The organism is Ruegeria sp. CDSA020, assembly GCF_059612345.1.
Genome location: NZ_JBXWQK010000008.1, coordinates 56,534 through 168,482, shown reverse-complemented (window position 1 = coordinate 168,482; position 111,949 = coordinate 56,534). Strand labels below are relative to the sequence as shown.

Here is a 111,949-nt window from a genome sequence, read left to right as displayed (position 1 = left end):
GGGATGCGGCAGCGTGTGGTCATCGCGCTTGCCTTGTGTACCGAACCGGATGTGATCATCGCGGATGAGCCGACCACGGCGCTGGACGTCTCGGTTCAGGCGCAGATTCTGGACCTGATCAAAGAACTGGCGCGGGAACGTCAGGTGGGCGTCATCCTGATCACCCACGACATGGGTGTGATCGCGGACACGACGGACAAGGTGACGGTGATGTATGCGGGCAAGGTTGTCGAAACCGGCCCGACCGCGCAGGTGATGGGGCAGCCCACCCATGAATACACCAAATCGCTGATCGCTGCCGTGCCGCGCCCGACCCTGAAACTGCATCGCTTTCCCCAGATCAGCTATGGTGGACGCGAGACACGCTTTGCCATCGAAGACATGGCCCGCCACTGGCCCAAGGTGGATAATGACACCAGCAAACCGGTGTTCGAAATCCGCAACCTGACCAAGAAGTTCCTGCAACGCAAAGGCCTGTTGCCCTGGGACCGTACCTATTTCACCGCCGTTGACGAGGTAAGTTTCGACATCCGCGCAGGCGAGGTGTTTGGCGTTGTGGGTGAATCCGGCTCGGGCAAGTCGACTGTCGCACGGATGATTGCAGGGTTGTACCCTGTGGATGGCGGCACGATTACATTCGACGGGCAGGTTGTCAGCGATCTGACCAATCGGACCGCGCTGGATGCCTATCGCAAGAACATCCAGATGATCTTTCAGGACCCGTATTCCTCGCTCAATCCCCGTATGCGGGTGGATGAGATCGTGGCCGAGCCGATCCGCCATCACAGGTTGATGGAAGGTGCAGATATCAAACGCCGCGTCGATGAGTTGTTGGATCAGGTGGGACTCGGCCATGAGGCCGGGCAGAAATACCCGCATGAATTCTCGGGCGGACAGCGGCAACGTATCTCGATTGCACGTGCGCTGGCCACGCAACCGCGATTCCTGATTTGTGACGAGCCAACCAGTGCGCTGGACGTGTCCATTCAGGCGCAGATTCTGAACATCTTGAAGGACCTGCAGGAACATCTGGGCCTGACCCTGCTGTTCATCAGTCATGACCTGCCGGTGGTACGTCAGATGTGCGACCGAGTGGCGGTGATGAAACAGGGCCAAATTGTCGAGTTGCAGGAAACCAATAACTTGTTCGCCAACCCCCAGACAGATTATGCCCGCGAATTGTTGCGCTTGATGCCCAGGCTGGATGACCTGTCGACCGAGGGGTTGGACGCGGAATCCTGAGGCAGTGACGATTCCAGTATTGGCGGTATGACGGAAGGTCCGTCAATATGGCGATAGTTTTGACGTTTTCGTCAAGATTGCCTCTGCAGATTGAACAACTGTGCCTTCATACTTTCTGAAACGAAAGAGGAGGCGCGTTTTGAGCTGGAATATCTGTGTCATCGGAGCAGGCAAGATCGGTCAGATGATCGCGACTTTGCTGCAATCTTCATCCAACTATTCGGTCACGGTTGCCGACCGCGATCTGGCGGCGTTGTCCGTGCTGAATCGACAGGGAGTTTCGACCCGCCAGATTGATGTCAGCGATGAAACGCAGCTAGCTGAGGGTCTGAACGGTTTCGATGCGGTTATCTCGGCGGCTCCGTTTTTCCTGACCCCACGGATTGCCAAAGCCGCCAAATCGGCCGGCGCGCATTATTTTGACCTGACCGAAGATGTTGCCGCCACCAACGCGGTGCGCGAGTTGGCCGCTGACAGCGAAACGGCCTTTATGCCGCAATGCGGGTTGGCACCGGGTTTTGTCGGCATCGCCGGCGCGGCCTTGGCTGCCGAGTTCGATACGCTGGACAGCCTGCATATGCGGGTCGGGGCGCTGCCGCTCTATCCCACCAACGCATTGAAGTACAATCTGACCTGGTCCACCGATGGGCTGATCAACGAATATTGCAACCCGTGCGATGCCATCGTGAATGGCGAACGGGTTAAGACCGCGCCGCTCGAGGATTACGAGCGTTTGGGTCATGACGGGGTGGAATATGAGTGCTTCAATACCTCGGGCGGGTTGGGCACGTTGCCAGAAACCCTGGACGGAAAGGCGCGGGACGTGTCGTACCGATCGATCCGCTACCCGGGACACCGTGATATTCTGCGTTTGCTGCTGAATGATCTTGGATTGGAACGTCGTCGCGACCTGATGAAGGAAATCTTCGAGACCGCGCTACCGCGAACCGATCAGGATGTGGTTCTGGTTTTTTGCACTGCAAAAGGCAAGATCGATGGGGCTCTGCGCGAGAAATCCCTGATCAACAAATCTTATGCCCGTACCCTCAATGGTCAGGTCTGGAGCGCCATTCAGGTCACCACTGCTGCCGGTGTTCTGGGTGTGGTTGATCTGATGCGAACGGGTGCTTTGCCCGGCAAAGGGTTCGTGCGGCAAGAGCAGGTGAACCTGTCTGATTTCCTGAACACCGAATTCGGTCAGCTTTATCGCACCGGGGACATAACCAAACAGAACAAGGCGGCCTGAGATATGAAAGACATCGCTATGACAGCCCAAACAACCCTTGCAAATCTGGACCTGACAGCCGCTGAGCTGATGGGCGGCACGCTGGCTGTACGCTCGCCCATTGATGGCGGCATTCTGGCCGAGGTACATGAAACGCCTGCGTCGGGGATGGGCACGGTGTTTGCCAATGCCAAGACGGCATTCAAGGCGTGGCGCACGGTTCCAGCCCCACGCCGGGGCGAGCTGATCCGCCTGCTGGGCGAGGAATTGCGCGCCGCCAAGGACGATCTGGGTGCGCTGGTCAGCTGGGAAGCTGGTAAGATCACCTCGGAAGGTCTGGGTGAAGTGCAGGAGATGATCGACATCTGCGATTTCGCCGTCGGCCTGTCGCGCCAGCTTTATGGTTTGACCATCGCATCTGAGCGCCCGGGCCACCGGATGATGGAAACGTGGCACCCGGCAGGACCGGTGGGCGTGATCTCGGCCTTCAACTTCCCGGTGGCGGTCTGGTCGTGGAATGCCGCACTGGCGCTGGTCTGCGGTGATCCGGTGATCTGGAAGCCGTCTGAAAAGACGCCTTTGACCGCGATGGCCTGCCAGAAGATCTTTGAACGTGCACTGGCCCGATTTGGCGATGCGCCCGACCACCTGCTGCAGACCCTGATCGGAGGTGCCGCGCTGGGCGAGGCGCTGGTGGCCAGCGAGGACGTGCCGGTCATTTCGGCGACCGGGTCCACACGGATGGGCCGTGCCGTAGCCCCCATCGTGGCGCAGCGGTTCGGGAAATGCATTCTCGAGCTTGGCGGCAATAACGCGATGATCGTGGGCCCTTCGGCCGATCTGGAAATGGCCGTGCGTGCGATTGTCTTTTCTGCTGTCGGCACAGCCGGTCAACGCTGCACCACGCTGCGCCGTCTGATCGTTCACAACTCGATCCGCGAGGAGCTGGTGAGCCGGTTGAAAAAAGCCTATGCCGGTCTGCCCATCGGCAATCCGCTGATCGAAGGCACTTTGATCGGTCCGCTGGTGGACGAAGCCTCGGGCGCGGCCATGACCGCTGCGCTGGACGCTGCAAAGGCCGAAGGCGGCGCAGTCTTTGGTGGCGACCGCGTGACCGAAAACGTCCCCGCCGGTGTCTATATGCAGCCCGCGATTGTCGAGATGCCTGGCCAGACAGCAACCGTAAAGACCGAAACCTTTGCGCCGATCCTCTATGTCATGGGGTACGACGCGTTCGACGAAGCCATCGAATTGCAAAATGACGTACCGCAAGGTCTGTCGTCTTGCGTATTCACTCTGAACATGCGCGAGGCCGAGCAATTCCTGACCGCAGCGGGATCGGATTGTGGCATTGCCAATGTCAATATCGGGCCATCGGGGGCCGAGATCGGTGGCGCATTTGGTGGCGAGAAGGAAACCGGTGGCGGGCGTGAAAGCGGCTCGGATGCGTGGAAGGCCTATATGCGCCGTCAGACCAACACCGTGAACTACTCAGCCGAGCTGCCGCTGGCGCAAGGCGTCAAGTTCGACATCTGATCGTGCTGTCGGCGGTACCTGATGGTGCCGCCGGCTCATCAATCTGCAAACAAATAACCCAATCGCATGATGGCCTGCGCCTGTTCCTGTGAAACATTCAGAAACCGGACAATGGCGTCTTCGTTTTCTGTCCGGTCGCTGGTTTCCCGCAGGCGTGCATGTCGATCCAGCGCGGTGCCCCGGATCAACTCGGATTCGTATTCCATCGCGTTGTGCAAAGTTGGGACAAGCCGTGCCACGGTTTCGGTCGGGCTGTCCTGACCGGCCAACCCCACACGGCGGGCGTGGCCGATCAGGTAATCGTCGGAATATTCACACTCGACTTCAAGCACATGGGTTTTGACCTGATCTGCACAGAAGTCCTGAATGATTTCGATATCTGAGGGATCGATGCATAGAACCAGCCGGTCGGTTTCGAAACTGTCAAACAGCATCCGCACAAGAGCACGCCGGTGGCGGGACCGTTTGAGCAAGGTCGTTTCGATGCCGCCCAGATCGGGCAGAGCCGTATCCTGTTCGTTGAACAGATACTCGACACAAGGGATATCGGTTTCGGACTTAATCTGATCGACCAGACGCTTGGCCACATGCCATTTCTTGCACACGATCAGGAAAACATCGCGGTCCGGTCCCAGCGTATTTCCGGCCTCCCAGAACCTTTGCTTGTGGCGGCGTCCGACGCGCCCTCTTGCGGTTAAGAAACTATGGAGATTGCGACCTTCATCCGAGATGTGAAAATCCACCCCATCCGCAGAATAGAGCTGGCCCAACCGGTCCTTCAGCTCATGTGCCTCGGGGCTGATTTTGCGGGCGAACAGAAAATCCTGCCCTAACAGCATGTCGTAATGGTCGTTATAGAATGTCACGGGCATTCCGTAGTCCGAGAACATCAGGAATGTGAGCGTTCGGTTGTCGATCTCTTCACGGGGAACAAGGTGGCGGACAAGCGTTTGAAAGAAGGTCTCATCCGGTATCCAGGTGGTCGAGAAAAAGCGGATTACATCCGGGCGCTGGGCCAGGAATTCAAAGATCATTTCAACAGTATGACGGCGCAGACACCACCACTGACTGCCGATCATGACCTGGATGTCAGCCGGAACCTCGCGGGTCAGACCAAGTTTTTTCTGTAAGTCATAGGATGTATAGAATCGTCTGCTCTGGGTGCGTTCATTGAAGAAATGGCGATAGATCAGCCGGTCTTCTTTCATGCCGGTCTTGATCCAGTTACTGGCAAAAAAGTCGTGGCTTTCGACAAAATCCCTGTCGTTGTCGTTCAGGAACTGATGCGCGTATTCCGCTGTTTTGATCGCCATACAATCCCCTGACAGCATGTAGAAATGCGTCGCGCGGGGAAAGGCCTCGAGGGCGGCTTGCACTGCGTTCAATGTGGCCTGTACCAAAGACCACTCGCCCCAACCGCATTTGATGCGTTTGGTTGCAAAAGTGACATTCGAATTGGCCTGAAGAGCGCCCTGAATGCGTGCATAGGCCTCGCGACTTGCGCGGGCGTCAAAATGTATGGCCATGCAATCGCCAGCGGCGGTTAGCTGCTCGGCCTGCGCAATGATTGCGTCAGGGTCCTTGTGGCACAACAAAATGTAGGCAATTTTTGCCATTTCAGTTCTTTGTTATCCGTTTCTGCCCGGTTCCCTCTGTGATACTGAGGATGAGCGATTGAATAAACAGATTATTTTTGGTTCTGTAGATACAAAAGCAGGCGCGAATAGTGAGTTACGACCTGTTGAGGAGGCGCAGTAAATGGGTTTTCCCGGTACATGGATGACCGAGAGCGAGAGCATGGTTTACCGTGTTGTCCCGAAATGTGCATGCTCAACCATCGGGCAAATCATGTATTTTTCGGATCATGGCCGGTTTTTTGACGGCGATATCCACGATGCCAAGGACGGGATGCATAAGTGGGCGTTCGGTCCCAGCCAGGAGCCGATTTCGACAAATGTCCGAAATCACAACTCCTTTTCTTTCACCTGCGTGCGGAACCCGTACACGCGAATTCTCAGTTCGTTCTTTGACAAGATCTGTGGAATTCAGCGCAACGGCAAACGGTATCGCGGCAATCTGGTGCCGACGCTGATCTACAATTACGGCATCGAGGTTGGCGGAGAGGACGGTCAGGGTGATTTCGACCAGGTCGCCAGTTTCCGCAGATTCCTGTTATTTGCTCGTGACACGATCAGGTGGCGCAGGCCCATGGACCCGGATATCCACTGGTCCGCCATGTCTGGCCATGTGTCGACCTTTATTGCAAATGGCGGACGATATGATCGCATCTTCTGGACCGAGAAGTTCAACGATGGGATGCAAGGTGTTCTGAGCAGCCTGGACACGCCACACAAGGTGGCCCTGTCCGAAATCCCGCGGTTCAACGAATCCGAAGGCCACGGACCCAAACGAAAGCATCCTGTCGAGGACTATTTCGACGACCTGTCGATGCATCTTGTCTACGAGATCTACAAACAAGATTTCGATCTGTTCAAATACGATTTTGAAGATCCGGCCAACAAGATGCCGATCGCCGAGATTGATCTGGATGAAGTCCACGCCAAGCTTGGGGATTGAGCTGGAAATCACCTTCCCCGCCCATCGGCAATGTATCTTGCGAAACATCTCCTCTGGTTGGGCCTGGCGCCGCGCCAGGCCCAAGACCAAAGCCGATAGCGCCAGAAGGCGCGGGAGCGCTTTGGGAATTGATTGGACCGGATCACTTGATTTGGTGTCCGGCCCTTATGTCTTAGACCTCCCGCACGGCCCCTTTTGCCGCGCTGGTTGTCAGTTTGGCATAGGCTTTGAGCGCGGTTGAGACTTTGCGCCTGCGGGGCGCTGCCGGTATCCAGCCTTTTGCATCCTGCTCCTGGCGTCGTTCGGCAAGCACTTCATCTGAGACTGCCAGATGGATCGAGCGGTTGGGGATGTCGATCTCAATCCGGTCACCCTGGCGCACCAGTCCGATCTCGCCACCTTCGGCCGCCTCGGGTGAGACATGGCCGATCGACAGGCCGGAGGTTCCACCCGAGAACCGTCCATCCGTCAGCAAAGCACAGGCTTTTCCCAGACCTTTGGATTTCAGGTAAGACGTCGGGTACAGCATTTCCTGCATCCCCGGACCGCCGCGCGGGCCTTCATAGCGGATGACCACCACGTCGCCCTCTTTGACCTTGCTGGTCAGAATGTCGTTCACCGCCTGATCCTGGCTTTCGCAGACATAGGCCGACCCGGTGAAGGTCAGGCTGGCCGGATCGACACCGGCTGTTTTCACGATACAGCCGTCGCGGGCAATATTGCCGAACAGAACCGCCAGACCGCCATCCTGGCTGAACGCATGTTCTTTCGACCGGATCACGCCGCCTTCGCGGTCTGTGTCCAGCTCTTTGTAGCGGTTCGACTGGCTGAAGGCCTGCGTGGTGCGCACACCGCCCGGCGCGGCCTTGAACAAGTCTTGCGCCTTGGGGTTGTTGGCAACCTTGATGTCCCAATTGGCAATCGCCTCACCCATCGTGCCGGAATGGACCGTGCTGCAATCCTCGTGCAGCAGGCCTGCGCGGCTGAGCTCACCCAGGATCGAAAAGATGCCGCCGGCGCGGTGGACGTCTTCCATATGCACATTCTCGGTATTGGGTGCGACCTTACACAGGCAGGGCACCTGACGGCTGAGACGGTCCATGTCGGTCATGGTGAAATCCACCTCGCCCTCATGCGCGATGGCCAGCAGATGCAGCACCGTGTTGGTCGATCCGCCCATGGCGATATCCAGGCTCATTGCGTTTTCGAACGCCTCGAACGTGGCGATTTCGCGCGGGAGGAAGCCTTTCTCGTCCAGATCATAGTGCCGTTTGGTGATCTCGACGATCCGGCGACCGGCTTCAAGGAACAGCTCTTTGCGGTCCGCATGTGTGGCCAGAGTCGAGCCGTTGCCCGGCAGCGCCAGACCCAGCGCCTCGGCCAGACAGTTCATCGAGTTGGCGGTGAACATGCCCGAGCACGACCCGCAAGTCGGGCAGGCGTTTTCCTCGATATGCTGAACCTGCTCATCGGTGAACTTGTCGTCAGCGGCGGCCACCATAGCGTCCACGAGGTCGATCTTTTTGGCGTCCAGATCAGCGATGTCGATCTTGCCCGCCTCCATTGGCCCACCCGAGACGAAAATGGCGGGGATGTTCAGGCGCATCGCGGCCATCAGCATGCCGGGCGTGATCTTGTCGCAGTTCGAGATACACACCATCGCATCGGCGCAATGGGCGTTGACCATATATTCAACCGAATCCGCGATCACCTCACGCGAGGGCAGCGAATACAGCATCCCGTCATGTCCCATGGCGATACCGTCATCCACCGCGATGGTGTTGAACTCTTTGGCGACACCGCCTGCGGCTTCGACCTCGCGGGCGACCATCTGGCCCAGATCCTTTAGGTGCACGTGGCCCGGCACGAACTGGGTGAACGAGTTGACGATAGCGATGATCGGCTTGCCGAAATCGTCGTCACCCATACCGGTGGCACGCCACAGGCCGCGAGCACCGGCCATGTTGCGGCCATGGGTTGAGGTTCTGGATCGGTACAATGGCATGATGCTGTTTCCCTTTTGCCTCGGGTTGCATGTCTTGGGGTTTGTGCGTTATAGCGCACGTACCACATGTGCGCTATAACGCACAAGAGGATTCGAAAGACGGCATCATGGCACCGGACGAGATCACGCTGAAATTACGGGACATGCGGGCGGCATCCGGGCTGAGCCTGTCCAAAGTCGCCGAGATGACAGGCGTCAGCAAAGCTATGCTGGGGCAGATCGAGCGTGGCGAATCCAGCCCAACCATCGCCACTTTGTGGAAGATCGCCAAGGGGTTCCAACTGCCGCTGAGCGCGCTGATTGAAACCGCGAATGGGGACCCCTCTGTTTTTCAGACCGTGACTTTTCCGGGCAGCATCGAGGTCAAGATCGTCTTTCCGTTTGATTCCGCGCTAGGGGCCGAAACCTTTCACGTCAGTCTGACCCCAAACCAATGCCACGAGTCGCCCGCGCATGCGGCGGGCGTGACCGAAGAGGTCTTTGTCCTTTCCGGTACGCTTGAAATTCTGCGTGGCGAGGCCTGGGTGCCGCTAAACGCTGGACAGGGGCTGCGTTTTGCCGCCGATCTGCCGCATGGCTATCGTGCGGGCGCGCAGGGGGCTGCGTTTTTGAACATGCACCATTATGGGCAACACAGCGAGTTTCCTGAAAACGGCAAGGGCTGATCATGACTGCGTTTCTTGACACTTTGACCATCGCGGATGGAATCGGCTCAATCGGCGCGATGATCGTGGTCGCTGCGTATTTCGCCACGCAGATGCGGATGATGAATTCCGACGACCTGGCCTTTCCAGTGGTAAACCTGTTGGGGTCGATTCTGATCGTCTATTCGCTGTTTGAGAACTTCAATTTGGCCTCGATGCTGATCGAATCCTTCTGGATTTTGATCAGTCTGATCGGGATCGCTCAGTTTTTCCGCCTCAGGCGGGCCCGTTAGCGGTACAGGCCGCCATCCAGCCTTGAACAGACATGCGCGCGCGTATAGGGACAAACCAAGCGCGCATAGGGGAGGCATTGATGCAGGACGATCCCAAAACCCTCGTTTCAACCGAATGGCTTGCGGCCCATCTCAAGGATCCGGACCTGCGGGTCCTGGACGGATCATGGTATCTGCCGCAACACGGACGCGACGCCAAAGCGGAATATGACGCGACCCATATCCCCGGCGCGAGGTTCTTTGACATTGATGATATTGCCGATCATCGGTCGGACCTGCCGCATATGGTGCCTCCGGTCGAGAAATTCATGTCGCGCCTGCGGGCGATGGGCGTGGGGGATGGCCATCAGGTGGTGGTCTATGACGGCTCGGGACTGTCCTCGGCCGCGCGGGTCTGGTGGATGTTCCGCCTGATGGGGCAGGACAACATTGCCGTGCTGGACGGTGGCTTGCCGAAATGGCTTGCCGAGGGGCGAGAGGTTGAAGACCTGCCTCCTGTTATCCGCGACCGCCACATGACCGTGCGGGTTCAGAACCATCTGGTGCGCGATGTCACGCAGGTATCTGCCGCAGCCAAGCTGGGGGATCACGAGATCATCGACGCACGCGCAGTCGGCCGCTTCGCGGGTACCGATCCAGAGCCGCGCGAAGGGCTGCGGTCTGGTCGTATTCCCGGATCACGAAACGTCCCCTTCGGCACCTTGCTGAACAAGAATCACACGATGAAATCGCCCGAGGAATGCCGCGCCATTTTCGAGGCCGCTGGCGTCGACCTGTCGAAACCGGCGATTACCTCATGCGGGTCGGGTGTGACTGCCGCGATTCTCAGCCTTGCGCTCGAGCGCATGGGCAAGAAAGACCACTCGCTTTATGACGGCTCCTGGGCTGAATGGGGTGCCTTCCCGACCCTGCCCGTCGCAACCGGAGAGACCTGATGTTTGAACATCTCAAACCGCAACCTGCCGACAAGATTCTAGCGCTGATGCAGATGTACCGCGAAGACCCGCGCGATCAGAAGATCGACCTGGGTGTTGGCGTCTACAAGAATGCCGAAGGTATCACGCCAGTGATGCGCGCGGTCAAGGCCGCCGAAAAGCGCATTCTGGAAGAGCAGGAAAGCAAGGCCTATACCGGTCTGGCTGGTGATCCGGCCTATGCGGATGCGATGATTGACCTGATCCTGCGCACATCGGTGCCGCGTGGCAACATTGCCGCTGTGGCTACGCCCGGCGGAACCGGTGCTTGCCGTCAGGCATTTGAGATGATCCGCATGGCCAACCCCTCGGCCCGCGTGTTCGTCTCGAACCCGACCTGGCCAAACCATCTGTCGATCCTGAATTACCTGGGGATCGAAGCGGTTCCATACCGCTATTTCGATGGCGAGACTCGTGGCGTCGATTTCGACGGCATGATTGCCGATCTGAAAACCGCCAAGTCGGGCGATGTGGTGTTGTTGCACGGCTGTTGCCACAACCCGACCGGGGCCAACCTGAACCTGGTGCAGTGGCAGGAAGTGGTGACCATCATCAACGAGCTTGGCCTCGTGGCGATGATCGACATTGCCTATCAGGGTTTTGGCGACGGTCTGGAAGAGGATGCGCAGGCGACCCGCCTTGTTGCGTCTTCGGTCAAGGAATGCCTGATCGCGGCGTCGTGTTCCAAGAATTTCGGCGTCTACCGTGAACGCACGGGCCTATTGATGGCAATCAGCGCAGATGCGGGACAGACCGCGTTGAACCAGAGCACGCTGGCCTTTCTGAACCGCCAGAACTATTCATTCCCGCCCGACCACGGCGCGCGCGTGGTCACCACGATCCTGACCGACCCCGTCCTGCGGGCCGACTGGGAGGCCGAGCTGGAGGAGATCCGCTTGTCCATGCTGGGGCTGCGCCAGCAACTGGCCGATGAGCTGCAACGCCACAGCGGCTCCGACCGGTTCGGCTTTGTCGCCCAGCATCGCGGCATGTTCTCGCGCTTGGGCGCGGCACCGGAACTGGTGGAACAACTGCGCGCTGATCACGGCATCTACATGGTCGGCGACAGCCGTCTGAACATTGCCGGGCTGAATGCCAACACGGTTCCGATTCTGGCCAAAGCGATTATCGACGTCGGAGTTTAAATCTGCGGAAAAAAAAGAAACCCGGGCGACACCACCCGGGTTTTTTGTTGGATTGGGTTGGATATCAGCCCTTGGAGAACTCCGGGTACGCTTCCATGCCCAGTTCCGCCATGTCCAGGCCGTTGATCTCATCCTCTTCGCTGACTCGAATGCCGACGGTGGCCTTCAGGATCGACCACAGGATCAAAGCGCCGACAAAGGTGAACAGACCGTAGGCGAGGATACCCAGCAGCTGCGTACCCAGGCTGGCTTCGCCGTAAAAGATTACGGCGATGGTGCCCCAGATCCCGGCGAACAGGTGAACCGGGATGGCACCGACCACGTCATCGATCTTGAACTTGTCCAGCATCGGAACTGCAAAGACCACGATGATACCGCCTACGGCACCGATCCACAGCGCGCCGAACAGGGTCGGGGCCAGCGGCTCCGCAGTGATCGACACCAGGCCAGCCAGCGCGCCGTTCAGCACCATGGTCAGGTCAGGTTTTTTGTACAGCAGCTGTGTCAGGATCAAGGCTGCCACTGCGCCTGCGGCTGCGGCCATGTTGGTGTTGGCAAAGATGCGCGACACGTCGGATACGTCACCCACGGTGCCCATCGCCAGCTGCGACCCGCCGTTGAAGCCGAACCACCCCAACCACAGGATGAATGTTCCCAAAGTGGCCAGCGCCAGGTTCGAACCGGGCATCGGATGAACCTTGCCGTCTTTGTACTTGCCAATCCGCGGACCCAGGATCAGGGCACCCGCCAGAGCCGCCCAGCCGCCAACCGAATGCACGATGGTCGAGCCGGCAAAATCCGAGAAACCAGCCTCGGACAACCAGCCGCCGCCCCACTGCCACGAGCCAGAGATCGGGTACATGACGCCGGTCAGAACAATCACGAAAACCAGGAAGGGCCACAGTTTGATACGTTCAGCTACAGCACCCGATACGATCGACGCGGTTGCGGCCACAAACACCAGCTGGAAGAAGAAGTCCGAACCAACCGAAGCATAATCCAATGCCGCGGCGTCAGCACCCACGCCCACCGGATCCAGGACCGTGGTTTTGAAGAACGGTCCAACCCACCCCGCGATGGTCCAGCCGTCGCCGGGGTACATCAGGTTGAAGCCGATCAGCCAGTACATGATCGCGGCAAACGAAAACAGCGCCACGTTCTTGATCATCTGCATGGCCACGTTTTTCGACCGCACCAGCCCGCCTTCGAGCATGGCAAAGCCGGCGGCCATGAAGAACACCAGGAACCCTGCCATCAGAAACAGCAGCGTGGTGAAGATGTATTGTGTGTGCAGCGCGGCTTCGCCGGTGGCGGCCTCCTGCGCTAGGCCAATCTGCGGCAGCGCGACGATCGCGGCGGCAGGGATGAGAGATTTCATCAGGTTCATTGTCAGTCCTCGAATAGTGTTGAGTGGGGGCGCTTACAGCGCCTCTTCGTTCGTTTCCCCGGTCCGCACGCGCAGGGCCTGCTCAACGTCGAGGACGAAAATCTTGCCGTCGCCGATCTTGCCGGTCTTGGCGGATTTGGTGATGGTTTCTACGATCTGGTCGGCCATCGTGGCGGGCACCACGATCTCAAGCTTGATCTTGGGTACAAAGTTCACCGCGTATTCGGCGCCGCGATAGATTTCCGTGTGCCCCGATTGCGAGCCGAAGCCCTTGATCTCGGTTACCATCATGCCGCGTATGCCCGCGTCGGTCAGTGCCTCGCGCACCTCCTCGAGCTTGAACGGTTTGATTGTTGCAATAATCAGTTTCACGCTGTTCCCCTCTGCTTCCCCGGTCTGTCCGGCGTGTTTGCACCTGCAGAAAAAGAGCGTGCCGAAGCTGTGTAAGGAACGGTTCAGTGGTCAAATTCGGGAGGAATTGGTGAGTGAGTGCACAATTTTTGCACAGATTCTGCATATCGACTAAATTATAGGCGCGTTAGAGAGGGCGTATTCCGGAAATTCAGACCTCTACTTCATCGGTATAGCAGGGTATGGTGCCTCAAAACGATAACCGGGCAGAGTTTGAGCATGACTGAGTCCAGGCGCCGCAAGGCACCGCTTGTGGCGGACAAAAGATACGCGTCGAAGGGGCGAAAACCCACGGCGACCAAACGCACTGCGAAACCCGCAGGCAAAAAGGCTGCGGCGCGCAAAACGACAACCCGCAAAAGCACACGGAGAAAGACACGCCGGAAATCCGGCGGTGGTGGTGGCTTTTTTCGCCGGTTGTTTCGCTGGGTCTGGCGCCTGATCTGGGGGGTAAGCTGGCGCGTGGGCGCTGTGGCCGCTCTGTTGCTGGCGCTGGCTGTCGGGGTTGTCTATACCTCTTTGCCTGATGTCGATGCTTTGCTAGACGGGCGCGCGCGCGGGTCGGTCACGTTGTTGGATCGGGATGGCAAAGTCTTTGCCTGGCGTGGGGATCAGTTCGGCGGGGTAATCACCGCGGACACGGTTTCTCCGTATCTGAAGAATGCAGTGGTCGCCACCGAGGACAAGCGATTCTACCGCCATTTCGGCGTCAGTCCGCGGGGTGTCGCTAGCGCTGTGCGTATCAACCTGCGCGAAGGGCGCGGGCCTTTGTCTGGCCATGGCGGGTCGACGATCACCCAGCAGACGGCCAAGCTGTTGTGTCTGGGCGTGCCTTATGTGCCCAGCGAATGGGAGTCTGAGGCCGCCTATGAGGCTGATTGCCGTCAGGGATCCCTTTGGCGCAAGGGCAAAGAGGCTGTCTATGCGATCGCGATGGAGGTCAAATACTCCAAGGATGAAATCCTGACCATCTATCTGAACCGTGCCTTCCTCGGGTCCGGTGCGCGGGGCTTTGAGGCGGCAAGCCAGCGCTATTTCGGGATTTCTGCCGCCGAGGTCAGCCCCTCGCAGGCGGCGATGCTGGCAGGTCTGCTGGTTGCCCCGACGCGGTATGCGCCGACAAATAACCTGCAACGCTCGCAGGATAGGGCGCAGTTGGTGATTGGGCTGATGGAGGCGCAGGGCTATCTGACCACTGCCCAGGCCAGCGGGGCGCGCAGCAACCCGGCGCAATTGTCTGCGGCTGCGGCTGCACGCGCCGGCGGGTATTTTGCCGATTGGGTCATCACGGAATTGCCCAGCTTTTTTGGGTCCGACACCACCGATGATGTAGTGATCCGAACTACGCTCGACCAGCGCCTGCAGAAATCCGCAGAAGAGGCATTGCAATATATCTTCAAGGAAAAGGTCCGCGAAGGGTCCAAGGCGCAGGCCGCGATTGTGGTGATGTCCGCAGATGGTGCCGTGCGGGCGATGGTCGGCGGGCGCAAGACCCGCGTATCGGGCGCCTTCAACCGGGCCACACAGGCGCTGAGGCAAACCGGATCATCCTTCAAACCCTTCGTTTATGCCACCGCGCTGGAGCTGGGCTATTCGCCGCTGGATACGGTGGTGGACGAGCCCTATTGCATCAATATCGCCGGTTCGGGGCAATGGTGCCCCAAGAACTATACCAACAAGCATTATGGGCGCGTCACGCTTGCTGATGCCCTCAAGAACTCGTTGAACATCCCGGCGGTGAAAGTGGCCGAGGTTGCCGGTCTGGAAAATGTCCGTACCGTCGCAAGTGAGTTCGGCATAGAAAGCAATCTGGCCGAGGGCCCTGCGCTGGCGCTGGGCGCGTCAGAAAGCACGTTGATCGAGATGACGGGGGCCTATGCCGGTATCCTGAACGGCGGTTCTGCAGTTGAGCCCTATGGGTTGACCGAGCTGAAGCTGCTGGGAGACGACGCTCCTCTGATGGCGACGAGCACCGGCATCGGTGAGCGGGTGATCAACGATAAGGCTGCCAAGCAACTGACCTGGATGATGGAACGTGTCGTGTCCGAAGGCACGGGCGGGCGCGCGAAACTGCCCGGCTGGCAGGTGGCAGGTAAGACCGGCACCACGCAGGCGGCGCGGGATGCCTGGTTCATCGGGTTCACGGCTGATTATGTGACCGGAGTCTGGATGGGTTATGACGACAACACCCCCCTGTCCGGCGTGACCGGCGGCGGGCTACCTGCGGAGATTTGGAAAGAGACGATGGTGCGCGTGACCGAGGGGATGACGCCCACACCGCTGCCAATGCTGGCCCCCGATCCGCCCGTCCGGCAAGAGCAGCCCAGGCGTCAGCGCCGCAATCAGGGCAATGGGTTCGAAAATGCGATCAACAACCTGCTGAACAACCTCTTTGGCAACTGATGTAGGCAAGGAAAAGTCGGCGCGCAGGGTCAGCCAATGACAGCATATGGTGCAGAATGCCCGATTTGCATCCGTATCAAGGTGAATTCCACGTCTGAACTGCTCTGCCGCTGCCAACATGGCAACTTCCGATATGCGGGACTTTCCGGCCATTCGGTTGCCCCTGCTGAATGTCCGCTACTCAAAAATAGACCCGACGCTTGGCCGGGTCAGTTGGTGACGACGAGGATCGTCACTCCTTAATGTGGTGGTCAATAGTATTCCAGAAAGCGCCTCATTCTGCTTGTTGGGACTTGCGCCTGACAAAGCGGGAAAAAAGCCGGCCGTCGGTTACAGCAAAGCCAAGGGCAATGATGGCGAACCCGACCCAAGCCTCTGGCTCCATCTTTTCACCCAGGAATGAAACGCCAAGGCCGATAGCGAACGGTGGAATCAGTAAGGTTACCAAAAGAAGGTTGGCAGCACCTGCGCGCGCAAGGATTGCGAAATAGAGAACATAGGCCAGTGCTGTTGATAGTGCGGCCATCCCAAGAAGCGCAGCCCATACGCCAGAAGACAGAGCCAAGTTTGGGGGGCCATCCATCACGAGAACAATCGGGATCATAAGCACTGTGCTGCCGATCAGCATACCAAGCGCATTCACCAGCGGTGGTTGGCCCGAAAGAGCAGTCCTGCCCCATACACCGGCAAATGCATAAGAGAGCGTCGCCCCAAGAATAGCCAACTGTGCCAGATTGCTCGGATTGAACTCGGTCAATGCGCTTGGCCCCATAATGAAGGCCACACCCAAAATACCCAGTGCAGCACCTGCTATCTTCTTCGGAGTAAAGGGTTCGTCCTTAAGAAGCAAACCCGCCACGACCGCTGCAAACATTGCTGTCGTTGCATTTAGGATTGAAGCCAGCCCGCTGTCGATTTGCGTTTGCCCCCAGAAGATCAGCGAGAACGGAATGGCGTTATTGAGCGCCCCCATTACGAGATAAGCGCCCCATACCCGAGGGGTGCGTGGAACACTCAGTCCTTTGAATATGACGATTAGCGCAAGAATAGGAACCGCCCAAAAAACCCTGTGCAATGTAATTGTAAGTGGTGGCACCTCTGACAGGGCTACCTCACCAAAAAAGAACGACCCGCCCCAAACCGCGGCGAGCAAAAGCAGCATGACGCCGGCTGTTAAATCCATTGCTGGCATGGGTTGGTTTGTCATGTCTTCTGAATCCGTCACTAACTATTACCTAACGGATTAGCTTACGTGACCGCGACACCGCGACCCGTTTCTTGCGGAAATCCAATACAAAGCCAACTTTCATCTATCCAATTGTGAACGGCTGCGTTCGCCTATCGGTGGAGTGCCTCAGCAATCATTTCTGCAAGCCTTTCGGGCTGATCAACGCTCGCCCAGTGAGTGGCGTTTTCGAGAATAATCCGATCCATCTTGTTTTCTTCCAGCCACCGGACGGTGCTGTCCGGACAGTTGTCAGGATTGTAGAGATAAATCACATTTGCCGCGCTTTGCAAAAGCTCGCCGGGCACGCAGCCTGCTGAAAAATGCCGTGCGTCGGTGCCGAGTTGCCACAGCGCCAGAGTATCGGCCTTCGATACTTCATTACGATACCGTCGGATGATTGGTGCCGTTTTCGCCATTTCATCAAGCCGCTCAAGAAAAGCTGCACGAAACGCAACCGGATCACTGTAGTCCGCGGCAGTTCCAGAAAAATAGGCATCCTCGGCGGTGATATTACCCTCTAGAGAAATAATGGTTGTCAAAGGACAGTCGGCCCTTTTGGCGGCCAGGGAGGCTATGATTGAAGCAACCGAATGAGCGACAATGATCTCAGCTCCGTGCTTGATCGCTTTGTCGGCGACGGTTTGTGCAAGTGCTTCAAGAGTTGTTGCCTTTGCCAGAGGCTGAGCGCCAAACCCCGGAAGATTGATGGGTAGCACACGATAACTGTTGGCGAGGTGGGTGTCAGCCAAACCTTCAAACATGCTCGCATTGTCACCAAAGCCTGCAACACAGAGAATGGCGAGTCTTTCATCGTTCACTTGACTCGGGTGTTTGGTCATTTCGGTTTCCAGAGCATCGTATGCGGACATTAACACGGCTCCACAGCATTCAACAATTCGAGCTCGTTACGGTCATCGACAGGCAGTACAACTTCACCTTTTTCAGACGAAAACCTGACTGTCGCGCACGGCCCGAAAGAGACATTCATCGTAAGTGCCGCCGCCGCAATGCGGCTTCGGCCTCTCGCTGCGCTCGCAAGATCGTTCGCCATGCGAATTCACAGATCGCGCGACAATCCTGCCGTTCGCAGCGAAGAACTCAGTTGCCACTCGCGAACCAAAGCTGACCTTGCGTATTCGCAAATCGAGCCGGAACGGGCTAAAAAAAATCGTTTGGGTACTAAAAGTACAGCCAAGTAGGGTCCTGATCCGGATTTGTGCTTTGGACACCTCAAGCCGGGTTGCCTACTAGCTCTTTTTGATACCCGAAAAGTGCGGGCAACCCGCCCGTGTGCAGTAAAACGACTTTCTCACCTGGTTTTATCTTTCCACGTTCGATCAGGTCCAGCAAACCGGCGAATGTTTTGGCAGAATAGACCGGGTCTAGAAAAACCCCTTCGGTTCGGGCCATTTTCTCCAAAGCGGCGCGTGTTTTGGCATTCACTTTGCCATAGCCTGGCGGCAGGGCTTCATCCCAAACATCAATCCTATCCTGTAGAAAACCTGCGTCGATTTCCAGCAAGTCCGCAAGATTCTGCAGAACGGTTTTCATTCGAGCCTTTTGCTTTTCGCGATCCCGGCGCACGCAAATCCCAAACACCGAGGCAATGCTTTCTTCCAGCGCCAATCCGGTTAGCAAACCGCCATGTGTCGCGCCGCTGCCTGACGGGACAACGACCGCATCGAAATCTGGCATCTGCTGGTACAATTCCTGCCCAGCGACGACATAACCCAGGGCTCCTAGGGGTGGATGATGCAGGCCAAGGTGAATAACGTAAGGTGTGCAACCTTGGGCTTTCAATTCGTCGGCGCGTGCATGCAATGCCGCGTCCGCTCCGGGTTCGTCTTCGCCCTCGGGGTAACTCATTTGCTCGGCACCCAGGATTTGTGCCAGGAGTACATTTCCGGACGCATAATACTCTGATCCCATGTCCGGCACACGCTCTTCCAACTGAAGCACCGATTGCATACCCAGTTTGGCCGCTGCGGCGGCTGCAGATCGCACAAAATTGGATTGAACGGCGCCCGTGATCAGAATGGTATCAGCGCCTTTTTGCTGCGCATCTCCAAGATAAAATTCAAGCTGCCGTGTTTTGTTGCCACCAAAACTAAGCCCGGTCAGATCATCACGTTTCAGCCAGAGATCGATATCCAGCTCGGCCGATAGGTTGTCCAGGTGCTCCAAAGGTGTTGGGCCAGACATGAGTTGGGCACGTGGAAATCTGTGCAGATTTTCGTTTCGTATCATCGTGTGACCTTTGAGATTAAGCCGTCATATAGGCGCGATAGAACAGAACACAGCAAGCGATCAGTGAAACCACGCGGATCGCTGCTATGACGACCGCCTGTGGCAAGTAGGGACCTGTCGCACGGCCAAGTAAACTGCCGATCAAGGTTATGGCGAGGAACCCCCATACTGACGACCCATACGAGATTGATTGTGCCCCAGACAGATTGTGCAACAAAAATGCGATGCCATATGCCACCAGCGCTATTGGTTGAACCAGCTTTGCCACCTCTTTGGCGGACCGACCCTTTGCAATCAAACCGAACACCATAAGTGGACCCGGGGTTGCCGCCCATACAGTTGCAAGTCCGGACAATCCGGTAACAGCTGAAAACCCGACGTTTCCAATTGAGCCACGCAAGGGGAGCAAGGTTGTAATCAAGCCGATTAACAACAGGCAGGCCGTCAGGGCGAGAACAAACGCCTCGCTCAAAAGGGGATAAACAATGCGGCCAGCAGCCACTCCAACGCAGCATCCAATGACCGCAGTGACGATTATCCGCCGATTGTTTTTCAGAACATGCCGGTCCGTTGCCACCGCTGACACAAGGGTGTTTAGCAGAAGCAAAATGGGAACCGCCGTCGGCGTGCCAAGCATAATCATCATGGGTGGCCCGGCAATGATGCTAAATCCGATGCCAACCCCAACTTGCAGCATAGCGCCAAGGCAAATAGCGGTCATCAGGATGTACAGTTCAGCGGGCACTCAAACACCTATGGTTCGGGGGATTGTTGCAAGGCCACAGGTACCTTGATTGGCCAGCTGAGATCTACTTCAATTCCAACCCACCTACGGCACGGCGCGGTCAGCGCGGCCACGGCATCATTCCAGAGTAAGGTATCCGAGCGGCTACAGAATGCGCCATATGCGCCAGTGTCGTAAGGTCAAAAATGGGAAGCCGCAGTTCTTCCTGAAGGCGCGTGGCATATGGCGGCAGATCTGTACACTCCAATACCAATGACCGAATATCCGGAGCTTCAAGCATAAGACTGCGAGCGGCATCCAAGACCTCGGCTTCGATCAGATCAGTATCCATCCTCGTTCGTGCGTTCCGCAAGATCACCTCGGCGAATTCTGATGTACCTTCCAAGCCCTTCACTGCCACAGGAACACCGGCTGCACCGACACCTTCAAAATGCTGGGGCGTCAGTGCCGATGCATCCGCAGTCAGCACGCCCACTGGGGCGCTGGCCCCGGTCATGTGATAAGCCAGCGGCACCTGGATCAGGCTGGATGCAAAAACAGGAACGGAAACCGCCGCTGCCAATTCCTTTTGAAACAGGGCCAGGAAGCCACAACTGCCGGTGATGGCACGAACGCCCTCAGCCTCAAGCCGCTTGGCTCCTTCAATGAAGGGGGTCAGTAATTCGGGCGTAGGATTGTTCAGCAAGGTCGGGACCGTCACGCCATCGATCATCTCATACAGGACCGGAAATGGCAGGCTGGATGGGTTCTTGATATGGCCCGGCGGTTTTGGAAAATAACTTTCAAGGCACAGAACACCGATCGACGCGCCGCATATATTCTGACCGCCTTGGTAAATTGGCATTGTTATCAGACCCTTCTAACTTGAGTGTTCAAAACCTGGCCAACGAAAACGGGGCCATATCGACGTTCGGGCTGCGACCGGACACAAGATCCGCCACAAGCTCACCGGTTTTCGGGGCCATCATCAGCCCGTAATGTGAATGTCCGAACGCGGCATACAGCCCGTCTGAGCCGTTGATCGGCCCGATTGCAGGCAAACTGTCCGGAAATGATGGCCGTCGACCCATCCAGAATCGTGCCTCGCTTGTTTCGAGGTCTGGCAACATCGCCTTTGCCTGTTCGGTCAGGATTTCTTTCTTGCGCGGATCAGCGGGCGCATCGACGCTGCCAAATTCGGCCGTGCCGGCGACTCTCAGGCCGCCCAGCATCGAGCTTGCGACGACCTTTGCGTCCACATCCATGACCGAGTTGTTCAATTGGACTGAACGGTTCGGGAATTCAACGTGGTAGCCGCGCTCGGCAACAAGGGGCACTGGCAGCCCAAACGGTTTCAGCAGGTCGGCGGACCACACCCCAGCCGCAAGTATGAGCCTGGGGGCGTGCAGCGTATCCTGTGATGTTGTAATCTGCCAACTTCCATCTTGGGTCTGGATCAACTTGGAGACTTCGGTTTGTACGATCTCGGCCCCTTGCATGCGTGCTTTTTCTGCCAGAACTGCCCCCAGACGTCCTGGTGAGGTTACGCGTGCCTGACCTTTGATCACGATCGCGGCTTTGAATTCTTCTGACAGTGCAGGTTCCAGGCGATGCAATTTAGCACCATCGACAAGCTCCAGATCGCCTCCTTTTTCCTGGCGGATCAGATATCCAAGCCCATTCAGATCAGCCTGCTTCCGATGGCGAAATGCGTGAATATAGTAGCTGTCAGTGATCAGGTTTTCGTGCCCGGTGCCTTGAAGATGACGACGATACAGGTCGATAGAAGGGCGGCACAAAAGCTCCATCGCGTCCGAGATTTCGCGCACTGACCTTTCGCCGGAATTTCCCAAAAACCGCAGCCCCCAGGGGATCATTTTTGGCCAGAAACTGGTTCTAACCGAAAGCGCGCTTTTAGGATCCAGTAGCATCTGGGGAAGTGATTTCCATATGCCCGGCATCGCTTGCGGAATGATTGACCACGGCGACACTACACCTGCATTCCCGAAAGAGGTTTCCTGCCCTGGTTGACCGCGGTCAATCAGCCGAACCGGAATGTTGCGCTCTTGTAGCGACAAAGCGCAACAAATGCCGACGATCCCTGCGCCGATGATGGTCACTTGTTCAGTCATGGTTTCACGCCGGAGAGTGACTGCGGTTGCGGGCGATCAGTTGGGTGACGATGACAGGTGACGCCACGGCCAGCGCGATCAGATCAGCAGTCAGGCTGGGCGCGACAAAGATAATCCCAGCGATGGCCAACAGAATGCGCGATGCGATATTCAGCGGGCTCAACCAATACCCAACCACAGCCGCCGACAGGGCAATGACCCCGGCGATGCAACTGGTCGCGGTATAGGTGAATTCCCACAGGTTAAACCCGGTTGACGACACGAATAGCAGCACCGGCGCATAGACAAAGGCCATGGGCGCGACAACCTTCCCTAAGCCAAGGGTAAAGGCAGACAATCCTGTTCGGAACGGGTTTGAATTGGCAATCGCCGCAGCAGCGTAGGCTGAGGTACAGACCGGTGGCGTAATCTCTGACACAACACCGTAGTAAAGCACGAACAGGTGACTGGCGATGGGTGGTACGCCCAACTGCGCCAGTGCGGGCTGCGCGACGGATACCAACATGATGTAGAGCGCCGTTGTAGGGATGCCCGCGCCCATCAGAATGCAAACGATGGCAATGAAAACCAGCGAGATGAACAATTGAAGATCTTCCATGGCAAAAAACTGGAAACTGCCAAGCGAAATCATATTGTACAGATCCGACGCCAGATTTCCCGCGCCTTGCGTCACCATGAAACCGATGCGAAACCCGATACCAGTTGTGTTGATAACTCCAACCACGATTCCCACGGCTGCGGCCGCCGCGCCAACGGCCAGCGAGTATTTAACGCCCAACTCGACCGCTTGCAGCATCGCGGGCACTTCGATGCGTTTCTGCGGGTTCAGCGTCGCGACTACTGTCAAACCGCACAGGATTGCCGTCATGGTCAGGTCAAAGCCACCATCTGAGAATTTCCACAACACAAAGGCCAGAAACGCTGCTGCGTAAATCAGTGTCGGTGGGTGCTTCAGTCGCGACATGCCAGCGATCACGGCAAGCGAGATTCCACAAAAGGCCGACATGAAGGGCGTATATCCAGTGAACAAGACCACCAACAATCCGATCAGCGGCACTATATTGGCCCAGCCTTCGGCCCAAACCGCCTTGAACTGAGGTAGCTGCTCTTTGGTCAGACCTTTCAAGTTCAGCTTGCGCGCCATCAGGTGCACCACGGCAAAGACGCCAACATAGTGCAGAAGGGCCGGAAAGATCGCTGCAATCACGATCGTGGTATATGGAACCTCGAGGAATTCGGCCATGATGAAGGCGGCTGCCCCCATGATTGGCGGCGTGATCTGTCCCCCAGCCGAAGATGCGGCCTCGACACCGCCCGCAAAGTGGCCGGGGTATCCTAGACGCTTCATGTTGGGAATTGTCAGCGCGCCGGTCGAAACGGTGTTGGCCACCGAAGAGCCCGAGATCGTGCCGAAGAAGGCTGAGGATACCACCGACACTTTTGCCGGACCGCCGGTATAGCGGCCCGCCAAAATCGTGGCGTTATCAATGAAAAGTTGCCCCAACCCGGTGCGTTGCGCGATCACGCCAAACAGCACGAAATGGAACACGATGGTCGAAACAACCCAAAGGGTGACGCCGTAGATGCCTTCCTGCGGGAAATACATCGACGATACGAAGGTTTTAAAGTTCACGCCGGGATGTTGCAGCAATCCGGGGAAGTACGGCCCAAGCAGGGCGTATGAAATAAAGACGCAGATGATCAGCGGCAACACCCAACCCAAAGTGCGGCGCGCGATGTCCAGAACCAGCAGGATGATGATCACGCCCAATACCACATCAAATGTGTTGGGGTTACCCATGCGGAACGTCTGTTCCTCGATCCCCAGTAACGGAATGCCGCGCCAGGCGACGCCAACATACAGCGCTGCAATGATCCCCAGCACCATGAAGACTAAGTCGTACAGTGGGATGTTGCCTATGCGAAACCGGCTTACCTTAAGCGCATAAAGGCTTTTGGCCCCGATAATCGGGATTGTCGCGTAGACCAGAATGAACAGCAGGGCCAGATAAATGCCCATGTGCCAGTGATCGGCGGGCAGGCCAAACCCGGCTGTGAAAAATTCGTAGAATGCTAAGATCAGGGCGACGACGCGAAGAACATTGCCGGTTGTCGGAGTTACCTGCCGGACGGCGGCGCCTTCGTCGAACTGTTCTTCGATAGCAGCCAATTCCTCGGCCGTCAGTTCGTGGTCATCAAGTTTCTGGGTCTCGGACATGATGGCCCCCCTGATTGCGCGTATTTCGAGTATCCGGTGCTCCAAACGGAACACCGGACAATTCAGTTTCGTGAGACAGAGTTACTGAAGAAGCCCGGCTTCTTTGTAGAACTTCTCAGCACCCGGATGCAGCGGTACGCCCAGTGCTTCGACACCGTCCAGAGCGGTATCAGGGGTGATCTGCTTGCCCTTGGCATGACCGTTATCCAGCAACTTGCGGGTGTTGTCGTTCCACATCGCCTTGGTCAGCTCATAGACTAGATCATCAGACAGGTCCGAGGACACAACCAGCATCGCGCTTACTGCGGGGGTCTTCGTTTCAGCATCAATGCCTTCATAGACACCGCCCGGGATGGCCGAGGGAATATAGGCCGGAATGATCTCATTGATCTTGGCCAGATCCTCATCGCTGAACGAGTGCAGGTTCATGCCTTTGGTCGAAGATAGTTGCACCATCGCAGCAACCGGCCAGCCCGCAGCATAGAAATAGGCGTCCAGCTGACCGTCGGCCAGACGCTCGGCGCTCTGGCTGTTGTTAAGTTCAGCTTCGTCCATGTTGTCACGGTTGACGCCCCAGGCATCGAGCATCTGCAGAACGGCGACCTGCGTGCCAGAACCAGCCTGTGCAATTCCAACGCGCTTGCCTTCCAGATCGCTCAGATCGTTGATTGTCGAGCCAGCCGGCAGAACAAGGTGCAGGTCTTCGGGGAACAGATTGGCCACGATGCGCAGTTTCGGATGCGGTTTGCCGTCGAACTTGCCTTCTCCCAGATACATCGAACGCGTGACGTCAGCTGCAGCAAGACCCGCCTCAAGCTCACCGTTTTCAACGGCCGCGTTGTTAAAGACCGACGCGGTGGTGGATTGCGCAATTGCGATCAGCCCCGGAACACCGCACTGGCCACCTTCTTCACACGGGCGTGAGCCCGGAGGCGCTGAGATACCATTGGCGATGGTGCCACCGATGGGGAAGTAGGTGCCGCCAGCACCACCGGTGCCGATACGGAAAAAGGTCGGATCTTGCGCCAGCGCAGGTGCGGCCAGCGCGCCCGCCAATGCTAGACCAGTCAAGCATTTTACAATTTTCATTGTCATCTCCCTTGTTGGAATTTCGGTTTCGGTTTTCCCAAACTTCGATCCTGCAAGCGTAGAGACAAATTGCATAAATACAAATTTGTTATATTTCACTAAACTAAATTTTTACTTATATTTAAACATATGAACCTGACCCAGCTAACTGTATTTCGTGAGGTGATGGAGACCGGCTCCATCTCTCAAACAGCCAAGAAACTGAATCGAACGCAGCCTGCAATCAGTCTTGCGTTGAAAAACCTTGAAAAATCTCTGGGCCTGTCGCTGTTCGAACGTAAAGGACGGCGTTTGGTGCCGGTTCCCGAAGCGCATTATCTATTGGCAGAAACGACAGGCATTCTTGACCGCCTCGCGTCGATCTCCAACACCATGGAAGGTCTCATCAAAGGGCATGCCGGAAGCTTGAATATTGCAACGATGCCTGGTCCGTCTGCCTTTTTGTTCCCGCGTTTCATAAGCCAGTCAGTTGGCGAAAACCCCGAAATTCGCATAACACTTTCCACTCGCAGCTCACCTCAGATTATGGAGCTTGCGGGATCACAAAACATCGACTTCGGCTTTGCTGACTTCGAGCATTCAACCGGTAAAAAACCCCAATATTCCGCCGAGCTAATTCGGGCAGATTGCTTCTGTGCCCTTGATCGCGATCATCCGCTTTCATCGCGCCAGAGCTTGACCTTATCGGATCTGGATGGAACGCCAATGGGCGGCCTGCATCCTTCACACCCGTTTCAACGAAAAATCCGGCAGGAGTTTGAAAATGTTGCCGCTGAATACAACCCAACGGTAACTTGCCAGTACTTTCTGCCATTAATCCCCTTTGTGAGTTCAGGACAGTGTTGCAGCATCGTAGATCCGCTGACAGTTGCGACTGAGCGTGAACTTAACTTCTCGAATGGCAAAGTGGTTTTCTTACCCTTCACGAAACCGCTCAGATATGAGTATGCCATCCTCGAACCAAACCACCGACCACCGTCCCAATTGGCACTACAGACCAAAGCGGGATGGAAGGCAGAAGTATTGAGGATGTTGGATGGTGTGAAGGCAAACCCCCTTTCCTTTTGGGTAGATGAAGCAGGGACAGAGCATAATAGATCACAATAGACCAAACGATCTGAAAACCAATTCTTGTGTTTGGCTACTGCGTGACCAAAAGCCGGCATTCATGCATGTTGCAGCATTCGTGACTTTGGGCTCAAAACAGACTAGCGACGTCCGCGGCAAGAGCCCGAGCAGACTACGTGCCAGTGATCCACGCCATCGGCTATAGTTGGGCGGCGCATCTGGCGCCGCCTCTATTTTCGGGTGTGACCTCTGATCAGAGGCTGTCGTCCAGAGCCGCCAGAATCGCGTCGCCCATTTCCGTGGTGGAAACCGGCGTGACCCCTTCGTCGGCCAGCAGGTCGCCGGTGCGGACACCATCGGCCAGGACTTTTTCGATAGCGGCTTCCAGTCGGTCAGCCTCGGCCCCCTGATCGAAGCTGTAGCGCAGTGCCATGGCAAAGCTCAGGATACAGGCGATCGGGTTGGCTTTGCCCTGACCGGCGATATCGGGGGCGGAACCGTGGACCGGCTCGTACATCGCCTTGGGGCGGCCATTGGCCATTGGTGAGCCCAGGGAGGCGGACGGCAGCATGCCCAGTGAACCGGTCAGCATCGCGGCACAGTCCGACAGGATGTCACCAAACAGGTTGTCAGTGACGATCACATCAAACTGCTTGGGCGCACGCACCAGCTGCATCGCGCCATTGTCGGCATACATGTGGCTTAGCTCGACCTCGGGATAGTCCTGAGCGACCCGGTTTACGACTTCGCGCCATAGAATGCCGGATTCCATGACATTGGCCTTTTCCATCGAGCACAGTTTCTTGTTCCGGCGCATCGCCAGCTCAAAAGCCGAGCGTGCGGCGCGTTCGATCTCGGATTCGGTATAGCGCTGGGTGTTGATGCCGACGCGTTCGTTGCCTTCTTCGAAGATGCCGCGGGGCTCACCGAAATAGACGCCCGAGGTCAGCTCGCGCACGATCATGATATCTAGACCGGCAACGATGTCTTTCTTCAGCGACGAGAAATCCGCCAGCGCGTCAAAGCACTGCGCCGGGCGCAGGTTCGAATACAGGTCCATCTCTTTGCGCAGCCGCAGCAAGCCGCGCTCGGGCTTGAGGCTGAAATCCAGATCGTCGTATTTGGGTCCACCAACAGCACCCAGCAGAACTGCGTCCGCCTCCTGCGCCTTGGCCATGGTTTCGTCCGACAGCGGTTTGCCATGGGCGTCATAGGCGGCACCGCCGACCAGATCCTCGCTCACGTCGAATTCCAGGCCGCGCTTGGCACCGAACCAGTCGATGATACGGCGCACTTCGGCCATGACTTCGGGGCCAATTCCGTCTCCGGGCAGGATGAGGAGCGAGGGGTTGGACATGAAGGATCTCCTTGCGTTTGACAGCAAAGGCCCTAGCGCCTGCGCCGCATCGGGTCAATGAGACGAACCGGCCTAAACGCAGGTTCTGGACGGGAAATCGGGTTTCCGTGCCCTTGCTACGTCACGGATAGTGTGAATCGGTCAGAGATCGGCCTTTATCCCTTCGGCCAACATATCCCAGACTCGTCGGATTCGTGTCGTTTGCCGCATCGCCTGCGGTGCGGCAAGCCAAACCGGCAGCGCAGGGATTTCGACGTTTATGTCCAAAACCTCTACCTCTGGGTCGGCCTCGGCAACTCTCACGGCGCTAAAACCGATACCGCAGCCCGCGCGGACCAGTTCCCAATAGGCAGTCTGAAAGTCGCAGCGTGTGGCAAAGTTGTCCCGGTTCACGGGCCAGCCCATTTCGCGCATGCCGATAATGATCTGCTCGTTCGCATCAAACCCGACAAGGTCATGACTCAACAGATCGTCGGGAGAATTGGGGCGGCCGGCACGATCCAGATAGGACCGGCTTGCGCAAAAGCACAGTCTGATTTCCCCCAGATGTTTCGTGATGATGTCCATCTGTTCCGGCCGAAACATCCGCACTGCGATATCGGCCTCGCGGTAGAGCAGGTTCTCGGTGGCATCGGTGGCGACCAGTTCCAGTTGTATCGCGGGTTCTGCTGCCCGTATTTGGGCCAGAATCGGCGGCAGCAGGTGATGAGAGGCAAAGACCGACGCGGTGATGCGCACCGACCCCTCCAATTCCTGAGACTGGCCTGCGGCCGTTAGGCTGAACGCGTTCATGGCTACGTGCATCTGTTGCGCCATCGGGAAAAGCTGCGCTCCGACTTCACTTAGCTTCAAGCCCCGAGCATGCCTGTCAAACAGCGAGACGCCAAGCTCATCCTCAAGTGCGTGGATCTGGCGACCCAGGGTGGGCTGGCTGCGGTTCAACTGCCGGGCAGCGGCAGACAAAGATCCGGTTTCCGCTACGGCCAGAAAGCTTTGGATCAGAGACCAGTCAGAGTGGGTGATAGATTTGTCCATTCAAAAATGAATACACGTTCTGCGTTTGGCGGCAATTCCTGAATTGAACTGAATGGCTCATATTAGATGGACAAGAGGAGGCTTATATGACGGGAACAGTCCTTATTCTGGGTGCGACGGGTCGGTTTGGACGCAATGCCGCAATAGCTTTTCGCGAGGCGGGCTGGACCGTACACTGCTTTGATCGCAAGACGCAGGACCTGAAGCGATCTGTCGAAGGGGTGGATGTTGTCGTCAATGCCTGGAATCCGGCCTATCCGGACTGGGCGCGACAAGTCCCCGAACTGCATCGTGACGTGATCAATGCGGCAGCGGATCACGGTGCAACTGTGATCCTTCCCGGCAATGTCTATGTTTTTGGCGCGCAAACGCCGGGGCCATGGTCGGGTGCAACACCGCATGCGGCACAAAATCCCCTGGGCAGGATCCGGGTTGAGATGGAAGAAGCCTATCGAAAATCCTCGGTAAGAACGATTCTTCTCAGGGCAGGTGATTTTATTGACACTTGCGCCTCGGGGAACTGGTTCGATCAGGTCATGATCAAGCCTTTGGCACGCGGCAAGATGGTTTATCCCGGTCGCCCGGATATACCACACGCCTGGGCCTATCTGCCCGACCTGACCCGAGCGGCCGTTGCGTTGGCTGATATCCGCCAGGACCTTCCCCGTTTCTGCGAGGTTCCTTATGCCGGGTTTACCCTGACCGGCCGGGATATTGCGCAATCTTTGTCGCGGGTAACCGGTGCCGAAATAGCTGTCAGCCCAATGAAATGGTGGCCGATTCAGGCACTGCGGCCCTTCTGGAAGTTGGCGCCACATCTGGTTGAGATGCGCTATCTATGGGATCTGCCGCATAGTTTGGACGGCGCATTCTTTGACGACCTTATCCCTGGATTTCAGACGACCGACTTGGACGCGGCGATGGCTTCTGCGATCCCGAAAACAGCCAAGCAGAACGCGACCTTGGTCAGAACTGCCCGGGCCTGACCAGCGTTAGCGATGTCCCAGGTCCACCCAAACAAGCCGGTGCCGGCTGGCCTGTTCGGCGATTGCACGCAGGTCTGCGCCCGTGTCGGGCCAAAAGATGCCCGCATCCACAACGCGTAGATCTGCCGAGGGCAGAACGTAATCTACCCGCATTTCTCCGACGGCTTTCCACTCAACCGTGGCCAATGCCCCCGAGGGGGTGGCAGGCCTTGCATCCTGCAACCGCGGGTCTGCCAGCAAGCCCTGGATAGCCTCTTTCCGGCCTTCCCCGCGCGTGGGATCCAGATTTGCATCCCCAGCAATCACGAAAGGCCCGAGTGGGGCAGGGCCTAGAGCACCGTCCAGCACAGCGTTCCACAAGCGAATTTCGTCACGATTGCGCAACCCGTTCCGGTCCTCGGGTCCGTCGAAAACGGGCGGGGTCGCGTGAAATGTCATCAGGTTCAGGTGGCCGATCGGGGACTCGATTGGTACGATCCAATGTGCCACCGAGGACAGTCGCTGAATGCGCTGGGCGGCTTCAGAGGGAAATGGCGTGCCATCGACCGTCGGCAGATCAGCCCCCGGCAGGTCGCGCCACAATACTCCCGAGAAATCCTGCATGTCGTCATGGCCTATGGGAAACCGGGACAGAATGGCCAGCCCGCCCTGACCGGTGAACTCGCCATAGCCTTGGGAATCTCTTGGTCCATTGGCCTGCCCGTCCCCGTCCAGATCCAGACTGGTTTCCATTCCTGAATTAGGCTTGGCGGTAAAGCGATAGGGATAGTCCAGCCCCTCGTCGCGCAGCGCCTCACCGAATGCGGTCAGCGTTTCGCCATTGAGATCCCAGTCGATGCCCTGCAAGGCAACGATATCGGGTTGGGTTTCCAACAACACCCGCATCACAGCACGAACCTGCGCATCCTCGCGCCGGATATCGCGCAGCAGAATGCCCGGTCCTTTACGGCTGAGTTCGGTGTTGAAGGTGGCTATGCGTATCGTCTCTGCCTGTGCCGCGAATGGCAGCAAAAGCAGCAGAAAAACACGAATCATGCGGTCTGTGTTGTTTCAGTCGTAGAATAGGCGCGGCGTTTTTCGACAATCAGGTTTGCAATGCGCAGTGTCGCCATTCCCCGCATGATCATGCTAGCAGGCAGAAAGGCCCAAGCGCTCAACGTCCAGATCAGCGTCTGGGGGCTGTTCAGCGAGATCGGGCTCACATAATCGGTCAGGATCTTGATCAGAGCCGGGATTACAAACGGCAGCAGGACGCCGATCGAGATGTTCAACCGTCCATCACGCTGCAGACGGGTCACGACATCGCCACCCTTGGTCGGATCGAACAGCGGCAGATTGGTCCAGACGTTGAAGGCTCCGTTTCCGGTGGGCCAACCACGTATTTTCACCGCGTAGTAGAAACTGGCGATTGTGACCATAGCTGCGACATAGGCCACACTGGCAGCGATACGAACAAGTTCGATCAGCGGCGCGCTTGCGTTGACAGGCAGCATCAACACGATCAGACGCACGGGTGAATAGGGGAAATCGACCACATTGGCGACGCCCAACCCGATCACATAAAAACCTGAGGTCAATTCTGTCGGCGAATAGGCGTTTTTGCAGATCAGCGTCAGGAAAGCGACCATCGAAACCAGCCCAACAAAGCGCAGGCGGTTCACCGGTGGTGCGTCGCGAAATTCAATAAAGCTTGGGAAGGCCGAATTATATTCGGCGAAGGTCAGGAAAAACGCGAGAATGGCGAGAAAGACGACAATCTCGGTCCCATTCGTTGATGATACGGGCAAGTACAACGCGGGTGTCAGCACTAAAAGTGCAACCAATATTCCCCGAATTGCCGCCCCTGTTGTGCGCGCAATCACTATCCGAACCCTTTCAAACTGGATTAGCCGATTCTTTGCCGACTTCATTCCAACTTGTGCCTGCCACGTTACCGTTGCAGCAGATGTCATCTCTCACCAATTTTTTGCCATGGTGGGTGCCTGTACCCGCCGACATTGGCGATAAGCGACATTTCGCTCAAGCCAGGTGGCAGAAAACACTCAATTTTGGGCAAAATGATGGCGCAACTGGTGCGGGATTGCATCATTTTTGACGCAAATCCGACGTGTGTTTCAAGTCGAGACCTATATGTAGTGGTTTCGCCGTTCAGAACCCCAAGAAGGCGAATGGGGACGCCGTGGCGTCCCCATAAAGTTGAGTATCAACAGATTCGTTCCCAGAATCACACCCAGGGGCGTGCCTGGCCCGCATGATCCTCGAACTTCTCGATGTGATGGTCTTTTTCCATCGTCAGGCCAATATCGTCCAGACCGTTCAGCAGGCAGTGCTTACGATGAGAATCCACCTCGAATTCGATCACGACACCATCGGATGTGGTGATCTGCTGATCTTCCAGATGCACGGTCATGCGGGCGTTTTCGCCTCTATGCGCGTCTTCCATCAGAACCGCATGATGTTCTTCCTCGACCACGATGGGCAGGATGCCGTTCTTGAAGCAGTTGTTGAAGAAGATGTCGGCAAAGCTGGTTGAGATCACAACCTTGATGCCGAAATCCTTGATCGCCCAGGGCGCGTGTTCGCGCGATGAGCCGCAGCCGAAATTGTCGCCGGCCACCAGAATCTCGGTTTGCCGATAGGCGGGTTTGTTCAGAATGAACTCTTCATTCTCACCGCCGTGATCGTGATAGCGCATCTCGTCAAACAGTACGACGCCAAGGCCGGATCGTTTGATCGTTTTCAGGTGCACTTTCGGAATGATCATATCGGTGTCGATATTGATCAATGGCATCGGGGCGGCCACCCCGTGGACTTTGTCAAACTTTTCCATGTCTACACTCCTGCGGGGGAGGGCCGCGCCCATGCCCCGCGTTTAAGCTTGTTTCGCTTCAGTTGTTTCGCCTTTGGGTGCGTCTTTGATGAAGAGCGCCATGAAGACCAGCCCCAGACCGTTGAACACCATTTCGATCCCCAACAGGATGCCGAGCAGTTGCAACAGCACGACGGGATCGGTTGCTGCGAACCGCCAGATGAGCATCGCCAGAACAATCGACATCACGCCCGAGATCAGTGTCGCCCAGAAATACTGCGTACCTTTCATCTGGAACGACAAAATGACCCGCGCGATACCGCCTGCCATAAACAGGATCAGGCAGACCGTCGCCAGCGTCACGGTGCCCTGCAGCGGGTGATCCAGGAAGGACCAGCCCAGAAACAGCATCACCGCACCCATAATAAGCGACAGGATCTTGTTGCCGGTGCCCTCGACGGTGAACCCGCCGACCACCTGCAATGCCCCTGAAATCAGCAGCAGTACGCCGGTCACCACCGTTACGGCAATCGACGCCACTGCAGGCGCGCCCAGCACAAAAAGGCCGAACACTATGGACAGAAGCCCCATCAGGAGCCATTTGATCCAGTCACTCATGTCTTAAATCCCTCAAATATCCAGTTATGAGGGCAGCTTACATCAACTCGCGGACGTCTGTCAGCCGTCCTGTGATTGCCGCTGCGGCAGCCATTGCGGGGCTTAGCAGGTGGGTGCGCCCGCCGCGGCCCTGACGGCCTTCGAAGTTGCGGTTCGAGGTCGCGGCGCAGCGCTCGCCCGGTTGCAACTGATCGGGGTTCATCGCAAGGCACATGGAACATCCCGCCAGACGCCATTCGAACCCGGCCTCTTTGAAGATCTCGGCCAGACCTTCTTCCTCGGCCTGCGCGCGGACAAGGCCTGAACCGGGCACAACCATCGCCCGCATCCCGTCCTTGATCTTTTTGCCCTTCAGAATCTCGGCAGCGGCGCGCAGGTCCTCGATGCGGCCGTTGGTGCAGGACCCGATAAAGACGGTGTCGATTTCAACGTCGCTGAGCTTCTGACCGGCTTCCAGACCCATATATTCGATCGACCGGCGGGCCGCATCGACTTTGCCGCCTTCGAAATCCTCGGGGTGAGGCACGGATGCAGTGATCGGCAGCACGTCCTCGGGGCTGGTGCCCCAGGTGACGACCGGCGCGATGTCTTCGCCGCGCAGGGTGATGACCTTGTCGAAATGCGCGTCTTCGTCGGTGAACAGCGTTTTCCACCAGTCCATCGCCGCTTCCCACTGGGCCCCTTTCGGTGCGTGTGGGCGGCCTTTGACATATTCGAACGTGGTCTCATCCGGGGCGATCAGGCCGGCGCGGGCGCCGCCTTCGATGGCCATGTTGCAGACGGTCATGCGGCCTTCCATCGACAGATTGCGGATGGCTTCGCCGCAATATTCGATGACATAGCCGGTGCCACCAGCAGTGCCGGTCTCGCCGATCACGGCCAGAGTGATATCCTTGGCGGTCACGCCCGGCTGCAGTGTGCCGGTGATTTCCACCTTCATGTTCTTGGATTTCTTCTGGATCAGGGTCTGCGTGGCCAGAACGTGTTCAACCTCGGACGTGCCGATGCCATGGGCCAGCGCGCCAAAGGCACCGTGCGTTGCGGTGTGGCTGTCGCCGCAAACAACAGTCATGCCGGGCAGGGTCCAACCCTGTTCGGGTCCGACGATATGCACGATGCCCTGGCGAACGTCATTCACCGGGTAATAGTGAATGCCGAAATCCTTGGCGTTCTTGTCCAGTGCCTCGACCTGAATGCGCGATTCGGGGTTTTCGATGCCGTTCACGCGATCCGGCGTGGTGGGCACGTTGTGATCCGGTACCGCGATGGTCTTTTCCGGTGCGCGCACCGGGCGGCCGGCCATGCGCAGCCCTTCAAAGGCCTGCGGACTGGTCACTTCGTGAACCAGATGGCGGTCGATATACAGCAGGCATGTGCCATCATCGGCTTCGTGCGCGACATGGGCATCCCAGATCTTGTCATAGAGTGTTTTGGGGGACATCGGTCCTCTCCCGTATGTATTGAGATTTAGCTGGCGAGTGGCTGGACGCCGCTTATAGGCGGGCCAGAACCGTGCGGGCGGCCCCAAAGAACCGTTCACGCAGTCGCGTGCGGTCTTGCAACGTAGGTGTTGGGGTCAGATTGAGTCTCATGCGCATCAGATATATCGCGTCAGTCCGTCAATCAAGGCGCAATCCGGCGACGGGCTTGCATCATGCGCCAACGCTGTCCAAGCTGGCAAGCAGGAGACGTGCATGAACCCAGACCTGATACCCAGTTCGCTGTCTGATCTGTATCAGACCATGATCGAGGCCTTTTCCCTGCAATTCGATAGACTGGTCGATCTGGTCATTACACCGGGCTGGCGCCAACATCAGCTGGTCATCATCCTGGGTCTCTGGGCGCTGGCCTATGTGTTGAAGCTGGTTACGCAGGGCCGATGGGAGGCCTGGGCCCGTGCCCGTTCTGGTTGGCCCAAATGGCGGTTGCGTACGCTGATCCAGCTGATGCAACGTCTGACGCTTGTCTATTTCGTCACGCTGTCCTGGATGCTGTATCTGGTGATGCAGCAGATCACCTGGCCATCGCGCAGCTATATCATCGGGGTGGTGGCAACATTGGCGACCGCCTGGCTGGCGATTGCGCTAGTGGCCCGTCTGGTCCGAAACCGGACGTTGCGGCGAATTTTCAAATGGGCAATGTGGGCTTATGCGACGCTGATTGCGCTAAACTTGACCGATGACGTCGCTGGGTTTCTGGATGGGGTGGCGATCTCGATCGGGGATCTGCACCTCTCGGCGTTGGGCATCCTCAAGGCGCTTTTGCTGATCGGCGTGCTGTTGACGCTGGCCCGCCTGGGTACCGGCGCTGCTGAACGTGGCCTCAAACGCAATGACGATATCTCGCCGTCAATGCAGGTCTTGTTGGCCAAGGGATTACAGGTCGTCATCTATGGCGCCGTCTTCATGGCCGCCATTCGGACGCTGGGCTTTGATTTGACGGGTATTGCGCTGTTGTCGGGGGCCATTGGTGTCGGCATCGGCTTTGGTTTGCAGAAAGTGGTGTCGAATCTGATCTCGGGCATCATCATCCTGATGGATCGGTCGATCAAACCGGGTGATGTGATTTCGCTGGGCGACACGTTCGGCTGGATCAACGCGCTGGGCGCGCGCTATGTCTCGGTGGTCACGCGGGATGGGCGCGAATACCTTATCCCGAACGAGGATTTGATCACCAATCAGGTGGTGAACTGGTCGCATTCGGACCGGTTCGTGCGGCTGGATCTGACATTTGGCACAAGTTACACGGATGACCCCCATAATGTGCGTGCAACGGCCATCCATGCGGTTAAATCTGTCGAGCGTGTGCTCAGTGGCAGCGGACATGACGCGGTCTGCCACATTACGGGGTTCGGCGACAGCAGCGTGGATTACGTGCTGCGATTCTGGATCAGCGATCCGACCAAAGGGCTGACCAATATACGGGGCAATGTCTATCTGGCGCTGTGGGACGCATTCAAGGCTGAAGGCATCTCGATCCCGTTCCCGCAGCGAGAGGTGCGCGTGCTGAATGACGACACCGATGCGCAACAGCTTGCCACCGACTAAGCAAACGTTGCGGCCCTTTCGCCCCGTGTTCATTGAAATGTTGCAATCTCCTTGCTACCTTATTAGTACCCCGGCGCCGGGATATCATGGCGCGCAGCAAAGGAGGACTATGTCCTGTCTCTACACACTCAGGCGGGTTTGCCCGCCGAAGATGGGGCCAATATGATGGCCCAGTCTCAGTCAATCAGCGACAAGCTGCTTGAACGTATCCTTTCCTCACTTTCCGATGACAAGGCCGAAGACGTCGTGCAGATCAACCTGCAGGGCAAGTCGTCCGTCGCGGATCACATGGTTATTGCCTCGGGTCGATCGACCCGTCAGGTCTCGGCCATGGCGGAAAAGCTGACGGATCGCATCAAGCAGGAATTCGGATTCACCTCGAAGGTCGAAGGCAAGGATGCCGGCGACTGGGTGCTGATCGATACGGGCGATGTGGTCGTTCATATCTTCCGCCCCGAAGTGCGTGAATTCTATCAGCTGGAAAAGATGTGGCAGCCTGCGGGCAGCAGCGCCTCGGCGAACTGAGGCGCTATCCCGGCCTGCATTAACGGGCCGGAGGCGAGAGAGATATGCGGATCAGCATAGTTGCGGTCGGGCGATTGCGCGCCGGACCCGAGAAATCCCTGCTTGATGATTACCTGACCCGATTTGATCGGACCGGCCGCGCGCTGGGCCTTGGGCCTGCGCGGGTGATCGAGGTTGAAGACAAGAAAAACGCAGGGATGGGGGCCGAGGCCACATTGCTGCGCAAGGCGCTGCCCAAAGGCACCGTAATCTGCACGCTGGATGAACGGGGGCGGGTGATGTCCTCGCCCGATTTTGCCCAAAAGCTGGGCGGTTGGCGCGATGCGGGGCGGCAGGATCTGGCGCTGATCATTGGCGGTGCCGACGGAATAGATCCTGATCTGCGCGCCGAGGCGGATTTCTCCATCTCTTTCGGGTCCATGGTCTGGCCCCACATGCTGGTCCGTGTGATGCTGGCCGAGCAACTTTATCGGGCCGCAACCATCCTGTCGGGCGGTCCCTATCACCGGGTCTGACATGGCGCAGCTATTGATCGTTTACCATTCACGCACCGGCGGCGCCCGGCAGATGGCCGAAGCTGCTGCCGAAGGTGCGCACGATGAGGCCGACACCGTTTTGAAACCCGCAGAGCGGGCCGGACCCCAAGATCTGCAGGCCGCAGATGGTTATATCTTCTGCGCACCCGAAAACCTGGCGGCGATTTCGGGCGTGATGAAAGAGTTTTACGACCGCTGTTATTATCCGGTTCTTGGTCGCATCGAAGGTCGCCCCTTTGCCCAGATGATCTGTGCCGGGTCCGACGGGCAGAATGCGGCACGACAGACGGCCCGAATTGCAACCGGATGGCGGCTGAAAGAAGTTCAGTCGCCGCTGATTATCTGCACCCATGCACAAACGCCCGAGGCGATCCTGGCCGAAAAACGCATCCCTGAAGAGGCGCTGCAGACATGCCGCGACTTGGGGCAGGCGATGGCCGCAGGGCTGGCGTTGGGCGTATTCTGAGGTCAGTTCAGCGGCACAACAATGGTTTCGTCTGCCCAGCCATCCACGCTGCAACGGGCCTGTATTTGGACCTGAGATGTACCATCAGGAATTGCCACCCCGCCCAGCGAGCGGGTAAATGGCTGTTCCGTCTCATGCGGGTGATGCAACACACGCATCCCCAGCTCATTCCTATCCATATCCAGCACACGCCAGCCATCGGCATAGTGATCCCATCCGGTGTCCGGATGCCGGATCGTCACATCGAAACGCCAACTGCCACCGCTGGACGAGGCGTTGACCTGCTCGATCGTTGGCGGATCGGCAAGGGCGGGGCTGGCCAGAAAGGTGCAGAGAATCACATATCGCATGTTTCGATCCTAAACTCTTGGCGGGCCCCACAAAGGTTTTCTTTTTGGCTGCATAGCGTTTCGCGCGGGTAGATCCGACTCCAAACGGAGGGCTGGGGAATTGTCCACGGCAGCAAACCGACATCCTAGTGCTGCCAGACCGTCAACAGCACGTGGGCAACTTCTATGCAACCAGTTGCAATCACTATGGTATCAGAGCATCACATGAAACGTATTTTGCTCGCACAACCAATACCTTCAGTATGGTTCGTTATCGAGCAAGGTCGATCTGCATGTCGGGATCAATTCCTCTATTTGCTCCACAAGTATGTCAAGATCACTCAGTTGCGTTCGGTGATTGGAAATGGCGCAGCGCAGCGCATAGGTCGACCCAACTCTCGTGTCAGAGAGCGCCGCAACCCCATCTTCCTGCAGTCGCAGCATGACTTCTCGGTTGAGGGCTTCGAGATTGGATTCCGTCAAATTGGGCAGGCAAACGCGAAAGCACACGATGTCCAACATAGGATCGGCCAATAGTTCGATATCCTTTGCCACTCGGATGCGATCCGCCAGATACTCTGCTTGGTTGATGTTCTGGTCGATCAGCCGACCAAATTTTTCGACACCATGTTCCTTCAGGCTCATCCAAACCTTAAGCGCCCGGAACCCGCGCGATGTCTGAATGCCAAAATCATGTAGCCAATCGGCAGCGGCCACGCCGCGTGGTTCCTTCTCCAAATATGACTGGCTAAGCGCGAAAGTATCAACATGTTGCGATTTGTCTTTGACCACGCAACAGCCAACTTCAAACGGTGCATGCAGCCATTTATGTGGATCCAGCGCAACAGAGTCAGCTTTGTCCAAACCTTTTAGTTTATCTCCGTTTTTAGGAGCGATAGCGGCTAGCGCTCCGATGCAACCGTCCACGTGAAGCCAGAGACCTTCGCGCCGGGACACATCTGCGAGTGCGGGCAAATCGTCAATTGCGCCGGTGTTGATAGTTCCAGCTGTTGCGATAATGGCGACTGGCTGGATGCCATGCGCGCGGTCTTCGGCAATCTGTGCACGCAAGGCTGTAACGTCGATCGTATAGTCTGATCGGGATGGCAGGCACCGCAGGGAATTTGATCCAAGGCCCAGCACTTCCATTGCAGTCAGATGGCAGCCATGAACCTGATCGGACGCATAAAACGCTAGCCTAGCACCGCCGACCCCATGTTCCCTGATGGTTTGCTGGCCGAGCGCTGTGTTGCGCGCAACCGTGAGGCCTATCAGGTTGGCTACGGAGCCACCACTGGTCAAGGTTCCACTAGCACCAGCCGGGAACCCGACCATGGTCTTGAGCCAGTCCACCACTTGCTGGTCCATAAGAGCTGCGGCGTGATTTCCGCCGCCGAGGTTTGACCCCAGAATGGCAGCTATAAAGTCGCCGAGAGCGCCGGTAAAATTGCTGGCACCCATATACCACATCCAAAACCTGGGATGGATGTTACCCATTGGATAGGGCAGCAAGTTGGTTTTCATCTCTTCAAAGACTGTATCAAGTGGCATTCCCGATCTCGGTAGCGCTTCTTTGTATGTCGTGCGCACACTGTCTGGCATGTTTTGCCAAACAGGAGATTCGCGCACATTGGAAAGCCGAGACACAGCTTCATCCACCATGCGGTACGCCGTGGCACGCATGGCTTCCCAGTCTTCCGGGTCGAGTGTTTCTTCCTGATGCAGCATTCTGTCCATTACTCGGCCGCCATTTGCGCACTTGGTGTGGACAGGGAAATCGCGCGTTCCTCGTCGGTCATCTCGGCCTCGATGTCGTCAAACAAAGGCGTCGAAAGATAGCGTTCAGCCGTATCTGGCAACATCGCCAAAATAACGGATCCTTCAGGGGCGGTCTTAGCAACTTGCAGTGCTGCCAGAACCGTGCCGCCACCTGACACCCCCGTCAGAATGCCCTCCTTCTGGGCAAGCTGCAGTGCCATATTGATCGCGCCAGGACCGGCGACAGGCATCAGTTCGTCAAATGATCCATTGTCCAAAGCTTCTTGCAACACAGCCGGGATAAAGTCAGGTGACCAACCTTGAAACGGGTGTGGTTGCCAAGCCGAATGACCGGCGACAGGGCTGCCATCAGAATTGCGATCCTGCGCAATCCCACTTCCTACGAGTCCGGCATTCTCGGGTTCGGTCAGAATAATCCGGGTATCGGGTGACTCGCGACGCAGCACGCGCGCGACTCCGGTCAATGTGCCTCCTGTGCCAAATCCCGTTACAAAATGCGTCAGCCGCTTATCCTTGAAATCTGCGATAATTTCAGGACCTGTTGTCATTTCATGAACTTTTGCATTCGCGCCCGTTTCAAATTGACGGGCCAGAAACCAACCGTTGGCCTCGGCCAGCTCCACCGCCTTGTTGTACATTCCCATCGCCTTTTCGGCCCGCGGTGTCAGCACCACTTTCGCCCCCAACACCCGCATGAGGCGCCTCCGCTCGACGGAAAAACTGTCCGCCATTACGATCACCAATGGATAGCCCTTTGCAGCACACACCATCGCCAGACCAATCCCGGTGTTGCCGCTGGTTGCCTCAACAACCGTTTGGCCTGGTTTTAGCGCCCCGCTTTTCTCGGCCTCTTCGATAATGCTAAGCGCTAGCCTGTCTTTGACAGATGCTGCGGGGTTGAAAAATTCGGCTTTGACAAAAAGCTCTACGTGATCTGGTGCCAGATTGTTGATCCGGACTACCGGCGTTTGTCCGATTGTTTCGTTGATATTTGCGTAAATCACTTTCCTGGCCCCTCTTTGAATGGATGATATTCTGCATTAATGTACTGACTTTGCCCGATGGTTCGCGCACAAGCTTGCAGACAGCTTGTAGAAATGGTGTAGAATTCCGCGACTTCTGATAGATTTCTTGCATGAAATTCTGTTTTGGCAATTTTGAGCTGGACCACGCTGCCGCTGAATTGCGGTATTCGGACGGTCAAGGCGTTCACCTTGAACGGCAAGTTTTCCTGTTGCTGAGCTTATTGGTCCAAAACGGCTCGCGCGTGACGACATTGGACGAAATTGTCACCAAAATCTGGAATGGCGCACCAATTTCAGACGCCGCTATTGCAAGCCGTATCCGATCTGCCCGTGCCGCTTTGGGGGATGACGGGAAAACGCAAAGCATCATCCGCACGATCCGGGGACAGGGCTTTCGGTTCGAATTGCCGGTGACCAAAAAGGTCGACGCAAACCTCGCAGAGACGCTGATCATCAATGAAGGGGTCGCTCCATCCATTGCCGTGTTGCCGTTTCAGGCCTTTGGAGAAACAGATCAGGCTAGGGTGATCGCTCCGGCCCTTGCACATGAATTGATTGTGTCGTTGTCGCTGACAAAGTGGGTGACGGTCATTGCGCGCGCCTCAAGTTTCCAACTCGGTAGCGTTGCAAACACGCAAAGTGTGCGCGAGCAGTTAGATGTAAGATATGTGCTGTCGGGTAGCGTCGAGATTAACGGACCAAATCTGACCGTGTCTCCGGTGCTTGCTGCTGCGGATTCCGGACAAGTGATCTGGGCTGATCGCTACACTGGCCTGATTGATGACATTTTTTCTATCAAGGCCGATGTCACCAATTCTGTAGTAGCAGCGGTCGAACTCCATGTTCCGCGCCACCAGGCCGCCGAGGCCCGACGGCAGGATATTGAATCCCTCGACGCCTGGAGCTTTTTCCACCTTGGACTAAACCACATTTATCGGTTCACCCAAGAAGACAACGCTTTGTCTGCCAGATATTTCAAAGAAGCTCTTGCCCGTGCGCCCAATTTTGCACGTGCCCATGCCGGGCTTTCTTTCGTTTCTTTCCAGAGGGCGTTTACCGGTTTCGGCGCCGATCGCGGTGTTGCCGCTCAGGATGCCTTATCTGCTGCTGAACGGGCAATGGAACAGGCCCCCGATGACCCGTTTTCCAATTTTGTGCTTGGGCGTAGCTATTGGATTCAGCAAGATTTGGATACCGCGGTGCATTACTTGCAACAGGCTGTTTCGCTAAATCCAAATTATGCGCAGGGTCACTACTCGCTCGGTCTAGTGCAAGCGTTGAACGGCGTCAGTGATAACATTGACCAACGTGCAGATCTGGCGACGCGCCTCAGCCCGCTAGACCCGTTGCTCTATGGAATGCACGGCATGAAAGCATGGGCACGGATCAACAGTTGCCAATGGGAAGAGGCCGCGCATTGGGGGGATCTGTCTGCACGCACACCCGGCGCGCATTTCCTCATCGATATGTTAGCGGCTATGGCCCATCAGGCGAATGGAAACATAGAAGACGGCCGTAGATTTGCTGATTGCGCCCGCAAGCGTCGCCCGGACGCGTCACTAGATCATTTTTTCGCGGCCTTCCCCCTTCCTAAGGGTGAGGCAAGAAACACAACACGTGCAGCGCTCACAGCGTTAGGATTCTAGGATTACGTCAGAAATCAGCGCCGTGATTGGTTTTGGTGGGCGACCAAAAAGTAATGAGCGCCGTTACCAACGATAAGTAATCATTGGATTGAGGCGCAGCAATCGGCATTTTGGGCTCAAATCGGCAATTCATTGTGCGTTGATCAAAAAGTTCGTTTCGACCCACACGAAAACCAGCTCGTAACAAGGAAGAACTAAAGGCGGCGCAGTAACGCCACAGCCATGGCATTAGATCACGACGGCGTATTGTCTGCCTGTGCCAGTAGGATCGCGCGGGATTGCGAGGCGAATTCGCGTCGGTAAAGCAGGCCTGCAGTGATAACTGTGCCGACGATCAACGCGAGTGGCCCCAGAAACCATGCAAGCAAGGCCAGTGCGAAATAGGTAGAGCGCAGCCCGCGGTTAAAGCTGCGGGCGGCGGTGACGCAGATTTCGGCCGATTGCGTGGCGCGGGTATAGGCGATGGGATCTTCGGGCTCATTCGGGACCGCGGCCATCAGTACCGCGCAATAGCCGAACAGACGATGCGCCCAGACATATTTCAGAAAGGCATTGGCCAGCAGCAGGACGACGGCGAGTATCTTGATCTCCCACACCAGGGCTGGAAAGCTGCCGATGGCCAGATCACTGGCGACACCGGCCAGACGCTCGGTATTGCCCAGCAGGGCCAGGCCACCACCGATGGCAATCATCGTGGTCGAGGCAAAGAAGGTACTGCCTTGCCGCATCGTGGCCACGACCTGCGCGTCAAACATCCTTGGCTGGCGTGTGACCATCTCGCGCATCCAGTCGCGGCGATACTCATCCATCATCAAGGCCACTGACCGCTTCTTTGGCGACGGGTTTTCGATCATCCACCCAAGGCACAGCCAGGCCCCCATCATCAGCGTTATGGCGGCAAAATCCAAAGGGGCAAACAGAGCGGCGCGGTCAATCCAGGTCATGGCCGTGACAGTACTTCCGGAAGTCGGAACTTGCCATACTGACAAATTGGTAATATTATTTTACCAAACCAAGGAGCCTGCCATGGAAATGCCAAAGCCAAGCCCTGATGTCTTGCGTCGCAAAGATGCGGTGGTGGCGCGCCTGTCGGGGGTTCTGCCGGACGACGCGATCATTCATGACCCGGCCGAGACACGCGCCTATGAATGCGATGCTTTGACCGCCTATAGATGCCCGCCGATGCTGGCGGTTTTGCCTTCGACCACGCAGCAGGTCTCGGATATCTTGCGCATTTGCCATGACGAAGGCGTGCCGGTGGTGCCGCGCGGTGCAGGTACGTCGCTGGCCGGGGGGGCGCTGCCAACAGCTGATTGCGTCATACTGGGCGTGGCCCGGATGAACGACGTGCTGGAGGTTGATTATGACAACCGATTCATCAAGGTCCAGACCGGGCGCACCAACCTGAGCGTCACCGGCGCGGTCGAGGAAGAGGATTTCTTTTATGCCCCCGATCCGTCGTCGCAACTGGCTTGTGCGATTGCGGGCAATATCGCGATGAATTCCGGCGGGGCGCATTGCCTGAAATACGGGGTGACCACGAACAACCTGCTGGGTGTGACCCTGGTGATGATGGATGGCAGCGTCGTCGAAATCGGTGGCGCGAATCTGGACGCGGCGGGTCTTGACCTGCTGGGGGTGATCTGCGGGTCCGAAGGGCAACTGGGCGTTGTCACCGAAGCGACCCTGCGCATCCTGCGCAAGCCCGAAGGCGCACGGCCCGTCCTGATGGGGTTTGATGACAATGAAATCGCAGGCCAATGCGTTTCGGACATCATCAAGTCCGGTATCTTGCCTGTTGCGATTGAGTTCATGGATCGCCTGTGCATTCAGGCCTGCGAAAACTTTGCACATGCCGGGTATCCGGAATGCGAAGCATTGTTGATTGTCGAGGTCGAAGGCTCGGAGGCCGAGATCGACAGCCAGCTGGCCAAGATTGTCGAGATTGCAAAACGCCACGATCCGGTCGAGCTGCGCGAGAGCCAGTCGGCGGATGAAAGCGCCCGGATCTGGTTGGGCCGCAAATCGGCCTTTGGCGCCATGGGGCAGATGAACGACTATATGTGCCTGGATGGGACCATCCCGGTATCGGCGCTGCCCGCTGTATTGCGCCGGATTGGTGAGCTGAGCGATGAGTTCGGCCTGCCGGTTGGAAATGTATTCCATGCCGGCGACGGGAACATGCACCCTTTGATCCTGTTTGATGCCAACAAACCCGGCGACCTCGAAAAATGTGAGGCGTTCGGGGCGGAAATCCTGAAACTTTGTGTGGATGAGGGCGGTTGCCTGACCGGTGAGCACGGTGTGGGAATTGAAAAGCGCGATCTGATGCATCATCAATATGCCCCTGCCGATCTTGAGGCGCAGATGGCGGTTAAGGATGTGTTCGATCCAGGATGGTTGCTGAACCCCGCCAAAGTGTTCCCGCTGGATGCCTCCGAATCCCGTCGCGACCCGCAAATGGCTGCAAATAGGCTCTAACAAAGAGAAATATGATGAAACCCACGTCAGAAACTGAACTGGCCCAGATGGTGGCTGGACTTACAGGCGCCGTGCGTATCACCGGCGGCGGCACTCGTGGCGTTGAGGGTCCCGGCCAAGTGATTGAAACCGGCGGGATGACAGGCATCACACTGTATGAACCCGGTGCCTTGACGCTGGTTGCACAGGCCGGAACACCGCTAGCCGAGGTTGAGGCCGCATTAGACGCCGAGGGCCAGCAACTGGCCTTTGAGCCGATGGACCATCGCAGCCTGTTGGGCACACAAGGCGAACCGACCATCGGCGGTGTGGTTGCTGCTAACATCTCGGGGCCGCGCCGCATTCAGGCAGGCGCATGTCGCGATTTCTTGCTGGGGGTGCGATATGTCGATGGCACCGGGCAGGTGATCAAAAATGGCGGGCGGGTGATGAAGAATGTCACTGGCTATGATCTGGTCAAGCTGATGTGTGGGTCCTGGGGAACGTTGGGCGTGCTGACCGAAGTATCGCTGAAAGTCCTGCCCAAGCCAGAACACACAGCAACGCTGTCAGTGACCGTATCTAATGCAGAAGCAGCGATAAAAACGCTGTCCGCAGCGCTTAGATCTCCGTTCGAGGTCACTGGCGCAGCTTATGACCCGGAAGGCGAAAAGGCCTTAATTAGAGTCGAAGGTTTTGCCGATTCCGTCGCTTACAGAACCGAGAGGCTGACATCCGAACTGTCTGGGTTCGGCCAGATCGCAAATGTCGATGAACCGGCAACACTGTGGACGGCGATCCGCGATGTTCACGCGTTCCGGGGCAAGGCTGGCGATGTGTGGCGTCTGTCTGTCACGCCCGGTGACGCCCCGATGATCGCGGCGCGGGCCGAGGCTGAACAGGTGCTCTACGACTGGGGCGGGGGTCTGATCTGGCTGCGTCTTCCTGCGGGAACCGATTTGCGGGCGCGTCTTGGCACTTTTTCTGGTCATGCAACCCTTGTGCGCGGCGATGCGGAAATGGTCGAGCGGCTGGGCCGGTTCCAGCCTGAGAGTGTAGCTACACAGGCTCTAATAAAAGGCATTCGGGCGAGATTTGATCCCCGAGGGCTGTTTAACCCGGGGCTGATGGGGTAGGGTAATGCAGACAGATTTCACCGAAAAACAGTTGCAGGATCCGGCGATCCAGCGATCGAACCAGATCCTGCGCAGCTGTGTTCATTGCGGCTTTTGTACTGCCACCTGCCCGACTTATCAGGTGCTGGGGGATGAGCTCGACAGCCCGCGCGGACGGATCTACCTGATCAAGGACATGCTTGAGAATGAGCGTGTCCCGGATGAGAAAACCGTCAAACATATCGACCGCTGCCTGTCCTGTTTGGCCTGCATGACCACCTGTCCGTCGGGCGTTCACTATATGCACCTGGTCGATCACGCGCGCGAGTATATCGAGCAAAACTACAAACGCCCACTGACCGATCGCCTTCTGCGTTGGGTTCTGGCGCAGATTCTGCCCTATCCGACGCGGTTTCGCTGGGCCCTGATCGGGGCCAAGCTGGGCCGTCCCTTTCGGTTTCTGATGCCGGATGCGCGGCTGCGGGCGATGCTGGAGATGGCACCAAAACATATCCCTCCGGTCAGCCGCAACGATGACCCGCAACGCTTTGCCCCTAAAGGAGCGCCGAAAAAGCGCGTGGCACTGATGACAGGCTGCGCCCAAAAGGCGCTGAACACGGATATCAACGATGCCACGATTCGCCTGCTGACCCGGCTGGGCTGCGAAGTCGTTGTGGCCAAAGGCGCGGGATGCTGTGGTGCGCTGACCCATCACATGGGCAAGGTGGCTGACAGCCACAAAGCGGCGGCGGCCAATATACAGGCCTGGACCAATGAGATCGATGGCCAGGGGCTGGATGCCGTCGTCATCAACACCTCGGGTTGTGGTACGACCGTCAAGGATTACGGGCACATGTTCCGAAACGAGGCTTTGGCGGCAGATGCCGCGCGGGTCTCGGAGATTGCCATGGATATCAGCGAATTGCTGGTGCAGCTGGACCTGCCCGGAGGCCAGCACAAGGGCATGACCGTCGCCTATCATGCCGCTTGTTCTTTGCAGCATGGGCAAAAGATCAAAAACCATCCCAAAGACCTGCTGAAGAACGCGGGTTTCACCGTGTTAGAGCCTTCAGACAGCCATCTGTGCTGTGGCAGCGCCGGGACCTATAACCTGATGCAGCCCGAAATCTCGGGTCAGTTAAAGCAACGCAAGGTTCGGACGCTTGAGGCTAAGAACCCCGATGTTATCGCTGCAGGCAATATTGGTTGCATGATGCAGATCGGTTCGGCCACGCAGATACCTATTTTGCATACGGTCGAGCTGTTGGATTGGTCCACCGGCGGGCCATTGCCGCGTGCGATGCAGCAGGGTCATGAGGTGGGAACGGCCGTTCCGATCCTGCGTTAGCTACCTGATGCAGGGCTGCATCAGATAGAACGGGAAACGTGCCATACTGTCGATGCCCTATTTTCGCCGTACCTGACAGCTATGAACATATGCCGAAAGCAACGCCGGAGAACCGCTTGAGAAACTGGATCAAGGCTTTGGCGCTGGCACTCATACCGATGGCTGCAACGGCGCAGGATAGCGGGCTGAAAAGTCTGGACACCACCGATGCCGGGCGGGCCTGGATGGCTGTCGGGCGCTTGAATATTGACGGCGAAGCATTCTGCACCGCGACGCTGATTGCGCAGAACCAGGTGCTGACGGCAGCGCATTGTCTTTATGATAAGGCCACAGGCCAACGTATTGACCTGTCTAAGGTCGAGTTTCTTGCCGCCTGGCGTCTGGGTCGGGCATCAGCCTATCGTGCGGCGCGCAGGGCGGTGATTCACCCCGATTACTTTTACGACGACGAAACCCCGACCAACCGGATCGGTAGCGATATTGCGCTGATCGAGCTATGGCAGCCAATCCGCAGTACCTCGGTCATTCCATTTGATACCGGCGATCGGCCCGTTCGCGGACAGGAAGTTGGGGTTGTGTCCTATGCGAAGGACCGCGCCGAGGCGCCATCATTGCAGGAGGTCTGCTCGGTCGTGACCGGCGTTTCCGAGGTTCTTGTCCTGTCCTGTGATGTCGAGTTTGGATCCTCCGGCGCCCCGGTATTTGCGTTCGAGGGCGAAAGACCACGGATCGTCTCGGTCGTGGCGGCCAAGGCGGAATTCAATGGCGAGCCTGTGGCCATAGGTACCGCAGTCGAGGTTTCGCTGCCTTTGCTGCGGAGTGAACTGTCCGCCGGGCGCGGATTCAGCGGCTCGGAAACCGGCGATTCGGCAAGCCGTCATATTGGCGCCAGGTTCGTCCGGCCATGATGCGATTTTGGGCAAGCCTGTTTTTATGCCTGGCTATGATGACAACGATGTCCCAGGCGCAAAGTGCAAAACGCAAACTCACCGACCGCGATGACCTATATGGCTGGGAGGCCGTCGGCCGCCTGGATATCGGCGCCGAGGGGTTTTGTACGGGTACGTTGATCGCACAGGATCTGGTACTGACCGCGGCCCATTGCGCCTTGGACAAAAGAACCGGTCAACCCTATGGGCCGGGGCAGGTAACCTTTCGGGCAGGGCTAAGCGACGGAACTGCGTTGGCAGATCGCAAGGTGGTGCAGATCGCGGCACATCCGGATTACACACGTTTCGCTCAACTGTCGCCCGATGCCGTGCGCGTTGATGTCGCGTTGATGCGGCTGGATCAACCGATCCCCTATTCCGTGGCCGATCCCTTTGCGTTGCATAACGGGCGCGTGGCGGGGGATGAGGTCAGTCTTGCATCGTATGGTCGGGGCCGATCGAATGCGATTACGCGGGAACGGTCCTGTAAAATCCTGCAGCGCTTTCAGGGCCTGATCACATTCAACTGCGACATTACCTTTGGGTCCTCGGGTTCGGCCCTGTTGGCGCGAAAAGGTCCGCGCTGGCAAATACTTTCAGTAGTCTCTGCAGTTGGTACGGATGGTCGGCAGAAAGTGGGATTCGGTATGGAATTGCAGGAAATTGTGGCCGATCTGAAGGCGACTCTGCGCCGGGATGCCCCTAAACCAAAGGCGACAATAAAGCGATTGCAGGTGGGATCAGGCAAGTCGGATACCGGTGCGAAATTCATCAGCTCCGGAGGGGGTTGAACTCGGCCAGAACGTTTCCCATGTCAAATGTATCGGGTCGCCGCAAACGGGGCCTGAGATAATCGAACGCCCGTCCGATCGGAGGGCATTACGTTCATCGCTCAAACATGAGGATACGACATATGCGTACATTTGACTTTGCACCGCTGCACCGCGCCACCGTAGGTTTTGACCAGATCGCTGACATGATGGATCGCGTTCTGACCAATGATGTGGCTCAACCCAGCTATCCGCCCTACAACATCGAAAAAACCGATGCCGACACCTATCGTATCTCGGTTGCTGTTGCCGGTTTTTCCGAGGCCGATCTTTCGGTCGAAGTGAAAGAGAATTCGTTGGTCGTCGCCGGTAAGAAAACTGCGGAAGACAAAGATCGCAGCTATCTGCACCGCGGTATCGCCACCCGCGCGTTCGAGCGCCGTTTTGCCCTTGCCGACCACGTTCGTGTCACCGGTGCCAGCCATGAGAACGGCATGCTGAATATCGATCTCAAGCGCGAAGTGCCCGAAGCCCTGAAAGCCCGCCGGATCGAGATTTCGTCCAGCAAGGCCATCGAAAAGGATGTGGTTGACGCCAAAGCCGTAAACTGAGGCAGTCAGTCACCACGCCGCGGTAATCGTTCCTCTCTGGATTACCGCACCATGCGCCCCGCGTTCCTCCAGACGCGGGGCGTTGCCTTTACGGCCAGCTGTACAGCGAAGGTTTGGGCGGATCAGACCGACAGGCAGATGTATTTCATCTCCAGATAGTCTTCCATGCCATGATGGCTGCCTTCGCGGCCCAAGCCGGATTGTTTGACGCCGCCGAACGGGCCTAACTCGGTTGAGATGATGCCTGTATTCACGCCAACGATCCCGTATTCCAGCGCCTCGGCCACTTTGTAAACGCGGCTGAGATCTTTGGCATAGAAATACGAGGCCAGACCAAAGATCGTATCATTGGCCATGGCGATCACGTCGTCTTCATCCTCGAACTTGAACAGCGGTGCCAGCGGGCCAAAGGTTTCGTCCTGCGCCACTAGCATGTCCTGCGTCACACCGGTGACAATGGTCGGCTCAAAGAAGGTGCCGCCCAGATCGTGCGGCAGGCCACCGGTCAGGATCGCGCCGCCTTTGCCGGTTACGTCTTTGATGTGTTCTTGCACCTTGGCAACGGCGTCATCATTGATCAGCGGTCCGGTGGTGATGCCTTCGTTCAGGCCGTCGCCGACGTTCAGAGCCTCGACCGCGGCCTTCAACTTGGCAGCAAACGCGTCATAGACACCGGCCTGCACATAGATGCGGTTGGCGCAGACACAGGTCTGGCCGTTATTGCGGAACTTGCACATCATCGCGCCTTCGACGGCGGCATCCAGATCGGCATCGTCAAACACGATGAACGGCGCGTTGCCGCCCAGCTCCATCGAGCATTTCATCACTTGTTCCGAGGCCTGCCGCAGCAGGATGCGCCCCACCTCGGTCGAGCCGGTAAAGGTCAGCTTGCGCACGCCGGGGTTCTCGCAGAACTCCTTGCCGATCTCGCTGGCGCGGGATGAGGGCACGACGTTGAATACACCAGCCGGAATGCCCGCCTGTTCGGCCAATGCGCCCAGAACCAGCGCGGACAAGGGAGTCTCGGCGGCAGGGCGGGCGACAAAGGCACACCCGGCGGCCAGCGCTGGCCCGGCCTTACGGGTGATCATCGCGTTGGGAAAGTTCCACGGCGTGATCGAGGCCGCAACGCCGATGGGCTGTTTCAGCACCATGATGCGTTTGTCGCGCTGATGACCTGGAATAGTCTCGCCATAGATGCGCTTGGCCTCTTCGCCGAAAAACTCGATGAACGAGGCACCATAGCCGATCTCACCCACGGCTTCGGCCAGCGGCTTGCCCTGTTCGGCGGTCAGAATCTTGCCCAGATCCTCGGCGTTTTCCATCATCAGATCGTACCAGCGGCGCAGGATCACGGCGCGTTCCTTGCCGGTCAGCTTGGCCCATTCCTTTTGCGCGGCCTCAGCCTGAGCGATGGCACCTGCAACCTGTGCACGGCTCAGATCGGCGACCTCGGCGATCACATCGCCCCGCGCTGGGTTGGTGACGGAAAACGTCCCATTGTCACCATCGACCCACTGGCCGCCGATATAGGCCTTGGTCACCAGCAGATCGGGGTTTTTCAGAATGGATTTCAGGTCGGTCGTAGTATCCAGCATGGGTCGGACTCCGGCAGAAAAGGGTTTGCGCGCACCCAAACAGGTGGCGTCGCATTTGTCTATGTCCACTCGGCGGGCAGGATCAATCCAGATTTGATCAAATTCATCGTTGCAGAGCGCAGATATCTCGCCTGCGTGGCCTATCTTTTTCGATACGAAATTGTAAAAGTCTCGGTGATTTGAGGGCTCAAGGGGATGTAAATAAACATAACATTCCCTATCTTATTGGGTAAATAAAGAAAACAGGGGACAGCAGAGATGTCGAACCAGCAATTCGAAGCGTTGATTGAAGAAACACAGACGAAAGTGCGCGAAAGCCAGTCGCAGATCCAAGGGCTGACCTCGCGGATTGAGGCGGCGCGGGCCAAGATCGGTACGGCCGAGGCGGATATCGATATCGAAAACGCCACTTTGGAAGATGTGCACGCCCATACCGAAGTCATGAACGCCAATATCGCCGAGCTGATCATGGGTCTGGATGACGTCACCAGCGCATTCTCTAAGGATTTTGACGAGATGCGCTCAAAATCCGGGTGGGAGACGTTTGTTGGCATCTTCTCGAAGGGTAAATCTGAATCGATGCGGCAGGAGCGGATGCGCACCGCCAGTATCGACGACAAGCTGCAGGACCTGATCGCCAAATCCGACGTGATCGTGAAACTGCTGGAAGGGCAGCTGTCGGTGCTGGAAGAGCAGCGCGTGAAGGTTGAAAACAACCTGACCGGTACATTGGACGACCGCGAGGCGACCGTGGCCGAGCTGGAGGCACTGCGCGCTGAAATTCAGGGCATGGATCCGACGATCATCACGCTGGAGAACAAGATCAGCGTCGAACAGGACGCCGCCGCGCGCACCCAGCTTGAGACCGAACTGGCTGAGCTGAACAAGCAATACAACGCCAAGGTTCAGGAAGAGCAGGTCAAGCTGGCCAAATCCCAAACGCTGGAGCGCTATATCGAAAAGGGCAAGACTTGGGTCGATTCCCTGCAGAACCAGGCGGCGACGCAGATGGTGCTAATCAACAAGCTGCAGACAGACACCCAACAGCGCGTGGTGCTGTATGACGCCCTGACCAAATCGCTGAAAACCGCGCAGCAGCAGGACGTGGCCCACCGCATCAACGAGATCGGCGTGCAGACCGACCAAGAGGCGCAAACCGCCATGGCCTCGATCGGCACCGCGACCAACCAGAAAATGGCCGACATGCTCGAGGCGCATGAGGACCACATGGTCTTTGCCCGCGACGTGCTGGAGAAAAAGGCCAAGGCGGATGAACGCTTTGCCCGCCGGTTTGCGTCGATTGTCGAGAAGCATGATAAGAATTTGTATGGGGGTTGATCTTGGAACTGCTGGAGTTTTTTACATTTCTGGTGGCTCCAGAGAACTGGTTTTGGTGGATCGTTCTCGGCAGTTTCTGGCTTGTGTTCTCAGTGATGTACGCCGTTCTAGGCGGACCGTTTGGATGGGTGGTCGTCGTTCTTGTGGTCGCCAGCCTTTCTCATTCGGCTCATCGTTTGTGGAACGGAACCGTTGACTGAACAAATTCAACAAAGACCCAAGGTCGTCGGCTTCAGAATACTCTGGTTCGGTATAGCGATGATTTTTTGGCCTATTTTGGCGGCGTTTTTGTCCGGGCTTTTGTTTGCACAGGGCAGCTTTGGAATGTTCATAGCTCGTGTATCCTACCATTTGGCGTTTTTGCTGGGCACTCCCAGTATGCTGGCGGGCGTCGTGGCCGTAATGTGGGCTCTCGTTCTATTAAGAAAACAGAAGCGTCAATCGCAGGCAAACGTGAATGAGTGACCTTAACCCCACCCAAGACCACGTCGGCCTGACCGACACGTTCGCCTCGCGTCGCTATTTCCGCAAATTCGAGGTGATCACCGTTCACCTCCTGCGCGTGGCCGCGACGATGGAGGCTGAGGGCGCGATTTCCAAACAAGAGGTGCGCATTGTGTCGCGCTATCTCTCGGGGCTGCTCTATACCTTCCGTGCGCTCAGCATGAAATACCTGCTGGTCGGGCGCGATACGGGGCGGTTCTTTGGCAGCCTCGCCATGGACAAGCGCGACAGCGGGTTTCCGGTGGCGGCTGAGTTGCTGACCATGGCCAATGACGCGCAGCAGGCGCAGGTGCATCTTGCGAATATGCCGTCCGAGGATGAGCTGAAAACCGACATGGTGCGCACCATTATCAGCGACCGGGAAATCCCGACCAAGCTGCAATTCGCGCTGTCCCAAAGGCTCTATTACGAGGAATTGCTGAAGGGTGAGCTTTTCTGGGCCCGTAACGATCCCGAATGTCACTGGATTGGCAATGAGGGCGAGCGGCGCAGGTTCCTGATCCACTGGGCCGTGTACGACAGCCAGATCAACCTGCCGGTCATCTACCTGATGGAGTTGGAGGATTCGGGGCGCACGGCCCTGCCCAAAGATCAACGCCGCTGGCCCGAAGTGCAGGCGCATCTGATGGCGCAATCCTTGGGTGGGTTGAAACTGGTGACCATTGCCAAAGGCTTTGATCAGGATTTCGACGACCTGCATCCCAAACACCTGCGCCGCATTCATGTGGGGCCAATGTATTCCTCGGCCTTTACCGAGCAATCCGGCCCGCTGCGGCAGGTGCTGGAGGATGCGAAATCCCCTGCGGGTCAGGATTGGGCCTTGGCCTGGACCACTGAAGCGCTGCGAAGCGAGGATGTGATTCAGGAACGCTCGGGCTGGTTCGGGACCGTAGACCGCGAGGTCTTTGCGCTGGACCCATTCGGCGGGCAGGGGGCCGAGACGGGGGCGACGCAAACCGAGCGCTCGATCATTCTGCCCCAGCGCCCGTTCCAGGTACTGGCCGAGCGCAACCCGCCGGGTTTTGCCGACGTGCGCAAGTTCGTCGTCAGCAAGACCGGGCAGGTGTTGAGATATTGAAGACAGTAAAGGCGATTTTGAGATGAGTTTGACGTCAGACCAGATGGAATTGCGCGAAGACGATATTCGCAAGCACTACACCGCGGCCACCGCCTTGCTGAACGGGTTCGAGCACGCGCCGCGGATTGCCAAAGCGGTTGAGGCCGCGGTTGAGAGGTCGCCGGGCGTCTCCACAGGTCGGCGGTTTCGGTCCACCACGCCAGGTTTGGTGACACGGCGGACCGTGCGGGCCGACGGGGTGCATCTGGTGGAACGGATCGAGGCGTCAGATGACGGCGATACGCTGGTTTCACCCCCGCAGGCCACCACACAACAGGCCATTCGCCGCGCGATCGCCATCGCTCTGGCGGTGTCTGAAGCCTATGCCGAACAGACCCCGCTGGCTGATCTCAAACGCGCCAATCTGGCCGGAGACCTGCCTGCAGCGCGAAAAACTGAGTTTTCGGAACTGCTGACGGCCGAGGCGCTGATCACCTCGCACAGTTTCGGCAATGCACTGGCCTATTTGATGTCCTCACATCTGGGCGAGACCACAGTTGATGTCGGGGAAATCGAAGAAGTTCTGACCGACAATGGCCAGCTCGCCCTGCACGGCGCGCTGTGGGAGCTGGACCAAACCCTCGCCAAACACGCGCCCGATGATGCGCATTTGATCGCGGCCACCAGCGCCTATGCCGAGCAGCTGATGGACAAGGCCGCCCTGCGCGCGCAATCCGCAGGACACCTGGCCCCGTTCCAGAACGCCGCCTGGCATATTGAGGCCGACGATCTGACCATTCGGGGTTTTGAGCCGGCGTCAAAAGCGAAATCCACCACCCTCACCATGACGTTCAAAAAACCGAACGAGGTGGTTGGCAACCATATCGCCAAATATCAGGCGATGAAGCTGGCCAAGATGGTGATGGCCTATGATTTCGACCGCCGCCTGAACCCGTTTGCCGAGCTTGGCGGGTTCATCTTTACCTTCATGGGTGACGGCAAACCGGGCACTGGTAAAACCACCCTGATCCAGATGATGGCCGGGCTGATCAACGATTACTGCCAGAACGCGGGCTACCCGTTCCGCTATCAGAACCTGAGCACCGACAATATCGACAGCTATCAGGGCAAATCCGGCCAGAACGCCAAGGCCTTTATCAACACGATCATCGACCCCTCGGTCATCGGTTTTGGCACCATCGACGACATCGACCAGCTGGCGGGCAAACGCGGCGACCGGCAGTCGTCAGCCGGGCAGCTGGAAATCACCGCCGTGCTGATGGAGAGCTTTGCGGGCGCCAATACCGTTGTGCGCGGCAACTGCACCTTTGGCATGTTCTCGAACTACCCCGAGAATGTGGACGACGCCCTGCGTCAGCGGGCCGGCGCGCGGTTCCTGGTGGACGGGCCGCAAACGCGTGAGGACTACATCGACATCCTGCACCTGCTGATGGGCCGCAACCACGACATCCCGCTGGGCGAGCACGAAGCCTATGCCGCGCAGGAAATCAAAAAGGCCGTCGCCGCCAGTTTCGAAAGCCATTCCCGCCCGCATGAGGATGCTCTGCTGCAGGTCTATGACCGGGTTCAGGGACAGATCGGCCAGATGGATACGATTGCCAAGATGGGGGCGTATCTGAAGGCGATCCAACAGGCGGACGAGCGCTTTACCGGCCGCGCGATCAAGAACATCACCGACGCGGTCAAGGTCCGCGCGATGGACTTTGAGTTGCCCGACGAATGGATGGAAAACCCCGACCTGTTCCTGTTCCGCGACTACGACGCCAAGAAAGCCATGATCGAGGACCTGCGCCAGCCGATCACCGTCGAGATGGTGATCCAAGAGATCAACCGCTACGCCGACAGCGAGTTCCGCTATGCCGATAAGAGCGACGAGGTCGCCATCGAAAACGCCGTCCGCGAGATGGGCCGGATGGAAGAGGCCAAGCGGCGGTATCTGGAGGGGAAGGTGTGAGCTTTTGGAGCTTTTTCTTACCCTACTTCGTTGCTTTATTAGTACTTTCTCTATTGAGCTATATTTGCGTGTCTCTCTTTTGGCTCAAGCCGCTCGAAAGACTACATATTCTTTTGGCATTGGTAGTCGATGTCGTGATCACGATCTCGCTAATGTCTGTATTGACGGTTATCGCTCTTCTTTATGCAACGGGTTTCGCTGTCTCGGAAACTTGTGGCGACCCCCTCACAAGCGGCTTACCTTGTCCGATTCTGGAAAAATTCGGTTGGTCCGTTTGGGCGATACTTATTTGGATTCCAGTGACTTTTTTTGGTTTGGTACGAAGGCTTAAAGTGGCTTTCGTTGAAAACAGCGCTGCATCATGATGGATTTCTATCTGTCATCAATCGAATGGTTGCCAACTGAACAAAGGCTCGCTTCATGATCCGCCTCATCGAAAAAGGCCTGATGTTTGGCAATCTCGTCCACATCTCCAGCCCGGCTCTGGTCGAGCGGTATAACCGCGCGTTGCAGCATCTGGCGGGCAAGACCACGGAACTGACGGATTTCCATGTCGATATCTCCGGCTACTCGCCAGAGGTGGGGATTGAGCTGGAGGACGAGCTCTACCTCAACCCCAACGGGGTCAACCGGCAGTTCATTCTGCTGACGACCGAGCAGAAACGCGCGCCTTTGCTGAACGTCAAATTCTCGACCTCGCGCGATATTCTGCGGGAATTTATCGAGATGAACGAGGCGCAGCTGTTTGCCCTGACCGCCACCGATGCGGTGGCCGGAGAGCTGGTGAACTCGGTCATCAAACTCAGCACCCCGCGTGACCTGTTCAACATCCAGAAGATCGAGATTGAGGCGGACACTGCTGGCGGCACCCTACGCAAGGCTCAGCAACTGGCGGGCATGGTTGAGCAGTTCAAAACGGAAGAGGATGCCTGGTTCGACGACGTGCTGATCGCCAAGATGATTGAGACGGCCAAGGAAACCGGCGACGTCACCCGCAACCCGGTCCACCTGCGCCACACTGCCTTTGAACAGCGTAATTTCTGGACCGCGCATTTCGGCGGGCTGTATCTGTTTCCAGACATGGATCACCCGGCGGCGATCTGCATGGGCGAAAAGCCCGACGATCTGAACATCAAATACACGTTTGACCCGTCGCAGCGGAACCAGATCGCCAAGTTTCTGGACTATAACGACCTGGTCGAACCCATCGTCAAGGCGCGCGGCGTGGATGCTGCTGCGATCCTGCAGCAAAAGATGGACTTCCTGACCGTCGACGCGGCCGCTGATGCCGGGGTCGATCTGACTGGCCTGAACCGCAGTGATATGCGTCGGCTGGCGCGCACCCACGCGGATCGGTTGCCAGAGGCCTATCATGGGCTGGCGCAGCTATTGCGTTGGGCGACGGATGGCGGGCGGTGGCCCCGGATCACCTCGGATCATTCGGCGTATTTCTATACGCTACGGGCCGCCGATACGCCGAACCGTGATCTGGTGAACATGCTGCTGGCCGAATTGGCCCCACTGGACCCGCGCCAGATGTTCATCTGCCACAAAGAGCTGTTCTATAGCACCTACAAATCCTGGTCCGAGGCCAAGAAGGCCTATGTTGCTGATTTCCTCGCGCGTGAGTATCAGGTGGACAAGGCGGGTGCCCGCGCTGCCCTGTTCGGACATGAGCCGGATATGAGCGGTCGAGACAGGATCAGCGAAACTGTTATCGCCCGCGTTGGGCCCTGGGGCGCATTAGGAAAGGATTGAAATGTTCGGAGCGATGCGCCTGTTTCTGATCCTGCTGGTCATCCAGACCGTGGCCTATTTTGCCCTATCGCTGTATTCACGCAGTGTGCGTCGCCGCAGGCTAGAGCATTGGTGGGACGAAAAGGGCAAAACCGGAGACAAGGCAGCCTTTGTCGCACGGGGGCTGCACGTCTATGACAATTCGTTCCGGCGCAAATTGATCCTGGGTGTCTATGTTGTGCCTTGGGTAGCGATCGGGTCGCTGATCTACATTGTGAACTACATGTGAGAGGTAAAGCATGGCCTATTTGAAATGGGCATTCATTCTGATTTTCTGGGGAACGGTCGCCGTAATCCTTCAGTATTCTCTGCCGCAACGGGATGTGGTTCGGATCGTCAACACCTATGAAGAACGGCAGGACCTGAACGACTGGACCCGGATCTTCTGGTCCGAGCCCGATGATCAGTCGGCCAGTCTGTCGAACCGGGATGTACAGTTCATTCAGGCCGTACGTGCCAATGGCAAACCGATTGTGTATCGCAACGAAGATACCAGCTGGGGTTGGCCGCCCTATTTCAAATTCGACACTGCCAATTTGTATACCGAAGCCAATGACGCGATCTCGGACAAAAACGACCCGGACTGGGTTGCCGTGACGCATTATGGCTGGCGGAATGAGTTCATGTCGATCTTTCCCAACGCTGTCTTTATCAAACATGTCGATGGTCCGGATGCGCGTCTGATCCCTTGGTTCAACATCGTCTTCCTGACGGTCTTCTTTGCGATTGTCTGGGCAATCTGGGTGCGCTGGCGCAGGTTCCGCCAGGCGCGGATCGATCCGATGATCGAGAGTGTCGAGGATGGGTTGTATGCAACCGGCGACGCCATCGGTGAGCATCGCAACCGATTCCGCAAATGGTTGGACAGTTGGAAATCAAAGTGACGTGAATTCCCGGCGGGTCTTGGGGCTGTGCGCCTACCGCCGGGATAGCCCTTCATCGAACGATGAACTCGGCGTGTAATGCTCCGGCCGCTTTGATCGTTTTCAGGATGTCGATCATGTCGCGGGGTGAGACACCCAAAGCGTTTAGCCCTGCGACGACTTCGGACAAGGTCGTGGCCTCGGGAATTTCCGCCAAACCGGTGCCTTCCTCTTCTTCGATACCGGCTACGGTACGCGGAACCACGACGGTTTCGCCTCGTGCGAACGGGTTTGGCTGAACCGCGATAGGGGCCTCTTCGACCGTCAGTGTCAGGTTGCCCTGCGAGACTGCCACGCGTGAGATCCGCACTTCCTGACCCATGACAATCGTGCCCGAACGCTGATCGACTACTACTCGCGCCTTTGTTTCTGGCTCTACTAGGATATTTTCAATGCGCCCAAGCGCATGCGCTGTCGAGATCGCCTGTGTCGCTGCAATATTCAGCTCGACCGTCCCGGAATCGCGCATGATCGCTACGGCTCGGTTGAATTCGGTATTGATTGCCTGCTCGATCCGACCGGCGGTTGTGAAATCCGGTTCACGCAGGGCCAGGCGCATTTGGGTCAGATCGGAAAGCTCAAAGTCGATTTCACGTTCGACCCGTGCCCCGGAGGGGATCACGCCGGATGTCGGAACCCCTTGAGTGACCGAAGCCGCATCGCCTTCGGCAACGGCGCCACCGGCAAGGACCGTCCCCTGCGCCACCGCATAGATCTGACCATCTGCCGCATTCAGCGGTGTCATGATAAGCGTCCCGCCCAGCAAGCTTTTGGAATCGCCGATTGCCGAAACGGTGACGTCGATCTGTCCACCAACCCGCGAAAAGGGGGGTAGGCTGGCCGTCACAAGAACAGCGGCGACGTTCTTGGGGCGAAAATCCTCACCATTCACGTTCACACCAAGCCGTTCCAGAATATTGGACATGATCTCTTCGGTGAACGGAGAATTCCTGAGCCCATCGCCGGTTCCATTCAATCCGACCACAAGACCATAGCCAACAAGGTCATTGCCGCGTACCCCGTCAAAATCGACAAGGTCCTTCAAGCGGACTGCCCCGGCAAAAGACAGGCTCGGAAGCAGGATCAGGAGAATGGCAAGTAATCTCATCTCAGGAAATTCACCAACGATAGGTTCGCGTTGCGAACGGTGACAGAATACAGGCTTTCCAATTGAAATTGGACAGTCTGCAGTTGCGCTGCGGTTTGATACGGGTCCGCGGCGATCAGAGAGTTTCGGCTGTAATCCAGGCTGGTACGCGCCGCCGCGTTGCGCGTGGCGGCTTGTTCAATCCGGGCCTCCGCCGAACCAACATCCGCCCGCAGGTTCACTGTGCCGTCCTGCGTATTGGCAAGCTCGACCCCCAGCTGGGTGAATAGGGACGTACGCAGATCATTGGGCAGTCCCAGATTATCGTCCGAAACCAGAGCGGCGACGGCGATGTCCCGCAACGCGGCTTTGAGCGTCGGATCGGTCGCAGTGATCGGAATAGAGACACTTTCATTCTCCGAAATGCTCATCGGTGCCAGAGTTGTGTCTGCACCCTGATAGATAACCGCATCGAAACCCGCAGGATCATTGAACCAGTCTTCCGCAGCTTGTGTGATGTCCGTGAGTGTTGTCAGCCCCGTCAACTCAGCCTCTAACGCGGTCAACAAGGTATCCGCAGATGCCAGAGGCGACACATCAGTATCCACGCCGGAAAACAGGCTTCGGCCACCCGCACGGGTGTTCAATGCCGACATGACCGTATCCAGCTCATTTCTGGCCTGGACAGAGGCATGCTCATGCGTGACCGCCTGATTGGAGGTCCCATATGCCAGTAAGGATGACGTCAGGCGCCCCACCGCGTCGTTGACCGTCGTCAGGCTAAGCTGCATGGCGTCGGTGAACAGACCGGCTTCGGCTGTGGCTACCTGAAAGGCATCCAGGCGCGACAGGTTGCGATCCATATCCAGAAGATAGGAATAATCCCCGTCCAGATGGCCGGAGACATCCTGCACTTTGCCTGAAGACATCTCATAAGACAGGGTTTCGATCTGATTTTTGATATCAGTCGCCCGCGATTTCAGGGTCAATCCGCGCGCGAGGTCGCCCATAGAGGTTACATTCATCATCACAGCCTCAACAACGTGTCCATAAGTTCATCGACGACCGAAACCAGTCTGGCATTTGCCGCATAGGCTTGTTCGATTTGCATTAGCCGCTGCAATTCCTGATCGGTATCGACGCCCTGTTCGGCCTCAATGGCCGTCATTTCCAGATTGGCGCTGTTTGCAAACATCCGCCGCCCATCGGCCACATGTGCGTCCGACCCAATCCGTGACAGCAACGCCTCGGAGATGTCTGCGGCGCGCATGTTTCCGGCCCCGAAAACAGCGCCGGCAACAGGGCGTTCGTCGTTCAGAGTTGAGCTGAAGACGCGCAGCTGGCTGGCATCTCCGGCGCTGCCGGGGGCGGTCGCACCCAGCCCGGCGCGAAGTTTCCAGCTGTCTCCTCCGGCGTCCGGGTCGACGATTGCGTTCAAGCTGATGCGCGAGGCCAATCCCGTCACCGATGCCGGATCAAACCGGCTGCCATCATCGGTGAAAACGCCCGGATCAGTGGCCAGCGCGGTCGGATCCAGCCCCGGCGTTTCGAACCTTTCGATAAGATCGCGCGCAACAGCATCCAGATCGACCTGAGCCTCAACCGCGATTTCATCCCGAATCTGGAATTGGGCCATCAATGCACCGCCGCGAATTTGGGCGAAATCGCCACTGGTACGGACAGGGTTTCCGTTCATCTCAAGCCCGGACAACAACCCGTTTGCCAGGGTCATATGGGGCTTGGTGTCGCCGGTTGTCGAAAAGGAGAACTCGGCCGCAGTGTTTTCCAGCAATATCAAGCCGCCATCAGAATAAAGCGAGACCTGATCATTGTCCCTTTGAATCACATTTACAGGAACCAGTTCGTTGACCTGATCAATCAGGACCTGTCGTTGATCCAGTAGCCCACCAATATCGGCGCCGGAATACTTAATGGCCGGGATCTTGGCATTCAGCTCTTCAATATCCTTGAGGGTCTGATTCAGGGTGTCGACCTGTTTGCCGATGGACCGGTCCGCGTTGGATCGCATCTGACGCAACCCTTCAGAGGCTTCGTTCAGACCGCGTGCCAGATCCTGAGCCGTGCGCGCGACCTGGTCCAGTCGTTCACTGGAATCCGGCAGGCTTGCCGCTGTTAACAGGCTGCTGTCGAAATCAGCCAGCCGAACCGAAAGCGATGCGGGATCATCGGCGGACCCTACCAAAGATTCCAACCTTGTGTGAAAGTCCGAAATGGCGGTGTGAAAGGCCAGATCGGCATCCGTGGCCCGACGGTTGGACATGAGGACGGGATCCTGATGACGAATGACACCTACGGTACGCACGCCGTGACCGGAAATCGTGTTGGTTGCCAGTTCCAGAGACCTGCGCGCGTAGCCGGGCGTCAATGCGTTTGCGATATTTTCGGACACAACCGCCGCACCGCGACTGGCGGCGGTCAGGCCGCCCAACGCGTTGTTCAATGCTGTGGACATATTCATTCTGCAGGTCCCTTTCCTGAATCAAAACCCTGATCAGCGTTTGATATTGGTTGTTTCCTGAAGCATCTCATCCACCGTTTGGATAACCTTTGCGCTGGAAGAGTAAGCCCGCTGTGTCTGGATCATCGAGGTCAGCTCGGTCGCCACATCGGTAGTGGATTCTTCGCGCGCAAAAGAAACCAGGTCGCCGGTTGGCCCGTCCCCCGCATTCCACAGAAAGAACGTCCCGCTTTCCCGGGATGGTGCATAGGTCTGGCTGTCCAGCGCGGTCAGTCCATTTGGGTTCGGAACATCCGCCAATGGGATTTGGTACATGCGTCGGCTGACGCCGGTATCGTAGAACGCATAAACATACCCGTTTTCGTCAACCTGAACGCTGGTCATGGTGCCGACCGCCGAACCGTCGCGCGTGATCGAAACTGGTGCAAATGTATCGGACAGTTGCGTGATTCCGTCGGCATCCCCGATTTCCCCTATATTGATCTCCATCGGGCCGCCGGCCACGTTCACCATAACGCTGCCGGTAGCTGGGTCATATGCACCGCCGGTGACCGCAGTTACGCTGGCCAGCGTGCCACCCGCAGTTCGGCTATCGGTGAAGGTCAGGGTGTATTCACCGATAATGGCGCCGCCCGAGGCTGAATCGCGCATGATCATCGTCCATTCGTTACTGCTGCCGGTGGCCGGCACTGTAGGGACAAGTTCGATATCAACGCTTTCGGATTTTCCCAGATTGTCGAAATATTCAACGGACAAGGGCTGCATGTCGCCAGGGGAACCCGCATCCGTAGCGGTCGCGGGCAGGTTCATGCGCAGATTCATCTGCGTCGTGGGCGCGCCCGACAGTTGATTAACACTGAGCTGAATGGGTTCAAGCGCAGCAGGCGTGTCACGTGGAACCGCAGGGATGGTTCCATCCGCATTCGCACGCCAACCCAGCAGAACAAGCCCTGATTCGGTGACCAGATATCCTTCTTCATTGGTGCGGAACGACCCTGTCGTGGTCAGCAACATCTCATTCGAACCGGCCGCGATCTGAGAACTTGGTCGTACCGGCATCATGCCGCGCCCACGCACCGCAAGGTCGGTGGAGTTGTTGGTTGTCACCAGCGAACCGCGCTGGTCGATCAGGCGTTGGCTGGTGGTGCGAACGCCCCCAGCGGAATAGCTGCCGCCCTGGCCGGAGGTGACCATAGAATGGAAATCAGTTTCCACCCGTTTATACCCGAAGGTTGATGAATTCGCGATATTGTCCGAGATCGTCGCCAGCCGGTTTGCGTTGGCCTTCAATGCGGCCACGCCAGCGTTCAGCGAAGAGGAAATTGTCATTGGCACGCCCTTCTGTTGCGTCAAATCTTGATGCAACAGCTAACGCGCTGGGCCTTAACAGCGCGCTAACAGGTAAAATGCCGTCTATCCTTTTATTCTCAGGTGCCGCGCAGAAAGATGATCTCGATCCTGTTGTTGCGTGCGGCCATCGGGTTTTCATCCGACAATTTTCGGTCGGCATGGCCGGTTACGCGGTCCAACCTGAGCGGCGCAACACCCTTGTCTTGCAGCATTTGGCGGACTTGCTGAGCGCGCGAGGTAGACAAATCCCAGGCCGGGTTTTTGGCCAGAACCACCGGCGAGGAACCGACATGCCCTCCGACCGCCATGTCATTTGTCACCAGATCAGAGGATCGGGCCACCAACAATGTCAGAGCACGCAGCATATTGGTTGGTTGGTTCGTCCCTGATTCGAACAGAGGTTGATCCTTGGTGGCAAAGAGTTCGACCACCAGACCCTCATCCGTCACGCGGGTGACGATATGTTTGAGGACCTTGTCGGACACCATGCTTTCGCCGGTTCGCCCCATAAGCTCTGATTCCAGTGAGGAAAAGTCTTCGACCGTTTCTTTTCCGCCGCCGTCCGAGCTGACGCCAACCGATCCACGCGCTTGTCGCGCGGGCGTCGGGCTGCGTTTGCTGGCGCCGGTCCCGTCCATGACCAGAGTTTCCTCAGAGAACATGTTATTGCCGCCAAAGGCCCCATCGCCGCCACCCGAAACCGGGTTTATGGGAATGGTCGGCGAGAAATAATCCGCAAGCCCTTTGCGTTGTTGTTCCGTTGTTGCATTCAGCAGCCACATCAACATGAAGAACGCCATCATGGCTGTGACAAAGTCGGCATATGCGACTTTCCACGCGCCACCATGGTGACCATCGCCACCTGACACACGTTTCTTCTTGATGATGATTGGCGCCACATTGGATTGCGCACCCATCTCCACCACCTTTTTATCACCCAGTTACAGGGGTAGCCGGGCAGGTCTTAAGGTGGGCTTAACACTTAAAACTGTCTTGAATTCCTCACTGCGGTAATGCTGCCCCGGCACGGCGCAGAATCAGTTGCAGGTGGTTGAAACTGTTGCTGATTCCGTCCGGCTCGGCCTTGCCGAAAAAGGCATCAAGCTCGTCATGAACCCGGACTGCCTGATCCAATAACGGGTCTGCCCCCTCGGCATAAAGCCCGGCTTTGATCATAACCTCGGATTGCTCGTAACTACCAACCAGCCTGCGGGTTTCCGAGATCATCCGGTTTTCCGCCTCGGAGGCAGCTCCCGGCAGGCTGCGTGAAACTGACCGGCTAAGGTCAATGGCGGGGAAACGGCCGCGCTCGGCGATTTCGCGGCTCAGGACGATATGCCCGTCCAGAACGCCACGCAGAATGTCCGCTATCGGTTCATCCATGTCCGAGCCCGCAACCAGAACGCTGAAAACTGCTGTGATATCACCCTGATCAGCCGTGCCCGGCCCGGTTCGTTCGCAAAGACCAGCGATCAAGGGCGTGACCGAAGGTGGGAACCCGCGCAAAGTGGGGGCCTCACCCATCGCAACAGCGATTTCGCGGTGCGCCTCGGCAAAGCGGGTGACCGAGTCAGCCAGAAACAGGACGTTCAGCCCCTGATCCCGCAGGAATTCCGCGACTGAAAGTGCCGACCATGCACAGCGCCTGCGGGCCAGCGCAGACTGATCCGAGGTTGCCGCCACAACCACAGATCGTGCCAACCCCTTGGATCCAAGCGCATGTTCAACGAACTCATTGACTTCACGACCCCGTTCGCCGACCAGAGCGACCACAACCGCGTCTGCCTGCATCGACCGCGCCAGCGTGGCCAACAGGGTCGACTTGCCGACCCCTGACCCGGCGAACAGGCCGATACGCTGCCCCTGCACCACAGGCAACATGGTGTTCATGATGCTCAGCCCGGTTTCCATCCGCGCGCCCAGCGGTTTGCGGGCAACGGCAGGTGGAGGGCTTTGCAGGATGTCTCGTTCCTGAGTGCCCGACAGCAACGGCTTGCCGTCCAGCGGTTTGCCGAAGGGATCAATGACCCGGCCCAGCCAGTGCAGTCCGGGGGAAAATGCCGGTGTCTGATTTAGAATCACCCGATCACCCAAGCAAACCCCATCGGGTGCAGCGGCGGGTAACATGTGGATCAGATCCGATTCGACATGCAGAACTTCACCCGCCAGATCAGGGCCGCTGCGCCGCCGCAGGGTCAGGTTGTCGCCGATGCGGGCAACGTACTCCAACCCCTCTATTTCTATGACGCCGCGCCCAACACTGGCCACGCGGCCCATATGGCGCATGGCAGACAGACGGTCGAATTCGCATTTCAGAAGCATCGGGTCGAGATTGGTCATCGTGGGTTCTCCAACGGGTTTCTGAAAACGGTTTCTAAAGGAATCGGGGTTAAGGCTTGATTGAAATTGATCGAGGGAGAAGCCCCGATGTTCTCTGACCTGAACGTCTTTAAGACAGCGTACGCAATGGCAACCCATGCCGGGCAACGGCAGTCTGTCATTGCGCGAAACATGGCAAATGCGGATACGCCGGGTTATCAGCCCCGCGATATCGAGACCTTTCAGAAAGCTTTCGAAAGTTCCGGGCGTGAGGTTGCGATGACCGCCACGCGGGCCAGGCATCTGAACGGCGCCGCCGCAGCCCAACCCTGGGCCGAGTTCGATGCCGCACCCTCGGGCGATCCCAACGGAAATGGTGTTTCTCTTGAGGAAGAAATGCTCAAAGCGGTCGAGGTCAAGCGTCAACATGACCGCGCGTTGGCGATCTATAAATCCTCGATTGGCATCCTGCGTACCAGCCTTGGTCGCGGGTGAGGAGGGCTGAGAGATGAGCGATTTTTCCCATTCCCTTTCCGCCTCGGCCAGCGCCCTGCGCGCGCAGGCGGCCCGTTTGCGGCACGTCTCCGAAAACATCTCGAATGCGGATACGCCGGGATATCGGCGCAAAACCGTGCCGTTTGAAGCGGTCAGCAAAGATGGTGCGCAAATGGTCGAGACCGGGCGCGTTAAGCTTGATCGTCGCGACCTGTCGCGCATCTATGACCCCGGCCATGCGTTGGCCGATGAGACCGGCCATTATCGCGGGTCCAATGTAGATTTGATGATCGAAATCGCTGACGCGCGTGAAGCGCAGCGCAGCTACGAAGCCAATCTCAAGATGTTCGACCAGACACGACAAATGTCGTCGAGCCTTATGGAACTTCTCAGAAAATAAAGGACACCAGAATGGATATCCGATCCCTGACCGCCGCGCAGAGCTATGCCGTAGCGCGGCCCGCTACGCAGCCCGACCCCGACCTTGCCGGAATGGCACAGGGGTTGCGCTCAACCTTTCAGGACTTTGCCGCAACATTGAAACAGTCCGAGCAGATGTCCGGCGCGGCGATGACCGGCCAAGCCGATCCGCACGCGCTGGTTCAGGCGTTGGCGCAGACCGAACTGGCCGTCGAAACCGCCGTCATCGTGCGCAACAAAGTGGTCGAGACCTATCAGGAAATCCTGCGGATGCCGGTCTGATCGATGCTCAGCGAAGGTCTCTATTATGACATCGTCCGCCAGGCATTGTGGGTTGCGGTGATCACATCCGTCCCGATCCTGGCGGTGGCACTGGTCTCGGGTCTGGTCGTGGGTCTGTTCCAGGCGCTGACCTCGGTGCAGGAAATGACGCTGACCTTCGTGCCAAAGCTTATCGCCATCGTGATCGTTTTCTGGATTTCGATGGGGTTCATGACCCAGACGCTGGTGACGTTCTTCACCTCAACCCTCATCCCACTGATCGCCGGAGGCCGCTGATGGATACCTCATATACTACCTTATCCCGCCAATCGGGGCTGATGAATGAAATGCGGCTGGTGGCGAACAATATCGCCAACGCCAATACCACGGGGTACCGCCAGCAGGGCTTGGTGTTTTCCGAGTTCGTGAAAGCCTCGCCGGGCTATCCGTCCTTGTCCATGGCGCGGGCAGAGGCACGCAATACCTCGTTGCAACAAGGCGTTCTGACCGAAACCGGCGGGCAATTTGATTTCGCCATCGAAGGCGACGGGTTTTTCATGATCGAAACCCCCAGCGGCAACCGGCTGACACGGGCGGGTGCGTTTTCACCCAGTGCCGAGGGTGATCTGGTTACCATGGATGGGCACCGGGTTCTGGATAGCAACGGCGCCCCGGTTTTCATCCCGCCCGATGCCGCGTCGATTGATGTCGGCAGCGACGGTACGCTCAGTATCGAAGGACAGGTTCTGGGGCAGATCGGCGTCTACCGCGTTGCTGATCCCACCAGTCTGGTGCGCGAAGGCAATACTCAGTTTCGGTCAGATGCAGCGATTGAACCCGTGGAGGAGCCGGTCATTGTGCACCGATTCCTCGAAGGATCGAACGTGAACGCGATCGAACAGGTCACCCGGATGATCGAAATCCAGCGCGCCTATGAGTTGGGGCAGAGTTTTCTTGAAACCGAAGACGAACGTGTGCGTGGGGCGCTTAAGGCGCTGATGCGCTGATTTGATAACGGAGGAATTGATATGCGGGCACTGAAAATCGCAGCGACAGGCATGACCGCGCAGCAGATGCGGGTCGAGACGATCTCGAACAACCTGGCGAATATGAATACCACAGGCTACAACGCGCGCCGCGCCGAGTTTGCAGACCTGCACTATCAACAAATGGCGCGCGCAGGGACGGTGAATGCCAATGACGGCACCGTCTTGCCCACAGGTATCCAACTGGGTCTGGGGGTGCGCCCGGCTGCGGTCACCGTGCAGCTGGCACAGGGTGCGTTGGCGGCCACTGGCAGCGATTTGGATGTCGCAATCGAAGGGCGCGGCTATCTTGAGGTGACGTTGCCCAGCGGTCAGTCCGGCTTTACCCGCGACGGCAGCCTGAAGCGCTCGGCAGAGGGGTTGATCGTTACCTCAGACGGTTTCGCCGTCGCGCCTGAGATCACGATTCCGGACGATGCAAGGTCGATTTCGATCAACGCATCGGGTGAGGTCTATGCCTATTTCGACGATGCCGCCGAGGGGCAGCTGCTGGGTGAATTTACCCTGGCCAGTTTCTCCAATGCGAAGGGGTTGGAGGCGATCGGCAGCAACCTGTTCAAAGAAACCGAAGCCTCGGGCGCGCCTGTCATCGGCACTCCGGGTGAGGGTGGGATGGGCACCCTGCGGCAGGGATATCTCGAGGACAGCTCGGTCGATGCGGTGCGCGAAGTCACTGAACTGATCGAGGCCCAGCGGGGGTATGAGATGAACGCCAAAGTCATCTCGGCCGTCGATCAGATGATGGGCGCTACAACGCAGGTACGGTGATGCGTGCCCTGTTCATAGCGCTGATGACGATCAGCCCGCTTTGCGCCCTGGCTGAAATTGTGGTGCCGATCCGGACCATCCGCGCCAAAGAGGTGATCTCGGCTGCCGATCTTGAGATCAAAGATCAGGTTGTCCTCGGAGCGGTTACAAACCCCGATGATCTGATCGGTCAGGAAACGCGCATCGCGCTCTACCCCGGACGTCCGGTGCGCGCTGCCGATGTTGGACCGCCCGCATTGGTGGACCGCAATGATCTGGTGGTTCTGGTCTTTGACCGCCAGCCCCTTTCGATCACAGCCGAGGGCCGTGCCCTTGGGCGTGGGGCTGTCGGTGATCGTATTCGCGTCATGAATCTGTCGTCCCGCACTACCGTCGTTGGCTTTATCCGACCAGACGGTCAAATCGAGGTAAAATGATGTCCGGAAAACTAAAACTGTTGATGATGGCAAGTCTGGCTCTGACCGCCTGCGGCCGCATAGATCATTTGGGAAAGCCACCAAGTTTCACACCCGCGGACGAATCTGCTGAACATGTCGCCATGCTGTGGCCGGGTTTACCGTTGCACACGCAGCCGCAACGCAATGTGGATCGGTCATCGCTGTGGAGCGGGGGGCAGCAATCGCTTTTGGGTGATCAGCGCGCGATCAAAAAGGGCGATATCCTGACAGTTGTGATCGAGCTGGACGAGAAAGCCGAGATTTCCAACGATACGAACCGCTCGCGCAGCGGGTCCGAAAGCCTTGAGGTTCCAGAGCTGTTCGGCCTGCCGCAGCGCGCATTGGAACGGCTGCCCGATGGGGCGACGCTGGACGAAGCTGTTGGGATCGACTCATCCTCGGTCAGTAAAGGCAAGGGCTCGGTCAAGCGTAAGGAAAAGCTGACACTTAGAGTCGCCGCGACCGTCATCGACGCCTTGCCGAATGGTGTGCTGGCCATATCAGGCTCGCAGGAGCTGCGCGTGAATTTCGAACTCCGAGAGCTATTGGTCACGGGATATGTGAGGCCACAGGATATCTCGCGGAAAAATGAAATCACCTATGACAAGATTGCTTCGGCGCGCGTATCTTATGGTGGCCGCGGTCAGATCATGGATGTGCAGCAGCCCCGTTACGGCCAGCAGGTCCTTGATACAGTTTTGCCGTTCTGAGGTCGTATAACAATGAAAAATCTAATTCCTATATTGTTTCTGCTTGTTGGCCTAGGCGGTGGAATTGGTGCGGGAATTGCCATGTCTCCTTCTGAAAAAACCAAAGATGGTGACATGGATAAATCCGCTGCCGCCGAACCCAAGAAAGCCAAGGAGAAGGCCACTAAGACCAAGTCGGACAAAAAGGATACGTCCAGCAAGTATGAATATCTGAAGATGACGAAACAGTTTGTGATCCCGGTCGTGAAGTCCGACCGGATTGCCGCATTAGTCACAATGTCGCTGAGCCTGGAAACCAAACCCGGCGTTGCTGAAACGATTTATGAGTTTGAGCCAAAGTTGAGGGATGGGTTTCTGCAGGTTCTGTTCGATCACGCAAATACCGGTGGTTTCAACGGCAACTTTACGGAATCCGACAATCTGGATTTGGTCCGAAAGGCTTTGCTGCAGGTCGCCAAGAAGGATTTGGGTGATGACGTGCTGCAAGTCCTGATCATGAGTGTTAACCGTCAGGATACTTGAAGCCTGTTTCGGCCCGCTTATTGCCGCGATCGCTTTTTCATAAGCATGTCTCGGCGGGCCTTTTGTTCTTCTTCAATCAGCTGTCCTAGGGCCTGTTTGCGTCCGAACGCTTTCCGCAAGGCATGCATCTTGGTTAGCTTTTGCGCTCGGACGCGCGCGAGGTCTGTATTGAGTTTTCGTCGGGTTGCCTCTTCCCATCCACGCCACAGAACATCAGTGCCGGTGACCTGATATCCATCAGCTTGACCGCTGTTTTGTCGGGTCTGCTGAAGCTGTGCATCCAATCGACTCAGTTTTTGCAAAATCTCGGCCTCGGCTTCGACATATGGGCGCAAGGTCTGTTGCTCTTTTTGGAAGGTCGCGTCGGATAAACGCTCCAGATCGGCAAGTCCGGTAAACCGCATCAGATTTTGTCCTTCGCACGTTTGCGCATGGCTTCAGCAAAGCGAATGGCCGCTGCGACCGGGCGATAGTGTTCGGGGGCGATCTCATTCCCGATTTCGACGGTCGCATGGAGCGCCCGCGCGGTGGGGGGATCCGAGTGGATCGGAACCCCGGCCTCGGCCGCCGAGGCGCGGATGGCGGCTGCAATCTGGTCGACGCCTTTCGCCACGCAGATCGGTGCCGACCCGGCCGTCCGCTGCCATTTGAGAGCAACCGCATAATGGGTCGGGTTCACGATGACCACATCCGCGGTTGGGACATCGGCCATCATCTGATTTGTCGCAATTTCCTGCGCGCGCTGGCGGCGCTGTTGTTTGACATGCGGGTCGCCTTCGGCGTCTTTGGTCTCGTCCTGAATTTCTTTGCGGGACATCCGGTTTTTGCGCATATGTTCGGAGTATTGCCACATATAGTCGACGACTCCGATGGCCAGTGCGATGGTGACGACGATGAAGAGGAACCGGAATAAAAGATTCATCATCAAGACGATCGACGATTGCGGCGGCGCAGCGCTGGCGGTCAGAATCTCGGGCAGGTTGGCGCGCAGAAACATTAACAGGCAGACGCAGTAAATCAGCAGCTTCGCAAAGCTTTTGGCAAATTCGAACAGACCGCCGCGCCCGAATTTGTTCTTGGCGTTGGAGAGGATCGAAATTCGAGACAGCTTGGGCTGCAGCTTGCTGGGGGCAAAAACCAGGGCCTTTTGGGCGATCAGGCTTAGCAAAACCGCAGTGGCGGGAAGAACAAATATCGTTGCCATTGAGATTGCGGCCTTGCCCAGCATCCCACCCACCAGGCCGTCGGCCGGGCCAGCCGTCAACATGGTGCTGATCTTATCGGATTGGTCGATCAGGACGACAAACAAGGTGCCCAGATGCTGAACGCCCATTTGGCCTGCAAAAAGCAAACCGATCAGCAGCCCGACATAAGCGGCGACAACAGACAGGTCGTTTGATTTGGCGACCTCACCCTTTTCCCGTGCTTTCAGAAGCTTTTGCGGCGTCGGGTCGTATGACTTGTCGCTGTCGTCGTCTGATGCACTCATCTCGGATCTCTCAGCGGGTTCTGCATGAAGTCAAACAGGGCATCGGACCAGACCGACAGGATCAGAGGCGCACCGGCGAACAGCAGGAACAGCCCCGCAAATGTGATGGCCGGGGCGCCGACAAATGCCACCATCAGCTGTGGCATGGCGCGGTTGATGACACCAAGCGCAAGGTTGTAGATCAAAGAGGCAATCACAAAAGGCATCGCCAGGGCGAATGCCAGGCTGAAACTGTACGAGACCCGTTCCACGCCCCATTGGGACAAATCCGGAGCTGCGGGCATGGCGCCGGTGGGAAACAGATCGTAGCTGTGGATCAAGAACTCTGCCAAACGGATGTGCAGGCCAAGTAGTACAGCAAGGGCCAACCCGGCCAGCGTCAGCAGATAGCCCATGGCCGGAACCGGATCAGCCGCTGCCCCGCCCAGAATTTGCGAGAGTGACGTTGCCTGTGCGGCGATGGACCCTGCCGTCTGCAGGGTCAGAACAAAGATGCGCAGCGCCATCCCCAGCGCCATTCCGACAAGAATTTCGGTGGTGATCAGCTGGACCATGGACAGGAATTCGGGATTGAATTCCTTTGTCGGCACTGTCGGTGCCACGATCAACGTAAAGGCAACGGCAGTGCCAAGTTTGACACGGGTGGGGATGCTGCGTTCTCCGAATGCAGGCATCAAGGATACCATTGCCGAAACGCGCAGGAAAACACCGAAGAAATGCCAGGCCCCAGAGCCCAGGTGCGGCAAGAGTTCGGGTGGGAGGGCGATCATGCGGGTACCGTGCCTACAAGTGCGGGCCGCGCCTCGAGCCCGATTTCCTCAAATGACAAAACCGGATTGGACACGCCGCGCGCATGCATGATCGTACGCAGCAGCCTGCGGCGCCGGGTCGAGGTCACGACCGCAGGAAAGATACCATGGTCGGCGGAATGCGAGACACTGTCCACCACGCCGTCCGCAAGCTTGTTGAACAGGTTCGGCGGCAGGGCGACATCCAGCCCGGCATTGGGCGCATCGACCTGATAGGTGGCAAATGTGTCTTCCCATTCCGGTGCCAGCTGGATCAGCGGGATCGACCCGTCTTCGCGTTTCATGTCGGCCACAAGCTGGAACCCAAGCCGCTGTCGCACCAGTTCGCAAATCCCTTCGGGTTGCGTGGTGGTCAGGCGCGCCTCGGCGATGCTTTCGAGGATAAGCGCCAGATTGCGGATCGAAACCCGTTCGTCCAGCAACAGGCGCAGGACTGCGTGAAGTGTGTCGATTGGAACCTTGTCGGGGATCAACTCGTCCAGCATTTTCCGGTTTGCCTCGGCCCGGACCGGGTCGCTGAGCCGGGCCATTTCTGATAGCAGCCTGCGTAGCGCCTTCAGCGTCAACAGACGCGAGAAGTTCTGTTTGATGATTTCCAGCAGATGTGTTGCCAGTATTTCCGGGGGCGAGACAATCGTCGCGCCGCTCATAGCTGCGGCCTCTTGATCTTTGGGCAGGATCCAACGCGCAGGGGCACCATAGACGGGTTCGGTGACATCCCTGCCCTCGGGCAAAAGATCGTGCCCGTCCTGAACCAGCGCCAGAATCAGATCGGGGTTCAGGGCACCACGGGCCTGTTCCACCCCATGTACCTTGATGACATATGTCCCCATCGGTAGCTCGGCCCGATCGGTCAGACGGATATCGGGCAGGATCAATCCAAAGGTCGAGGCGACATAGGTCCGCATATTCGCAATGCGTGCATCCAGTCCGGTGCCCTGGTTCAGGACCATGCTGACCAGATCCGGTGCGAATTCCAGGTGAACATCATCGAGGTCGAGAATATCGCCAATCGCTTGTGACACCGCTGTGTCCGTCTCATCCGTCGCAGTTTGAACCTGGGTCTCTTGCTTTTGCTGTTTTCGGTGCACCGCATAGGCGGCATAGCCCAAAACGCAGGCCCCCAGAATAAAGGGCAGAAATGGCAGGCCGGGAACCAGCGCGAAAAGCACCATCAACCCGGCAACAGTGCCAAGGGCGGCCGGGTGGCGCCCCAGTTGCGATAAGATGGCGGTGTCAGTTGCGCCCTGTGTTCCACCACGCGCCAGAAGCAAAGCGGAGGCAATCGAGATGATCACAGCCGGTATCTGCGAGACCAAACCATCGCCAACCGTCAGGATGGCGTAGGTTTCGAACGCCGATGACACCGGCATCCCATGCACGATCACGCCCATGACCAGACCCATGACCAGATTCAGCAGGGTGATCAAAAGCCCGGCAACCGCGTCGCCTTTGACAAATTTCGACGCCCCGTCGAGCGAGCCGAAAAAGGTGGTTTCCTGTTGTTCCCGTTCGCGCCGCTCCTTGGCCTCTTGATGGTCGATCGCGCCCGCGGACATATCACTGTCGATGGCCAACTGTTTCCCGGGCATCCCATCCAGGGCAAATCGCGCACCAACTTCGGCCATGCGGGCCGCGCCTTTGTTGATGACCATAAAGTTCACGATCAACAGGACGCCGAACACGACAAGGCCCAGGAATATGCTACCGCCCATGACGAAGCTTGCGAATCCCTCGATCACATCGCCGGCGGCATTGGGGCCGGTATGCCCCTGACCGATAATCAGCTTGGTCGATGAGACGTTCAACGACAGCCGGAGCATCAAAGACCCCAGAAGGATGGTCGGGAAGGAAGAGAAATCCAGCGGCCGCTCGATAAACAGGGTCAGCGTGAAAATCAGGATCGCCAGGGCGAAGGACGTGGCCAGCCCGACATCCAGGACCCAGGACGGCATGGGCAGGATCATCATTACGATGACGGTCATCAACGCAAGCGCCAGCAAAACAGTCGGAGAAAACAGGGAGCGGACGTCAAGTCTGGGCACGTAATTCTCCTAGTTGAAGGCGATGAAGGCTGTTTGGGTGTCCGCGGCTGGCATCAAAGAGCCCATCGCACCCGTCGGAAACTGGGTGATTTGCACCGGGAACAGCGGTGCGGCGGGTTGTGTGAAGGGATCACGCGACATGCGGGCAGTTTGCACCGCCGTGCCCGGGTCAAGTTGAGCATGAACAATCTGGTAGCGGCTGGAATAGGTCTTGGCCAAAGCCGGGGTTCGCGAGTGATAGGCCCCCGCCGCTGCCGGCCACGACCCAAGTTCGGAATATAGTTGTTTCAGAAACCGGGCCGCGTAATTGGCGTTTGTCTCGGGATCGAACATGGCATCAATCGACTGAAAGGCCTGCCCGTGCCAGCGATAGTTGATTTGAAAGCACCCGATATCGAAGCTGCGCTTTCCGGCTTGGAAAATACCCGCGACATAGGCTTTAGCCTCCTGCTCAGATTGGAACCAATGGCCGCGCCCTTCGACATTGATTGCCCATGGCCAAGGCTCAAGTCGGCCTTTGATCGCGCGGCCAGTTTCAACCCGCGTTATGGCACGCAAAACATCAAGCGGTATGTCTTGGACGAGGGCCGCGCGGCGGGCGGCCTGATCACATGTCTGAGACATCCGGGCCTCCGCGCCCGCAAAGCTCTGACGCGCTGCCAGAAGCAACGCAACACATGCTATGACAATGAATAGGCGATTTGGCATTCTGCCGGTCCGGGATTCTGATCAATCCGGGCCACGCTAGCCTTGCCTTGGTTTACAGAGGGTTATCAGTCAATCAGATTCGATCAATCCGCCGGCCAAAAACAACGCTCGTATTGGTGCGCAGAACACCGGGGATTCGTGCCAGATCATCAACGAGAATATCCAGATCCTCGATCCTTGGCGCGTCAGCGGTCAACAGCAGGTCAAAGTCACCGTTGATCGAAAGACAGAGTTTAACCTCGGGATAGGCCTCGAGCCGCTTGATGATACGGGTGGTTTCCTTCTGTTGGACCTCGAGCAGAACGACAACCTGGACGCGGGGGGCATCTTCGGGGCTGTTCAGGATCACGGAATAGCCGGCAATGATGCCGCGTTCTTCCATCCGGCTGATGCGTTCATGCACGGTTGTCCGGGCAACGCCCAGTTTTGCCGCGATTTTTGTGGTCGACTCGCGGGCGTTATGTTGCAGGACTGAGATGATGCGGCGGTCAAGCTGATCCATTGGCGCTCCGGTGCGGGTCTGGTTTTTCCGGTTTAGGGCAAAACGACAGCAGGGCTCAAGGCTCACGCGGGATACGGGGGTGCAGGTCGTCTATTATGACGGGGTGAGCATGCGGTGGCGGGCCGGCCATGTGCGGGTGATCACGCGGCAGGTCAGGATGGTCGTGGATCACCGAATGCAGATCAGAACGCGGCCAAAGGGTGACCGCACCGATAATACCCAGAAAGGACATCGCCGCCATAAAGCTCAGGGCGGTTGTGGCCCCAAACAGGGTCATCAGCCCGCCTGCCAGAGGATACAGCACCAGCCAACAGCAATGAGACAGCGTGAATTGGGCCGCAAAGACGGCGGGGCGGTCTTCGGGATGGGCCGAGCGGGTCAGCAGGCGGCCAGACGGAGTCAGCGTGGTGGAATAGCCAAAGCCAGCTAGGGCCCACAAAACGATCAACAGACCCAAAGACAGCGGGGTTGTCGCAAATATCGCGGCGGCCCCGGCCATGGTGGTGCAGCACAGAAGGGCGCCGGCCAACATGACCTTTCGATCCTCGATCCGGTCCAGCATCCGGGGCAGGATAAAAGCGGCAAGCATAGAGCCGCCACCAAAACCGGCCAGCGCAGCGGCAACGGCGCTTTCCGACAGCCCCAGATCTGATCGCACGATGACCACAGTGTTGACGATCACCATTGAGCTGAGTGCCGCCGCGCTCCAACTCAGGGCAAGAAGGCCCCGCAGCCGGGGTGTGTTCGAATAGATGCGTATGCCACGTGTTGTCCGTTCGTATATCCCGCGCGGTTTGCTTGGTTTGGGTGATGGCAAAGCCACCGACACCACCAGCAGCGCCGAAGCGACAAATCCCAGGGCGGTGCCCCAGAAAAGGCTGTTGAAGCTGACCAACAATAACAGGGCTGCGGCGAATACGGGGCTTAGCAGGCTCTCCAGATCATATGCCATCCGCGATAGGGACAGGGCGCGGGTGTATTCGCGCTCATCTGTCAGTACATCGGGGATTGTAGCCTGAAATGCAGGGGTAAATCCGGCCGAGGCGGATTGCAGCACGAAAATCAGGACATAGACCTGCCAGACCTCGGTCACAAAAGGCAGACACAGCGCGACAGCCGCACGGATCAGGTCAAGCACCACCAGCATCTTGCGCCGGTCCAGCCGCTCGGCAAACGCGGCCGCCAATGGCGCAACCGTGACATAGGCCACCATTTTGATGGTCATCGCGGTGCCCAACACCAGCCCGGCCGCATCCCCTGCCAGTTCAAAGGCCAACAGACCCAGCGCGACCGTGGCCAGCCCAGTGCCCGTCAGGGCTACGATCTGCGCGGCCAACAGGTGGCGATAGGTCCGGTTTCTAAGAACGCTCAACATTGATTGATATCTGCCGCAGTCTAAAGGCTCTGTCACCCCAAACCTTCGTTTAGGTCTTGACCAACTGCGACAGCGGCAACCGGCTGGCGTACAGGGATGGCGTTGAGTTTAGGGAATAAAGCGCCTATCTCGGTGGCGATACCGCGCAAAGGAATACTCGGGTGGCTAACTATTTGTACAAAAACGACCTGCCGGACGGGTTGGATATGGGGCCGGTGGTGGCCATTGACTGTGAAACCATGGGTCTAAACCCGCATCGCGACCGCCTCTGCGTGATCCAGATGTCGGGCGGCGATGGCAATTCGCATATCGTTCAGGTCGAAAAGGGCCAGACCGAGGCACCGAACTTGCGTGCCATGCTGGAAAACCCGGATGTGCTGAAACTGTTCCATTTTGGCCGTTTCGACATTGCCGCAATGTATCACGCCTTTGGTGCGTTAGCCGCGCCAGTCTATTGCACCAAGATCGCCAGCCGTCTGGTGCGCACCTATACCGACCGGCACGGGCTGAAAAACCTGTGCAGTGAGCTGATCGGCGTCGATATCTCGAAACAGCAGCAGATGAGCGATTGGGGCGCCGAAACGTTGAGCGAGGCGCAGCTGGACTATGCCGCCTCGGATGTTCTGTATCTGCACCGCCTGCGGGAGGAGTTGAACAAGCGCCTGGCGCGAGAGAGCCGGACCGAGATGGCGCAAGCCTGTTTTGACTTCTTGCCGATGCGTGCGAAACTCGATCTCGCCGGTTGGCCAGAAACGGATATTTTTGCGCACTCATGACTGATACCGAAGCATTTCTGAGAACCGCCCGTCAGGTGGTGACAGACGAGGCCCGCGCGCTGGAGGTACTGGCCGACGGTCTGGATGAACATTTTGCCCAAGCGGTTCAGCTGATTTTGCAGGCCTCGGGCCGCATCATCATCAGCGGCATCGGCAAGTCGGGTCATATCGGGCACAAGATCGCGGCCACGCTGGCCAGCACCGGTACACCGGCCTATTTCGTGCACCCGGCCGAGGCCAGCCATGGCGATCTGGGCATGGTTTCAAAAGGCGATGTGGTTCTGGCCATCTCGAATTCGGGCGAAGCGCCAGAGCTTGCCAACCTGCTGGCTTTTACCCGCCGCTTTGGCATTCCACTGATTGGCCTGTCCAGCAAGCCGGAAAGCACGCTGATGAAACAGGCAGACGTGCATCTATTGATCCCGTCATTGGGCGAGGCCTGCGGCTATGGCATGGTGCCTTCGATTTCCACGACGTTGACTTTGGCCATGGGCGACGCGCTGGCGATAGCGTTGATGAAGTATCGCAACTTCAAACCCGAAGATTTCCGTGCCTTTCATCCCGGTGGAAAACTAGGTGCACAGCTGAGCACGGTGCAGGATCTGATGCACAAGGGCGATGCGTTGCCGCTGGTTTCGGTCGGAACACCCATGAGCGATGCGCTGATCGAGATCAGCCGCAAGGGCTTTGGCGTTGCCGGGGTTACCGATCCGCAAGGTCAGGTGGTGGGCATCATCACCGATGGCGACCTGCGGCGTCATATGGAGGGCTTGCTGGGCAAAACGGCCGAGCAGGTGATGACGCAGAACCCAACAACCATCCCGCCCGGCGCGTTGGCCGAAGAGGCGGTGGCCATCATGAATGACCGCAAGATCACCTCTTTGTTTGTGGTCGAAGAGGGCAGTGATCGCCAGGCCTTGGGCGTGCTACATATCCACGATTGCCTGCGCGTTGGTTTGGGGTAGAGGGGCGTTCGATGGACGGACATTCCCGGATGGTGCAATTTCTGAAGGTGTTGCTGCCTTTGGCAGCCATTGTGCTGCTGTCGACGGTTTTCCTGCTGTCACGCAGCATCGAAACCAGCGTGTCCGTTCCGTTTACCCAAAAAGACATAGATGAACGTCTGGCTGACCAAGTGGTGACCCAACCCCATTATCTTGGAACAACCAGAAAAGGCGAGGAAGTTCAAATTCAGGCGGCCCAAGCGACCCAGGGGCGCGAAGGGTCATTGCCCACGACTGCCGAATTTAGAGGGCGGTTGGGATTGTTGAATGGCGGCATCATAACGATGGATTCAAATTCCGGTATGATCCGCCCGGACAAGAATTCCGCAACGTTTGTTGGGGATGTCCTGATAACGACGACGGACGGAATTCAGGTCAGAACTGATCTTCTGAATACCTCTCTGGATGAAATCCGCGGCGACACTCCGGGTCAGGTCGATGGCACCGGCATCATCGGTGATTTTTCCGCGGGACGGATGACATTTGGAACCGAAAAAAAGGATGGGCCGGTCCATATTCTTTTTACAGATGGTGTTAAGCTGGTATACGAGCCTGAAAAAACAGAAAGATAAGCCGTGATTGATTTGCGATTTGCTGTTGTTAGTTTTGCGCTGATGGTCGGTGCCTTTTCGGCGTCGGCACAGGAAACGCAGGTCGCCTTCGGGTCAGCCAAGGCGGATCCAAGCCAGCCGGTCGAGGTCACCTCGGAATCCCTAAACGTCAATCAAGAAGACGGCACGGCCGAGTTTATCGGTAACGTCCTGATCGTGCAGGGTGAGATGCGCCTGACCGCCGAGCGGGTCCTGGTCATCTACAACGCTGACAGGTCCGGAATCGAGCGGATGGAGGCGACAAATGATGTGGTTCTTGTCAGCCCGCCTGATGCAGCCGAAGGCGACTGGGCCGAATACACAATCGACTCGGGCGAAATCGTGATGCGCGGAAATGTGCTTTTGACGCAAGGCCCCAGCGTTATCAGCGGCGATCAGATGAATGCCAATCTGACGACCGGAACGGCAAAGATGACTGGCCGCGTCAAAACCATTCTGAATCCGGATAGCAACTGATGGAGCGTCCGAATTTGTCTGTGGCCGAAGGCGGTTCCGGCCTCAGGATCGAGAAACTTCGGAAATCATACCGTAAGAAGACCGTGATACGCGAAGTCTCGATGACGTTGGGCCGGTCCGAGGTGGTTGCCTTGTTGGGTCCGAACGGATCAGGCAAGACCACAACGTTCTATTCGGTCGCCGGGCTTGTCTTTCCCGAAGCTGGCACTGTGACCATTGACGGCCAAAACGTGACGACCCTACCGATGTATAGGCGCGCGCGGCTTGGGATCGGATATCTGCCACAAGAGATGTCGATTTTCCGCGGGATGAGTGTCGAGGACAACATTGCCGCCGTTCTGGACATCACCGTGAAGCACAGCCATCGCAGGAAAGAGCGGCTGGAAGAGCTGTTGTCCGATTTTTCGATCGAACATCTGCGCCGCGCCCCGGCATTGGCATTGTCCGGTGGCGAGCGTCGCCGTGTCGAAATTGCCCGTTGTCTTGCGGCTGATCCGAAATATCTGTTGCTGGACGAGCCGTTTGCAGGCGTGGACCCGATCAGCGTCGGCGATATCCGCCATCTGGTAGCGGACCTGAAAAAGCGCGGCATCGGCGTGCTGATCACTGACCATAACGTGCGCGAAACGCTGGAAATTGTGGACCGGGCCTATATCCTGCATGATGGTCAGGTGCTGATGTCGGGCACGCCGGATGAAGTCGTCGAGAACGAAAATGTCCGCCGGGTCTATTTGGGCGAAAACTTCCGTATTTCATAGGCTTGCGCGGAATTGCGCCCAGCGCATGGCTGAAATCACGTATATACACGCCTGTTTTGATTGACTCTGCCGCCGTCTCTTGCCTCAATTGGGTTATGGCATTTCTTCAGTTCCAGTCGGGATCGCGGTGCACCTTTGCTAAGGGGTACGTTTCTCAGCAACTGCGGAATATGCCGATATCCCCCACCCGATAAAAACACGTGCGCTGCGTAACGCAGCGTCAAAATGGGTGTGAATTGTGAAGGAGATCACATGCGTTACCAAATTAGCGGAAAACAGATCGACATCGGCGAGGCACTGCAGACCCATGTGCAGACCGAGCTAGGGGAGGTTGTTGGAAAATATGCCCAGCGCCCGACCGACGCCAATGTCGTCTTTTCCCGTTCTGCGCATGAGTATGTTTGCGAAGCCACCGTGCATCTTTCGACCGGCCTGACTGCGCAGGCCAAGGCCCACGCTATCGAAATCTACGCAGCATTCGAGGCCTGCTGTGACAAGATGGAAACGCAGTTGCGCCGGTATAAGCGCCGCCTCAAGGACCATCACAAGGACCGATCCGAGCCGGTTGAACTCTTTGGTGCTTCCTCTTATATCCTCGCCTCTGACGAATCAGAGTCGGCTGATGAACCTGAAACGCTGCAGCCGATGATCGTGGCTGAGATGGAAACCAAGATCCCATCGTTGAGTGTTGGTGAAGCCGTAATGCAGATGGAACTAGCCGGCGCCCCGGTGCTGGTGTTCCGGAATGAAAACAAGGACGGATTGAATGTCGTGTATCGCCGTGAGGACGGCAACATTGGCTGGATTGATCCGTAACAGGCAAGAATAGCAAGGCAAGCCCCTGTGCAAGCAGGGGCAAGGCCATGGAGCGTGATCATGGAGCTTTCGAGCATACTGAAGCCCGAGGCGGTACGTGTATTGTCCGCCGCTTCCAGCAAGAAGCGGTTGTTTCAGGAAATCGGCGATGTTGCCGAGGGGGCCCTTGGTCTTGACGCGCAGGTTGTTGTGGATGGCCTGCTCGAGCGGGAGAGCCTTGGCCCAACAGGCGTTGGTCATGGAGTCGCCCTGCCACATGCGCGGCTGGGTGATCTGGCCGAAGTGGCTGGCGTTTTCGTAATGCTGGAAAAGCCGATTGATTTCGGTGCGGTAGATCGCCAGCCGGTTGATGTCGCTTTTGCGTTGTTTGCCCCGGAAGAGGCAGGTGTGGACCACCTAAAGGCGCTTGCGCTGGTGTCCAGAACGCTGCGCAATACGTCGGTTTGCGCAAAGCTGCGCGCCAATCCTGATCCGGTCAAGCTCTATGCAATTCTGACCGAGGCGCAGTCGGTCCAGGCGGCTTAACTGCCCCAAAGGCAATAAAAAAGCCCCCAGTTTTCGGGGGCTTTTGCGTTTTAACCGCCGGTTCCCATTTCCAGGGTCCACCAGATTTTCCCGCCGTTCTCCTGGTGCCAGGCAAAGCCCATCTGAGTAGCTTTGGCATCCATGATGACATTTCGCGGTCCGGGTTCCTGCATCCAGGCGGCCAGCGTTTCAGTCTCGGTCTCATAGGTTTCCGAGATCGCCTCGCCGAGGAAGGTGCCGTAATAGCCGACGCGCGTCGCCCGATCCAACGGCGAAGATCCGTCCGAGCCAAAGTGCCAGGGCCGATTCTGTCGCGCCATATCCTTGGAATGGGTGGCGGCCGCGGCATTGAGCTGAGCATTCAGTTGTACCGGCTGAAGGCCCGATGCCTGGCGGAGGGCGTTAACCGAATCCAACATCCGGAATTGCAGCTTTTCTGGATTGCCACGGATCTTGTACACCGTTGGCAGGGGGCGCCCATCTGCCCCATAGGTTGGGGATCCACCCGGCGTACAGGCGGCCAGTGCAATAAAGCTAGCAAGCAGTAATGAAATGATGCGCGTCATGATCGACCTGATTATTGTGTTGCCATACGGCATAGCGTGACAGAAGGCTGTGGGCAAACGCACAATGGCTTTGTTCTGCGTGATTCTGCCGGTTTCAATTGCGACTGAAGCATTCTGGCAATAAAATGCACAGGATTTTTAGATTTTCTGTCAAAAGGACCTCCGGTCATGGTCAAGAAAAGCATTACTCATACAACCCGACGTGGATTCGTTGCAGGTGTTTCCGCCCTTGTCGCCTCTCCGGCGATTGCTCAGTACACGGCAGGGGACCCTTTGCGCCCTGCTGCGGAACCAGAACCCGCGGTGCGCCGGAATATCTCTGGCTTCAGAGCTCTGGACTGGCAGCCCTATTTTTCGAATACGAAAAACGGAGCTATCCTTGTCGATACTGTGTCGCGCGCGCTGCACTACTGGTCGGACGATCAATCGGTGTACAAACTATACCCGTCGTCGGTTCCCCTGACCGAAGAGCTGACGCGCCGCGGCCGGACCAGCGTGATCCGCAAGGTCGAAGGCCCAAGCTGGTCGCCAACACCTTCGATGAAGAAAAGAAATCCGGAATGGCCAGACTATATCCCGCCGGGTCCGGATAACCCATTGGGAACACATGCTTTATATCTAAGCTGGAAATATTACCGAATTCACGGAACCCATGATACGCGCAAAATCGGGCGTCGATCTTCGAATGGGTGCATCGGTCTTTTCAACAACGATATTGCCGAACTGTTCTCAATGGCCAAGGTTGGCACGCAAGTGTTGCTAATTTGACGACATTTCCGCGCAGGTACCCGCTTGTGACGCAACTTCCATTTGCATTCCAGTTGGATAGCTGATTAGAAAAAAACACGAGGTAAGTCTTGAGTGCATGGTTTCACTATACGGAACCGTGCGTATCCTGGAGGTTAATATGAAGAAACTCGTTCTCGCCGCTGCACTGACTGCTGCTGCTTCGACCGCTTATGCAGGCAACCTGGAAGAGCCGGTTGTTGAAGCACCTGTTGTTGTTGAAGAAACTCAGGGTTCGTCAAACGGCATCATCCTGCCGCTGATCCTGTTGGTTGTTGTTGCCGCAGCTGTTGCAGCAAGCTAATTCGACAAGCGATATCTAAAGAAAAGGCGGTGGAGCTTTCCACCGCCTTTTTTTGCGCCTAGTCGACTGGGTGGCTTAGTCCAGCCAACCCTTCAAATTATCCTCGATCACCTTGCCCAGGGCCGCTATGTGCGATTCGTCATCGTTCAGGCATGGGATATAGGTAAAGCTTTCGCCGCCCGCGTCCTCGAAACTCTCTTTGATCTCTTCGTTGATCTCTTCCAGCGTTTCGATGCAATCGGAGGAAAACGCTGGTGCGATAACGGCGATCTTCTTCTTACCCTGTTTTGCCAGCTCGGCCACATGGTCGACCGTATATGGCTTGAGCCATTCTTCCGGGCCGAATCGTGACTGGAAGGTCGATACAAGCTGGTCGTCCGACCAGCCCAACCTTTCTTTCAGCAACCGAGTCGTTTTTGCGCATTGGCAGTGATAGGGGTCGCCTTGTTGCAGGTAGCGTTCCGGCATGCCGTGGTAGGAACAGACCAGTACGTCCGGTTTGTCCACCATCGCGGCATAGGCCTTTTTAACCGAGCCCGCCAATGCGTCGATATAGGCGGGTTCGTCAAAATAGGCGGGCACGGTACGGCTGGCGGGTTGCCACGTCTCATCCATCAGAGCGCGGAAAAACTGGTCATTGGCCGTGGCGGTCGTGGCGCCTGCGTATTGTGGGTACAGTGGAAAGAACAGAACCCGGTCGCAGCCTGCCGCGACCATTTCCCGGACTTTTGATTTTGTCGATGGGTTGCCGTAGCGCATGCAGAATTCCACCATGACCTTGTCGCCATAGCGTGCCTGCATCGCGTCACGCAATTTGGCGGTCTGGCCCTTGGTAATCGTCATCAGCGGGCTTTCGCCCTTGTCGTGGTTCCAGATCGACTTGTACGCCTCACCCGAGCTGAAGGGCCGTTTGGTCAGGATGATCCCCTGCAGGATTGGCTGCCATTTCCACTTGGGATAGTCGATCACGCGCTGGTCCGACAGAAACTCGTTCAAATAACGGCGCATGGGCCAATAGCTGTAATCGTCGGGGGTGCCGAGATTGGCCAGCAGGATGCCGACGCGGCCCGTTTTGACTTTGGGGTGATCCGCCGGGGCATGATCGGGGCGTGTGGCGTCAAACATGTTTCACTTCCTGAGATGTCTTTGCTTCGGGCTGAGATAACCGGAATTCCGCATTCGTCAATCGGACAGTTTGCCTTCGCTTGCGCCCAGAGCATCCGCAAGCCGCATCTGGGCCGAGCCCGGACGCAGCGGTTTTGGCTGGCTTTCATCGGGCGACCAGCCGGTTAGGCAGACCAGCTCGAATGTCGCCTTGAGGCGTTTTTGATCAGTGCTGAAATGATTGGCATAGATGTCTTGCGCCCGGGCAAAGACCTGCCGGTTTGTGGGGTGTTTCATGCGGTTTTGCAGGCTGTTGGTTTCACCCATTGCCCGCAGGTCATGCATCAGGTGGGTCAGATCGCGATATTCCGCCGTCAGCCGCGCGGTATCAGCAACCGGCAGGGCCAGTCCGGCGCGTTGCAGCAACCCGCCCAGATCGCGCAGCTCGGCCATAGGCGCGATGCGGGGGCTGAGGCCGCCCGTGACCTCAACCTCGGCCTGCCCAAGTGCGGCGCGCAGTTCCTGCAGGGTTTCACCGCCCAGACAGATCACCAGCAACAGCCCATCAGGCTGCAGCGCGCGGTGACACTGGATCAACTGCCCAACCGGATCATTGGCCCAGTGCAAAGCCATGGCATGGATCACCAGATCATGGGCACCGGGGGTCAGGTCCAGCACCTCGTTATCCGGGATGATCCGCGCCATTGGCAACACATCCTGCCAGACTTGCGCAAAAGGGGTCACGATCGCCGGGTCCGTAAAGCTTTTATTAACCAAGGCGAGCCGATCCTGAACCTCGTCAACTGCGGCGCGGTGCAAGAACAAGGCATCTTCCCGTGCGCGGGACCGACGCCGTGCAAGGATTGCGCGGTCGAACAGTGAGGGTGCGTTGGAATCAGGCAGTTTCATAGGGCGCAACTATCGCATGTGGCAGCGGATTCAAACCGCTGTCCAGATGATCTATCCCCCGCGCTGTCTGGGATGCGGTGATTTGACCGAGGCGGATTTCGGCCTCTGTGGCTCCTGTTGGCGTGAAACGCCCTTTATCGGTGGCGCTGTATGTGAAAGCTGCGGCGTGCCCTTGCCGGGTGAGGCTGATGGCCACCGAATCGAATGTGATGACTGTATGAAAACGCCGCGCCCCTGGCGCGATGGGCGGTCTGCGCTTTTGTATGATGGCAAGGCGCGATCCCTGATTCTGGCTCTGAAACATGGGGACCGGCCCGAGCTTGCACGCCCTGCGGCGCGCTGGATGGCCCTGGCGGGTCGGGATTTGTTTCGCGAGGACATGCTGATCGTGCCGGTACCGCTGCATTGGTCCCGGTTGCTGAAACGCAGGTACAACCAATCCGCCCTGTTAGCGCAGCATCTGGGGCGGCAAACCGGGTTGGAGGCCTGTCCGGACCTTCTGGTCCGACGGACAAGAACGCCGGTTTTGGATGGAAAAACAGCCGCACAGCGCATGGAAACGCTGGAGAATGCGATTGCAGCGCATCCCAGGCGGCTTCGGCAGATGCAGGGGCGCGATATTCTGCTGGTCGATGATGTCATGACATCAGGCGCAACATTGACCTCATGTGCACGTGTCTGTCGTGCATCCGGGGCAAATCATATTTTTGTGTTGACCCTAGCGCGCGTTGCCAAGGATACCTAACTCGCCCAGGATTGTGCGAAACCCAAAGGTACGGAATATGAAATCGGTAGAAATATATACCTCGCCGCTCTGTGGCTTCTGTCACGCGGCAAAACGGCTGTTGAATCAGAAGGGCGTCGAGTTTCAGGAAGTCGATGTGCTGAGGAACCCAAAACGCAAACCTGAAATGATCCAGCGCGCCGGTGGCAAGCGCACCGTACCCCAGATCTTTATCGGATCGCAGCATGTGGGTGGATGCGACGACCTGTATGAGCTGGAACGTCAGGGCAAGCTGGACGGTTTGCTGGCGGCCTGATGAAGAGCGCCCTGCTTCAGATCACCTCGTCGGATGATCCGGCTGAAAACCTGAAAACGGTGCGCGCCCTGATGTCCGAAGCGGCAGGGCAGGGTGCGCGGTTCGTTCTGACGCCCGAGGTGACGAATTGCGTGTCCACCTCGTCCACACGGCAGCGGGAAATCCTGCAATACGAAGAAGACGACCTGACACTTGCGGGGCTGCGCGAGCAGGCCGCGAGCCTGGGGATCTGGTTTTTGATCGGCTCGTTGGCGATCAAAACACATGATGCGGATGGTCGGTTTGCCAATCGGTCTTTCATGATTGATCCTCAGGGGCAGATCGTGGCGCGGTATGACAAGATCCATATGTTCGACGTGCAGGTGTCCGAGGCCGAGACGTTTCGGGAATCCAAAAACTACCGTCCCGGCACACGGGCGGTCATAGCCGAGACAGATTTCGGCAAGGTGGGTCTGAGTATATGTTATGATATCCGCTTCCCCAAACTATACGCATCTCTGGCGCAGGCTGGAGCGCGCATTCTGACGGTTCCAGCCGCTTTTTCTCCGGTCACGGGTGAGGCCCATTGGAAATCGCTGTTGCGGGCGCGGGCGATTGAAAACGGATGCTGGGTGTTGGCCCCGGCGCAGACCGGTGAACACCCTAAAACCAGGGGAAAGACCCGCAAAACCTACGGTCACAGCATGGTCGTTGCCCCATGGGGAGAGGTCGTCATCGACGCAGGGACCGATCAGGGCATTCACTTTTTCAATTTGGATGATAGTTCTGTTACAGAAGCACGAAGCCGCGTGCCTTCGCTGACACATGTCCGTCCCTTTGACGGCCCCTGATCCAGAATCTGGACTATGACAAACGATACCAATGCCCTCGCGGTCACGCTGTTCAGCGAGATCCTGACCGCAGACCAGTTATTGCGGAACCGGCTCAGCCGGGTGCTGCCCAGGGGCATGGAAATTTCGCATTTCTCGGTTTTGAACCATCTTGTCTTTGTCGGCAACGAACGCAGCCCGGCACAGCTAGCCGATACGTTTCACGTGACCCGAGGTGCCATGACCAATACCTTGGCCAAACTGGAATGGGCCGGATATATCCACATCCGCCCCGACTGGGACGACGCCCGCCGCAAGATGGTCGCCATCAGCCCCGCTGGGCGGAGTGCTCGGGATCAGGCGATCTCCTCCATTGCGCCGCTGATCAATCGCGTGGTCGGAGAGCTGGGGCTGGAGCGGGTGCGCAGCACCCTGCCCGTACTGCGGGATTTGCGGTTGCAGTTGGAAGGGGAGTAGGGGCGGGAAACGATGTTCTGCGCCAGTACTGGAATTTTGAAGGCGCGAGACGACTTTCTCTAGTCCTTAGGCTCATAGCTGTTACGATTAGGGCAACCCTTAACTTTCAGAAGAGAGTAAACCCCAAAGTTCATCCATAGGAATTCGCACGCTAGGCACATCACCATAAACATTGGTTTCATCAACATGATGACAAGAGGTGCCAATACTAACCCGGTAATTGGTATCGCTATTCCGGTGATCTCTCTAATCGCAAGCATCAACACGCTAATCGCAACGAGCGCAATAAACATGCACGCTAGGCCCAACACGCTTCCAATAAACGGGTTTCGATCATAGAGCGGAAGAAACCACTTATTTGTCCAGTTACTTATTATTTTCATCGTAGTGTAGAATTTACCCCGGCTTCACGCTCGCCGTCACATAATTCACGCTCAAATCCCGGTCCGAGATCGACCAGCTCCATAGTAACGGGTTGAACACGAAACCCTTGCGGTCCACCGGGTCCAACCCGGCTTGACGCAACAGGTCGAACAACTCGTCAGGGGTGATGAACTTGTTCCACTCATGCGTGCCGCGCGGCAGCCAGCGCATGATCACCTCGGCACCAAAGATAGCCATCGCATAGGATTTCGGGTTGCGGTTGATGGTCGAACAAATCTCAAGCCCGCCGGGTTTCAGCAAATCCCGCGTGGCAGTCAGAAAGCTGAGCGGGTCGGCCACATGTTCGACCACCTCCATGTTCAGAATCACATCAAACTGCTCACCTGCGGCGGCCATAGCCTCGGCAGTGGTGTGGCGATAGTCGATCCCAAGCCCCGATTGCTCGGCATGGATGCGGGCGACGGGCAGGTTGCCCTCGGCGGCATCGGCGCCCACGACCTCGGCGCCAAGGCGAGCCATGGGTTCGCTCAGCAAGCCTCCTCCACATCCGATATCCAGCAGGCGCAGGCCCTCGAACGGGCGCGGGGCTTTCAGATCACGGTCAAATTCGCCTGCGATTTGCTGTGTGATATAATCCAGACGACAGGGGTTCAGCATATGCAGGGGCTTGAATTTCCCATGCGGATCCCACCATTCGGCGGCCATCGCCTCGAATTTTGCGATCTCGGACGGGTCTACCGTGTTCGGATGCGCTTGCATTCCTGTCTCCGTATGCTCTTTTACGTTTAAGGACTATATAGGGCCATAATGGACAAGTACCCGGACCAAAAGCGCGCAGTGCAATATCTTTACCCGCCGATCGACCCGTTCGATCAGCGCATGGTTGATGTGGGCGATGGTCACCTTATCTATATGGAACAATGCGGCAATCCGGATGGCCTGCCGGTAGTCGTGTTGCACGGAGGTCCGGGTGGCGGATGCAGCCCCGCAATGCGGCGCTATTTCGATCCGGACGTCTTTCGGGTGATTCTGTTTGATCAGAGAGGCTGTGGACGCTCGCGCCCGCACGCGTCGGTCACAGACAACACAACCTGGCATCTGGTGGCCGATATCGAACGGCTGCGCACCCTGTTGAACATCAGTGATTGGGCCGTTTTCGGTGGAAGCTGGGGCGCAACCCTGGCGTTGATCTATGCGCAGGCGCATCCCGACCGGGTGAATAGGCTGATATTGCGCGGCGTGTTTCTGGCAACGCAGGCCGAGCTGGACTGGTTCTATGGTGGTGGCGCGGGCAAGTTCTGGCCCGAGCAATGGTCCAAGTTCACCGCTCTGCTCTCCGAGACAGAGCTTTCCGATGCGATTGGGGCCTATAACAAACGCCTGTTCTCAGGGGATCGGGCGACTGAGGTTCTGTACGGACGGGCCTGGTCCGCCTGGGAAAATGCGCTGGCGTCAATCCATTCGAACGGATCCACCGGAGAAAGCCCGGGTGAGTATGCGCGCGCCTTTGCCCGGCTTGAGAATCACTATTTCATCAATCGGGCTTTCCTTGATCAGGACGGGCAGATTCTGGAGCAGATGGATCGGATCGCTCATATTCCCGGCCATATCGTTCAGGGCCGCTATGACATGATCTGCCCACCGCATTCTGCCTGGAACCTGGCCGAGCGCTGGCCGAATGTCGAATTGAAGATGGTCCGTCAGGCGGGCCATGCCCTGTCTGAACCCGGCATCAGTGCCGAATTGGTCCGCATTATGAACCGCGTGGCCGAGGGGGTAGCATGACCCGCATTGACCGCCGCGCGTTGTTTGCGTCAGGTGCCGCTGCGGCGCTGTTGGCCGCAACAGGTGCGTCACTGGCGAATACGCCCAAGCCGGGTGGAACCCTGCGGCTTGCGGTGCCGCGTGACGACAGTCTTGAACAGGTTGCACGGGGGGCGGTGTTTGACACGCTGACCGAAATCGCACCGGACGGTACCTTGCGAGGTGAGCTGGCAACAGGATGGCAGACCGATACGGATGCCCGGATCTGGACGTTTGATCTGCGCGATGATGCGGTGTTCCACGACGGCGTAGCATTGGATATCGCTGATGTGATGGCGGTTTTGGCCGAAGTCGGGCGCGCCGAAGCGCTGGCCCCTAACCGGCTGCACCTTGAACTGGCCAAGCCTAATCCCGGCCTGCCTTTCCTGCTGGCCGAAAGTCAATTTGTCATCCCGCGGGCTGGTCAGAGCGTCAAACCGCTGCAGATCGCCAATGGCACCGGATGCTACCGTGTCGAACGGGCTGAGGATGATCGCCACTTTCTGGGCCGCAAAGTCGTTGACCATTATAAGAGCACTCAGACCGGCTGGGCGGATGCTTTTGAGATTATCGTCATTCCTGATGCCCGCGTCCGGGCCGAAGCATTGCGGGATGGCTATGTGGATATTGCTGCCCTGCCATCATCCGAAGGCTTGAATGGACTGCGCGGTCTGCGCCTTCACCCCAGCGAATCGGATATTGCGCTGGCTGCTGCTGCTCATGTTGGTATGCCCCAGCAGATCGGCGGCGCGCGCGCGCTGGACGACGGACGCATCGCTGAACGGTGGTGGTTGGCGTAAATTCCGGTCAGGGTTCCTGCCGGGGGTTGCAGACTCGGGAAACCCCGCGTATATGCAGTTGCAACAGCGGCGTGTCAGACTTCTGGTCTGGGGCTCCACCGGGAATTTCGACGGGCCGCGCGCCCGTTTTTTTGTGCCCGACTGACAGGGTAGAGTAGCTGATGACAAACGAATTGATAGCCAAAGCTGCCATCGATCGGAGACTGGCCGAGATCATCACCCCAGTGATCGAAGATCTGGGGTATGAGCTGGTCCGTATCCGCCTGATGAGCGGCAAGCAGACCACCTTGCAGATCATGGCCGACAAGCCCGATGGTGGCATCGAAGTGGATGATTGCGCCGAGATATCGAACGCAGTCAGTGCCACGTTGGATGTCGAAGATCCGATCCTTGACGCCTATGCGCTGGAAGTGTCCAGCCCCGGCATCGACCGGCCTCTGACACGTCTCAAGGATTTTGAGATGTTCGAGGGCTATGAGGCAAAGATTGAAACCGCCGAACTGATCGACGGCCGTCGCCGCTTCAAAGGTGAGCTGGCCGGGACCGAAGGTGATGAGGTTTTGATCAATATCTCCGAGGGAGATGAGACGATCACCATCGGCTTGCAGTTTGACTGGCTAAGCGATGCCAAGCTGGTCCTGACCGATGATCTGATCAAAGAGATGCTGCGCCAGCGCAAGGACGCCGGTGCCCTGAACGAAAACGCTTTCGACGAGATTGAGACCGAAGGGTCCGAAGAGGAGACGAACTGATGGCAATCACCTCAGCCAACCAGCTGGAGCTGCTGCAGACCGCCGAGGCCGTGGCCCGCGAAAAGATGATCGACCCCGGTCTGGTTGTCGAAGCGATGGAAGAATCGCTCGCCCGTGCCGCCAAAAGCCGCTACGGCGCCGAGATGGATATCCGCGTCAGCATCGACCGCAAGACCGGCAAGGCGACGTTTACCCGTGTCCGCACCGTGGTTGAAGATGAGGAGCTTGAGAACTATCAGGCCGAGATGACCGTCGAGCAGGCCAAGCAATACATGGAAGCGCCGGAAGTCGGTAGCGTCTATGTCGAAGAAGTGCCTCCGGTCGAAATGGGCCGGATCGCGGCGCAATCCGCCAAGCAGGTGATTCTGCAGAAGGTCCGCGAAGCCGAGCGCGATCGCCAGTACGAAGACTTCAAGGATCGCGCAGGTACCATCATCAACGGAGCGGTCAAGCGCGAAGAGTTTGGCAATGTCATCGTCGATCTGGGCGGTGCCGAGGCTGTTCTGCGCCGCAACGACAAGATTGGCCGCGAAAGCTATCGCCCCAATGACCGTGTGCGCGCCTATATCAAGGAAGTTCGCCGCGAGGTTCGTGGCCACCAGATCTTCCTGTCGCGCACCGCGCCTGAATTCATGGCTGAACTGTTCAAGATGGAAGTGCCGGAAATCTATGACGGCATCATCGAGGTCAAAGCTGTTGCCCGTGATCCCGGATCGCGCGCCAAGATCGCTGTCATTTCCTATGACGGCTCGATCGACCCTGTCGGTGCCTGCGTTGGTATGCGCGGCAGCCGTGTGCAGGCCGTCGTGAATGAGCTGCAGGGCGAAAAGATCGACATCATTCCATGGAACGAAGATCAGCCCACCTTCCTGGTGAACGCGCTGCAGCCTGCCGAGGTGTCAAAGGTTGTTCTGGATGAAGAAGCGGGCAAGATCGAAGTTGTGGTTCCCGAAGAACAGCTGAGCCTTGCCATTGGCCGTCGCGGTCAGAATGTGCGTTTGGCCAGCCAGCTGACCAATCTGGACATTGATATCATGACCGAAGCCGAAGAATCGGCGCGCCGTCAGAAAGAATTCGAAGCCCGCACCAGCCTGTTCATGGAAAGCCTGGATCTGGACGAGTTCTTTGCGCAGCTGCTGGTCTCGGAAGGGTTTACCAACTTGGAAGAAGTCGCTTATGTCGAGCTCGACGAGCTGTTGGTCATTGACGGCGTCGACGATGGCACCGCGCAGGAACTGCAGACCCGTGCGCGTGAACACTTGGAAGCACAGGCCAAAGCGGCGCTGGATGCAGCGCGTGAGCTGGGTGTCGAGGACAGCCTTATTGAATTCGAAGGTCTGACACCCCAGATGGTAGAGGCGCTGGCCAAGGACGACGTGAAAACGTTGGAAGATTTTGCCACCTGCGCTGACTGGGAACTGGCTGGTGGTTGGACCACAGTTGATGGTGAGCGTATCAAGGATGACGGCGTTCTGGAGCCTTTTGGCATAACGCTGGAAGAGGCGCAGGATCTGGTCATGACCGCACGCATCATGTTGGGCTGGGTTGATCCTGCCGAACTGGAGCAGGCTGAAGAAGACGGCGTAGCGGCCGACGAGGAAGCCGAGGCCTGATCGCAGGCTTCGGGTGGCGCACATGGGTCGCGGTGGCGTCCATAAGGATCGGTCTGACGGACCCGAACGCAAGTGCATTGCCACTGGCGAGGTTCAGCCTAGATATGGGCTGATCCGCTTTGTGGTCGGGCCAGACGGTCAGGTCTTTCCTGATGTCGCGGCAAAACTGCCGGGGCGCGGTGTTTATGTCTCGGCCGACCGCAGCGCGTTGGACAAAGCCATCGGCAAGAAATTGTTCGCGCGGGGGTTCAAGGCGCAGGTCACTGTGTCAAAGGATCTGGCCGATGAGGTTGAAAAGCAGATTGCGCGGCGCGTGATCGAGCTTTTGAGCCTCGCGCGCAAGTCCGGTGATGCGGTTGCTGGCTATGAAAAGGTCAAGGCAATGCTGGACCGGGATGAGGCCCAGGTATTGCTTCAGGCGTCCGATGGATCGGGGCGCGGCAAGTCGAAACTCAGCACGCCGCACTTTGGGAAATACATCGGCTGGTTGACCGCAGACGAACTTGGGGCGGCATTTGGGCGCCAAACCGTGATTCATGCGGCCTTGGCCTCTGGCGGACTCGCCAAACGTGTTGTAGAGGAAGCGCAGCGCCTGCATGGCTTGCGCGAAACGGATGACGGCGGCAAGGGCCGCGCGGAAGGGTAAGAAGCTTTATGAGCGATAGTGACGGCAAAAAGACATTGGGTCTTCGTGGCGGGGCGCGCCCCGGAAATGTGAAACAGAGTTTCAGCCACGGACGTACCAAGAATGTCGTGGTGGAAACCAAACGCAAACGCGTGGTGGTCCCCAAGCCGGGTGCGGCCAAAACCGGTGGTGGAGCTACGCCATCAGGTGATCCGTCGCGTCGTCCAGCCGGGATTTCCGACGTGGAAATGGCGCGCCGGATGAAGGCGCTGCAGGCTGCCAAGGCGCGTGAGGTCGAAGAGGCCGCCGAGCGTCAGGCCGCTGAAAAAGCGCGCGAGGAAGAGCGTGCCCGTCGCCGTGCGGAACTAGAGGCCAAAGAGCGCGAACAGCGCGAGGCCGAAGAACGCGCGCGCGCCAAGGCCGAAGAGGAAGAACGCAAGCGCAAAGAGGCTGAAGATGCCGCTAAGCGTGTCGCGGCGACCCCGACTCCTGAAGAGCCAAAAGCCGCCCGCAGCCCGGCCAGCAAGCCTGCGCCCGCAGCAACGCCACGCAAGCAGGATCGCGAGCGTGAACAGCGCGGCACGCGCACCAAGGGCCGTGACGATAACCGCCGTTCAGGCAAGCTGACTCTGGGTCAGGCGACCGGTGGTGAAGGCAACCGCCAGCGTTCGATGGCAGCCATGAAGCGTAAGCAAGAGCGCGCGCGTCAGAAAGCCATGGGCGGCGCGGTCGAGCGGGAAAAGGTTATCCGTGACGTACAGCTGCCCGAGGCGATTGTCGTGTCCGAGCTGGCCAACCGTATGGCCGAGCGTGTAGCGGACGTTGTCAAATCGCTGATGAACATGGGCATGATGGTCACGCAGAACCAGACCATTGACGCTGATACTGCGGAACTGATCATCGAAGAATTTGGCCACAAGGTCACGCGCGTCTCGGCCTCTGACGTCGAGGACGTCATCAAAGAGATCGAAGACAGCGAAGGCGATCTGCAGTCGCGTCCGCCGGTCATTACCATCATGGGTCACGTTGACCACGGTAAGACCTCGTTGCTGGACGCGATCCGCGACGCTCGCGTTGTGGCGGGTGAGGCCGGGGGTATTACCCAGCATATTGGCGCTTATCAGGTGAAAACCGATGGCGGCACAACGCTGTCTTTCCTGGATACGCCGGGCCACGCGGCCTTTACCTCGATGCGTTCGCGCGGGGCACAGGTCACGGATATCGTGGTTCTGGTTGTTGCTGCGGATGACGCGGTGATGCCGCAGACGATCGAGGCGATCAACCACGCCAAAGCGGCGGGTGTCCCGATGATCGTTGCGATCAACAAGGTCGACAAGCCGGATGCGAACCCGGACAAGGTTCGCACCGATCTGCTGCAGCACGAAGTCATCGTTGAGAAAATGTCGGGTGAGGTTCAGGACGTCGAAGTGTCCGCCATCACCGGTCAGGGTCTGGACGAGCTGCTGGAAGCCATCGCGTTGCAATCCGAAATTCTTGAGCTGAAAGCCAACCCGAATCGCGCCGCCCAGGGTGCCGTGATCGAGGCGCAGCTGGATGTGGGCCGTGGACCTGTTGCTACCGTTCTGGTTCAAACCGGTACATTGCGTCAGGGCGATATCTTTGTTGTGGGTGAGCAATACGGTAAAGTCCGTGCACTGATCAACGACAAGGGCGAGCGCGTCAAAGAAGCTGGCCCCTCGGTTCCGGTTGAGGTTCTGGGTCTGAACGGCACGCCCGAGGCCGGGGACGTTCTGAACGTCACCGAGACCGAAGCGCAGGCGCGTGAAATCGCCGCCTACCGTGAGCAAGCCGCCAAGGACAAACGCGCCGCCGCCGGTGCCGCGACCACCCTTGAACAGCTGATGCAGAAGGCCAAGGAAGACGAAAACGTCACTGAGCTGCCAATCCTGATGAAAGCGGACGTGCAAGGTTCTGCCGAAGCCATCGTTCAGGCGATGGAAAAGATCGGCAATGACGAAGTACGTGTACGCGTGCTGCACTCGGGCGTTGGTGCAATCACCGAAACCGATGTCGGCCTGGCCGAAGCATCCGGCGCCCCGATCCTGGGCTTCAACGTGCGTGCCAATGCCTCGGCGCGGAACACGGCGAACCAAAAGGGCGTGGAAATCCGCTACTACTCGGTGATCTACGATCTGGTCGACGACGTGAAAGCCGCCGCATCAGGCCTGTTGAGCGCCGAGATCCGCGAAAAGTTCATCGGTTATGCCGAGATCCGCGAAGTCTTCAAGGTTACAGGCGTTGGCAAGGTTGCTGGCTGTCTGGTTACAGAAGGCGTGGCGCGTCGTTCCGCAGGTGTCCGCCTGCTGCGCGACAACGTGGTGATCCACGAAGGCACGCTGAAGACGCTGAAGCGTTTCAAGGACGAAGTGGCCGAGGTTCAGTCGGGTCAGGAATGCGGTATGGCATTCGAGAACTATGACGATATCCGCGCCGGAGACGTCATCGAAATCTTCGAGCGCGAAGAGGTCACCCGGACACTGGATTGATCCGGACAGAACTGAAATTCGGAAAACAGCGGCTCTAACGGGCCGCTGTTTTTCTTTTGGAGAGCTGCCGTGAGCCTTTGACTTTATTCGCGAGTTTTTCTGAGGTTAATCATCAAGTCGCACGGGGTAGCCTTGGTTCAAGAGGCAATGGCATTCGCGTGTTTTCAGAGAGCTTAAACTGAACGGGCCGCTTAGTATTGCCTTGGATAACGGACACGCGTCCGCGAACGCGATCATCCCTCACCAAGTCGGTGACGGCCAGTTTCACCAAATCGCATCCGCGAAGTTTGCTACTAATCGCCACATTGAACAGCGCAAGATCGCGCAGGTAGCCCGCTAGTTTGAGCCGCGCACGGGGATCGTCCTGACCTGTTTCGGCAAGAGCGGTCGTTTCTGACCGAGAATCCGGCCTTTGTTTCAAGCTTTGCGTTTCGGGGTGACAGCGGGAAGTTGAACTCTTTGTATGTTTTGCCCTCCGATCCCCCCACGCCCAGACATCTGCACCGCGCTGACGTTGTAATCTTACAAGCGGAGTGTATGCCTGCTCTCGGAAGTCTGCGGAGAACAACATTTCTGCCGATGCATTCGGCGGCAGTGAGCCCTTCCTGTGAGTTCACTGTTCTTGCTGCGAGCGCACGCAGCGCGGATTTTTCTGCTGTTGCTGAATTTAGACGGTCGCAACGCGGCGAGAAAACCGGCCGTTTAAACATATCGCAGCAAATCTGGAATCATCAATTCATAGGTCGCGGACAATGCAGAAGATCGGCATTCGCGACCCGAGGTCCACCTTAGTGAGCATCGCGAAAGCAGGGAAAGCGCCACAACGGGATCCAAAAATTTGATGCGGTTATTCTCTCAGCCTAGTTCAATGTGGAAATTAGAAGCTAGTATCATGCGTGAAGTCGTGGCGCATGCTCTTCCCTATCGTCCACCAAAGCTGACGGGAGTCCCTTTCAGGTAAGGTTGGTGTTGATACCATTTTCAGGGTGTTCTTTTGGGATAGAGTGAAAGCGGTAATTTGTAGAGAAAAGGGCACCAATGGATCGACGTGAGAGCGCATTAGACGCAGCCAAGAAGACAGTCTTGTCGCATCAGCGGCACATAGACACTGCACCGAAGTTTGCGCTTGCTGAAGGGCTTTCGGTCGAAACCAGCGCGAATTGCAGTTTTCAGTTCACTGCACCGTTCCGGGAATGCGTCGGCGCCGAAGATGCCGACAAGAATTTTTGGGGCCCATTGCGAAGTTCGTTTTCTCCCCTTCAACGCAGACCGGACATATTTTTTGCAGGCTACAATCACCTGAGCGATGAACCTGGCGTTTGGGTTGCTTCTATGGGGCACCTTCTTGGTCTGTTCGATCAGCCGTTTCTCGGAATGCGTCCGACCCGACAGTCAACAATGCTCAGATACGCAGAATTCAGCCTGGTCGTGGACGGCAAGATAACCGAAACAACGATGTTCCTGGATGTGCTGAATCTGATGGCGCAGGTGCGGGCCGTAGCACTTCCGCCGTCGACCGCCGCGACGATGGTGACGCCCGGGCCGCGCACGCATGACGGCCTGCTTTTCAACAGCCAACCTTCGAGCGAAGGCGAAAAGACTTTGAAGCTGTTTCTCAGGATGATCGACCGTTTGCTGGCGGAAGATGTTCACACAACAAACACGGATCTGTCGTTGGATTGGAAGGAAGACATGATCTGGTGGGGGCCAGGCGGCATCGGTGCACCCTACACCCAGGAACGCTATCTTGAGCAGCATTGCGTTCCCTTCGAAGAAGGCTTGAAGTGGGGCGACTTTTTCGGTCACCGAACGGAGTTCGCAGAAGGCCACTATGGTGGATTCTTCGGTTGGCCCACATTTGATGTGACCTCGCTTGGGGGATATATCGGGCTTGCCCCGAAGTCCGAGAAGAAGGCGACGATGCGCGTTGTCGACCTCTATCGGCGGGAGGGTGACAAAATCGCTGAAAATTGGAACTTCATTGATCATCTGCACTTTCTTGAACAATTAGGTGTCGATCTTATTGCGCGACAACGCCTGCTGACCGGATTGGATTGAGGTTTTGATATTTTAAGAGAATCGAGTATAGTCGACATCGCATACGTATGCGATGTCGAGCGACCAAACTGCTCGTATCTGCTTCTAAGCTGACCCAACGAGGTCGAACCCAGGGAGAAAAACATGTCTATCATCACTCGTCTGGCAGTTACTTCAACTGCGCTTGGAATGACGGTCGGGGCTGCGTTCGCTGATTGTCCGGTTACCAGCGGAAGCGTCAGAATCCTTGCCAACGACTTTCCAGCGCTGCATGCGGTTGTCGATAACGCCGAAGCGTGCGTCGGAGAGGGGGCGGAATTCTCGAAGAACCACTCGACCAAGCACAATGAAATACAGGTTGCAGCGCTCACGGCCAATCCGGCTGAGTATACGACTAAAATCGTAGCGAACTCGTCCATCGTTCCTTTGTTGAATGATGGGCTGATACGCCCGCTGGATGATCTCGTCGCCAAGCACGGTCAGAATTTGCAACCAAACCAGCTAATTCGTGTTGATGGTAAGATCATGGCGATTGCCTTCATGGCCAATGCACAGCATCTGATCGTGCGCCAGGACATTCTTGACCAGGTCGGCAAAGGGGTGCCGACATCCTACGAAGAGGTGCTTGATGTTGCCGAAGCCATCCGCGCGGCTGGCATCATGGAATACCCTTTCGCAATGCTGACCAAATCGGATTGGAACCTCGGCGAAGAGGTCGTGAACATGTATCTCGGTCACGGCGGCGAATTTTTCAAGCCCGGCACGGCTGAGGTGTCCATCAACAACGAAGCAGGCGTCGCGACGCTGAACATGCTGAAATCGCTGATGGAATATTCCAACCCTGACTTCCTGACCTACAATACTGGCGCAGTCGTGCCGCTTTGGGAATCGGGCGAGTTAGCAATTGCTGTCATCTGGGGATCGTCGGTGGGTGGTCTGCTCGACGACGAGGGTTCTACACCTGAAATCGTTGCGGCGACGATGCCTGCCGGTGCGATGACTGTTGCGGGCGGTTCGACGCCAGCGTCATCGCTCTGGTGGGACGGTTTCACCATCGCCGCGAATATCAGCGATGAAGATGCCGAAGCTACTTTCATTGCGATGGTCAATGGCATCTCTGATGACATGGTCATGGCTAATAACGACAAGGCCGTTTGGTTGATGGAAAGCTACAAACCTGGCGTCGCTGCTGAGGGCGTCGCGGCCGTCGCAGGTGCCGGTGCCGAGCCTTATCCGATGCTGCCCTACATGGGGCTTCTGCATTCGGCATTTTTCCAAGAGGTGCCAGACTTCCTGCAGGGCAACGAAAGCGCTGAACAAACCCTAGCTGACATCGAGGCGGCTTATACCGCTGCTGCGAAGGAACAAGGGTTCCTCAAGTAAACACTCAAATGGTGCGCGGCGCTCTTTCAGCGCCGCGCACAACTTTGTCGGGTTTTCGCTATGCCGCACGGAACTTTTGCACGATTTATCTGGCCATCATTCCTGGCAATGATCCTGTTCATTGCCCTGCCGATCGTGTCGGTAGCGATGCAGTCGTTCTTTGTTGAACATGAACAGGTCATGCGTGAGGTCGAGAATTGCGGGCCCTTCACATGTACCACGATTCTACAGGTCGATCTGGAAGCAACCGACGCGTTGAAGGTCGACGCACCTCTCGGGCGTTATAACGGCTTGGGAACCTACACAAATCGTGGGCATCTGGCCTTTGACGAAGTGAGCGGGATCTGGTCAGCATCTGAATCTTTCGGGGGATTCATCTCGGGGGTTTACAACCTGCCGTTCTACAAGGCGCTTTTCTTCACGCTTGCCTATACCTTCGTCGTCACACCGTTGGTGATCGTCTTTGGTCTATTGATAGCTCTGGGTGTGAACCGCCTTCCAAAAGTCACCAAGGGGCCGACAATCTTTGCCTCGCTCTTGCCGATGATCGTGACGCCTCTGATCGGGGGCTTGATCCTTTTTTGGATGGTAGACGCAGACGGCATCATCGGGGCTACGCTGCAGATCATCTTTGACGATCCTGATCTTAGCCTGAAAGCTTCGGCACCGCTCACCTGGATCATGCTGATGGTCTACGGCGTCTGGCATTCGACGCCCTTTGCCTTCGTTGTGTTCTACGCGGGGTTACAGACGGTTCCCACGGATACTCTCGAAGCTGCGAAGATCGACGGGGCAAGCAGGTTTCAACAGGTCCGCTATGTCATCGTTCCCTACATGATGCCGCTTCTGGTCTTCATCACCTTGATGCAACTGATGGACAATTTCCGCGTCCTTGAACCCATCGTGTCCTTCTCGGCCGAAGCCAAGGCCAGATCGCTCAGTTGGATCATCTACAACGACCTTTCGGGGCAGGATAAACTCTTCGGCTCGGCCGCAGCGACTTCGATGCTAACAATCCTCGGCGTTGCCATCCTGCTGACACCAGTGCTGATCAAGACCTGGCGGGACTTTAACCGGAGGGCGGTGTGATGGCGTCAGCGGCTAACAAATCACCGCGTCTGCTGACGTGGTTCGCGACCTCGATGATCATCTTCTGGCTGATGATCGCGATCGGGCCGTTTGTCTGGACGGTCTGGGGATCTTTCAAGGTTCAGGGCGATTTCTTTTCCAAGGCCGATTGGCGGAACGCGATCTATGGGGTCTATACCCTGTCCGAAACCGGCGGCAGCTTCACAGGCAACGGATATCATGGCGCCTGGATTCAGGAAGAGTTCTGGCGGAATGTGCTGAACACCACGATTGTCGTTGTTTGCACAGTCATTATTTCTTTGACGCTTGGAACCTTGGGCGGATACGCCTTGGCGCGTTCCGGATATCGTTACGCATTCTGGCTTTTGATCGCAGCACTCGTGTTTCGGGCCATGCCGCATATCACGCTGGTCTCAGGCTACCTGCTGCCATTCTTCGAATGGAACCTGTGGGGACGACTCTCGACCACAATCGTCGTACTGGTCGCAATTAATCAGCCGTTTACGCTTTGGATGTTGCACTCGTTCTTCCTGAACATCCCGAAGGATATGGACGAAAGCGCTATGGTCGATGGCTGCACCCGGTTCCAGGCGTTCTGGCATGTGATAATTCCGGTCATGTGGCCGGGCGTCATTACGACCGGGCTATTTTCTTTCCTTCTGGCCTATAATGACTTTGCAATTACCTCGATGCTTCTGAGTTCGGAAAACCAGACGATGGTGCCCAAAATCGCAAGCTTCCTTACCCAGATACGCGAACAGGGCAACGTGATGTTTGCCGTTTCGGCGGTGGTGAGCGCCATGGTGCCTCTGTTCTTCCTGGTTTTGTTCTTCCAACGCCAGATCGTTAGCGGGTTGACCGCCGGCGCGGTGAAAGGGTGAGGCGATGGACCGTCTGACACTCGCCTCCGCTCCGCTGATTTTCACATGGTATCTGGGAGATCGTCTTCAAACCTAGGGTGTGTCGCGCCGTTAACGCAACGCCGCAACCCAACCGTCACCTCTAGATCAAGGAAGATCCATGTCAGTAGACCTGCAATCCGCCAAGTCGCTTGTTCAAGCGTACTTCACCGCCCGTGACAAAGGCGCCCCCGGGGCCGAAACCGCTGCTGCTTGTGCAGAGTACCTGTCCCCTGAGCACACCTACCGCGGTATGCGCCCGTTTTACGATGTCGAAGGGCCCGAAGCATTGGCCGACACCGTCTGGACACCGCTGAAGAATGCCATGTCCGCCATCCAGCGGCGCCCCGATATCTTTTTCGCCAGTCATGCCGATCTTGACCCGGGTGCCGGCACCTGGGTTGTTGAAATGGGCAATTTCCTGTGCGATTTTACGGACGACTGGCTGGGCATGTCCGCCACCGGAAAAACCACCTATCTGCCCTACGCGACGATGTCTCGGGTCCAGGACGGAGCCATTGTCGAAACGGTAGAGTTTCTGGATATTCTCGCAGTCTTGAGCCAGGCAGGCCGGAACCCACTGGCGAAACAACAGACCGGGGGTATGATGATGTCGCCGGGACCAATGACACACGACGGGCTTCTGCATGACCCCCAGCCCGGGGACCTGACCCAGAACACCTATGATCTGACCCACGCCATGCTGACCGATCTGGCGCTGAGCTATACGTCGCCCGGCGATCATCTGGTCCGGTTCTGGAACGCGGACATGAACTGGTTCGGCCCGGCCGGCATCGGAGCCAGCCTCTCTATTCCCGGCTACCAACGCGGACACACCCTGCCTTTCGAAGCAAAGCAAGACGTGGTGAAGATCCACGATTGGGAACTTGCACTGGCCGAAGGCAACATTGCCGCCTTCATGTGGTGGCCTTGCCTGACCCTTCGCAACACCGGCGATTACCTCGGCGCGCCTGCCAATGACGTGGCTGCCGAAATGCGCGTCGTGGACCTTTATCGCCGCGACGGCGACAAGCTCGCCGAAAACTGGATATTCATCGACATCCTGCATTTCCTTGCCGAACAGGGCGTTGATCTTTTGGCCAATACTGGAGAGACCGAATGACCCAATTCATGCCCGATCGCTCGAAGTCGCATCATCCGGCCGCCGCCTTGTCGCGGGGTCACATGCCCACGTCGTTCGACATATCTCTCAAGAACTACACCAAGGGCGGGGCGCACCGTATCCCGCCCTATCTCGGGCCGTCGCAGTCGCTTGGCGGGTTCGATCCCGAGTACCGCAACATCGTCGACTATATCGTCCGCATCACCTATCGCATCTGGGAAACCGAGGCCCGTGAAGTCGAATATATCGAAGCGTGTTACTCCGACGATAGCCTTGTCTATGACGACTATGGTCTGCAGCACGGCAACGCCAAGATCGTCGGCGACACGCACCACACGACCGGCGCAATCCCCGACATTATCCTTAACGCGGAAGAGGTGATCTGGGCTGGCGATGACACTATCGGATTTCACACTTCACACCTGACGCGCATCAAGGGCAAGAACACCGGACCGAGCAAATACGGCGACCCGGCCGGAGCTGAGGTCGAAGTCATGGTCATTGCCAACTGTGTGGCACTTGGCAACGACATTTTTCTTGAGCACGTGCTTTACAACACATCCGCCATGCTCAAGCAGCTGGGCCTTGATCTTTGGGAAGAGGCGGACAGGCTGGCCGCCGATCCTTTCCCCGGCTGGCCGCGCAGCGCCGAAACTTGGGCCGATCTGCGGTCCGGTGTGCGTCCTGAGCGCCCGTTGTGCGTTGGCGAACCTGTTGAGGGGTTCGACCCCGATGCTTTTGCTAGAGCCATCCATGACAGCCTTTGGAATGGCGATGGGGCGGCACTGGATGAATGCTATGCCGCCGATGTGTCATTCGAAGGGACAACCGATCGCAAGTTTTTCGGGCGGGACGCTTATCGCGCCTACATCGCCGAATTGCGTGAAGCCTTCCCTGACATGAAACACCATGTCGACGAGGTCTACTGGATGGGCAACGATGACGACGGTTATCTGATCTCAACCCGTTGGAGCGCCGATGCCACCCATACCGGCCGTACTCTCTACCGAGACCCCACGGGGCAGAAATGCCAGATTTGGGGCATCACGCAACAGCGCGTCAAGGATGGTGTGGTTCAGCAGGAATGGCAGCTTTTCAACGAGTTGGACCTGATGATCCAGATCGCCAAGGCCCGCCGCGATGGCTGATTATCAGGACGCCAAGGCGCTTGTCCGCTCCGCCAATGCGGCTATTGATGCGGCAGGCACTGAAAGTGTTTCCGAGGCGATGACACCTCATTTCGCCGCCAATCTTGCGTGGCGCGGCATGTACCCGTTTCATGAGCAGACCGGTCCGGAACAGGTTGCTGACGTCTTCTGGCGGCCGTTGAAACAGGCCATGGGGCCATTGCAACGGCGGCCGGACATTTTCTTTGCCGGACGGAACGAACTTGACGGGTTTTCCTCGGTCTGGGTTGTCGAAATGGGGCATCTGATGGGCACATGGGATCAGTCCTGGATCGGGCTCGCACCCTCCCGCAAGCTTTCGTTTCTGCGCTATTGCGAATTTCACCGCATTGAGAAGGAAAAGATCGTCGAAACCGCCTGCTACGTCGATATCCTGAACCTTTTGGCGCAATCGGGACGTCATCCAAGCGCGGGCACAACCGGATCGGTCCTGTTGACGCCTGGACCTGCGACGCATGATGGCCTATTGTACGATGCGCATTCGGAAACCGAAGGCCGGGCGAGTGTCGGTCTGATCTCTGACATGGTAACCGATTTGCGCGCGAACAAAGTTGGCTCGCCCGAAGAGCACATGACCCGTTTCTGGACGCCCAATATGTGCTGGTTCGGCCCCGGCGGCATCGGCGCCAGCGCATTCTTCGATGGTTATCGGCGCGGCCACTCAGGGCCGTTCGAGGAGGGTCTGGAATACGTTCGCCACACCGAACATGTCGCGCGTTTGGGCGAGGGCAACTACGGCGGGTTCTTCGGCTATCCCAGCCTATCCCTACGGTCGAAGGGTGGGTTTCTTGGTCTACCGCCTGGCGAAGTCGAAGCCGACATGCGGATCGTGGATCTCTACCGCCGCGATGGCGAAAAACTGGCCGAGAACTGGATCTTCATCGACATCCCACATTTCATGGCCATGCAAGGAGTGGACATTCTGGCAGAGCTTGGGCGCGAAAGCTGATCAGGTTCTGTTTGCCACGGTGCCGCGCTCGACCAGTTCTGGCACGATGCTCACGTTACCTGCTGTGTCGTTTCCGGCTATCGCAGCTAGCATCAGCGAGACGGATTGGTCGATCATCCGGTTGATCGGCTGGCGCAATGTCGTCAGATCATACTCAGGCAATGCCGCCATTGGAATGTCGTCAAAGCCGACAATCGACACGTCTTGCGGCACCGTGAGTTTCAACTCGCTGCGAATTACGCCGAGTGCTTCGATCGCCATGTAGTCGTTGGCGATGAAGATCGCATCTGGCCGCTTTGACGCTGGTCTGTCCAAAAGTTTGAGGGCAGCAGAGCGCGTCTCAGCCAGATCAAAATGCCCGGCAGCATGATCAAACAGGCTGTGTCCCTGATCCGACAGCTCTTGCTCAAATCCCAATTGGCGGTCGCGCCCGGTCGAAGATTCCGCCCAACCGGACAGCAACGCAATCTTCTGGTGTCCAGTTTCAATGAGATAGCGCGCTGCCAAGCGTCCGCCCAGGACATTGTCTGACGACACGCAAGACACACCTTCCTCAGCCTTTATCCGGTTGAACATAACGACTGAGATACCTTGATCCTGGCAATGCTTGCAAAGCGACGAAGACAGTTCGACCGATGCGGTGATAATCCCGTCAACCTTGTATTCCAGCAATTCGGATACCGTCTCTTCGACCCCGACTGCGGTTTCCGGCATCATGAAAACCATCGCGTGATAGCCGTTCTTCTGCAATTCGATACAGAGCTTTTCCAGTGCCAGCGCATAGAATTGATTGTCCAGATAGCTGAACAGCAAGGCGATGATCTTCGAGCGCCCAGTGATCATCGACCGGGCAAGAGCGTTTGGCCTATAGCCCAACTCCTTGGCCGCATCGAAGATTCTCTTCTTCGCTTCCGCCGATACGCCGGACTGAGTGGGTACACGAGAGAAGGCGCGGCTCACGGCTGATTGCGACACGCCCGCCCGTTTGGCGACGTCGACCGAAGTTACTGAATTCTTCCTGGCCATGTTCCATTTGCCCCGAATTTTTTGTTCCATTTGCCCCGTAATCAACGGAGAATCCGAGGATATTTTCTGCGTGGGCCGGAAGGCTTTCCACGATCCTATCTCTACCGAATGACCCAGGTCAATTGACGGATAGGCAGTATGTTCTGAAGCCTTCAACCCGTCTCGACGTCCGCTCATTTCAGTCGTTCTAAGCGGCAGAGGTTTCGTTTCGTCTTGACGCTGCACATCCTCAAACCTTTGGGTGTCCTGCAGACATGACATTCTGCGGCGACCGTATCCGCGACACACGCTGCTGCATTGCCTGTCATCGCCATGGCGGCCAAGGCCCGTCTTCAACATCCACAATGTCGGCTTATGCGTTTCTAGGCCATCGGCGCAGTTCGCCCTTGGACCTCCAAGCCGCCGAAAGCGCTCGCAGAAGATGCCCATTTGAGTGGCTGCCCTAAACGGGCGATCAGCCCTGCTTGCACAATCGCCCAGTCAGCACGGTGCTGATGACGGGGCGTGGAGGGAGGATCGGAGGGCAAATCATGCCAAGAGTCCAACTCCCCGCAGTTACCCCCATGTGCAAAGCCTGGAACAAAGGGCGCATCATCGGACAGAAACGTCCACTGCTGCCAAAACAGGTTTGGGCGATCCGTGCTCGATTCGAGCTTGCAGGCAATCTGCGCGACCTGACTTTGTTCAACGTCGCCATCGACAGCAAGCTTCGAGGCTGTGATCTGGTCAAGCTAACCGTGCCTGATTTTATCAAAAGCCATCGCGTCCGGGAACGTGTTTCGGTGATCCAGAGCAAAACCAAGCGGCCCGTTCAATTCGAACTGTCGGAAAACACGCGAAAAACCGTTCTGGTCTGGGTCAGAACTCCAGAGATGCTTGCTTGCCTGTTCATGTTTCCAAGCCGGTTTCACGACCGACCACACATCTCGACGCGTCAGTACGCACGGCTTATTCGCGACTGGGTGAAGGCGATCGGGCTGGAGCGAGTGGATACGGTTTACACTCGCTCCGCCGCACAAAGGCGGCCGAGATCTATCGTAAGACGGGCAACCTTCGCGCGGCGCAACTGCTCCTTGGCCACACCAAAGTCGACAGCACGATGCGTTAACTTGGTGTCGAATTGGAAGATGCTCTGAGCATAGCCGAGCGCATCGACATATGACCTACCTTGGCGAGCGGTTCTGCCGTTCGCCATCTCATAACGCGATAAACGGCGACTTCGGCGATATGAGTTGCAAAACAGCGATAGCCATGCCGCAGATGCGAGGTATTTCTGCGTCAGCAATAGCTGCGACTGCACAAGTCCGGTTTGTCCGCATCTTTCATATTGGCGTAGCGTGCGGCGAAAGATCGGTCTTGGGTCAGGCACAATCGGGGGCCCTGAACGACCGGTCTGGCGACATCCGCTGCGACACAACAATGAACGTGCCGCGCGTGCGAACGAATGCTGCATCAGCGAAGCCCGATAAGTGAACGACCGGAAAGTCCTGCTAGGCCGACCTTGATGCCGTCTGAACCGACCCGATGACCAACTGAAACCGTTAGATGACCGGTTCGAGCCCTTCTTGCATCATTCGGCGTCGCGGCATCAAATGCATTGAAGATTATGGAGAAGCAAAAGGGGAGATCGATTTGGGCAACAGGTTTGTCCTGCTTACGGGGTGTTCTGGCGGCGGGAAATCAACTTTATTGAAGGCTTTGGAAGATCGCGGATTTGCGACTGTCGAAGAGCCGGGCCGGCGTATCATTTCAGATGAACTTGCGAGAGGCGGAAAGGCCTTGCCATGGCTGGACATGAAAGCGTTTGCTCGACGTGCAATCGAGATGGCCAAGTCGGATTTGCAGGACGCGCAAAGCCTTGAAGGCATTGTTTTCTTTGACCGTGGTTTGATCGACGCGGCTATCGCTTTGGCACATTTGGGCGGTCGGCGGATTGTAGAGACAATTGGAGAAACCCGTGCATACCGGAAGCGTGTTTTCGTGGTCCCGCCCTGGAAGGAACTGTTTGCCAATGACGCTGAGCGGCAGCATGGATTTGAAGCGGCAGTTCAAGAACACACTCGTATTGAGAAGACGTTGGACGCACTAGGCTACATTAGAATGGAGTTACCAAAGGTATCTGTTCAAGAGCGGGTCGAAATCGTTTTGAAAGAGTGCGGTGCATTCTAGATCAGGGGTCCGCTTCGTCCGCATAGCTGCTGTCTAAGACAAAAAACACTGCATCTTAGATTAAAATCCGCTTCCTGTGCATTGCCGCCGTCACTGAGTCCTAGTGCTGCGCTAGCAGCGAAGGTCTGCTTGGTGGCCGAATCCACCAACTCTGATCCTTGGAGGAACGTCTGTTTTATCCGAGGTAGGATGACGGTGGAATATTCGCATCGGGATGGGTGCCGTCATTTGTCGCGTTTGGCATCAACCCTGCTTCTTGAAAATACTCGTGATTGCCCTTGAGCTGGCACCAACACGATGACCATGCTTTATGACAGATCAGGCACATTAATAAGGTAGACGAAAACCATACCAGAACGTTTTGAGCGCCACCTTCAAGCTTGGACACAAGAAGAAATTCAAAAATTGCACCTACTGGTGTCAAAGGGCATGGGCTTGAAAGCCATAGCCAAAGCTCTCACACGCTCTGAGGAATCGACCAAGAGCAGAGCGAAGCTTGACAAGATAAAGATCAAGAAAGCACGTTGATCTTGGTGCACTTCTGTCGTTCTTTGCAGCTGCGACCAATGGCTTCTTTGGGCTGCGAACAATCAATTGAGCTGCGTATAGCATGGTGGCAACGAGCCCAGTTTCACGGCTGCTGTGTGGAGATAGAGTGATCACTTTAGGGCCGGTAGAACTGCATCGTTGCACCATTTCCGCAGTGCTCAAATCTGGTTCGCTTTAGTTGGCAAGGCGGGCTCCCATTTTCGAAAAGACGTTTACCGCCGCCGACAACCACCGGAAAGATCCACAAGCGGAACTCGTCGATAAGATTATGGGCACGAAGCGTTTGAATCAGCCGGGCGCTGCCATGAACCTGTAAAAGAGGCCCATCCCTTGCCTTCAAAGCCGAGATTTCGCCGATAACGTCATCGTTGATCGGGTGCGAGTTTTCCCAGCGCAAACTGTCAGGCTGCGAAGTAACGACGTATTTCCTGGCGCCATTCATTCGGTCTGAAAGAGCGGACTTTGGTGCACCCGGCCAATGACCCGCAAAGATGTCGTAGGTCTTGCGACCAAAAACCATGTCATATGGCTCGGACATGGCGTGACGCTCGACTTGCTCCATCACGCCGTCCCAATACGGCGCGGCCCAGCCACCGTGTTCAAATCCTTCCGACGGATCTTCTTCTGGCATACTCGGGGATTGCATCACGCCATCGAGTGTCACGAATGTCAGAATGGCAAGCTGTCGCATGTGTCCGACCTGTCAGCTAACTTCTCTTGCAGAAAGGTACTCAGCGAGCTTGTCAAAGGCCTGATTCCAGCCACCGGCACCTGCCATGCCCGCCTCAACACCGATGTGGACCATGGTCATCAAAATTTTGCCATTCACCTCAGAGAGTTCAACAATGATCTCGGTGATGTCAGGAAAGTCATCAGGCATGCCCATCGCCTGAGGTGTGATAAGGGTTCCATCCTCATCACACATGCTCTCCGTATAGACGAGGCGATGCGGTCGGGTGACTTCTTTGTACACTCCCGTGAACCACATTTTCATGGGTCGCTCGGCGGACGTCATTTCCATGCAAACCTTACGCGTGCCGCCAACAACCACGTCCATTTCGGCTACTGGAACCGACATGCCACGGGGTCCATACCATGCACTAAACAGCGCCGGGTCAGTCCACATGTCCCAGATGGTGCCAATCGGGGCGTCAAATTCTCGCTCGATCTTTACCCATTTCTTCTCGTCATTCATCTGGTGTTTCCTTCATTCCATTCAGAATTCTGTCCATTGCGTCGAACCGAGCTTCCCAGATGAAACGGTATTGGTCGGTCCAGCCTGCAACGGCCTCCAGCGGTTTTGTGTCCAAAGCACAAGGGCGGAACTGAGCATCCTTGCCACGTAAGACCAAGCCAGCAGCCTCCAGTACCCGGATATGTTTGGAAATCGCGGGTAAGGTCGCATCGAAGGGTTCTGCAAGCTCGTTCACAGTCGCTGTGCCTTTGGCCAATCGGGCCAGAATCGCGCGCCTCGTCGGGTGGGCCAGTGCGGAAAAAGCTGCATCAAGTTGTTCATCACCTGTCATGGTGACATATTATACCATTTTGTTAATTAATCAATTGGTATAATAGGGTTCTGCAAATACGTGTTCGCATTCGCCGCTTTTGCGCGGCTTACCTGTAAATCAGACCAAGGTAGTTGCCAGCGCCTATGCCTGCTCGCCTCCCTGCTTGCGGATCGACCAAGCCCGCATTGGGCTGACAACCGTCATTGCTTGCGATGGTGCCTATGGCGGCTTCGTCCCGCATCTCGGAAACTGCAAAGTCTAGTTTTGAAAGTCTGCTTCAAGCTGGAAGCGGCCATCCGAAAACCTTCCCCGGCAATACGGCGATGGCGCGAAACAAGCAAAGAATGAGACCCGAAGATATGGAACCTCGAACTAAGAAAGTTGAAGGTTAATGCGCCCAGAGTTTTGGGCCAAAAATGCAAATCTTTGGGCGCACATACAAAAATTCAGAAGTCCAGGTTTTCGACGCTCAGAGCATTTTTCTGTATGAATTCACGGCGCGGTTCCACGACATCACCCATCAATTTAGTAAACAGGTCATCAGCTTCGAGCATATCATTCACCCGTACCTGCAACAGCGTCCTTGCATCCGGGTCCAACGTGGTTTCCCACAGCTGATCTGGGTTCATCTCGCCCAGTCCCTTATAGCGCT

At 57.2% G+C, this 111,949-nt stretch carries 114 protein-coding genes and 2 pseudogenes (2 of these 116 cut by a window edge); 68 read left to right on the top strand and 48 right to left on the bottom strand.

Going from position 1 to position 111,949, the window contains the following annotated elements; genetic code table 11:
• The 3 genes from AC2FJW_RS15370 to amaB all read left to right on the top strand — a co-directional run.
• Positions 1-1,242, top strand: the 3' portion of a protein-coding gene (locus AC2FJW_RS15370; RefSeq protein WP_271950949.1) for an ABC transporter ATP-binding protein. 468 nt of this gene lie to the left of the window's left edge; only the last 1,242 of its 1,710 coding nucleotides appear in the window; its start codon lies off the left edge, out of view; the stop codon is at positions 1,240-1,242.
• 139 nt (positions 1,243-1,381) lie between these two features.
• The gene (locus AC2FJW_RS15365) at positions 1,382-2,488 is read left to right on the top strand and encodes a saccharopine dehydrogenase family protein (RefSeq protein WP_496692672.1); all 1,107 of its coding nucleotides are present in this window, start codon (positions 1,382-1,384) and stop codon (positions 2,486-2,488) included.
• Between the two features lie 18 nt (positions 2,489-2,506).
• Positions 2,507-4,003, top strand: a complete 1,497-nt coding sequence (gene amaB / locus AC2FJW_RS15360) for an L-piperidine-6-carboxylate dehydrogenase (protein ID WP_496703792.1) — start codon at positions 2,507-2,509, stop codon at positions 4,001-4,003.
• 38 nt (positions 4,004-4,041) lie between these two features.
• On the opposite strand, the gene AC2FJW_RS15355 is transcribed toward amaB, so the two are convergent.
• Entirely contained in the window at positions 4,042-5,619 is a 1,578-nt protein-coding gene (locus tag AC2FJW_RS15355) for a DUF5928 domain-containing protein (protein ID WP_496750558.1), read from the bottom strand.
• 142 nt (positions 5,620-5,761) lie between these two features.
• On the opposite strand from AC2FJW_RS15355, the gene AC2FJW_RS15350 reads away from it, so the two are divergent.
• Positions 5,762-6,580: a sulfotransferase family protein gene (locus AC2FJW_RS15350; RefSeq protein WP_496709710.1), complete on the top strand. Its 819-nt coding sequence runs from the start codon at positions 5,762-5,764 to the stop codon at positions 6,578-6,580.
• A 172-nt stretch (positions 6,581-6,752) separates the two neighbouring features.
• On the opposite strand, the gene ilvD is transcribed toward AC2FJW_RS15350, so the two are convergent.
• A complete protein-coding gene (gene ilvD, locus AC2FJW_RS15345) occupies positions 6,753-8,585 on the bottom strand; it encodes a dihydroxy-acid dehydratase (protein ID WP_496750557.1) in 1,833 nt (610 codons plus the stop codon).
• A 107-nt stretch (positions 8,586-8,692) separates the two neighbouring features.
• On the opposite strand from ilvD, the gene AC2FJW_RS15340 reads away from it, so the two are divergent.
• The 4 genes from AC2FJW_RS15340 to AC2FJW_RS15325 all read left to right on the top strand — a co-directional run bounded on the left by AC2FJW_RS15340 (position 8,693) and on the right by AC2FJW_RS15325 (position 11,641).
• Positions 8,693-9,250 carry a helix-turn-helix domain-containing protein gene (locus AC2FJW_RS15340; RefSeq protein ID WP_142638464.1) on the top strand — a complete coding sequence of 186 codons (558 nt, stop codon included), beginning with the start codon at positions 8,693-8,695 and terminating at the stop codon, positions 9,248-9,250.
• 2 nt (positions 9,251-9,252) lie between these two features.
• Complete coding sequence (locus AC2FJW_RS15335) at positions 9,253-9,522, top strand: CBU_0592 family membrane protein (protein ID WP_142638410.1); 270 nt, start codon at positions 9,253-9,255, stop codon at positions 9,520-9,522.
• An 80-nt stretch (positions 9,523-9,602) separates the two neighbouring features.
• Entirely contained in the window at positions 9,603-10,457 is an 855-nt protein-coding gene (gene sseA / locus AC2FJW_RS15330; RefSeq protein WP_496749791.1) for a 3-mercaptopyruvate sulfurtransferase, read from the top strand.
• On the top strand, positions 10,457-11,641 hold the full coding sequence (locus AC2FJW_RS15325; RefSeq protein ID WP_496692678.1) for an amino acid aminotransferase: 1,185 nt from the start codon (positions 10,457-10,459) through the stop codon (positions 11,639-11,641). The genes sseA and AC2FJW_RS15325 overlap by 1 nt, the downstream gene beginning before the upstream one ends.
• Before the next feature lie 64 nt (positions 11,642-11,705).
• Here AC2FJW_RS15325 and AC2FJW_RS15320 read toward each other — a convergent pair whose 3' ends face one another.
• Together AC2FJW_RS15320 and AC2FJW_RS15315 are read right to left on the bottom strand one after the other, a co-directional pair.
• Positions 11,706-13,028 carry an ammonium transporter gene (locus AC2FJW_RS15320; protein WP_281973849.1) on the bottom strand — a complete coding sequence of 441 codons (1,323 nt, stop codon included), beginning with the start codon at positions 13,026-13,028 and terminating at the stop codon, positions 11,706-11,708.
• 33 nt (positions 13,029-13,061) lie between these two features.
• On the bottom strand, positions 13,062-13,400 hold the full coding sequence (locus tag AC2FJW_RS15315) for a P-II family nitrogen regulator (RefSeq protein ID WP_142638403.1): 339 nt from the start codon (positions 13,398-13,400) through the stop codon (positions 13,062-13,064).
• A gap of 258 nt (positions 13,401-13,658) precedes the next feature.
• On the opposite strand from AC2FJW_RS15315, the gene AC2FJW_RS15310 reads away from it, so the two are divergent.
• Positions 13,659-15,842 carry a transglycosylase domain-containing protein gene (locus AC2FJW_RS15310; protein WP_496750556.1) on the top strand — a complete coding sequence of 728 codons (2,184 nt, stop codon included), beginning with the start codon at positions 13,659-13,661 and terminating at the stop codon, positions 15,840-15,842.
• A 274-nt stretch (positions 15,843-16,116) separates the two neighbouring features.
• Here AC2FJW_RS15310 and AC2FJW_RS15305 read toward each other — a convergent pair whose 3' ends face one another.
• From AC2FJW_RS15305 to AC2FJW_RS15270, 8 genes are all read right to left on the bottom strand, one after another.
• Positions 16,117-17,025, bottom strand: a complete 909-nt coding sequence (locus AC2FJW_RS15305) for a DMT family transporter (protein WP_496750555.1) — start codon at positions 17,023-17,025, stop codon at positions 16,117-16,119.
• Positions 17,026-17,180: 155 nt separating this feature from the next.
• Positions 17,181-17,939, bottom strand: coding sequence for an alpha/beta fold hydrolase (locus AC2FJW_RS15300; protein WP_496750553.1), 759 nt, complete (start codon positions 17,937-17,939; stop codon positions 17,181-17,183).
• A gap of 361 nt (positions 17,940-18,300) precedes the next feature.
• Positions 18,301-19,272 (bottom strand): D-cysteine desulfhydrase family protein, encoded by a 972-nt coding sequence (locus AC2FJW_RS15295; protein ID WP_496750552.1) that lies wholly within the window; start codon positions 19,270-19,272, stop codon positions 18,301-18,303.
• 61 nt (positions 19,273-19,333) lie between these two features.
• Positions 19,334-20,062, bottom strand: coding sequence for a TSUP family transporter (locus AC2FJW_RS15290; protein ID WP_496750551.1), 729 nt, complete (start codon positions 20,060-20,062; stop codon positions 19,334-19,336).
• A 100-nt stretch (positions 20,063-20,162) separates the two neighbouring features.
• Positions 20,163-20,906, bottom strand: a complete 744-nt coding sequence (locus AC2FJW_RS15285; protein ID WP_496750550.1) for an aspartate/glutamate racemase family protein — start codon at positions 20,904-20,906, stop codon at positions 20,163-20,165.
• Positions 20,907-20,934: 28 nt separating this feature from the next.
• Positions 20,935-22,173: an NAD(P)/FAD-dependent oxidoreductase gene (locus AC2FJW_RS15280; RefSeq protein WP_496750548.1), complete on the bottom strand. Its 1,239-nt coding sequence runs from the start codon at positions 22,171-22,173 to the stop codon at positions 20,935-20,937.
• Positions 22,174-22,177: 4 nt separating this feature from the next.
• Complete coding sequence (locus AC2FJW_RS15275) at positions 22,178-24,391, bottom strand: TRAP transporter permease (RefSeq protein WP_496750546.1); 2,214 nt, start codon at positions 24,389-24,391, stop codon at positions 22,178-22,180.
• Between the two features lie 81 nt (positions 24,392-24,472).
• On the bottom strand, positions 24,473-25,480 hold the full coding sequence (locus AC2FJW_RS15270; protein WP_496750545.1) for a TAXI family TRAP transporter solute-binding subunit: 1,008 nt from the start codon (positions 25,478-25,480) through the stop codon (positions 24,473-24,475).
• 129 nt (positions 25,481-25,609) lie between these two features.
• Here AC2FJW_RS15270 and AC2FJW_RS15265 point away from each other — a divergent pair, with 129 nt between their 5' ends.
• Positions 25,610-26,587, top strand: a complete 978-nt coding sequence (locus AC2FJW_RS15265) for a LysR family transcriptional regulator (RefSeq protein ID WP_496750543.1) — start codon at positions 25,610-25,612, stop codon at positions 26,585-26,587.
• Between the two features lie 214 nt (positions 26,588-26,801).
• Here the strand turns inward: AC2FJW_RS15265 and leuB are convergent, their stop codons facing one another.
• Both leuB and AC2FJW_RS15255 read right to left on the bottom strand, forming a co-directional pair.
• Positions 26,802-27,905, bottom strand: coding sequence for a 3-isopropylmalate dehydrogenase (leuB, locus tag AC2FJW_RS15260; protein ID WP_142638396.1), 1,104 nt, complete (start codon positions 27,903-27,905; stop codon positions 26,802-26,804).
• Positions 27,906-28,046: 141 nt separating this feature from the next.
• Positions 28,047-28,940, bottom strand: coding sequence for a LysR family transcriptional regulator (locus AC2FJW_RS15255; RefSeq protein WP_496689880.1), 894 nt, complete (start codon positions 28,938-28,940; stop codon positions 28,047-28,049).
• 86 nt (positions 28,941-29,026) lie between these two features.
• Here AC2FJW_RS15255 and AC2FJW_RS15250 point away from each other — a divergent pair, with 86 nt between their 5' ends.
• Positions 29,027-29,926: a sugar nucleotide-binding protein gene (locus AC2FJW_RS15250; RefSeq protein ID WP_496750542.1), complete on the top strand. Its 900-nt coding sequence runs from the start codon at positions 29,027-29,029 to the stop codon at positions 29,924-29,926.
• A 6-nt stretch (positions 29,927-29,932) separates the two neighbouring features.
• On the opposite strand, the gene AC2FJW_RS15245 is transcribed toward AC2FJW_RS15250, so the two are convergent.
• The 6 genes from AC2FJW_RS15245 to AC2FJW_RS15220 all read right to left on the bottom strand — a co-directional run bounded on the left by AC2FJW_RS15245 (position 29,933) and on the right by AC2FJW_RS15220 (position 34,945).
• Positions 29,933-30,961, bottom strand: coding sequence for an endonuclease/exonuclease/phosphatase family protein (locus AC2FJW_RS15245; protein WP_496697306.1), 1,029 nt, complete (start codon positions 30,959-30,961; stop codon positions 29,933-29,935).
• Entirely contained in the window at positions 30,958-31,788 is an 831-nt protein-coding gene (locus AC2FJW_RS15240) for a hypothetical protein (RefSeq protein WP_496692682.1), read from the bottom strand. Before AC2FJW_RS15240 ends, AC2FJW_RS15245 begins: the two co-directional genes overlap by 4 nt.
• Before the next feature lie 362 nt (positions 31,789-32,150).
• Entirely contained in the window at positions 32,151-32,756 is a 606-nt protein-coding gene (gene leuD / locus AC2FJW_RS15235) for a 3-isopropylmalate dehydratase small subunit (protein WP_142638386.1), read from the bottom strand.
• Between the two features lie 42 nt (positions 32,757-32,798).
• Positions 32,799-33,353, bottom strand: a complete 555-nt coding sequence (locus tag AC2FJW_RS15230) for an HdeD family acid-resistance protein (RefSeq protein ID WP_271950915.1) — start codon at positions 33,351-33,353, stop codon at positions 32,799-32,801.
• Positions 33,354-33,390: 37 nt separating this feature from the next.
• Positions 33,391-34,794, bottom strand: coding sequence for a 3-isopropylmalate dehydratase large subunit (leuC, locus tag AC2FJW_RS15225; RefSeq protein WP_496697309.1), 1,404 nt, complete (start codon positions 34,792-34,794; stop codon positions 33,391-33,393).
• A 52-nt stretch (positions 34,795-34,846) separates the two neighbouring features.
• A complete protein-coding gene (locus AC2FJW_RS15220) occupies positions 34,847-34,945 on the bottom strand; it encodes an isopropylmalate isomerase (RefSeq protein WP_496750540.1) in 99 nt (32 codons plus the stop codon).
• A 102-nt stretch (positions 34,946-35,047) separates the two neighbouring features.
• On the opposite strand from AC2FJW_RS15220, the gene AC2FJW_RS15215 reads away from it, so the two are divergent.
• The 4 genes from AC2FJW_RS15215 (at position 35,048) to AC2FJW_RS15200 (ending at position 37,927) form a co-directional block, all read left to right on the top strand.
• A complete protein-coding gene (locus AC2FJW_RS15215) occupies positions 35,048-36,400 on the top strand; it encodes a mechanosensitive ion channel family protein (protein ID WP_496750538.1) in 1,353 nt (450 codons plus the stop codon).
• Between the two features lie 162 nt (positions 36,401-36,562).
• Positions 36,563-36,925, top strand: a complete 363-nt coding sequence (rsfS, locus tag AC2FJW_RS15210; protein WP_496750536.1) for a ribosome silencing factor — start codon at positions 36,563-36,565, stop codon at positions 36,923-36,925.
• A 44-nt stretch (positions 36,926-36,969) separates the two neighbouring features.
• Positions 36,970-37,440: a 23S rRNA (pseudouridine(1915)-N(3))-methyltransferase RlmH gene (gene rlmH / locus AC2FJW_RS15205; RefSeq protein ID WP_496689876.1), complete on the top strand. Its 471-nt coding sequence runs from the start codon at positions 36,970-36,972 to the stop codon at positions 37,438-37,440.
• 1 nt (position 37,441) lies between these two features.
• Positions 37,442-37,927 carry a flavodoxin family protein gene (locus tag AC2FJW_RS15200; RefSeq protein WP_496697314.1) on the top strand — a complete coding sequence of 162 codons (486 nt, stop codon included), beginning with the start codon at positions 37,442-37,444 and terminating at the stop codon, positions 37,925-37,927.
• A gap of 2 nt (positions 37,928-37,929) precedes the next feature.
• Here AC2FJW_RS15200 and AC2FJW_RS15195 read toward each other — a convergent pair whose 3' ends face one another.
• The 3 genes from AC2FJW_RS15195 to AC2FJW_RS15185 form a co-directional block, all read right to left on the bottom strand.
• On the bottom strand, positions 37,930-38,277 hold the full coding sequence (locus AC2FJW_RS15195; RefSeq protein WP_496697316.1) for a hypothetical protein: 348 nt from the start codon (positions 38,275-38,277) through the stop codon (positions 37,930-37,932).
• 237 nt (positions 38,278-38,514) lie between these two features.
• Positions 38,515-39,993 (bottom strand): pyridoxal phosphate-dependent decarboxylase family protein, encoded by a 1,479-nt coding sequence (locus AC2FJW_RS15190; protein WP_496750535.1) that lies wholly within the window; start codon positions 39,991-39,993, stop codon positions 38,515-38,517.
• Positions 39,993-41,039, bottom strand: a complete 1,047-nt coding sequence (locus tag AC2FJW_RS15185; RefSeq protein WP_496750533.1) for a PLP-dependent cysteine synthase family protein — start codon at positions 41,037-41,039, stop codon at positions 39,993-39,995. The genes AC2FJW_RS15190 and AC2FJW_RS15185 overlap by 1 nt, the downstream gene beginning before the upstream one ends.
• Before the next feature lie 131 nt (positions 41,040-41,170).
• On the opposite strand from AC2FJW_RS15185, the gene AC2FJW_RS15180 reads away from it, so the two are divergent.
• Positions 41,171-42,706 carry a winged helix-turn-helix domain-containing protein gene (locus AC2FJW_RS15180; RefSeq protein ID WP_496750532.1) on the top strand — a complete coding sequence of 512 codons (1,536 nt, stop codon included), beginning with the start codon at positions 41,171-41,173 and terminating at the stop codon, positions 42,704-42,706.
• Between the two features lie 233 nt (positions 42,707-42,939).
• On the opposite strand, the gene AC2FJW_RS15175 is transcribed toward AC2FJW_RS15180, so the two are convergent.
• Positions 42,940-43,650 (bottom strand): DUF599 domain-containing protein, encoded by a 711-nt coding sequence (locus tag AC2FJW_RS15175; protein WP_496750530.1) that lies wholly within the window; start codon positions 43,648-43,650, stop codon positions 42,940-42,942.
• Positions 43,651-43,732: 82 nt separating this feature from the next.
• On the opposite strand from AC2FJW_RS15175, the gene AC2FJW_RS15170 reads away from it, so the two are divergent.
• The 6 genes from AC2FJW_RS15170 (at position 43,733) to AC2FJW_RS15145 (ending at position 49,939) form a co-directional block, all read left to right on the top strand.
• Positions 43,733-45,187 carry an FAD-linked oxidase C-terminal domain-containing protein gene (locus AC2FJW_RS15170; protein WP_496750528.1) on the top strand — a complete coding sequence of 485 codons (1,455 nt, stop codon included), beginning with the start codon at positions 43,733-43,735 and terminating at the stop codon, positions 45,185-45,187.
• Between the two features lie 14 nt (positions 45,188-45,201).
• On the top strand, positions 45,202-46,302 hold the full coding sequence (locus AC2FJW_RS15165; protein ID WP_496750526.1) for an FAD-binding protein: 1,101 nt from the start codon (positions 45,202-45,204) through the stop codon (positions 46,300-46,302).
• A gap of 4 nt (positions 46,303-46,306) precedes the next feature.
• Positions 46,307-47,629, top strand: coding sequence for a glycolate oxidase subunit GlcF (gene glcF, locus AC2FJW_RS15160; protein WP_496750524.1), 1,323 nt, complete (start codon positions 46,307-46,309; stop codon positions 47,627-47,629).
• A 116-nt stretch (positions 47,630-47,745) separates the two neighbouring features.
• A complete protein-coding gene (locus AC2FJW_RS15155) occupies positions 47,746-48,537 on the top strand; it encodes a trypsin-like serine peptidase (RefSeq protein ID WP_281973552.1) in 792 nt (263 codons plus the stop codon).
• A 38-nt stretch (positions 48,538-48,575) separates the two neighbouring features.
• Complete coding sequence (locus AC2FJW_RS15150) at positions 48,576-49,349, top strand: trypsin-like serine peptidase (protein ID WP_496750522.1); 774 nt, start codon at positions 48,576-48,578, stop codon at positions 49,347-49,349.
• Positions 49,350-49,471: 122 nt separating this feature from the next.
• Positions 49,472-49,939 carry an Hsp20 family protein gene (locus tag AC2FJW_RS15145; protein WP_496750520.1) on the top strand — a complete coding sequence of 156 codons (468 nt, stop codon included), beginning with the start codon at positions 49,472-49,474 and terminating at the stop codon, positions 49,937-49,939.
• A 122-nt stretch (positions 49,940-50,061) separates the two neighbouring features.
• Here the strand turns inward: AC2FJW_RS15145 and AC2FJW_RS15140 are convergent, their stop codons facing one another.
• Complete coding sequence (locus tag AC2FJW_RS15140; RefSeq protein WP_496750518.1) at positions 50,062-51,537, bottom strand: NAD-dependent succinate-semialdehyde dehydrogenase; 1,476 nt, start codon at positions 51,535-51,537, stop codon at positions 50,062-50,064.
• Positions 51,538-51,795: 258 nt separating this feature from the next.
• On the opposite strand from AC2FJW_RS15140, the gene AC2FJW_RS15135 reads away from it, so the two are divergent.
• From AC2FJW_RS15135 to AC2FJW_RS15095, 9 genes are read left to right on the top strand one after another with little or no spacing between them, the layout of a single operon-like run.
• Positions 51,796-52,875 (top strand): coiled-coil domain-containing protein, encoded by a 1,080-nt coding sequence (locus AC2FJW_RS15135; protein ID WP_271950875.1) that lies wholly within the window; start codon positions 51,796-51,798, stop codon positions 52,873-52,875.
• A 2-nt stretch (positions 52,876-52,877) separates the two neighbouring features.
• Positions 52,878-53,075, top strand: a complete 198-nt coding sequence (locus AC2FJW_RS15130; protein WP_496750516.1) for a hypothetical protein — start codon at positions 52,878-52,880, stop codon at positions 53,073-53,075.
• Complete coding sequence (locus AC2FJW_RS15125) at positions 53,068-53,340, top strand: hypothetical protein (protein ID WP_282022195.1); 273 nt, start codon at positions 53,068-53,070, stop codon at positions 53,338-53,340. The genes AC2FJW_RS15130 and AC2FJW_RS15125 overlap by 8 nt, the downstream gene beginning before the upstream one ends.
• Positions 53,333-54,457, top strand: coding sequence for a hypothetical protein (locus AC2FJW_RS15120; RefSeq protein ID WP_282022194.1), 1,125 nt, complete (start codon positions 53,333-53,335; stop codon positions 54,455-54,457). Before AC2FJW_RS15125 ends, AC2FJW_RS15120 begins: the two co-directional genes overlap by 8 nt.
• 22 nt (positions 54,458-54,479) lie before the next feature.
• Positions 54,480-56,411, top strand: a complete 1,932-nt coding sequence (locus AC2FJW_RS15115) for an AAA family ATPase (RefSeq protein ID WP_496750515.1) — start codon at positions 54,480-54,482, stop codon at positions 56,409-56,411.
• Positions 56,408-56,776, top strand: coding sequence for a hypothetical protein (locus AC2FJW_RS15110; protein ID WP_496697341.1), 369 nt, complete (start codon positions 56,408-56,410; stop codon positions 56,774-56,776). The genes AC2FJW_RS15115 and AC2FJW_RS15110 overlap by 4 nt, the downstream gene beginning before the upstream one ends.
• Positions 56,777-56,831: 55 nt before the next feature.
• Positions 56,832-58,169: a DUF6638 family protein gene (locus AC2FJW_RS15105; RefSeq protein ID WP_496697343.1), complete on the top strand. Its 1,338-nt coding sequence runs from the start codon at positions 56,832-56,834 to the stop codon at positions 58,167-58,169.
• Between the two features lies 1 nt (position 58,170).
• Positions 58,171-58,437: a hypothetical protein gene (locus AC2FJW_RS15100; RefSeq protein WP_142638342.1), complete on the top strand. Its 267-nt coding sequence runs from the start codon at positions 58,171-58,173 to the stop codon at positions 58,435-58,437.
• A gap of 10 nt (positions 58,438-58,447) precedes the next feature.
• The gene (locus AC2FJW_RS15095) at positions 58,448-59,092 is read left to right on the top strand and encodes a DUF1523 family protein (RefSeq protein WP_496689870.1); all 645 of its coding nucleotides are present in this window, start codon (positions 58,448-58,450) and stop codon (positions 59,090-59,092) included.
• A gap of 52 nt (positions 59,093-59,144) precedes the next feature.
• Here AC2FJW_RS15095 and AC2FJW_RS15090 read toward each other — a convergent pair whose 3' ends face one another.
• From AC2FJW_RS15090 to AC2FJW_RS15065, 6 genes are all read right to left on the bottom strand, one after another.
• Complete coding sequence (locus AC2FJW_RS15090) at positions 59,145-60,239, bottom strand: flagellar basal body P-ring protein FlgI (protein WP_496697345.1); 1,095 nt, start codon at positions 60,237-60,239, stop codon at positions 59,145-59,147.
• Positions 60,236-61,243: a flagellin gene (locus AC2FJW_RS15085; RefSeq protein WP_496750513.1), complete on the bottom strand. Its 1,008-nt coding sequence runs from the start codon at positions 61,241-61,243 to the stop codon at positions 60,236-60,238. Before AC2FJW_RS15085 ends, AC2FJW_RS15090 begins: the two co-directional genes overlap by 4 nt.
• A gap of 2 nt (positions 61,244-61,245) precedes the next feature.
• Complete coding sequence (gene flgK / locus AC2FJW_RS15080) at positions 61,246-62,697, bottom strand: flagellar hook-associated protein FlgK (RefSeq protein ID WP_496750511.1); 1,452 nt, start codon at positions 62,695-62,697, stop codon at positions 61,246-61,248.
• Between the two features lie 33 nt (positions 62,698-62,730).
• Positions 62,731-64,026, bottom strand: a complete 1,296-nt coding sequence (locus tag AC2FJW_RS15075; RefSeq protein WP_496694089.1) for a flagellar hook protein FlgE — start codon at positions 64,024-64,026, stop codon at positions 62,731-62,733.
• Positions 64,027-64,124: 98 nt separating this feature from the next.
• Positions 64,125-64,964: a flagellar motor protein MotB gene (locus AC2FJW_RS15070; RefSeq protein WP_496697349.1), complete on the bottom strand. Its 840-nt coding sequence runs from the start codon at positions 64,962-64,964 to the stop codon at positions 64,125-64,127.
• A gap of 85 nt (positions 64,965-65,049) precedes the next feature.
• Positions 65,050-66,387 (bottom strand): FliI/YscN family ATPase, encoded by a 1,338-nt coding sequence (locus tag AC2FJW_RS15065; protein ID WP_496697351.1) that lies wholly within the window; start codon positions 66,385-66,387, stop codon positions 65,050-65,052.
• A gap of 87 nt (positions 66,388-66,474) precedes the next feature.
• Between AC2FJW_RS15065 and AC2FJW_RS15060 the strand changes: the two genes are divergently transcribed.
• Genes AC2FJW_RS15060 through AC2FJW_RS15020 form a run of 9 tightly spaced genes read left to right on the top strand, consistent with a single transcriptional unit; the run spans position 66,475 to position 71,025 of the window.
• Positions 66,475-66,861 carry a FlgB family protein gene (locus tag AC2FJW_RS15060; protein WP_496707467.1) on the top strand — a complete coding sequence of 129 codons (387 nt, stop codon included), beginning with the start codon at positions 66,475-66,477 and terminating at the stop codon, positions 66,859-66,861.
• A gap of 13 nt (positions 66,862-66,874) precedes the next feature.
• Positions 66,875-67,261, top strand: coding sequence for a flagellar basal body rod protein FlgC (gene flgC / locus AC2FJW_RS15055; RefSeq protein ID WP_281973567.1), 387 nt, complete (start codon positions 66,875-66,877; stop codon positions 67,259-67,261).
• 11 nt (positions 67,262-67,272) lie between these two features.
• Positions 67,273-67,563 carry a flagellar hook-basal body complex protein FliE gene (fliE, locus tag AC2FJW_RS15050; protein WP_496750508.1) on the top strand — a complete coding sequence of 97 codons (291 nt, stop codon included), beginning with the start codon at positions 67,273-67,275 and terminating at the stop codon, positions 67,561-67,563.
• Positions 67,564-67,566: 3 nt separating this feature from the next.
• Positions 67,567-67,839: a flagellar biosynthetic protein FliQ gene (locus tag AC2FJW_RS15045; RefSeq protein WP_142638323.1), complete on the top strand. Its 273-nt coding sequence runs from the start codon at positions 67,567-67,569 to the stop codon at positions 67,837-67,839.
• A complete protein-coding gene (locus tag AC2FJW_RS15040) occupies positions 67,839-68,549 on the top strand; it encodes a flagellar hook-basal body complex protein (RefSeq protein WP_496750507.1) in 711 nt (236 codons plus the stop codon). The genes AC2FJW_RS15045 and AC2FJW_RS15040 overlap by 1 nt, the downstream gene beginning before the upstream one ends.
• Before the next feature lie 21 nt (positions 68,550-68,570).
• The gene (gene flgG / locus AC2FJW_RS15035; RefSeq protein ID WP_496750505.1) at positions 68,571-69,356 is read left to right on the top strand and encodes a flagellar basal-body rod protein FlgG; all 786 of its coding nucleotides are present in this window, start codon (positions 68,571-68,573) and stop codon (positions 69,354-69,356) included.
• A complete protein-coding gene (gene flgA, locus AC2FJW_RS15030) occupies positions 69,356-69,772 on the top strand; it encodes a flagellar basal body P-ring formation chaperone FlgA (protein WP_496750503.1) in 417 nt (138 codons plus the stop codon). The genes flgG and flgA overlap by 1 nt, the downstream gene beginning before the upstream one ends.
• Positions 69,772-70,503 (top strand): flagellar basal body L-ring protein FlgH, encoded by a 732-nt coding sequence (gene flgH / locus AC2FJW_RS15025; RefSeq protein WP_496750501.1) that lies wholly within the window; start codon positions 69,772-69,774, stop codon positions 70,501-70,503. The genes flgA and flgH overlap by 1 nt, the downstream gene beginning before the upstream one ends.
• 12 nt (positions 70,504-70,515) lie before the next feature.
• Positions 70,516-71,025: a flagellar basal body-associated protein FliL gene (locus tag AC2FJW_RS15020; protein ID WP_496697362.1), complete on the top strand. Its 510-nt coding sequence runs from the start codon at positions 70,516-70,518 to the stop codon at positions 71,023-71,025.
• 17 nt (positions 71,026-71,042) lie between these two features.
• On the opposite strand, the gene AC2FJW_RS15015 is transcribed toward AC2FJW_RS15020, so the two are convergent.
• The 7 genes from AC2FJW_RS15015 to AC2FJW_RS14985 all read right to left on the bottom strand — a co-directional run bounded on the left by AC2FJW_RS15015 (position 71,043) and on the right by AC2FJW_RS14985 (position 77,953).
• Positions 71,043-71,429, bottom strand: a complete 387-nt coding sequence (locus tag AC2FJW_RS15015; RefSeq protein WP_496697364.1) for a hypothetical protein — start codon at positions 71,427-71,429, stop codon at positions 71,043-71,045.
• Positions 71,429-72,514 carry a flagellar type III secretion system protein FlhB gene (gene flhB, locus AC2FJW_RS15010; protein ID WP_496697365.1) on the bottom strand — a complete coding sequence of 362 codons (1,086 nt, stop codon included), beginning with the start codon at positions 72,512-72,514 and terminating at the stop codon, positions 71,429-71,431. The genes AC2FJW_RS15015 and flhB overlap by 1 nt, the downstream gene beginning before the upstream one ends.
• A complete protein-coding gene (locus AC2FJW_RS15005; RefSeq protein WP_496750499.1) occupies positions 72,511-73,284 on the bottom strand; it encodes a flagellar biosynthetic protein FliR in 774 nt (257 codons plus the stop codon). Before AC2FJW_RS15005 ends, flhB begins: the two co-directional genes overlap by 4 nt.
• Positions 73,281-75,308, bottom strand: coding sequence for a flagellar biosynthesis protein FlhA (gene flhA, locus AC2FJW_RS15000; RefSeq protein WP_496697489.1), 2,028 nt, complete (start codon positions 75,306-75,308; stop codon positions 73,281-73,283). Before flhA ends, AC2FJW_RS15005 begins: the two co-directional genes overlap by 4 nt.
• 69 nt (positions 75,309-75,377) lie before the next feature.
• Positions 75,378-76,076: a lytic transglycosylase domain-containing protein gene (locus tag AC2FJW_RS14995; RefSeq protein ID WP_496750497.1), complete on the bottom strand. Its 699-nt coding sequence runs from the start codon at positions 76,074-76,076 to the stop codon at positions 75,378-75,380.
• A 73-nt stretch (positions 76,077-76,149) separates the two neighbouring features.
• Complete coding sequence (locus AC2FJW_RS14990) at positions 76,150-76,578, bottom strand: Lrp/AsnC family transcriptional regulator (protein ID WP_142638301.1); 429 nt, start codon at positions 76,576-76,578, stop codon at positions 76,150-76,152.
• Between the two features lie 55 nt (positions 76,579-76,633).
• Positions 76,634-77,953: an MFS transporter gene (locus AC2FJW_RS14985; protein WP_496750495.1), complete on the bottom strand. Its 1,320-nt coding sequence runs from the start codon at positions 77,951-77,953 to the stop codon at positions 76,634-76,636.
• Positions 77,954-78,114: 161 nt separating this feature from the next.
• Here AC2FJW_RS14985 and AC2FJW_RS14980 point away from each other — a divergent pair, with 161 nt between their 5' ends.
• The 7 genes from AC2FJW_RS14980 to AC2FJW_RS14950 all read left to right on the top strand — a co-directional run bounded on the left by AC2FJW_RS14980 (position 78,115) and on the right by AC2FJW_RS14950 (position 82,899).
• The gene (locus AC2FJW_RS14980) at positions 78,115-78,729 is read left to right on the top strand and encodes a ribonuclease D (protein WP_496750493.1); all 615 of its coding nucleotides are present in this window, start codon (positions 78,115-78,117) and stop codon (positions 78,727-78,729) included.
• Positions 78,726-79,694, top strand: coding sequence for a KpsF/GutQ family sugar-phosphate isomerase (locus tag AC2FJW_RS14975; protein ID WP_281973575.1), 969 nt, complete (start codon positions 78,726-78,728; stop codon positions 79,692-79,694). Before AC2FJW_RS14980 ends, AC2FJW_RS14975 begins: the two co-directional genes overlap by 4 nt.
• Before the next feature lie 11 nt (positions 79,695-79,705).
• Positions 79,706-80,305, top strand: a complete 600-nt coding sequence (locus AC2FJW_RS14970) for an LPS export ABC transporter periplasmic protein LptC (protein WP_496697374.1) — start codon at positions 79,706-79,708, stop codon at positions 80,303-80,305.
• 42 nt (positions 80,306-80,347) lie between these two features.
• A complete protein-coding gene (locus tag AC2FJW_RS14965; protein WP_142638458.1) occupies positions 80,348-80,800 on the top strand; it encodes an LptA/OstA family protein in 453 nt (150 codons plus the stop codon).
• Complete coding sequence (gene lptB / locus AC2FJW_RS14960) at positions 80,800-81,558, top strand: LPS export ABC transporter ATP-binding protein (protein WP_142638291.1); 759 nt, start codon at positions 80,800-80,802, stop codon at positions 81,556-81,558. The genes AC2FJW_RS14965 and lptB overlap by 1 nt, the downstream gene beginning before the upstream one ends.
• A 252-nt stretch (positions 81,559-81,810) precedes the next feature.
• Positions 81,811-82,374 carry a ribosome hibernation-promoting factor, HPF/YfiA family gene (hpf, locus tag AC2FJW_RS14955; protein ID WP_271950796.1) on the top strand — a complete coding sequence of 188 codons (564 nt, stop codon included), beginning with the start codon at positions 81,811-81,813 and terminating at the stop codon, positions 82,372-82,374.
• A gap of 60 nt (positions 82,375-82,434) precedes the next feature.
• On the top strand, positions 82,435-82,899 hold the full coding sequence (locus tag AC2FJW_RS14950) for a PTS sugar transporter subunit IIA (RefSeq protein WP_142638287.1): 465 nt from the start codon (positions 82,435-82,437) through the stop codon (positions 82,897-82,899).
• A gap of 50 nt (positions 82,900-82,949) precedes the next feature.
• On the opposite strand, the gene dalA is transcribed toward AC2FJW_RS14950, so the two are convergent.
• On the bottom strand, positions 82,950-83,465 hold the full coding sequence (gene dalA, locus AC2FJW_RS14945; RefSeq protein WP_496697377.1) for a divisome-associated lipoprotein DalA: 516 nt from the start codon (positions 83,463-83,465) through the stop codon (positions 82,950-82,952).
• Positions 83,466-83,633: 168 nt separating this feature from the next.
• Between dalA and AC2FJW_RS14940 the strand changes: the two genes are divergently transcribed.
• Complete coding sequence (locus tag AC2FJW_RS14940) at positions 83,634-84,233, top strand: L,D-transpeptidase (protein ID WP_496697379.1); 600 nt, start codon at positions 83,634-83,636, stop codon at positions 84,231-84,233.
• Positions 84,234-84,372: 139 nt separating this feature from the next.
• Complete coding sequence (locus AC2FJW_RS14935) at positions 84,373-84,555, top strand: hypothetical protein (protein WP_142638281.1); 183 nt, start codon at positions 84,373-84,375, stop codon at positions 84,553-84,555.
• Positions 84,556-84,630: 75 nt separating this feature from the next.
• On the opposite strand, the gene hemH is transcribed toward AC2FJW_RS14935, so the two are convergent.
• Positions 84,631-85,680, bottom strand: coding sequence for a ferrochelatase (hemH, locus tag AC2FJW_RS14930; RefSeq protein ID WP_496697381.1), 1,050 nt, complete (start codon positions 85,678-85,680; stop codon positions 84,631-84,633).
• 57 nt (positions 85,681-85,737) lie between these two features.
• Positions 85,738-86,568 carry a methyltransferase domain-containing protein gene (locus tag AC2FJW_RS14925; RefSeq protein WP_271950789.1) on the bottom strand — a complete coding sequence of 277 codons (831 nt, stop codon included), beginning with the start codon at positions 86,566-86,568 and terminating at the stop codon, positions 85,738-85,740.
• Between the two features lie 16 nt (positions 86,569-86,584).
• Here AC2FJW_RS14925 and AC2FJW_RS14920 point away from each other — a divergent pair, with 16 nt between their 5' ends.
• Genes AC2FJW_RS14920 through AC2FJW_RS14905 form a run of 4 tightly spaced genes read left to right on the top strand, consistent with a single transcriptional unit; the run spans position 86,585 to position 88,894 of the window.
• Positions 86,585-87,313 (top strand): ComF family protein, encoded by a 729-nt coding sequence (locus AC2FJW_RS14920; RefSeq protein ID WP_496750491.1) that lies wholly within the window; start codon positions 86,585-86,587, stop codon positions 87,311-87,313.
• A 37-nt stretch (positions 87,314-87,350) separates the two neighbouring features.
• Positions 87,351-87,608 (top strand): glutaredoxin 3, encoded by a 258-nt coding sequence (gene grxC / locus AC2FJW_RS14915; protein WP_142638273.1) that lies wholly within the window; start codon positions 87,351-87,353, stop codon positions 87,606-87,608.
• Positions 87,608-88,438, top strand: coding sequence for a carbon-nitrogen hydrolase family protein (locus AC2FJW_RS14910; RefSeq protein WP_496750489.1), 831 nt, complete (start codon positions 87,608-87,610; stop codon positions 88,436-88,438). The genes grxC and AC2FJW_RS14910 overlap by 1 nt, the downstream gene beginning before the upstream one ends.
• 15 nt (positions 88,439-88,453) lie before the next feature.
• Positions 88,454-88,894, top strand: coding sequence for a MarR family winged helix-turn-helix transcriptional regulator (locus AC2FJW_RS14905; RefSeq protein WP_142638269.1), 441 nt, complete (start codon positions 88,454-88,456; stop codon positions 88,892-88,894).
• Positions 88,895-89,290: 396 nt separating this feature from the next.
• Here the strand turns inward: AC2FJW_RS14905 and ubiG are convergent, their stop codons facing one another.
• A complete protein-coding gene (gene ubiG, locus AC2FJW_RS14900; RefSeq protein ID WP_496750487.1) occupies positions 89,291-90,037 on the bottom strand; it encodes a bifunctional 2-polyprenyl-6-hydroxyphenol methylase/3-demethylubiquinol 3-O-methyltransferase UbiG in 747 nt (248 codons plus the stop codon).
• A gap of 48 nt (positions 90,038-90,085) precedes the next feature.
• Between ubiG and pip the strand changes: the two genes are divergently transcribed.
• The 6 genes from pip to infB all read left to right on the top strand — a co-directional run bounded on the left by pip (position 90,086) and on the right by infB (position 97,378).
• Positions 90,086-91,063, top strand: a complete 978-nt coding sequence (gene pip / locus AC2FJW_RS14895; protein WP_496697391.1) for a prolyl aminopeptidase — start codon at positions 90,086-90,088, stop codon at positions 91,061-91,063.
• The gene (locus tag AC2FJW_RS14890) at positions 91,060-91,881 is read left to right on the top strand and encodes an ABC transporter substrate-binding protein (protein WP_496750485.1); all 822 of its coding nucleotides are present in this window, start codon (positions 91,060-91,062) and stop codon (positions 91,879-91,881) included. Before pip ends, AC2FJW_RS14890 begins: the two co-directional genes overlap by 4 nt.
• 161 nt (positions 91,882-92,042) lie before the next feature.
• On the top strand, positions 92,043-92,633 hold the full coding sequence (gene rimP / locus AC2FJW_RS14885; protein WP_496697395.1) for a ribosome maturation factor RimP: 591 nt from the start codon (positions 92,043-92,045) through the stop codon (positions 92,631-92,633).
• Positions 92,633-94,246 carry a transcription termination factor NusA gene (gene nusA / locus AC2FJW_RS14880; RefSeq protein WP_271950779.1) on the top strand — a complete coding sequence of 538 codons (1,614 nt, stop codon included), beginning with the start codon at positions 92,633-92,635 and terminating at the stop codon, positions 94,244-94,246. The genes rimP and nusA overlap by 1 nt, the downstream gene beginning before the upstream one ends.
• 22 nt (positions 94,247-94,268) lie before the next feature.
• Positions 94,269-94,892 carry an RNA-binding protein gene (locus AC2FJW_RS14875; RefSeq protein ID WP_496750484.1) on the top strand — a complete coding sequence of 208 codons (624 nt, stop codon included), beginning with the start codon at positions 94,269-94,271 and terminating at the stop codon, positions 94,890-94,892.
• Positions 94,893-94,900: 8 nt separating this feature from the next.
• Positions 94,901-97,378 (top strand): translation initiation factor IF-2, encoded by a 2,478-nt coding sequence (infB, locus tag AC2FJW_RS14870; RefSeq protein WP_496692727.1) that lies wholly within the window; start codon positions 94,901-94,903, stop codon positions 97,376-97,378.
• Between the two features lie 154 nt (positions 97,379-97,532).
• On the opposite strand, the pseudogene AC2FJW_RS14865 reads toward infB, so the two are convergent.
• Positions 97,533-97,783, bottom strand: a pseudogene (locus AC2FJW_RS14865) (site-specific integrase); the annotation flags it as partial.
• Between the two features lie 993 nt (positions 97,784-98,776).
• On the opposite strand from AC2FJW_RS14865, the gene AC2FJW_RS14860 reads away from it, so the two are divergent.
• The 7 genes from AC2FJW_RS14860 (at position 98,777) to AC2FJW_RS14830 (ending at position 106,045) form a co-directional block, all read left to right on the top strand.
• Complete coding sequence (locus AC2FJW_RS14860) at positions 98,777-99,436, top strand: ester cyclase (RefSeq protein ID WP_496709697.1); 660 nt, start codon at positions 98,777-98,779, stop codon at positions 99,434-99,436.
• A 123-nt stretch (positions 99,437-99,559) separates the two neighbouring features.
• Positions 99,560-100,798, top strand: coding sequence for an ABC transporter substrate-binding protein (locus tag AC2FJW_RS14855; protein WP_496750482.1), 1,239 nt, complete (start codon positions 99,560-99,562; stop codon positions 100,796-100,798).
• Positions 100,799-100,858: 60 nt separating this feature from the next.
• Entirely contained in the window at positions 100,859-101,887 is a 1,029-nt protein-coding gene (locus tag AC2FJW_RS14850; protein WP_281973841.1) for a carbohydrate ABC transporter permease, read from the top strand.
• A complete protein-coding gene (locus AC2FJW_RS14845; RefSeq protein WP_496750480.1) occupies positions 101,887-102,768 on the top strand; it encodes a carbohydrate ABC transporter permease in 882 nt (293 codons plus the stop codon). Before AC2FJW_RS14850 ends, AC2FJW_RS14845 begins: the two co-directional genes overlap by 1 nt.
• 139 nt (positions 102,769-102,907) lie before the next feature.
• A complete protein-coding gene (locus AC2FJW_RS14840) occupies positions 102,908-103,909 on the top strand; it encodes a nuclear transport factor 2 family protein (RefSeq protein ID WP_281973843.1) in 1,002 nt (333 codons plus the stop codon).
• Between the two features lie 8 nt (positions 103,910-103,917).
• Complete coding sequence (locus tag AC2FJW_RS14835; RefSeq protein WP_496750479.1) at positions 103,918-105,057, top strand: nuclear transport factor 2 family protein; 1,140 nt, start codon at positions 103,918-103,920, stop codon at positions 105,055-105,057.
• A complete protein-coding gene (locus tag AC2FJW_RS14830) occupies positions 105,050-106,045 on the top strand; it encodes a nuclear transport factor 2 family protein (RefSeq protein WP_496750477.1) in 996 nt (331 codons plus the stop codon). The genes AC2FJW_RS14835 and AC2FJW_RS14830 overlap by 8 nt, the downstream gene beginning before the upstream one ends.
• Here the strand turns inward: AC2FJW_RS14830 and AC2FJW_RS14825 are convergent, their stop codons facing one another.
• Complete coding sequence (locus AC2FJW_RS14825; protein ID WP_281973846.1) at positions 106,046-107,071, bottom strand: LacI family DNA-binding transcriptional regulator; 1,026 nt, start codon at positions 107,069-107,071, stop codon at positions 106,046-106,048. It lies immediately after the preceding gene.
• Positions 107,072-107,601: 530 nt separating this feature from the next.
• On the opposite strand from AC2FJW_RS14825, the pseudogene AC2FJW_RS14820 reads away from it, so the two are divergent.
• Positions 107,602-108,179, top strand: a pseudogene (locus tag AC2FJW_RS14820) (tyrosine-type recombinase/integrase).
• A 437-nt stretch (positions 108,180-108,616) separates the two neighbouring features.
• The gene (locus AC2FJW_RS14815; protein ID WP_496750476.1) at positions 108,617-109,240 is read left to right on the top strand and encodes an AAA family ATPase; all 624 of its coding nucleotides are present in this window, start codon (positions 108,617-108,619) and stop codon (positions 109,238-109,240) included.
• Between the two features lie 664 nt (positions 109,241-109,904).
• Here AC2FJW_RS14815 and AC2FJW_RS14810 read toward each other — a convergent pair.
• From AC2FJW_RS14810 to gyrB, 4 genes are all read right to left on the bottom strand, one after another.
• Positions 109,905-110,480: a dihydrofolate reductase family protein gene (locus tag AC2FJW_RS14810; RefSeq protein WP_496750474.1), complete on the bottom strand. Its 576-nt coding sequence runs from the start codon at positions 110,478-110,480 to the stop codon at positions 109,905-109,907.
• Between the two features lie 12 nt (positions 110,481-110,492).
• Positions 110,493-110,984, bottom strand: a complete 492-nt coding sequence (locus AC2FJW_RS14805) for an SRPBCC family protein (RefSeq protein ID WP_496750472.1) — start codon at positions 110,982-110,984, stop codon at positions 110,493-110,495.
• Positions 110,977-111,315, bottom strand: a complete 339-nt coding sequence (locus AC2FJW_RS14800) for an ArsR/SmtB family transcription factor (protein WP_496750471.1) — start codon at positions 111,313-111,315, stop codon at positions 110,977-110,979. The genes AC2FJW_RS14805 and AC2FJW_RS14800 overlap by 8 nt, the downstream gene beginning before the upstream one ends.
• Before the next feature lie 428 nt (positions 111,316-111,743).
• Positions 111,744-111,949, bottom strand: partial view of a DNA topoisomerase (ATP-hydrolyzing) subunit B gene (gene gyrB, locus AC2FJW_RS14795; RefSeq protein ID WP_271950736.1) — the 3' portion only. The gene runs 2,212 nt beyond the window's last position; only the last 206 of its 2,418 coding nucleotides appear in the window; its start codon lies beyond the right edge, outside the window — the gene reads right to left on this strand; the stop codon is at positions 111,744-111,746.

Coding starts and splice junctions, on each gene's coding strand:
- amaB (WP_496703792.1), top strand. CDS start 2,507: ATGACAGCCCAAACAACCCTTGCAAATCTGGACCTGACAGCCGCTGAG.
- AC2FJW_RS15355 (WP_496750558.1), bottom strand. CDS start 5,619: ATGGCAAAAATTGCCTACATTTTGTTGTGCCACAAGGACCCTGACGCA.
- AC2FJW_RS15350 (WP_496709710.1), top strand. CDS start 5,762: ATGGGTTTTCCCGGTACATGGATGACCGAGAGCGAGAGCATGGTTTAC.
- ilvD (WP_496750557.1), bottom strand. CDS start 8,585: ATGCCATTGTACCGATCCAGAACCTCAACCCATGGCCGCAACATGGCC.
- AC2FJW_RS15340 (WP_142638464.1), top strand. CDS start 8,693: ATGGCACCGGACGAGATCACGCTGAAATTACGGGACATGCGGGCGGCA.
- AC2FJW_RS15335 (WP_142638410.1), top strand. CDS start 9,253: ATGACTGCGTTTCTTGACACTTTGACCATCGCGGATGGAATCGGCTCA.
- sseA (WP_496749791.1), top strand. CDS start 9,603: ATGCAGGACGATCCCAAAACCCTCGTTTCAACCGAATGGCTTGCGGCC.
- AC2FJW_RS15325 (WP_496692678.1), top strand. CDS start 10,457: ATGTTTGAACATCTCAAACCGCAACCTGCCGACAAGATTCTAGCGCTG.
- AC2FJW_RS15320 (WP_281973849.1), bottom strand. CDS start 13,028: ATGAACCTGATGAAATCTCTCATCCCTGCCGCCGCGATCGTCGCGCTG.
- AC2FJW_RS15310 (WP_496750556.1), top strand. CDS start 13,659: ATGACTGAGTCCAGGCGCCGCAAGGCACCGCTTGTGGCGGACAAAAGA.
- AC2FJW_RS15305 (WP_496750555.1), bottom strand. CDS start 17,025: ATGGATTTAACAGCCGGCGTCATGCTGCTTTTGCTCGCCGCGGTTTGG.
- AC2FJW_RS15300 (WP_496750553.1), bottom strand. CDS start 17,939: ATGTCCGCATACGATGCTCTGGAAACCGAAATGACCAAACACCCGAGT.
- AC2FJW_RS15295 (WP_496750552.1), bottom strand. CDS start 19,272: ATGTCTGGCCCAACACCTTTGGAGCACCTGGACAACCTATCGGCCGAG.
- AC2FJW_RS15285 (WP_496750550.1), bottom strand. CDS start 20,906: ATGCCAATTTACCAAGGCGGTCAGAATATATGCGGCGCGTCGATCGGT.
- AC2FJW_RS15280 (WP_496750548.1), bottom strand. CDS start 22,173: ATGACTGAACAAGTGACCATCATCGGCGCAGGGATCGTCGGCATTTGT.
- AC2FJW_RS15275 (WP_496750546.1), bottom strand. CDS start 24,391: ATGTCCGAGACCCAGAAACTTGATGACCACGAACTGACGGCCGAGGAA.
- AC2FJW_RS15270 (WP_496750545.1), bottom strand. CDS start 25,480: ATGAAAATTGTAAAATGCTTGACTGGTCTAGCATTGGCGGGCGCGCTG.
- AC2FJW_RS15265 (WP_496750543.1), top strand. CDS start 25,610: ATGAACCTGACCCAGCTAACTGTATTTCGTGAGGTGATGGAGACCGGC.
- leuB (WP_142638396.1), bottom strand. CDS start 27,905: ATGTCCAACCCCTCGCTCCTCATCCTGCCCGGAGACGGAATTGGCCCC.
- AC2FJW_RS15255 (WP_496689880.1), bottom strand. CDS start 28,940: ATGGACAAATCTATCACCCACTCTGACTGGTCTCTGATCCAAAGCTTT.
- AC2FJW_RS15250 (WP_496750542.1), top strand. CDS start 29,027: ATGACGGGAACAGTCCTTATTCTGGGTGCGACGGGTCGGTTTGGACGC.
- AC2FJW_RS15245 (WP_496697306.1), bottom strand. CDS start 30,961: ATGATTCGTGTTTTTCTGCTGCTTTTGCTGCCATTCGCGGCACAGGCA.
- leuD (WP_142638386.1), bottom strand. CDS start 32,756: ATGGAAAAGTTTGACAAAGTCCACGGGGTGGCCGCCCCGATGCCATTG.
- AC2FJW_RS15230 (WP_271950915.1), bottom strand. CDS start 33,353: ATGAGTGACTGGATCAAATGGCTCCTGATGGGGCTTCTGTCCATAGTG.
- leuC (WP_496697309.1), bottom strand. CDS start 34,794: ATGTCCCCCAAAACACTCTATGACAAGATCTGGGATGCCCATGTCGCG.
- AC2FJW_RS15220 (WP_496750540.1), bottom strand. CDS start 34,945: ATGAGACTCAATCTGACCCCAACACCTACGTTGCAAGACCGCACGCGA.
- AC2FJW_RS15215 (WP_496750538.1), top strand. CDS start 35,048: ATGAACCCAGACCTGATACCCAGTTCGCTGTCTGATCTGTATCAGACC.
- rsfS (WP_496750536.1), top strand. CDS start 36,563: ATGATGGCCCAGTCTCAGTCAATCAGCGACAAGCTGCTTGAACGTATC.
- rlmH (WP_496689876.1), top strand. CDS start 36,970: ATGCGGATCAGCATAGTTGCGGTCGGGCGATTGCGCGCCGGACCCGAG.
- AC2FJW_RS15200 (WP_496697314.1), top strand. CDS start 37,442: ATGGCGCAGCTATTGATCGTTTACCATTCACGCACCGGCGGCGCCCGG.
- AC2FJW_RS15195 (WP_496697316.1), bottom strand. CDS start 38,277: ATGCGATATGTGATTCTCTGCACCTTTCTGGCCAGCCCCGCCCTTGCC.
- AC2FJW_RS15190 (WP_496750535.1), bottom strand. CDS start 39,993: ATGGACAGAATGCTGCATCAGGAAGAAACACTCGACCCGGAAGACTGG.
- AC2FJW_RS15180 (WP_496750532.1), top strand. CDS start 41,171: ATGAAATTCTGTTTTGGCAATTTTGAGCTGGACCACGCTGCCGCTGAA.
- AC2FJW_RS15175 (WP_496750530.1), bottom strand. CDS start 43,650: ATGACCTGGATTGACCGCGCCGCTCTGTTTGCCCCTTTGGATTTTGCC.
- AC2FJW_RS15170 (WP_496750528.1), top strand. CDS start 43,733: ATGGAAATGCCAAAGCCAAGCCCTGATGTCTTGCGTCGCAAAGATGCG.
- AC2FJW_RS15165 (WP_496750526.1), top strand. CDS start 45,202: ATGAAACCCACGTCAGAAACTGAACTGGCCCAGATGGTGGCTGGACTT.
- glcF (WP_496750524.1), top strand. CDS start 46,307: ATGCAGACAGATTTCACCGAAAAACAGTTGCAGGATCCGGCGATCCAG.
- AC2FJW_RS15150 (WP_496750522.1), top strand. CDS start 48,576: ATGACAACGATGTCCCAGGCGCAAAGTGCAAAACGCAAACTCACCGAC.
- AC2FJW_RS15145 (WP_496750520.1), top strand. CDS start 49,472: ATGCGTACATTTGACTTTGCACCGCTGCACCGCGCCACCGTAGGTTTT.
- AC2FJW_RS15140 (WP_496750518.1), bottom strand. CDS start 51,537: ATGCTGGATACTACGACCGACCTGAAATCCATTCTGAAAAACCCCGAT.
- AC2FJW_RS15135 (WP_271950875.1), top strand. CDS start 51,796: ATGTCGAACCAGCAATTCGAAGCGTTGATTGAAGAAACACAGACGAAA.
- AC2FJW_RS15120 (WP_282022194.1), top strand. CDS start 53,333: ATGAGTGACCTTAACCCCACCCAAGACCACGTCGGCCTGACCGACACG.
- AC2FJW_RS15115 (WP_496750515.1), top strand. CDS start 54,480: ATGAGTTTGACGTCAGACCAGATGGAATTGCGCGAAGACGATATTCGC.
- AC2FJW_RS15105 (WP_496697343.1), top strand. CDS start 56,832: ATGATCCGCCTCATCGAAAAAGGCCTGATGTTTGGCAATCTCGTCCAC.
- AC2FJW_RS15100 (WP_142638342.1), top strand. CDS start 58,171: ATGTTCGGAGCGATGCGCCTGTTTCTGATCCTGCTGGTCATCCAGACC.
- AC2FJW_RS15095 (WP_496689870.1), top strand. CDS start 58,448: ATGGCCTATTTGAAATGGGCATTCATTCTGATTTTCTGGGGAACGGTC.
- AC2FJW_RS15090 (WP_496697345.1), bottom strand. CDS start 60,239: ATGAGATTACTTGCCATTCTCCTGATCCTGCTTCCGAGCCTGTCTTTT.
- AC2FJW_RS15085 (WP_496750513.1), bottom strand. CDS start 61,243: ATGAATGTAACCTCTATGGGCGACCTCGCGCGCGGATTGACCCTGAAA.
- flgK (WP_496750511.1), bottom strand. CDS start 62,697: ATGAATATGTCCACAGCATTGAACAACGCGTTGGGCGGCCTGACCGCC.
- AC2FJW_RS15075 (WP_496694089.1), bottom strand. CDS start 64,026: ATGACAATTTCCTCTTCGCTGAACGCTGGCGTGGCCGCATTGAAGGCC.
- AC2FJW_RS15070 (WP_496697349.1), bottom strand. CDS start 64,964: ATGGGTGCGCAATCCAATGTGGCGCCAATCATCATCAAGAAGAAACGT.
- AC2FJW_RS15065 (WP_496697351.1), bottom strand. CDS start 66,387: ATGACCAATCTCGACCCGATGCTTCTGAAATGCGAATTCGACCGTCTG.
- AC2FJW_RS15060 (WP_496707467.1), top strand. CDS start 66,475: ATGTTCTCTGACCTGAACGTCTTTAAGACAGCGTACGCAATGGCAACC.
- flgC (WP_281973567.1), top strand. CDS start 66,875: ATGAGCGATTTTTCCCATTCCCTTTCCGCCTCGGCCAGCGCCCTGCGC.
- fliE (WP_496750508.1), top strand. CDS start 67,273: ATGGATATCCGATCCCTGACCGCCGCGCAGAGCTATGCCGTAGCGCGG.
- AC2FJW_RS15045 (WP_142638323.1), top strand. CDS start 67,567: ATGCTCAGCGAAGGTCTCTATTATGACATCGTCCGCCAGGCATTGTGG.
- AC2FJW_RS15040 (WP_496750507.1), top strand. CDS start 67,839: ATGGATACCTCATATACTACCTTATCCCGCCAATCGGGGCTGATGAAT.
- flgG (WP_496750505.1), top strand. CDS start 68,571: ATGCGGGCACTGAAAATCGCAGCGACAGGCATGACCGCGCAGCAGATG.
- flgA (WP_496750503.1), top strand. CDS start 69,356: ATGCGTGCCCTGTTCATAGCGCTGATGACGATCAGCCCGCTTTGCGCC.
- flgH (WP_496750501.1), top strand. CDS start 69,772: ATGTCCGGAAAACTAAAACTGTTGATGATGGCAAGTCTGGCTCTGACC.
- AC2FJW_RS15020 (WP_496697362.1), top strand. CDS start 70,516: ATGAAAAATCTAATTCCTATATTGTTTCTGCTTGTTGGCCTAGGCGGT.
- AC2FJW_RS15015 (WP_496697364.1), bottom strand. CDS start 71,429: ATGCGGTTTACCGGACTTGCCGATCTGGAGCGTTTATCCGACGCGACC.
- flhB (WP_496697365.1), bottom strand. CDS start 72,514: ATGAGTGCATCAGACGACGACAGCGACAAGTCATACGACCCGACGCCG.
- AC2FJW_RS15005 (WP_496750499.1), bottom strand. CDS start 73,284: ATGATCGCCCTCCCACCCGAACTCTTGCCGCACCTGGGCTCTGGGGCC.
- flhA (WP_496697489.1), bottom strand. CDS start 75,308: ATGACCGTCATCGTAATGATGATCCTGCCCATGCCGTCCTGGGTCCTG.
- AC2FJW_RS14995 (WP_496750497.1), bottom strand. CDS start 76,076: ATGCCAAATCGCCTATTCATTGTCATAGCATGTGTTGCGTTGCTTCTG.
- AC2FJW_RS14990 (WP_142638301.1), bottom strand. CDS start 76,578: ATGGATCAGCTTGACCGCCGCATCATCTCAGTCCTGCAACATAACGCC.
- AC2FJW_RS14985 (WP_496750495.1), bottom strand. CDS start 77,953: ATGTTGAGCGTTCTTAGAAACCGGACCTATCGCCACCTGTTGGCCGCG.
- AC2FJW_RS14975 (WP_281973575.1), top strand. CDS start 78,726: ATGACTGATACCGAAGCATTTCTGAGAACCGCCCGTCAGGTGGTGACA.
- AC2FJW_RS14970 (WP_496697374.1), top strand. CDS start 79,706: ATGGACGGACATTCCCGGATGGTGCAATTTCTGAAGGTGTTGCTGCCT.
- AC2FJW_RS14965 (WP_142638458.1), top strand. CDS start 80,348: ATGGTCGGTGCCTTTTCGGCGTCGGCACAGGAAACGCAGGTCGCCTTC.
- lptB (WP_142638291.1), top strand. CDS start 80,800: ATGGAGCGTCCGAATTTGTCTGTGGCCGAAGGCGGTTCCGGCCTCAGG.
- hpf (WP_271950796.1), top strand. CDS start 81,811: ATGCGTTACCAAATTAGCGGAAAACAGATCGACATCGGCGAGGCACTG.
- AC2FJW_RS14950 (WP_142638287.1), top strand. CDS start 82,435: ATGGAGCTTTCGAGCATACTGAAGCCCGAGGCGGTACGTGTATTGTCC.
- dalA (WP_496697377.1), bottom strand. CDS start 83,465: ATGACGCGCATCATTTCATTACTGCTTGCTAGCTTTATTGCACTGGCC.
- AC2FJW_RS14940 (WP_496697379.1), top strand. CDS start 83,634: ATGGTCAAGAAAAGCATTACTCATACAACCCGACGTGGATTCGTTGCA.
- AC2FJW_RS14935 (WP_142638281.1), top strand. CDS start 84,373: ATGAAGAAACTCGTTCTCGCCGCTGCACTGACTGCTGCTGCTTCGACC.
- hemH (WP_496697381.1), bottom strand. CDS start 85,680: ATGTTTGACGCCACACGCCCCGATCATGCCCCGGCGGATCACCCCAAA.
- AC2FJW_RS14925 (WP_271950789.1), bottom strand. CDS start 86,568: ATGAAACTGCCTGATTCCAACGCACCCTCACTGTTCGACCGCGCAATC.
- AC2FJW_RS14920 (WP_496750491.1), top strand. CDS start 86,585: ATGTGGCAGCGGATTCAAACCGCTGTCCAGATGATCTATCCCCCGCGC.
- grxC (WP_142638273.1), top strand. CDS start 87,351: ATGAAATCGGTAGAAATATATACCTCGCCGCTCTGTGGCTTCTGTCAC.
- AC2FJW_RS14910 (WP_496750489.1), top strand. CDS start 87,608: ATGAAGAGCGCCCTGCTTCAGATCACCTCGTCGGATGATCCGGCTGAA.
- AC2FJW_RS14905 (WP_142638269.1), top strand. CDS start 88,454: ATGACAAACGATACCAATGCCCTCGCGGTCACGCTGTTCAGCGAGATC.
- ubiG (WP_496750487.1), bottom strand. CDS start 90,037: ATGCAAGCGCATCCGAACACGGTAGACCCGTCCGAGATCGCAAAATTC.
- pip (WP_496697391.1), top strand. CDS start 90,086: ATGGACAAGTACCCGGACCAAAAGCGCGCAGTGCAATATCTTTACCCG.
- AC2FJW_RS14890 (WP_496750485.1), top strand. CDS start 91,060: ATGACCCGCATTGACCGCCGCGCGTTGTTTGCGTCAGGTGCCGCTGCG.
- rimP (WP_496697395.1), top strand. CDS start 92,043: ATGACAAACGAATTGATAGCCAAAGCTGCCATCGATCGGAGACTGGCC.
- nusA (WP_271950779.1), top strand. CDS start 92,633: ATGGCAATCACCTCAGCCAACCAGCTGGAGCTGCTGCAGACCGCCGAG.
- AC2FJW_RS14875 (WP_496750484.1), top strand. CDS start 94,269: ATGGGTCGCGGTGGCGTCCATAAGGATCGGTCTGACGGACCCGAACGC.
- infB (WP_496692727.1), top strand. CDS start 94,901: ATGAGCGATAGTGACGGCAAAAAGACATTGGGTCTTCGTGGCGGGGCG.
- AC2FJW_RS14860 (WP_496709697.1), top strand. CDS start 98,777: ATGCTCAGATACGCAGAATTCAGCCTGGTCGTGGACGGCAAGATAACC.
- AC2FJW_RS14855 (WP_496750482.1), top strand. CDS start 99,560: ATGTCTATCATCACTCGTCTGGCAGTTACTTCAACTGCGCTTGGAATG.
- AC2FJW_RS14850 (WP_281973841.1), top strand. CDS start 100,859: ATGCCGCACGGAACTTTTGCACGATTTATCTGGCCATCATTCCTGGCA.
- AC2FJW_RS14845 (WP_496750480.1), top strand. CDS start 101,887: ATGGCGTCAGCGGCTAACAAATCACCGCGTCTGCTGACGTGGTTCGCG.
- AC2FJW_RS14840 (WP_281973843.1), top strand. CDS start 102,908: ATGTCAGTAGACCTGCAATCCGCCAAGTCGCTTGTTCAAGCGTACTTC.
- AC2FJW_RS14835 (WP_496750479.1), top strand. CDS start 103,918: ATGCCCGATCGCTCGAAGTCGCATCATCCGGCCGCCGCCTTGTCGCGG.
- AC2FJW_RS14830 (WP_496750477.1), top strand. CDS start 105,050: ATGGCTGATTATCAGGACGCCAAGGCGCTTGTCCGCTCCGCCAATGCG.
- AC2FJW_RS14825 (WP_281973846.1), bottom strand. CDS start 107,071: ATGGCCAGGAAGAATTCAGTAACTTCGGTCGACGTCGCCAAACGGGCG.
- AC2FJW_RS14815 (WP_496750476.1), top strand. CDS start 108,617: ATGACCGGTTCGAGCCCTTCTTGCATCATTCGGCGTCGCGGCATCAAA.
- AC2FJW_RS14810 (WP_496750474.1), bottom strand. CDS start 110,480: ATGCGACAGCTTGCCATTCTGACATTCGTGACACTCGATGGCGTGATG.
- AC2FJW_RS14805 (WP_496750472.1), bottom strand. CDS start 110,984: ATGAATGACGAGAAGAAATGGGTAAAGATCGAGCGAGAATTTGACGCC.
- AC2FJW_RS14800 (WP_496750471.1), bottom strand. CDS start 111,315: ATGACAGGTGATGAACAACTTGATGCAGCTTTTTCCGCACTGGCCCAC.